Origin of the sequence: Flagellimonas baculiformis (assembly GCF_033441575.1) — a bacterium.
Classification (GTDB): Bacteria; Bacteroidota; Bacteroidia; order Flavobacteriales; family Flavobacteriaceae; genus Flagellimonas; species Flagellimonas baculiformis.
On sequence record NZ_JAUZVW010000016.1, the window covers coordinates 1 to 103,092 of the forward strand.

At 45.4% G+C, this 103,092-nt stretch carries 94 protein-coding genes; 32 read left to right on the forward strand and 62 right to left on the reverse strand.

The window, feature by feature from the left end:
* Nucleotides 1-781, forward strand: a 781-nt coding sequence (locus SD450_RS17630; protein WP_318345697.1) for a nucleotidyl transferase AbiEii/AbiGii toxin family protein, incomplete at its 5' end; no start/stop codon positions are given.
* Nucleotides 782-1,173: 392 nt separating this feature from the next.
* Here SD450_RS17630 and SD450_RS17635 read toward each other — a convergent pair.
* From SD450_RS17635 to SD450_RS17670, 8 genes are all read right to left on the reverse strand, one after another.
* Nucleotides 1,174-3,819, reverse strand: a complete 2,646-nt coding sequence (locus SD450_RS17635) for a SusC/RagA family TonB-linked outer membrane protein (RefSeq protein WP_318345698.1) — start codon at nt 3,817-3,819, stop codon at nt 1,174-1,176.
* Nucleotides 3,820-3,957: 138 nt separating this feature from the next.
* Nucleotides 3,958-4,902, reverse strand: coding sequence for a FecR family protein (locus SD450_RS17640; RefSeq protein ID WP_318345699.1), 945 nt, complete (start codon nt 4,900-4,902; stop codon nt 3,958-3,960).
* Nucleotides 4,903-4,972: 70 nt separating this feature from the next.
* Complete coding sequence (locus SD450_RS17645) at nt 4,973-5,524, reverse strand: RNA polymerase sigma-70 factor (RefSeq protein ID WP_318345700.1); 552 nt, start codon at nt 5,522-5,524, stop codon at nt 4,973-4,975.
* 434 nt (nt 5,525-5,958) lie between these two features.
* Nucleotides 5,959-7,155, reverse strand: a complete 1,197-nt coding sequence (locus SD450_RS17650) for a Gfo/Idh/MocA family protein (protein ID WP_318345701.1) — start codon at nt 7,153-7,155, stop codon at nt 5,959-5,961.
* Nucleotides 7,156-7,161: 6 nt separating this feature from the next.
* Nucleotides 7,162-8,490, reverse strand: coding sequence for a Gfo/Idh/MocA family oxidoreductase (locus tag SD450_RS17655; protein WP_318345702.1), 1,329 nt, complete (start codon nt 8,488-8,490; stop codon nt 7,162-7,164).
* A 1-nt stretch (nt 8,491) separates the two neighbouring features.
* Nucleotides 8,492-9,874 (reverse strand): 3-keto-disaccharide hydrolase, encoded by a 1,383-nt coding sequence (locus tag SD450_RS17660; RefSeq protein WP_318345703.1) that lies wholly within the window; start codon nt 9,872-9,874, stop codon nt 8,492-8,494.
* Nucleotides 9,875-9,891: 17 nt separating this feature from the next.
* Nucleotides 9,892-11,130: a mannonate dehydratase gene (gene uxuA / locus SD450_RS17665; RefSeq protein ID WP_318345790.1), complete on the reverse strand. Its 1,239-nt coding sequence runs from the start codon at nt 11,128-11,130 to the stop codon at nt 9,892-9,894.
* Nucleotides 11,131-11,146: 16 nt separating this feature from the next.
* On the reverse strand, nt 11,147-12,007 hold the full coding sequence (locus SD450_RS17670; protein ID WP_318345704.1) for an SDR family oxidoreductase: 861 nt from the start codon (nt 12,005-12,007) through the stop codon (nt 11,147-11,149).
* A 66-nt stretch (nt 12,008-12,073) separates the two neighbouring features.
* On the opposite strand from SD450_RS17670, the gene SD450_RS17675 reads away from it, so the two are divergent.
* Complete coding sequence (locus SD450_RS17675) at nt 12,074-12,757, forward strand: NUDIX hydrolase (protein WP_318345705.1); 684 nt, start codon at nt 12,074-12,076, stop codon at nt 12,755-12,757.
* A gap of 197 nt (nt 12,758-12,954) precedes the next feature.
* On the opposite strand, the gene SD450_RS17680 is transcribed toward SD450_RS17675, so the two are convergent.
* The gene (locus SD450_RS17680; RefSeq protein ID WP_318345706.1) at nt 12,955-14,019 is read right to left on the reverse strand and encodes a cellulase family glycosylhydrolase; all 1,065 of its coding nucleotides are present in this window, start codon (nt 14,017-14,019) and stop codon (nt 12,955-12,957) included.
* 273 nt (nt 14,020-14,292) lie between these two features.
* Nucleotides 14,293-14,484, reverse strand: a complete 192-nt coding sequence (locus SD450_RS17685) for a hypothetical protein (protein WP_318345707.1) — start codon at nt 14,482-14,484, stop codon at nt 14,293-14,295.
* Between the two features lie 16 nt (nt 14,485-14,500).
* Here SD450_RS17685 and SD450_RS17690 point away from each other — a divergent pair, with 16 nt between their 5' ends.
* From SD450_RS17690 to SD450_RS17710, 5 genes are all read left to right on the forward strand, one after another.
* Entirely contained in the window at nt 14,501-14,887 is a 387-nt protein-coding gene (locus tag SD450_RS17690) for a DoxX family protein (RefSeq protein ID WP_318345708.1), read from the forward strand.
* A 300-nt stretch (nt 14,888-15,187) separates the two neighbouring features.
* Nucleotides 15,188-15,436 (forward strand): hypothetical protein, encoded by a 249-nt coding sequence (locus SD450_RS17695; protein ID WP_318345709.1) that lies wholly within the window; start codon nt 15,188-15,190, stop codon nt 15,434-15,436.
* Between the two features lie 138 nt (nt 15,437-15,574).
* Nucleotides 15,575-15,844 (forward strand): ArsR/SmtB family transcription factor, encoded by a 270-nt coding sequence (locus tag SD450_RS17700; protein WP_318345710.1) that lies wholly within the window; start codon nt 15,575-15,577, stop codon nt 15,842-15,844.
* Between the two features lie 37 nt (nt 15,845-15,881).
* Nucleotides 15,882-16,898 carry an LLM class flavin-dependent oxidoreductase gene (locus SD450_RS17705; protein ID WP_318345711.1) on the forward strand — a complete coding sequence of 339 codons (1,017 nt, stop codon included), beginning with the start codon at nt 15,882-15,884 and terminating at the stop codon, nt 16,896-16,898.
* 332 nt (nt 16,899-17,230) lie between these two features.
* On the forward strand, nt 17,231-28,021 hold the full coding sequence (locus tag SD450_RS17710) for a T9SS type B sorting domain-containing protein (protein WP_318345712.1): 10,791 nt from the start codon (nt 17,231-17,233) through the stop codon (nt 28,019-28,021).
* Nucleotides 28,022-28,136: 115 nt separating this feature from the next.
* On the opposite strand, the gene SD450_RS17715 is transcribed toward SD450_RS17710, so the two are convergent.
* From SD450_RS17715 to SD450_RS17755, 9 genes are all read right to left on the reverse strand, one after another.
* Complete coding sequence (locus SD450_RS17715; RefSeq protein ID WP_318345713.1) at nt 28,137-29,438, reverse strand: PQQ-dependent sugar dehydrogenase; 1,302 nt, start codon at nt 29,436-29,438, stop codon at nt 28,137-28,139.
* A 148-nt stretch (nt 29,439-29,586) separates the two neighbouring features.
* Nucleotides 29,587-30,342, reverse strand: a complete 756-nt coding sequence (locus tag SD450_RS17720) for a sulfite exporter TauE/SafE family protein (protein ID WP_318345714.1) — start codon at nt 30,340-30,342, stop codon at nt 29,587-29,589.
* Nucleotides 30,343-30,438: 96 nt separating this feature from the next.
* Nucleotides 30,439-31,674: a YaiO family outer membrane beta-barrel protein gene (locus SD450_RS17725; protein WP_318345715.1), complete on the reverse strand. Its 1,236-nt coding sequence runs from the start codon at nt 31,672-31,674 to the stop codon at nt 30,439-30,441.
* A gap of 49 nt (nt 31,675-31,723) precedes the next feature.
* Nucleotides 31,724-33,160 carry a glycosyltransferase family 2 protein gene (locus tag SD450_RS17730; protein WP_404828261.1) on the reverse strand — a complete coding sequence of 479 codons (1,437 nt, stop codon included), beginning with the start codon at nt 33,158-33,160 and terminating at the stop codon, nt 31,724-31,726.
* 12 nt (nt 33,161-33,172) lie between these two features.
* Entirely contained in the window at nt 33,173-34,180 is a 1,008-nt protein-coding gene (locus SD450_RS17735; RefSeq protein ID WP_318345717.1) for a HEAT repeat domain-containing protein, read from the reverse strand.
* A 9-nt stretch (nt 34,181-34,189) separates the two neighbouring features.
* Complete coding sequence (locus SD450_RS17740; RefSeq protein ID WP_318345718.1) at nt 34,190-34,558, reverse strand: response regulator transcription factor; 369 nt, start codon at nt 34,556-34,558, stop codon at nt 34,190-34,192.
* Nucleotides 34,533-35,264, reverse strand: coding sequence for an Hpt domain-containing protein (locus SD450_RS17745; protein ID WP_318345719.1), 732 nt, complete (start codon nt 35,262-35,264; stop codon nt 34,533-34,535). The genes SD450_RS17740 and SD450_RS17745 overlap by 26 nt, the downstream gene beginning before the upstream one ends.
* Before the next feature lie 79 nt (nt 35,265-35,343).
* The gene (locus SD450_RS17750) at nt 35,344-39,309 is read right to left on the reverse strand and encodes a response regulator (protein ID WP_318345720.1); all 3,966 of its coding nucleotides are present in this window, start codon (nt 39,307-39,309) and stop codon (nt 35,344-35,346) included.
* 109 nt (nt 39,310-39,418) lie between these two features.
* Nucleotides 39,419-40,699 (reverse strand): NAD(P)/FAD-dependent oxidoreductase, encoded by a 1,281-nt coding sequence (locus tag SD450_RS17755; protein ID WP_318345721.1) that lies wholly within the window; start codon nt 40,697-40,699, stop codon nt 39,419-39,421.
* 517 nt (nt 40,700-41,216) lie between these two features.
* Between SD450_RS17755 and SD450_RS17760 the strand changes: the two genes are divergently transcribed.
* Nucleotides 41,217-41,417 (forward strand): hypothetical protein, encoded by a 201-nt coding sequence (locus SD450_RS17760; RefSeq protein ID WP_318345722.1) that lies wholly within the window; start codon nt 41,217-41,219, stop codon nt 41,415-41,417.
* Nucleotides 41,418-41,448: 31 nt separating this feature from the next.
* Here the strand turns inward: SD450_RS17760 and SD450_RS17765 are convergent, their stop codons facing one another.
* Both SD450_RS17765 and SD450_RS17770 read right to left on the reverse strand, forming a co-directional pair.
* Entirely contained in the window at nt 41,449-41,901 is a 453-nt protein-coding gene (locus SD450_RS17765) for an MgtC/SapB family protein (RefSeq protein ID WP_318345723.1), read from the reverse strand.
* Between the two features lie 74 nt (nt 41,902-41,975).
* Complete coding sequence (locus tag SD450_RS17770) at nt 41,976-42,161, reverse strand: CsbD family protein (protein ID WP_318345724.1); 186 nt, start codon at nt 42,159-42,161, stop codon at nt 41,976-41,978.
* Nucleotides 42,162-42,444: 283 nt separating this feature from the next.
* Between SD450_RS17770 and SD450_RS17775 the strand changes: the two genes are divergently transcribed.
* Both SD450_RS17775 and SD450_RS17780 read left to right on the forward strand, forming a co-directional pair.
* Nucleotides 42,445-43,455 carry an AI-2E family transporter gene (locus SD450_RS17775; RefSeq protein ID WP_318345725.1) on the forward strand — a complete coding sequence of 337 codons (1,011 nt, stop codon included), beginning with the start codon at nt 42,445-42,447 and terminating at the stop codon, nt 43,453-43,455.
* Nucleotides 43,456-43,551: 96 nt separating this feature from the next.
* Nucleotides 43,552-44,157, forward strand: coding sequence for a nitroreductase family protein (locus SD450_RS17780; RefSeq protein WP_318345726.1), 606 nt, complete (start codon nt 43,552-43,554; stop codon nt 44,155-44,157).
* Nucleotides 44,158-44,192: 35 nt separating this feature from the next.
* On the opposite strand, the gene SD450_RS17785 is transcribed toward SD450_RS17780, so the two are convergent.
* Complete coding sequence (locus SD450_RS17785; RefSeq protein ID WP_318345727.1) at nt 44,193-44,390, reverse strand: hypothetical protein; 198 nt, start codon at nt 44,388-44,390, stop codon at nt 44,193-44,195.
* A gap of 335 nt (nt 44,391-44,725) precedes the next feature.
* Here SD450_RS17785 and SD450_RS17790 point away from each other — a divergent pair, with 335 nt between their 5' ends.
* The gene (locus SD450_RS17790) at nt 44,726-45,172 is read left to right on the forward strand and encodes a ferritin-like domain-containing protein (RefSeq protein ID WP_318345728.1); all 447 of its coding nucleotides are present in this window, start codon (nt 44,726-44,728) and stop codon (nt 45,170-45,172) included.
* A gap of 53 nt (nt 45,173-45,225) precedes the next feature.
* Here SD450_RS17790 and SD450_RS17795 read toward each other — a convergent pair whose 3' ends face one another.
* Nucleotides 45,226-46,254, reverse strand: coding sequence for a helix-turn-helix transcriptional regulator (locus SD450_RS17795; RefSeq protein WP_318345729.1), 1,029 nt, complete (start codon nt 46,252-46,254; stop codon nt 45,226-45,228).
* A gap of 200 nt (nt 46,255-46,454) precedes the next feature.
* Here SD450_RS17795 and SD450_RS17800 point away from each other — a divergent pair, with 200 nt between their 5' ends.
* Nucleotides 46,455-46,796: a hypothetical protein gene (locus SD450_RS17800; RefSeq protein WP_318345730.1), complete on the forward strand. Its 342-nt coding sequence runs from the start codon at nt 46,455-46,457 to the stop codon at nt 46,794-46,796.
* A 33-nt stretch (nt 46,797-46,829) separates the two neighbouring features.
* Here SD450_RS17800 and SD450_RS17805 read toward each other — a convergent pair whose 3' ends face one another.
* Nucleotides 46,830-47,375 carry a hypothetical protein gene (locus SD450_RS17805; protein ID WP_318345731.1) on the reverse strand — a complete coding sequence of 182 codons (546 nt, stop codon included), beginning with the start codon at nt 47,373-47,375 and terminating at the stop codon, nt 46,830-46,832.
* A gap of 181 nt (nt 47,376-47,556) precedes the next feature.
* Between SD450_RS17805 and SD450_RS17810 the strand changes: the two genes are divergently transcribed.
* From SD450_RS17810 to SD450_RS17840, 7 genes are all read left to right on the forward strand, one after another.
* Nucleotides 47,557-48,114, forward strand: a complete 558-nt coding sequence (locus SD450_RS17810) for a helix-turn-helix domain-containing protein (RefSeq protein WP_318345732.1) — start codon at nt 47,557-47,559, stop codon at nt 48,112-48,114.
* Nucleotides 48,111-48,578, forward strand: coding sequence for a response regulator (locus SD450_RS17815; protein WP_318345733.1), 468 nt, complete (start codon nt 48,111-48,113; stop codon nt 48,576-48,578). The genes SD450_RS17810 and SD450_RS17815 overlap by 4 nt, the downstream gene beginning before the upstream one ends.
* 52 nt (nt 48,579-48,630) lie before the next feature.
* Nucleotides 48,631-50,802, forward strand: coding sequence for an ATP-binding protein (locus tag SD450_RS17820; RefSeq protein ID WP_318345734.1), 2,172 nt, complete (start codon nt 48,631-48,633; stop codon nt 50,800-50,802).
* Nucleotides 50,803-50,982: 180 nt separating this feature from the next.
* Entirely contained in the window at nt 50,983-52,005 is a 1,023-nt protein-coding gene (locus SD450_RS17825; RefSeq protein WP_318345735.1) for a helix-turn-helix domain-containing protein, read from the forward strand.
* A 32-nt stretch (nt 52,006-52,037) separates the two neighbouring features.
* A complete protein-coding gene (locus tag SD450_RS17830) occupies nt 52,038-52,856 on the forward strand; it encodes an SDR family oxidoreductase (RefSeq protein WP_318345736.1) in 819 nt (272 codons plus the stop codon).
* Between the two features lie 12 nt (nt 52,857-52,868).
* Nucleotides 52,869-53,684 carry an SDR family NAD(P)-dependent oxidoreductase gene (locus tag SD450_RS17835; RefSeq protein ID WP_318345737.1) on the forward strand — a complete coding sequence of 272 codons (816 nt, stop codon included), beginning with the start codon at nt 52,869-52,871 and terminating at the stop codon, nt 53,682-53,684.
* A gap of 29 nt (nt 53,685-53,713) precedes the next feature.
* Nucleotides 53,714-54,190: a hypothetical protein gene (locus tag SD450_RS17840; protein ID WP_318345738.1), complete on the forward strand. Its 477-nt coding sequence runs from the start codon at nt 53,714-53,716 to the stop codon at nt 54,188-54,190.
* 83 nt (nt 54,191-54,273) lie between these two features.
* Here the strand turns inward: SD450_RS17840 and SD450_RS17845 are convergent, their stop codons facing one another.
* Both SD450_RS17845 and SD450_RS17850 read right to left on the reverse strand, forming a co-directional pair.
* Nucleotides 54,274-54,411, reverse strand: a complete 138-nt coding sequence (locus SD450_RS17845; RefSeq protein ID WP_318345739.1) for a hypothetical protein — start codon at nt 54,409-54,411, stop codon at nt 54,274-54,276.
* A gap of 17 nt (nt 54,412-54,428) precedes the next feature.
* Nucleotides 54,429-54,572 (reverse strand): hypothetical protein, encoded by a 144-nt coding sequence (locus SD450_RS17850; RefSeq protein WP_318345740.1) that lies wholly within the window; start codon nt 54,570-54,572, stop codon nt 54,429-54,431.
* Between the two features lie 230 nt (nt 54,573-54,802).
* On the opposite strand from SD450_RS17850, the gene SD450_RS17855 reads away from it, so the two are divergent.
* Together SD450_RS17855 and SD450_RS17860 are read left to right on the forward strand one after the other, a co-directional pair.
* A complete protein-coding gene (locus SD450_RS17855; protein WP_318345741.1) occupies nt 54,803-55,135 on the forward strand; it encodes a four-helix bundle copper-binding protein in 333 nt (110 codons plus the stop codon).
* A gap of 135 nt (nt 55,136-55,270) precedes the next feature.
* Nucleotides 55,271-55,771: a pyridoxamine 5'-phosphate oxidase family protein gene (locus tag SD450_RS17860; protein WP_318345742.1), complete on the forward strand. Its 501-nt coding sequence runs from the start codon at nt 55,271-55,273 to the stop codon at nt 55,769-55,771.
* Between the two features lie 101 nt (nt 55,772-55,872).
* Here the strand turns inward: SD450_RS17860 and SD450_RS17865 are convergent, their stop codons facing one another.
* A complete protein-coding gene (locus SD450_RS17865; RefSeq protein WP_318345743.1) occupies nt 55,873-56,406 on the reverse strand; it encodes a lipid-binding SYLF domain-containing protein in 534 nt (177 codons plus the stop codon).
* A 364-nt stretch (nt 56,407-56,770) separates the two neighbouring features.
* Between SD450_RS17865 and SD450_RS17870 the strand changes: the two genes are divergently transcribed.
* A complete protein-coding gene (locus SD450_RS17870; protein WP_318345744.1) occupies nt 56,771-56,938 on the forward strand; it encodes a lmo0937 family membrane protein in 168 nt (55 codons plus the stop codon).
* Nucleotides 56,939-57,144: 206 nt separating this feature from the next.
* Nucleotides 57,145-57,816 (forward strand): ferredoxin reductase domain-containing protein, encoded by a 672-nt coding sequence (locus SD450_RS17875; protein WP_318345745.1) that lies wholly within the window; start codon nt 57,145-57,147, stop codon nt 57,814-57,816.
* Nucleotides 57,817-57,844: 28 nt separating this feature from the next.
* On the opposite strand, the gene SD450_RS17880 is transcribed toward SD450_RS17875, so the two are convergent.
* A complete protein-coding gene (locus tag SD450_RS17880; RefSeq protein ID WP_318345746.1) occupies nt 57,845-58,402 on the reverse strand; it encodes a type 1 glutamine amidotransferase domain-containing protein in 558 nt (185 codons plus the stop codon).
* A 126-nt stretch (nt 58,403-58,528) separates the two neighbouring features.
* Nucleotides 58,529-58,993, reverse strand: a complete 465-nt coding sequence (locus tag SD450_RS17885) for a DUF4199 domain-containing protein (protein ID WP_318345747.1) — start codon at nt 58,991-58,993, stop codon at nt 58,529-58,531.
* Nucleotides 58,994-59,256: 263 nt separating this feature from the next.
* Here SD450_RS17885 and tkt point away from each other — a divergent pair, with 263 nt between their 5' ends.
* From tkt to SD450_RS17905, 4 genes are all read left to right on the forward strand, one after another.
* On the forward strand, nt 59,257-61,263 hold the full coding sequence (gene tkt, locus SD450_RS17890) for a transketolase (protein ID WP_318345748.1): 2,007 nt from the start codon (nt 59,257-59,259) through the stop codon (nt 61,261-61,263).
* A gap of 55 nt (nt 61,264-61,318) precedes the next feature.
* Nucleotides 61,319-62,410, forward strand: a complete 1,092-nt coding sequence (gene tal / locus SD450_RS17895) for a transaldolase (RefSeq protein WP_318345749.1) — start codon at nt 61,319-61,321, stop codon at nt 62,408-62,410.
* A 234-nt stretch (nt 62,411-62,644) separates the two neighbouring features.
* Nucleotides 62,645-62,890 (forward strand): hypothetical protein, encoded by a 246-nt coding sequence (locus SD450_RS17900; protein ID WP_318345750.1) that lies wholly within the window; start codon nt 62,645-62,647, stop codon nt 62,888-62,890.
* Entirely contained in the window at nt 62,887-63,465 is a 579-nt protein-coding gene (locus SD450_RS17905; protein ID WP_318345751.1) for a hypothetical protein, read from the forward strand. Before SD450_RS17900 ends, SD450_RS17905 begins: the two co-directional genes overlap by 4 nt.
* A gap of 25 nt (nt 63,466-63,490) precedes the next feature.
* Here SD450_RS17905 and nhaA read toward each other — a convergent pair whose 3' ends face one another.
* From nhaA to SD450_RS17945, 8 genes are all read right to left on the reverse strand, one after another.
* Nucleotides 63,491-64,852 (reverse strand): Na+/H+ antiporter NhaA, encoded by a 1,362-nt coding sequence (nhaA, locus tag SD450_RS17910; RefSeq protein WP_318345752.1) that lies wholly within the window; start codon nt 64,850-64,852, stop codon nt 63,491-63,493.
* Between the two features lie 53 nt (nt 64,853-64,905).
* Complete coding sequence (locus tag SD450_RS17915) at nt 64,906-65,814, reverse strand: succinylglutamate desuccinylase/aspartoacylase domain-containing protein (RefSeq protein WP_318345753.1); 909 nt, start codon at nt 65,812-65,814, stop codon at nt 64,906-64,908.
* A gap of 9 nt (nt 65,815-65,823) precedes the next feature.
* Nucleotides 65,824-66,873: a glutathione synthetase gene (locus SD450_RS17920; protein WP_318345754.1), complete on the reverse strand. Its 1,050-nt coding sequence runs from the start codon at nt 66,871-66,873 to the stop codon at nt 65,824-65,826.
* Nucleotides 66,870-68,756, reverse strand: coding sequence for a flavohemoglobin expression-modulating QEGLA motif protein (locus tag SD450_RS17925; protein WP_318345755.1), 1,887 nt, complete (start codon nt 68,754-68,756; stop codon nt 66,870-66,872). The genes SD450_RS17920 and SD450_RS17925 overlap by 4 nt, the downstream gene beginning before the upstream one ends.
* Before the next feature lie 103 nt (nt 68,757-68,859).
* Nucleotides 68,860-69,264 carry an SPW repeat domain-containing protein gene (locus SD450_RS17930; RefSeq protein WP_318345756.1) on the reverse strand — a complete coding sequence of 135 codons (405 nt, stop codon included), beginning with the start codon at nt 69,262-69,264 and terminating at the stop codon, nt 68,860-68,862.
* A 27-nt stretch (nt 69,265-69,291) separates the two neighbouring features.
* Nucleotides 69,292-69,855 (reverse strand): vitamin K epoxide reductase family protein, encoded by a 564-nt coding sequence (locus tag SD450_RS17935; RefSeq protein WP_318345757.1) that lies wholly within the window; start codon nt 69,853-69,855, stop codon nt 69,292-69,294.
* A gap of 2 nt (nt 69,856-69,857) precedes the next feature.
* Nucleotides 69,858-70,931 carry an NAD-dependent epimerase/dehydratase family protein gene (locus SD450_RS17940; protein WP_318345758.1) on the reverse strand — a complete coding sequence of 358 codons (1,074 nt, stop codon included), beginning with the start codon at nt 70,929-70,931 and terminating at the stop codon, nt 69,858-69,860.
* A 121-nt stretch (nt 70,932-71,052) separates the two neighbouring features.
* On the reverse strand, nt 71,053-71,298 hold the full coding sequence (locus SD450_RS17945; RefSeq protein ID WP_318345759.1) for a hypothetical protein: 246 nt from the start codon (nt 71,296-71,298) through the stop codon (nt 71,053-71,055).
* 484 nt (nt 71,299-71,782) lie between these two features.
* Here SD450_RS17945 and SD450_RS17950 point away from each other — a divergent pair, with 484 nt between their 5' ends.
* Nucleotides 71,783-72,208, forward strand: coding sequence for a transporter substrate-binding domain-containing protein (locus SD450_RS17950; protein ID WP_318345760.1), 426 nt, complete (start codon nt 71,783-71,785; stop codon nt 72,206-72,208).
* Nucleotides 72,195-73,154, forward strand: coding sequence for a cation diffusion facilitator family transporter (locus SD450_RS17955; RefSeq protein WP_318345761.1), 960 nt, complete (start codon nt 72,195-72,197; stop codon nt 73,152-73,154). Before SD450_RS17950 ends, SD450_RS17955 begins: the two co-directional genes overlap by 14 nt.
* Here SD450_RS17955 and SD450_RS17960 read toward each other — a convergent pair.
* The 4 genes from SD450_RS17960 to SD450_RS17975 form a co-directional block, all read right to left on the reverse strand.
* Nucleotides 73,134-73,739, reverse strand: a complete 606-nt coding sequence (locus SD450_RS17960) for an urea carboxylase-associated family protein (RefSeq protein WP_318345762.1) — start codon at nt 73,737-73,739, stop codon at nt 73,134-73,136. The genes SD450_RS17955 and SD450_RS17960 overlap by 21 nt on opposite strands.
* A gap of 118 nt (nt 73,740-73,857) precedes the next feature.
* On the reverse strand, nt 73,858-74,529 hold the full coding sequence (gntA, locus tag SD450_RS17965) for a guanitoxin biosynthesis heme-dependent pre-guanitoxin N-hydroxylase GntA (RefSeq protein ID WP_318345763.1): 672 nt from the start codon (nt 74,527-74,529) through the stop codon (nt 73,858-73,860).
* A gap of 302 nt (nt 74,530-74,831) precedes the next feature.
* On the reverse strand, nt 74,832-75,095 hold the full coding sequence (locus SD450_RS17970; protein ID WP_318345764.1) for a SemiSWEET family sugar transporter: 264 nt from the start codon (nt 75,093-75,095) through the stop codon (nt 74,832-74,834).
* A gap of 3 nt (nt 75,096-75,098) precedes the next feature.
* Nucleotides 75,099-75,623 carry a DUF421 domain-containing protein gene (locus SD450_RS17975; RefSeq protein ID WP_318345765.1) on the reverse strand — a complete coding sequence of 175 codons (525 nt, stop codon included), beginning with the start codon at nt 75,621-75,623 and terminating at the stop codon, nt 75,099-75,101.
* A gap of 279 nt (nt 75,624-75,902) precedes the next feature.
* On the opposite strand from SD450_RS17975, the gene SD450_RS17980 reads away from it, so the two are divergent.
* On the forward strand, nt 75,903-76,142 hold the full coding sequence (locus tag SD450_RS17980; protein ID WP_318345766.1) for a DUF7218 family protein: 240 nt from the start codon (nt 75,903-75,905) through the stop codon (nt 76,140-76,142).
* Between the two features lie 63 nt (nt 76,143-76,205).
* Nucleotides 76,206-76,415 (forward strand): hypothetical protein, encoded by a 210-nt coding sequence (locus tag SD450_RS17985; RefSeq protein WP_318345767.1) that lies wholly within the window; start codon nt 76,206-76,208, stop codon nt 76,413-76,415.
* 90 nt (nt 76,416-76,505) lie between these two features.
* Here the strand turns inward: SD450_RS17985 and SD450_RS17990 are convergent, their stop codons facing one another.
* The 21 genes from SD450_RS17990 to SD450_RS18090 form a co-directional block, all read right to left on the reverse strand.
* Nucleotides 76,506-76,697, reverse strand: a complete 192-nt coding sequence (locus SD450_RS17990; RefSeq protein WP_318345768.1) for a hypothetical protein — start codon at nt 76,695-76,697, stop codon at nt 76,506-76,508.
* Nucleotides 76,698-77,575: 878 nt separating this feature from the next.
* Nucleotides 77,576-79,063, reverse strand: coding sequence for an ABC1 kinase family protein (locus tag SD450_RS17995; RefSeq protein WP_318345769.1), 1,488 nt, complete (start codon nt 79,061-79,063; stop codon nt 77,576-77,578).
* Between the two features lie 264 nt (nt 79,064-79,327).
* Nucleotides 79,328-79,537, reverse strand: a complete 210-nt coding sequence (locus SD450_RS18000; protein ID WP_318345770.1) for a dodecin family protein — start codon at nt 79,535-79,537, stop codon at nt 79,328-79,330.
* 204 nt (nt 79,538-79,741) lie between these two features.
* Nucleotides 79,742-80,734: a UDP-glucuronic acid decarboxylase family protein gene (locus SD450_RS18005; RefSeq protein WP_318345771.1), complete on the reverse strand. Its 993-nt coding sequence runs from the start codon at nt 80,732-80,734 to the stop codon at nt 79,742-79,744.
* Nucleotides 80,735-80,744: 10 nt separating this feature from the next.
* Nucleotides 80,745-81,038 carry a hypothetical protein gene (locus tag SD450_RS18010; RefSeq protein WP_318345772.1) on the reverse strand — a complete coding sequence of 98 codons (294 nt, stop codon included), beginning with the start codon at nt 81,036-81,038 and terminating at the stop codon, nt 80,745-80,747.
* Between the two features lie 18 nt (nt 81,039-81,056).
* Complete coding sequence (locus tag SD450_RS18015) at nt 81,057-81,854, reverse strand: TIGR04290 family methyltransferase (protein WP_318345773.1); 798 nt, start codon at nt 81,852-81,854, stop codon at nt 81,057-81,059.
* Nucleotides 81,855-81,857: 3 nt separating this feature from the next.
* The gene (locus SD450_RS18020; protein WP_318345774.1) at nt 81,858-82,934 is read right to left on the reverse strand and encodes a CgeB family protein; all 1,077 of its coding nucleotides are present in this window, start codon (nt 82,932-82,934) and stop codon (nt 81,858-81,860) included.
* A gap of 3 nt (nt 82,935-82,937) precedes the next feature.
* Nucleotides 82,938-84,065: a CgeB family protein gene (locus tag SD450_RS18025; protein ID WP_318345775.1), complete on the reverse strand. Its 1,128-nt coding sequence runs from the start codon at nt 84,063-84,065 to the stop codon at nt 82,938-82,940.
* Nucleotide 84,066: 1 nt separating this feature from the next.
* Nucleotides 84,067-85,155 carry a CgeB family protein gene (locus SD450_RS18030; protein WP_318345776.1) on the reverse strand — a complete coding sequence of 363 codons (1,089 nt, stop codon included), beginning with the start codon at nt 85,153-85,155 and terminating at the stop codon, nt 84,067-84,069.
* Nucleotides 85,156-85,165: 10 nt separating this feature from the next.
* Complete coding sequence (locus tag SD450_RS18035) at nt 85,166-86,245, reverse strand: glycosyltransferase (protein WP_318345777.1); 1,080 nt, start codon at nt 86,243-86,245, stop codon at nt 85,166-85,168.
* 16 nt (nt 86,246-86,261) lie between these two features.
* On the reverse strand, nt 86,262-87,287 hold the full coding sequence (locus SD450_RS18040; protein WP_318345778.1) for a Gfo/Idh/MocA family protein: 1,026 nt from the start codon (nt 87,285-87,287) through the stop codon (nt 86,262-86,264).
* An 8-nt stretch (nt 87,288-87,295) separates the two neighbouring features.
* Nucleotides 87,296-88,309, reverse strand: coding sequence for an MDR/zinc-dependent alcohol dehydrogenase-like family protein (locus SD450_RS18045; protein WP_318345779.1), 1,014 nt, complete (start codon nt 88,307-88,309; stop codon nt 87,296-87,298).
* Entirely contained in the window at nt 88,306-90,330 is a 2,025-nt protein-coding gene (locus SD450_RS18050; protein WP_318345780.1) for an NAD-dependent epimerase/dehydratase family protein, read from the reverse strand. Before SD450_RS18050 ends, SD450_RS18045 begins: the two co-directional genes overlap by 4 nt.
* A gap of 10 nt (nt 90,331-90,340) precedes the next feature.
* The gene (locus SD450_RS18055) at nt 90,341-90,523 is read right to left on the reverse strand and encodes a hypothetical protein (protein WP_318345781.1); all 183 of its coding nucleotides are present in this window, start codon (nt 90,521-90,523) and stop codon (nt 90,341-90,343) included.
* Between the two features lie 25 nt (nt 90,524-90,548).
* Nucleotides 90,549-91,454: an NAD-dependent epimerase/dehydratase family protein gene (locus SD450_RS18060; protein WP_318345782.1), complete on the reverse strand. Its 906-nt coding sequence runs from the start codon at nt 91,452-91,454 to the stop codon at nt 90,549-90,551.
* Nucleotides 91,455-91,478: 24 nt separating this feature from the next.
* A complete protein-coding gene (locus tag SD450_RS18065) occupies nt 91,479-92,180 on the reverse strand; it encodes an SDR family oxidoreductase (protein ID WP_318345783.1) in 702 nt (233 codons plus the stop codon).
* A 301-nt stretch (nt 92,181-92,481) separates the two neighbouring features.
* Complete coding sequence (locus SD450_RS18070; protein ID WP_318345784.1) at nt 92,482-92,937, reverse strand: response regulator; 456 nt, start codon at nt 92,935-92,937, stop codon at nt 92,482-92,484.
* A 644-nt stretch (nt 92,938-93,581) separates the two neighbouring features.
* Complete coding sequence (locus SD450_RS18075; RefSeq protein ID WP_318345785.1) at nt 93,582-94,787, reverse strand: GAF domain-containing sensor histidine kinase; 1,206 nt, start codon at nt 94,785-94,787, stop codon at nt 93,582-93,584.
* 88 nt (nt 94,788-94,875) lie between these two features.
* Nucleotides 94,876-95,256, reverse strand: coding sequence for a response regulator (locus SD450_RS18080; protein WP_318345786.1), 381 nt, complete (start codon nt 95,254-95,256; stop codon nt 94,876-94,878).
* Nucleotides 95,228-100,183, reverse strand: a complete 4,956-nt coding sequence (locus tag SD450_RS18085) for a PAS domain S-box protein (RefSeq protein ID WP_318345787.1) — start codon at nt 100,181-100,183, stop codon at nt 95,228-95,230. Before SD450_RS18085 ends, SD450_RS18080 begins: the two co-directional genes overlap by 29 nt.
* A gap of 723 nt (nt 100,184-100,906) precedes the next feature.
* On the reverse strand, nt 100,907-101,773 hold the full coding sequence (locus tag SD450_RS18090) for a diacylglycerol/lipid kinase family protein (RefSeq protein WP_318345788.1): 867 nt from the start codon (nt 101,771-101,773) through the stop codon (nt 100,907-100,909).
* Between the two features lie 43 nt (nt 101,774-101,816).
* Between SD450_RS18090 and SD450_RS18095 the strand changes: the two genes are divergently transcribed.
* Complete coding sequence (locus SD450_RS18095) at nt 101,817-102,794, forward strand: App1 family protein (RefSeq protein ID WP_318345789.1); 978 nt, start codon at nt 101,817-101,819, stop codon at nt 102,792-102,794.
* Nucleotides 102,795-103,092 lie beyond the last annotated feature (298 nt).

Sequence of the window (103,092 nt, forward strand, 5' to 3'; positions counted from 1 at the left end):
TATACTGGTTAATATTCTTATTGCCAATTACTTATGTAAACCCACTTTGGATAACGATTTACTTTGGATAACTAAACTTATCACGACTCATGATAAGTTTTCAGAGGATCTGGATTTCTCTTTACTTCAACCGGACCCCAATTTTTCCATCGAACCTTATTTTAAAGCAATTATGGATGAGTTCAAATCGTTGGGACTCAATGTAAGTATCAAGGAAAAGAAAAAGACAAAGGAATCAGCGATTGATTCTGCTTTTTTAAAAGCTGAAACCATATGGCAGGAAATCGTACTTGAAGATGTTATCAAGCAAACAGGGGTCCGTTCCAACAGAATCCTGAAAATAAAAATAGAGGTGGACAGACGACCCCCTCTGAATTTTAACACAGAAGAAAAGCTATTGCTTAGGCCTTTTTCCTTTTATGTAAAGTGTTTTTCAGGACCAAGCTTGTTTGCAGGAAAAGTACATGCATTGCTATTTAGAAAATGGAAAGATAGGGTAAAAGGACGGGACTGGTATGATTTGGAATGGTACATCAAGAAGGGGATTTCTTTGGACTTGAACCATTTTTTGGCAAGGGCAAAAGACACAAACGACTGGCAAGACAACGATATTTCTCCCGAACAGATAATTGAACTGCTCCACATGAAAATTGAAGAAGTATCTTTTAAAGGTATCAAAGAAGATGTTGTCAGGTTTATTAAAAACGATGATATTTTAAGTATTTGGAGCACTGAATATTTCAATGATCTTGTAAAGAAGATCAAATTCAAAAACGAATAATTTCACACAAGACAAGTCAAATACCCTGTACCCACTGGCAACCTTATTAATGTGGAAATTTGATATTGGAATTCAATAAGTCAAAATCTCCAATCACAATCAATTAAGCTCGATATATTATTGAATTTTAAATAATTAAAATATGGTGACCGATTAAAGTGAGCATGATATTTCGAAAGGCCAAAAACGCATTATTTATTGGAGTTACCCGAGGTAAGTCCTAGTTCCCACAGCTCTACTAAGAACACCATCAAGGGTAGCTAAAGAAAAATATATCGATGTCCAAGATTAAAATAACCCTCAGACTATTTTGCACTCAATGGAATTTAACTCAAAAAAAAATGAATGAATATTCACCAAAGCTTGAAATATTTATAACTTTAATGTGAAAGTCAAATGACGTCATTTTCCACTAAATAGACCGTCAACAAATCGGTCAACAGATTTTGGAAGGCTCCAAAACCCTTTAATAGCAAGGGGTTCTTTAAAAGGTTTGAATCCTGCCGATTATTGTCCCGAACGGAGGTGAATCCTGAAGTATAAGGCACTGGTCTGTCCAACAGAAGGTCTTTGGTCAACTTGTCATAATAGTCAAATTCCAGGCTCAACCTATAATCGAACAAAGCCAAATCGAGACCAATATCAAATTGACTCGTTTTTTCCCATTCCAAACCTGGGTTTGCCAAGCGGTTCACCGAACTGGAACTGACCCTGGTGCCGTTCAAAAGAACCGTTCCAGAGGAAACCGTTGCCAATGAGCTGTAGGGGGAAATTTCGGTATTACCCGTAATTCCGTAGCTACCACGCAGTTTGAGGCGGTTAACGGCCGTTACCCCTTCCATAAAACCTTCCTCACTAATATTCCAACCTGCTCCGATCGAAGGGAAAAATCCATATTTATTGTCCTTTCCAAAGCGTGAAGATCCATCCACCCTTCCTGTAAGGGTCAACAAGTATTTGTCCTTATAGGTATAACCAGCACGGACAAAGTAGGAGTTCAGTGCCCACTTTTCTGTTGCGGATTCCGGAGCGCTTGGGTTACTGGCGGAGCCTATGTTGTTGTAGCGGAAAAAATCGTCACTGAACCCTCTGGCAAAAATGTTGGAGGACTCGTAGTTGCGTTCCTGCCAGCTCAGGCCCAACATGGTATTGATCCTATGGTCGCCAAACTCCTTGTTATAGGTCAGATAATTTTCCTGCTGCCAGTAAGTACTCTTTTCATTGAATATTCTGGCATATCCGTCAGGTGCGGAAATGTTCACCAAATCCCTTGGGGAATATTCTTTCTTGTTCCTGATATTTTTGTCAAAACCAAACTGTGTCCTAAAATCCAGCCCTGGCATGATGTTGAAGCTCGCATAGACGTTTCCAAATATCTGGTTCCTTTCCCAAAACCGCTCCTGGGTTTCCAAAACATGGACTGGGTTGGACATGGACTCCAAATTATAGGCGTCATCGATCATCTGGCTGTTGCTCCATGTGCCATCGGGAAATTTCACAGGGAAGATGGGAGGCATTTCTATCATGGTCCTTCTAGGCGATTGACCTCCGCCACCTTCTTCAAATTCAGTATCCTTTACGTCGTTCACCAAAAGGTTTACACCCAATTTCAACCAATCTTTTGGAGTGACATCATAGGCAATCTTCCCACTGATCCTGTCCAGTTTATTGTTCAGCATGATTCCCTCGATGTGTGAATAGTTGAGGAACACGCCGACCGAAGAGTTTTCATTTCCTTGCTGAATGGACAATTGGTGGTTGTTGGAATATGCGGTACGTGTCGCCTCATCTTGCCAATCGGTATCGTAAAGTGGGTTTCCTTGGGCATCAAAAAGGTTGGGGTCGTTGGTCGTAAATACCGGTGCTGGGTCGTCAGGTCGGTATTTTGGCGTATTTTCCATACCTGTCCTTACCACTTCCAACCATTCCTCAGCATTGAGCAGGTCCATTTTCTTACGAATATGTCCTACGCTTAAAAAACCATCGTATCCTATGGTCACCTTACTTTCCTTGGTGCCTCGCTTGGTGGTTATCAACACTACCCCATTGGCTCCCCTTGCCCCATAGATTGCAGCGGAGGATGCATCTTTCAACACTTCCATTCGCTCTATATCGTTGGGGTTGATGAACTGGATCTCGTCCATGACCACTCCGTCCACCACATATAATGGGTCTGTGGAAGAATTGATGGTACCTACCCCACGAATCACGATCCTGGGCGACCCTGTTGGCGATCCCGAGTTCAGGAATACGTTCACCCCGGCAATTTTGCCCCTCATCCCCTGAAGTGCATTGCTCACAGGGGCTTTTAATAGGGTTTCGCTGTCCACGGCACCTACCGCCCCGGTCAGGTCCGATTTCCTTTGTGTACCATACCCTACGACAACCACTTCGTCCAATGCTGCAACATTTTCCTTAAGGACGATATCGATGTTCTCTTGGTCACCCACTTCGACTTCTTGGGTGGTAAAACCGATATAACTGAACAGCAGTACATCCCCTGAATCCGCCATGATGCTGTAATTGCCATCAAAATCGGTGGTGGTTCCCTTGGAAGTGCCCTTGACCAATATGGACACGCCGGGTATGGGAGTCCCTGCATTGTCAGTGACCTTTCCACTTACGGTAAACTGTATGGAGGTCCTGATGAGTTCGTTGATCTTGTCGGGGCTCAATGAGGTGGGCAACCTGTCCACATGTTTATTGAGCAGACTTTCTATTTTCCGTTTTATTTCCGGGTTGTTCTTGGGAAACAAGATGATCTGGTCCCTCACAAAGCTGAAATCGATGTCCGAACCAGAAAACAGTTCCTCCAATACTTCATCGACTGTTTTGTTTTCGACCTTGAGTGACTTCTTTGTATAGACATCCACAATACTATTATTGTAGAAAAAACTAAAATCGCTCTTGCGTTCAATTTCGTTCAATATCCTTTTTAACCTTACATTATTTACTTCCAACGAAATATTTTGGGCATTTGCCTTCGAAGCGAATAATTTAGCCAAAGTAAGCGCCACTAAGATTAAATAGATTTTCATTATCCTGAGAATTGGAATCTTTGAAAAAAAATGTTCCTTTTTTTCCATAATTTTGATGAGTTTACGTTGTTTAATTACTATGTGATTAGATAATTTGTTGAAAGGGGGGTGTTGCAGCACTTCCCTTTCTTTTTTTGCTTAGTTCTCCATATACAATGTTATTTGGTTGTCTTTCATTTTATATAGTATGGGCGAGGAAACCTCGAATAGGTCCATGATCTGCTCAATGCTCAGGTTGTCAAATTCCCCTGTGTATTTATAATCCATTATTTCGGGGGATTCAACGGATATGGCAATCCTGTACTTCCTTTTCAGGTCACCGATGACCTGGCGTATGGGTGTCTCATCATAGATGAGCTTGCCCCGTCGCCATGCGGTAAAATTTTCAGTTTGTACATTGTCCACAATAAGTTTGTCCTCATTTTTCACATAGGTAGCTCTTTGGGAAGGGTTCAACACCACTGTTTTCTTGTCCCTCTCCTCCACCACTTTGACCTTACCGGAGACCAATGTGGTTTCCACATTCAGGTCCTCGGGATAGGACCTTACGTTAAAAACTGTTCCCAGCACTTGGATCTTCATGCCATTGTCCGTTGACACGACAAAGGGTTTATCGGGATTGTGTGCCACATCAAAAAAGGCTTCTCCCTTTAGACTGACTTCCCTGGATTCCCCAGAGAAAGTTTTGGGATAAGAAAGTGTGGTATTGGCATTCAAAGTTATTTTGGTGCCATCGGAAAGTTCCACCGTTCTGTTTTCCCCAATCGATGTAATGGTTTCGGTGGTGGCCAATGTTGTTGTCTCCACATGGGCCGTTGGTGTCATCAGCACATATCCTAAGGAAAACAGAAGGGCAACGCCTGCTGCATACCCGACATATTTGTACCACTTCATTTGAAATTTTCCAGGCTTTTGCATTTTATCCTCCATACTGTGCCGCAACAACTTGGCTACGTGCTTGGCCTTCAGGATGTGGTAACGCTGTTGTTGCTTGGGGTTCTTGAGCAACCATTTGATCACTTCCCGCTTCCTTTCCGCAGGAAGGCGGTCTTCCACCAATGCAATGATATCCTTCTTGTTCATCTTAATTTAAGAACAGTGTTTATTAGCAGGACGTAAAAAAGGAAAGTACCCCCTAGTCGGGTGGGGAATTTTATAGGAAGATGGACGGCAAATAGTCCTTCAGGGCCACCCTGAACTGTGTTAATGCCCTGGTAATGTGGTTCTCCACTGTTTTAGGGGAAATCTGGAGTTCTTTGGAAATTTCTTGGTGACTGAGGCCATCCATACGGCTTTTCACAAACACCCTTTTGCATTTTTCGGGAAGCTGCCCTATCGCCATATCCACCAAGGTCTCCAATTCTTCTGCCAAAATGGATGAGGCTACATCATCGGCCAAGGCCCCATGGTTCAACCAAAATTCTTGCTGCTCCATGGTCATCTCCTTTGAAAGTCGGTTCTTTCGGGTACGAAGGTAATCGAGACAGGCATTTCGTGTCATGCTATAGACGTAGCCCGTAAAATTGGAGTGTATTTTTATGGTCCTTTTTTTCTCCCACAGCTTTACCAAAACATCGTGCACAATTTCCTCAGCATCTTCCCGCGAGGGGATATACCCGTTTACGATCACGAAGAGTTTGGGCCGATAAAATCCATACATCACATTGAAATCGTCCTCATCCCCATAGTCCGGTGTGGTCTTCATTTTGAGGTTATGTGAATAATCTGGGGTCATTTTTGAAAAATGCAAAGAATTGCTTCTTGCAATTTACAAATTTCGAACTAAGAACAAATTTTTTATCGACAATTCCCGTTTGGGGATCGCTAAACGCATGATCCTGTACATCCAATGAAATCTTTTAAGGTAAAATCTGTTTCAGGAGTATCGGATCGGATCAGTGGAAATCACTTTATTGGTCTTATTTTCGACCCATATAATCCTTGAAAATCAATTGTTTGCCAAGTATAAAAAGCCTTGATATTCTAAATTGAGATCATGTAATCTGTCCCCAATCGGAAAAATGAAATTTTGTTGTTTTTTTACGATAACATATCTATCCACTTTGCCCATGCGGCCAGTTCCGGTATAAAAAGCTTCATGTCCAAAAGTGAGCGACACGGAAAAACTGGTCCATGGAATCAACCCAAGATTTCTTTCATAAGCCTTTGGTCTGTCTCTACAATGGTATTGTTGTACATGGCATCGAGGCCCATCTGTACGCAGATAGCAGCCATGGCACCTGTCTTGGCATTGGGAATAGGCAAGGTATTGTCCACGATATTGTCCCTAAAATCGATCAATGCCTGTTTGCTTGGGTCCTCATGGTCCAACAGAACGGGAATGCCTTTTCCTTCGTCCCAGTTCAAGGTAGCGCCCGAAACACCGTCAACCTCCCCCATTTCTTTTTCGTAGCTACCTTCGGGATAGAACCAGGCCTTGACGTAGTCCAACACAAATGCACCCTTGTCGCCCATCACCTTTATTTTGTAATCGCCCATGGCATTGCTGGTCAGGCAGGTAAAGGTGGCCCTTACGCCCTGGGGATAGCTATAGATCAGGTGGATGTTGTCATAGGTCTCCCTGCCATCCTTCCAGTAGTCTATGCCGCCTATGCCCATCACCTTTTCGGGCATGGAACCCAACACCCAATTGGCAAAGTCCAATTGGTGCGAACAGAGTTCGGCCAGAAGGCCACCGGAAAACTCTTTGTACATACGCCAATTGATCATGCGCTCCCATTTGGGGTCTGGGACATGTCTCCGCCAGTTGCCATTTCGGTTCCATTGGCATTCAAAAGCGGTTATTTTGCCAATTTTTCCCTTTTTGATCTCATCCACAATATGGGTGTACAATCGGGAGCTATGGTATTGGTGACCGGCCTGAAATATCTTGTCCGAGGTATCAGCTGCATGGACCAAGTTCTCAATACCTTCATACCCCTTGGCCATGGTCTTTTCGCCATATACATGCTTGCCGGCCTTTAGCGCATCGACCCCAATTTGGGAATGTGTGCTGAAGGGAGTGGCCACCAAAACGGCATCCACGTCCTTGTCGTCCAACAATTTTCGATAATCCGAATAGCCCTTTGCCTTTCCATCCACTTTTGAAAGCCCGGAACTGAGCCTGAAAGGTATAATGTCACTACATGCCACTACCCGCATGTTCGGGATTTGGTTGATGAAAGGAATCATTCCTCCGCCACGGTCCCCTGTGCCGATCACCCCTACATTGATGGTCCCATTGGCACTGGTGTTTCCATATCCCAAAACAGTAGGTGCATAGAGGGCGGCCGAACCGGCCAAGCTTCCTTTTACAATAAAATCACGTCGCTTCATGCTTGTTTAGAGTGTGGGTTCCCATCCATTTTCATACGTTCTTTTCCAACCTTCCATGGCTTTTTCACTGTTCAAAACTTTTCCGGTCTGGGCATCGATTTTGAGGGTATGCCCGGCATCTTGTGCCATATTGCCCAAATGACAGAGCATGGTGGAAACACTGGCGTCATTGATGTCGGAATTTAGGGATATATCTTTTCGAATGGCGTTGAAGAAATTGGCCACATGGTCAATGTCCAATCCTCCAATGCCCTGGGTGTTCAACGTGGCACTGATGGATTCCTCTTCTTCATTTTTGATGAGATTTCCGGCCAGATCGTATAGTTTGTAAAAATTGCGGTCCAGTTCGATCACTCCCTTGCTACCATAAATGGTAGCACCCCTACCCGGTCTTTCGGGTTTCATGATGCCTCGGCTATGGGACGTCCATGTGATGAACTTATCACCAGGAAATGTATAGGTCACCTGCTGGTTGTCCACAAATTCCCAATCATCGTCGTAGGTATATTTCCCTCCGAACGAAGTGACCGTTTCGGGCAGGTTTACGCCCAATGCCCAGCGACAGATATCGATCTCGTGGGTGCCATTGTTGTGGATTTCCCCAGTGCCCCAATTTCTGAACCAATGCCAATTATAGGGATGGATGTTGTCCCTGTAACCTTCACGGGGTGCGGGACCCTGCCAAAGTTCCCAATCCAAGGTCTGCGGTACATCAATTGCTTTTCCAGTACCAATAGAACCCCTGTTGTTTGAATAATAAGCCTCTCCTTTGAACACCTCGCCGATCACTCCTTTGCGGATATCCTCGACAGCCATCTTGGACGTCTTGGCAGACCGTTGTTGGTTGCCCATCTGTACTTTTTTGCCGTATTTTTTCTGGGCAGCTACGAGAAGGTCATTTTCATAGGGGTTATGGCTACACGGTTTTTCCACATACACATGTTTTCCCGCCTGAAGGGCCATAATGGCCATGGGGGCATGCCAATGCTCCGGGGTGGCAATAAAAATGGCATCCACATCTTTGTCCTCCAATATTTTGCGAAAGTCCTTCTCCACTTTGGGCACATAGCCTATGTGTTCTTGGCACCAAGCATTGTGCTCTTCAATAATTTTGTCGTCCACATCGCAGTTGTACAAGATCTTTGCATTGGGATCTTGATGGATGGCCAATACATGGGCCTTGGCCCTGCTCCTTACACCGATAACGGCACAATTGATATGATCATTGGCTCCCAAAATTCGGGCATTGGCCCATGAAGGGAAAGCCAATCCGCCCAAGGTGACGGCGGCGGTTCCCGTTGTTGTCTTTTTGATGAAATCGCGTCTTGTTCCCATATTACTGCTCGTTGTTGATGGATTTTATTTTGATGTTCTTGAAACTTACCCTGTCCCCATGATCCTGCAATAAAATTGGACCCTCGGGGGCTTCGCCAAAATTGGGCCACACCACATACTTGCTTTCGGATACCAATTTCTTGAAATTATCGCTTCCCCGCTCGTATTCTAGAACTTTCATACCGTTGAGCCAATGCTCCACATGGTTGTCCTTGGAAATGATATGGGCCGTGTTCCATTCCCCAATGGGGTTGGCAGATTTGTCGGGGTCTGCTTTGATCAAATCGTACAAAGAGGCCAACGTACGGCTCCCTTCATGATTGCCGAGTTTGGCATCGGGATGTCTTTCGTCATCCAAAATCTGGTATTCCAGACCAATGGACGATCCCGGGCCTTTGTTGAGATCGGTGTTCACATAATATTTGATGCCGCTGTTGGCGCCTTCGGTCAGTTTGAAATCGACCATAAGTTCAAAATCGGCATACACATCGGTGGTGACAATATCCCCTCCGGCTGCCGATTCCTCTCCGCCCGAAGACAGAACGGTCAACACGCCATTCTCCATTTCCCAACCTTTATCTGGAAAACTGTCCAAACGGGCACCCCTCCAACCCTTAGAGGTCTTACCATCCCAAAGGAGTTTCCAACCATTCTTTACCTCATCAATGGTGAGCTGATTTTGGGTCACTACAGGATCCAAAGGCATTTCCTTGGTGTATTTGGAAAGACTATCGGTCAAAATCTTGATGTTTCGCCAAGCAATCTCGGTACCTTCTTTCTGGTCTTTACCAATGCTGTGCACTTGAAGGGCGATAAATCCACTCGACGTCTTATCGTCTATCAAGTGGGCAGCGGGCACCCCATTGATCCAAGTTTTCAGGGTATCCCCGATGGCTTCAATGCGGTAATGGTTCCAATCATTTTGTTTGAAAGCTTTCTGTGCCTCTGGATTGTTTTCCAGAGTGACCAGCCAACCTCTTCTTCCCTCATCGTAAATACCTGCGCTCCAAGCCCTGTCCGATGGATCTATCTCAATTTGATAGCCATGCACCCTACCATTTTGGTAATGGGGAAAACTGTTGCTCCTGATTTGGATTCCCGAGTTCATGGTGGAATCCACTTTATAGTCCAGCTCCAAAATGAAGTCATCGTACATCTTATCCGTGGTCAAAAAGGAATTGGGGGTATCATGGGCGGTTGATCCCACAATTGCATCCTCTTTTACCTCATAATGGGCGGTGCCGCCTTTTTGGGTCCAACCCTCCAGTGCTGCTCCATCGAAAAGGTCCACCCATGGGGTATCATCCTTTGGTGATTCTTCACAGGCCCACACCAAAAGGAGGGCCAGTGCCAGAGACATTACTTTGTTTTTTTTATGTGCCATTTTTAAAAAATTTAATTTCAAATTAGTTTGGTTTCATGATACAAAGACGCTGATTGCATGGACCGCTCCACACCCAGCATGAGCCCCCTCAGTTCGGCCAAACCCCTGAGCCGACCTATGGTCGAATATCCAGGGTTGGTGTGCTTTTTGAGGTCATCGAGCATTTGATGTCCATGATCGGGTCGCATCGGTATCCAATGGTCCTTGCGGCCCACTTCTCTTCGTCTGTGCTGTTCTTTCAGGGCCCTCTGTACAATATCGAACATATCCACATCTCCTTCCAAATGGTTGGCTTCGTGAAAATTGCCGTTACCGTCCCGCTGTGTGCTCCGCAAGTGTAGAAAATGTATCCTTTCCGCAAATTGATCGAACATTTGCCCCAAATCGTTATCGGCTCTGACCCCCAACGAACCTGTACAGAAAGTAAAGCCGTTGTGCAATGAGGGTACTTCCGAAAATAGGTGTTGGTAATCCGAAGCGGTACACATGATCCTGGGCAGACCCAAGATGGAGAAGGGCGGGTCATCGGGGTGGATGCACATCCGTACCCCATATTCTTCGGCCACAGGAATCACTTCCTTTAGAAAACAAACCAAATTGCTCCGCATCGCATCTGCATCAATATGGGCATAGGTGTCCAAAATGGATTGGAACTTTGCAAGCCCATCTCCCTGCTGTGGGTCCAAATAGCCTTCCGAAGACCCTGGCAATCCTGCTATGATGTTCTTGGTCAACTCTTGGATGGCCGCTTTGGACATTCCTTCAAAGTATCTTCTTGCCGCGGTCACCTGTTCCTGTGTATAGCTTTCCTCTGCACGAGGGCGCTTCAAAATTAACAGGTCAAACGCAGCCAAGGCATTGAACTCAAAGGCCAGCGCCTTGGAGCCATCTGCCACTTCATACGCCAAATCGGTCCGGGTCCAGTCCAAAACGGGCATGAAATTGTAACATACTACCTCTATTCCGCAATGGGCCAAATGAACCAGACTCTTTTTGTAATTTTCTATGTGGGCTTCACAATGGCCCGAACGGGTCTTGATATTTTCGTGTACGGGAAGGGATTCCACCACGGACCAACTTAACCCTTCGGCTTCAATAAGGGCCTTTCGCTGCGCAATCTTTTCCACGGGCCAGATCTCGCCATTGGGGATATCGTGCAGGGCCGTCACTATTCCCGTGGCCCCTGCCATTTTGATGTCTTTCAATGAAACAGGGTCTGACGGGCCATACCAACGCCACGTCTGTTCCAGCCCCATAGTATTTTTATATTCCTTATACACCGCTAAATGCATTAAATCCGCCATCAATAGGGATGATGGCTCCTGTTACAAAACTGGCCGCATCGCTGATGAGCCAATGGACCGCACCGTGCAATTCGTCCGCCTTTCCAAATCTTTTCATGGGCGTGTTCGCAATAATGGTCTTGCCCCTATCCGTATAGCTCCCATCCTCTTTTAGCAAAAGGTTACGGTTCTGGTTGCTGATAAAAAATCCCGGGGCAATGGCATTGACACGCAATCCCTCCCCAAATTTCAATGCCAGTTCGGTGGCCATCCATTTGGTAAAATTGTCGATGGCCGCTTTGGACACGGAATAGCCCACCACGCGGGTGAGTGCCCTAGTGGCCGCCATGGAAGATATGTTCAGGATGCATCCCCGGCCTTGGTCGGCCATTTGCTTTCCAAAAACAAGGGAAGGGACCACAGAACCGTCCAGGTTCAGTTCGGAGACCTTTCTAAAATCGTCCATCTCCAAATCGAATATGGTCTGCCCCTCGCCTATCACGGCACCGGGCATGTTACCGCCTGCCGCATTGATCAGCACATCCAACTTCCCCCAAGTCCCAACAATCGTATCCTTTGCCTTTTCCAAGAAATCCCTATCGAGGACATTTCCTGCAAAACCTATAACGTCCGGGTACTTCTTTTTGAGCTGCTCCACTTTGCTTTCCACCTTGGCCTCAGTTTGCCCCAAAAGAACGACTTTCGCACCTTCCCCAAGCAGGTATTCGGCCATGCTCCCACCAAGAATACCCGTTCCCCCCGTGATCAGGATCACTCTTCCTGAAATATTGAACAACTCATTTCCCATCTTGTCTAACCAATCAAAATCTTTGATACATTCTTTCGTCAAAAACTATTTCTGTGTACCTTTGACGCATTTGCTAAATTATATGTTTTGCTCCGTCAAAAAAAACAAATGGCCAATAAAAATAACCATACACCCAAAATTCCTCAAAATTATCAGGTAAACGCTGATTCATTCGCTTGTCCCATCACGACGGATATCGCTGTTTTTGGGTATGTTGACAATCGCTTGAAGCTGTTATTGACCAAAAGGACCGTCGGCGACTTTACAGACCATTGGTTGTTGCCCGGGGGAGTCATGGAGGCAGATGAAACGCTCCAAGATTGCGCCAATAAAATTTTGTTTGCCCTCACAGGGGTGAAGGACATCCATTTTGAGCAAGTGAAAGTATATTCGGCCTTGGACAGACACCCCATCAAACGAGTCATCACAGTCTCGTTCTACGCCATGGTGAAGCCAGCGGACCATCCCCTTTCCCTAAAGGGAAATGTGGAACAGATTGCTTGGTTCGATATTGACGACATCCCCAAAAACTTGGGGTTCGACCATGCCCAGATCATCCATGATGCCCATCTATTTTTAAAGAGCAACCTCAAGGATAGGCTCATCGTGGGCGAACTGCTGCCCAAGACCTTCACCCTGACCGAACTGCAAAAGCTCTATGAGGATATTTTGGGGCTTGAACTGGACAGGCGGAACTTTAGGAAGCGTATCTTCCAAATGGACATCCTTAAAAGTACCGGCAAAGTGAAGGCCGGAGTAAAGGGTGGGCCTATGCTCTACGAATTGGAATAGTACTTTACAACACGTTGTGCATTTTTAAAGATTTTTATAGCAAAGCCGTCAATTCGAGTGAAATTCCGAAGGAATTTTGTATCGAGAATAGGTTTTGGGCCTGAAATTCTGGTTCTCGATACAATTTTTCTTCCGAAAAATCACTCGAACTGACAGATTTCAGCAAAAAAATATGCAACGGGTTTTACAAACTCTCGTCATTCAATACCATTCAATTTCTTGATCAAGTCCACTTCATCCTGCCGATAAGGCGTTCCGTCCTTCCTGAAAATATCGTGGAACCATTCTACAGGCTCTTCCCCACTGTCTATGGGCGTGTCCCATTGGTAAATGGTATTGGTCTTTCCATTGACCAACCCCCAATTGATGGCCCCAATGTTCTCCTTTTTCAACATGGGCATGGTGTTGGAGAAACGGCTGTTTCGTGTACGGGCCATGTATTCGGTACAGATCATGGGTCTTCCATGGGTTCTTAGAAGCTCTATGATCAGTTTGTGGTCTTCAGGAGGACCGTAGTGGTGGTAGGTGATGATATCGGAGTTGAGGGCTTGGAAAGCGTTCAAATCCACCAATCCCCAAGACCATATCCCGGCCGAGAGGGGCTGTGAGGGGTTGACTTCCCTTGCCCATTTGAATATGGCCTGCAACAAAGGCATGGAATCGTTCCCTTTTCCCGAATTGCCGGGTTCGTTATAAAGATCCCAAAGCAAAATTCTATCGTCATCCTTGAAAGTCTCCAATATATCTTTCACATAGGTCTCCAAAAAAGGAAAATTGTCGGGTTCCTTGGAGGCGGGATCTCCCGGATCCTGCATCCACCCAGAATTGTGGGTACCGGTTTTGGGTTCTGGTTGTTTTCCCACCTTAGGTTCCTTGCCCCAAACATCATCAAAGAACACGAACATGGTCTTGATGCCCCGCTTTTCTGAAATATCGAGATAGGTGTCCATCCGTTCTTTGAAACCTTTGGGGTCTTGCTTGTAGGCTAGACTGTGGAGATACACCCGCATCACATTCATGCCAATGCCTTGGGCATAACCCAATTCCCTATCGATGGTGGTGGGATCAAAAGTGGCCGCTTGCCACATTTCCAACTGGTTGATGGCATTGCTGGGGATAAAATCGGCCCCATTGAGCCATTGGTATTGCGCATACCATTTTTCGGCCTTTTCAATGGGCCATTTTTCGTTTTGGGTGGATTGTGCCGATATAAGGGCGGATAGCATCAAAAAGACAATTGCAGTTGTTTTCTTTGTTCCCATTTTTTTGTTGTTGAGGTTTGTTGTTTACTCTTGATTGTTATAAAAGTGCTGAATATACAAAAATCCATGGCATGCTTGCTCATTGGCCCCATCCATTCACTTTTCCCTCCCTAGTTGGTGTTTTCCCGAGACAGAAAACTAAAGATATGTCCGATTTGTTCTATCAAACATGCTCAAAAAATAAGATTTTTGAGTTTTTCCCGCAATTCTGCTATGGAATGATCAAAGGAAAGCAACCACGGGAATAGATAGGAAACGAATCGGTCATAACCATTAAGGGAAAATGCTCATTTGAAGGGAAAAAGCAAGGAGGTTTCCATCCATTCCCTTACTCCCTCCTGACACAAAGTCCAAAAACAGGGAAATGGCGTATTCCACCATTGCAATGGCCGTTTTCACCCCTGTTTTCCAAAAAAATGTCCTATAGATTTGTATCAATACGTTCAAACCATATTCAACAACCATTTTAAAACAACCTATCATGAAAAAAAACAAGATCATCTTTTGGATTGCAACTATCATCATCGTCCTTTTTGAAGGGGTAATGCCATTGGGCACCCTATTGTTCGCCCCGGAATATGCGACCGCTGGGACAGAACCTTTGGGGTATCCCGATTACTTTGCCCATGCCCTGATCATTTGCAAGATACTGGGTGTAACGGCATTGATCATCCCCAAACTCCATCCAAAAATAAAAGAGTGGGCCTATGCGGGCCTCACGTTCAACCTGATATTTGCCTTTATCAGCCATGCCGTGGTGGACGGCAATATCGGGTTCATGTTGATGCCGATCGTGATCATGGCCATACTCGCCGTTTCGTACATCTACAATTCCAAAATCAACAGTCCTGTCCCAAATGGATTATAGATTGATGGACGAACAGCACACAGTTTTCCCGTAGGAAAGCAATTGATTCAGAAAATGGGCCACTATGTTAGAGGTAAGAAAGCCAAAAAATTGGCCCATTGACTGAATTGTAGAAGGAGAATGTGAAATTGCCCCAAAATGAAAACACCAAGGATGATAGACCTGTGGAAATGGAAAATCGATGCGGATGAAGGTTCCATCATTCGGGAAAACAGGTCTTTTGAAACTTAAAAATGAACCTCTTGGCCCTAGACCGTCATTTTAGACAAATTGTGGCCTAGCCACTTAAAAATCAAGACTATGGTAGAAGTATTCAGAACAAGTGTCCGTTCCGATTCAGAAGCGGCATTGGTCCTGGCACAGTTGGAAGCCACTTTTCCTGAGCATGACATCAATTTTGACCTTGAAGATTGTGACCATATCCTCCGTTTGGAAGCCGATGTTATGCATATGGACATCAAATCTGTCATGGAATTGGTAAAAAGCCAGGGATTTGAAATCGAATTACTTCCCGATGAAATCCCCAACAAGAGGCGATTGATTGCATAGAAGAAGTGAAAAGACCCTGCTTATCCCAAGTGACTGGTTTAACTCCACTTTAATCTTCAAAGCATATTTATTATCAAAGCGTATTGTAACGATCCGTTATTAATCGATATATTTACATACATCAATATATGTCCCGTTTTGAACCTTAAGAAAGTAGAAAAGATATCCAAGGCGCTGAGTGATGTCAACCGATTGAAAATCTTGAAGGCCATCCAATCCAATAAGGAAAAATTGGAATGCAGCTCGATTGTTTCTTTTTTAAACCTTTCACAACCTTCCATCAGCCACCACATCAAAAAATTGGTGGAAGCCGACTTGATAGAACCCCAAAAAGAGGGACGTTTCTATTACTATTCCCTGAACAAGGAGGTATGGGAAAGCTATTTGAAGGCACTGGAAAAACTATGATTATTTATTTGGACAACATATAGACACATATAAATATATGAATATAAAAAATACAGTCTTTTCCATTTTGGAACTGGCCACAGTGAGCAAAGGAAGTAGTATAGGTCAAGTGTTTACGAACACCGTGACTCTGGCAAAAGAAGCAGAGGCCGCTGGGTTCAAGCGCATGTGGTTTGCCGAACACCACAATATGCCTGCCATTGCCAGTAGTGTCCCACCTCTCCTGATGTCCCATGTGGCACAGGCCACCTCAGCTTTGCGGGTTGGATCGGGTGGGGTAATGCTGCCCAACCACTCGCCTTTTATAGTAGCGGAACAGTTTGGGACTTTAGCCCACTTGTTCCCCAATCGTATAGATCTGGGATTGGGAAGGGCTCCCGGTACCGATCCTGAAACAACACGTGCCATAAAACCTGGATTTATCGAGGCAACACACTCCTTTCCAGATGATGTGGATAAGATCCAGACCTACTTTTCCAAAGAAAACAGGACTGCCAAGGTAAGGGTCACACTTGCCGAAGGCATGGACGTGCCCATCTTCATTTTGGGTTCCAGTACCAGTAGTGCCCATTTGGCGGCAAGAAAAGGCCTGCCCTATGCCTTTGCGAGCCATTTTTCCACTATGCATTTTTACGATGCGATCCAGATTTACCGTAGCCAGTTTCAACCATCCGCTTCGTTGGAAAAACCCTATGTCATGGCTGGCATCAACGTGTTCGTGGCCGATACGGACCAAGAGGCCGAAAGATTGTACACTTCAAATTTAAGGTTGGTGATCAACATTCTGTCGGGCACCAGTACACCTTATATCGAGGAGCCTACGGAAATGACCTCCGACCTGAAAGAGATCATGCAGCACCCCAGAATCCATCAAATGGCAAGATATTCGTTCATCGGAAGCAAGGAGACCGTCAAAAAGCAAACTCAGGCCTTTTTGGAAGAGACCCAAGTGGACGAACTTATCACTGTAACGACCATGTATAATATTGCCGACCGGATCAAATCGGTCCAGTTGTTTGCAGAAATCATGGCAGAAATCAATACGGGTAGATAAATTTCTTTCCTGATGGCACCAAACCGGTTTGGTTTGGCACATTTCCAATAAACCAATTACCCTGATCCTGGATGAAAAAGTTATCGATTCTGAAAAAAACCATTGTCTTTTTTCAGGGCAAATCCCTTTCATCAAACCCCTGAAAATCATCCAAAAGTTGTGTTTTCTCCTACAAAACATCCCACAAAATCAAGGTTTTAAGATAGCGAACCCTTAAAAAATAAAGGGTTTACAACAACTTCTGCCACGTCCACAACATAACATTTCGAGGTCCAAACTCCTGAAATAGCTTTGGGAACGCATAATTGCACCACACCAAACCCTATTTAAGAATGTCTTGTAAACCTCAAACGAAGACCTCCCAAATTCTTTTTGCCTTTTTGTTGTTCACTGCTTTTGTGACCACAACCCATGCACAGCTTTCGGTGCCTTTTACGCCAAGGCTGCCCGAAGGGAATATCAAAGTAAAGGGAGATTTGGTCTATGTGGCCAACAACATTGTCAATACGGGCAGTGATCCCAATATTGCTTACAGTGGCAGTTCAAGCAACCAGAATGTCACCATGAACTACATCGATATTGATGGTGATCCCGGCACATTCAGTTCCAGTAGTGCGGAATTGAACGCACCTTCTTGTTCGGCGGTCGTATATGCAGGTCTGTATTGGGGTGGTATTTATAGGGACACGGATAGGGACGACCCCTACAAATCAGTAAAATTCAAGATTCCGGGAAGTTCCTCTTATATCGATATTGGACCAACCAGTGACCCTATGTTCGAATACGAACAGATCTATGACAAGGACGGTGACCGCGATGGGGATGGCTCAACCGATCCAGGTGTGGTGGATGTGGATTTCTTGAGCGGGGTGAACATGACATCCTACCTCAACTATGCCAACGTGACCCATTTGCTCTCCGGATTGGCCGACCCCAATGGGGAATACACCGTGGCAAACGTGGTGGCCTCCACCAACCAACAAAACGTGAGTGCAGGCTGGACCATGGTGGTCATCTATGAAAACCAGAACTCCACCAGTAAATATATCTCCACATTTGACGGCTATGCCGCCATGGGGAGTACATACACAAGTGTGAACTTTCCGTTCAGCGGATTTAGGACATTGCCAGCTCCCCTACCTGTAAATGCGGTGATAGGGGCAAGTACCATTGATGGGGATCGGGTAACAGGACCCAGTATGAGGTTTCGAGCTTCAAATACCGCCAGTTGGACCTATTTGAGCGATGCCATCAACCCGAGCAACAACGTTTTCAACAGTACGATCAGTAACCAAGGGAATTGGGTGGACACCCGAAACCCGGCAAGCCGCAATACCCTGGGATGGGATGCGGATATTTTAAAACTACCGAATCCCGGAAACGCCGTACTGCCCAACGATCATGACAGTGGGGAAATCTTGATCAGCACCTCCAGTGAAGGTGTTATCCTATTTTTGACCACCGTTGCCGTAGAGATCATCAACCCTGAGATCCTTGTGGAGAAAAAGGTAGAAGATTTGGCGGGCAATGATATTACGGGTGCAGGTGTGAACTTGGGACAATCTTTGGAGTATGTGCTGCGGTTCTGGAACCGGGGCAACGATGATGCCGAAAATTTTACGATCCAGGACATTCTCCCAGAAAATGTTTCCTTGGTAAATGTTGATCTGACCGGTGCTCCGGGCACCACCATGACCACCAATCCGTCCAATGCCAGGGAAGTGACTTTCCAAATACCGGATGCCTTGGTCACCCAAGGGGGCAATACCTATGAGATACGGATCAGGGTAGAGGTTTCCGATAATTGCCACGATTTTGTGGCCGCGTGCAGCGCAACCATACAAAATACGGCTTTTTCCTCCTATGATGGGGTGACAAGTGGACAAACCGGTTTAGGGGATGCCAGTGTTTCCAATGTGAACAACTGTGGTTTTGTGACCGTTGGGGCCACCAATTTCCTTCTGGACGACCTTACCAATTGTAGCTTTGAAAGCGAGGTCCAGATCTGTGGTGCCAACGCTGAGCTAACGGCTGGTGAAGGTTATGACACCTATACTTGGTACAGGGACCTCAACGAAAATGGTCAGTTGGATGCTTCCGATACCGTGTATAGCGATAGTGACCCTGACAACGACCCAACCACGGTGACAGTTCAAGAAGCAGGGTTCTATCTCGTCGTAAAAGAGTCCGCTTCCTGCGGAACCAATATTGAGATCACCGAAGTGACCCGCTTTGGAAACACACAGACCAACCCCATTATCAATTATTTCAATACGCTGAACGGTGATGCAGATCTCAGCAATGATATCCAAGGGGAAATTGTTACCTGTGCCAACGATGGATCGCCATTGCCCAAAATATTCCTTTGCGGTGCCAATGACACCCAAAACATCCTATTGAACATTACCGATGCCCAGAACATTTCCTGGGAAAGACTGAATGAAGGTAGTTGTGCCGCAACCGGACCGGACTGTCCCAACAACCAAATGGGTTGTACGTGGAGCCAAGTGGCCACTGGAAATGCCTTCACTGCAAACTCGGAAGGGCGCTACCGATTGGTTCTCTCCTACGCAGGCGGTTGTAACAGTATTTTCTATTTTGATGTGTTCCAGAACAATCTGGACTTTGATTATGACAGTCAGGATATTTTCTGTTCCACCGATGGTTTTATACGCATTCAAAACGTTGGTTCCGGATATGGTTTCCAGTTGGTGGACGCCAACTCTGGTTCCGTAGTGGTTCCTTATGCTGCAAACAACGGTCCCAACTTCACCGTTGGTGCTTCCGGGACCTACCGCGTGGACTTTACCCAACTAGATCCCGTGACCGGAGACCCCTTGGATGGAAGCTGTGTGTTCAGTACCGAAGATATTGGGATAAGGGAACGGAACCTGAACCTGAACCTTTCCACGGTCCCCGTGACCTGTAACGGTCAGGGAAGTGTGCGGATACAGGCCGGAGAGGCCCGAGCCAATTACCATTACCGACTCTATTTTGATAACGGTGCCGGAGCGCCGGGCAGTCCTGCCGGAGAGGCGTTGGCCCAAAGCAGTAGTGACCATACCTTCACTGGCCTCACCGAAGGGGACTACGTGGTTGTGGTCACCACCGATGACGGATGCCAAGTGACAGAGACTTTCTCGATCATCGACATTCCCGATCCAGTAGTAAGTGCAACGACCACCAAGCACATTACATGTACCGATGGTATCATTACATTGACCCCTTCACAAGGGTTGCCGAGCTATTCCTATGCCATTTGGAAAAAGGACGGAGTCGCACCATACAGCAATATCACGGATATTCCGATCAATGAGTTCCAACGGGACACCATTGCTCCCGGAGTGTTCAATTTCCCTTCAGGAGAAAATGGCACATATCAATTTGTGATTGTGGATAGTAACAACTGTTTTGCACTATCCAATGAAATCACGATAAACGATTTGGGAGGCCTTACCCTAGCGGCCCCGACCATAGATTCCGAAATTACCTGTGAAGGGTCCAATACGGGGCAGGTCACCATGAACGTATCGGGAGCCCAGACCCCCTATGCCTTCAGTATAGACAATTGGGCCACCCAACAGACGGACCCTACTTTTGTGAACCTGTCGCCCGGCACCTATACCATACAGGTCCGTAGTCAGGATGGCTGTGAGGACCAAAAGACCTTCACCTTGGATGACCCGGAGACCTTCAAGGCCAATGCGGGCATCTCAAGTACAGGGACCTGCGACGTGAATGGAAATTCCGAAGTCAGGTTTACCAACATGGAGGGCGGTACGGCTCCCTATGAGTTCAGTTTTGATGGCGGTAGTACTTTCATCGCGGACAATCCTATGGATCCATCGGTAAGAACAAGTCTATTGCCACCCGGCAACCATATCCTGATTGCCAGGGATGCCCGTGGATGCCAGATCACATTGCCGATCACGATAGATCCACCACTGCCCATCCCCAACTTTGATATGGACCTAGCATACGATTGTGATGGGAATGGAAATGTGGTCCTTTCCACCGATCAAACCATATACGATTACAACTACACCATCAATACGGCACCCAGTACCAGTTCCACGGACGGCACTTTTTCAGGTATTGCCCCGGGCACCTATACCATAACCGTGGAATATACGGAGAATGACCCACCTCTTCCAAGCGTGCTCCTGCACGAGGATTTTGGGAGCGGACCCACTGTGGACAGCCCTTATGTTTTTGGATATACCTATGAAGACCAAGTGGGCAGCAATACCCAGATCAATGATTTTGAATATTCCATTACCAATTATATTGTATCCCCATTTGGGCCATGGATCAGACCGACGGACCATACCAGCAATGGAGCAGATCCCAATGGACGCTATCTGGTCATCAACGTGGGAACGCCTACACCCACCCAGATCATTTATAGGAAGGCCATCAAGGACATCATTCCCAATCAGGATATGCGGATTTCCTTTGCGGCGATCAACTTGCTGGGAAGTGGAAGCCAACTTGATCCAGATATATATGTGCAAATGCGCGTTCCGGGTACCGGTACTGTGATCGGGGAGGTACAGACGCACGATATTCCCAAAGATAGGGCCTGGCATGACGAATTTGAATTTTTCATCAATCCGGGAATCCATGAAGAACTGGATTTCATACTCATCTCCAAAAAAAGTGGCAACAGTGGAAACGATGTTGCCATCGATGATATTCTGGTGGAACAAATTCCCCAAACGTGTCCACGGACCATGGACATCCCCGTGGTCATCGAATCTGGAAATGCCTTTGGCGCTAGTGTTCTTGGTCATACCGATATTAGCTGTAACGGAGCAAACGATGGTTCCATCACTTTTGAAGTGGAGAACTTTGATGCCACATCAGGATTCGAATATTCCATAGACGGGGGAAGTAACTGGACCACTTCCACAACCTCACCTGTGACCACGGCTACGGCCTTGTCTTCCGGCACACAAAGTGTGATTATACGCAAAGTGGATGATACTGCTTGTTCCATCACCCTGAATCAAGACATCGATGAGCCAGCAGTTCTTTCCATAAACACCAACATTCTACAAAACCCAAGCTGTAATGATCCCTTGGGCTCCATTCAAGCCACCGTAACCGGGGGAACACCCACTTACGAATATGCTTTAGAAGACGGTTCGGGCAACAATTTGATCCCCTTCCCCAATGCATCGGGCAACACCTTCAGTGGATTGGCTGCAGGAGATTACATTATTCTTGCGAGGGATATTAATGGATGTACCGTCAGCAGTTCAACAATCACTTTGGATGCTCCAACAGCATTGACGTATTCCATAAATTCAACCAGTTGTTATGATGGCGGCAATAACGCGACCATCGTACTTACTGCCAATACAGGTAACGGAGGCTATCTCTTCCAAATCGATGGAGGTCCTTGGCAAACGCCGACACCTTCCACGGCCAACACGTACACATTTTCGGGATTGGCCAATGGCACATATGATGTGAATGTAAAAGATGCCTTTGGCTGTGATGGTGGCGTAGTTAGTGTGACCATTGAACCACAAGTAGTGGTAAATGTTACGGCAACCGATGTGAGCAGTTGTGCCGATGGATCCATACAAGTGACCGCTTCTGGAGGGAACGGAACACTGGTCTATGCCCTTGTTCCCAATGGCGTAGTACCGGTTCTAACCGACTTTGGGGCGACAATCAATTTCCCTATTGATAATGCCACTGCCACTGCAAACCCAACCGGGTTTGACCTCTATGTCCGTGACAACAATGGCAGTCCTAACTTCTGTGAGGTCGTTGAAGAAGATATTATCATAAACCCTGCCGTGGAATGGGAAGTGAATGCTGTAGCGGAGGACCCTAATTGTAATGGTGGTAACGGCAGTATTGTGGCCAATGTGCAACTCGTAGGAGGAGGAAGCCTTTCTTCAGCCCAGATTGCCCAAGCAGGTCCTTTTACCTATTCGCTATATCAAGGCGCAACAGAATTGGCTTCCGTATCCAACTTGACCAACGTATCCTACACCTTCAACAATGTGGTGGCAGGTAGCTATGAGATCAGAATCACCGATGGCATGGGTTGTACCCTTTTCCAAACTCCTATTGACGTAGTGGACCCTCCTGCATTGACTGCTGATGTTACTACCGACTTTCCCCCTGGTATTTGTGCCCCAGCCATTGGATTTAAGTTTGAAAATTACCCACTTGATACTGAGTTGAATGGCACTTTGCAGTTCAGTGCAGATTATGGAAATACATGGCAGACAAGTGAAATTTTTGTAGGATTCACCTCAGGTGAAGAAGTGAAACCTTCTATCCGAACCGTGGATGGTAGCGGAAATACACTTTGTCGATACGATTTGCCTCAATATACATTGACTTATCCACTTGATGATTTGGATATTACAATTAATGCAACAGTAGATTTATGCAATGAATTACTTGTAAGTGTTCAAGGTTCGAAGGGAGACGCACCTTATGTGTATACTTATACTGAAGACCCTATCAATTTTGATCCTTATGATGCTTCCACGTTATGGACATCTCCTCCTAAAGGATTAAACGACCCCTATGAGTTTACAGGATTGACCCCGGGAAGGACATATGTTTTCTTCGTAAAGGATGATAGTGGGTGTATTCGACAGAGTACCGTAAATGTTAATGACTTGTCCACTGTAGATTTGCCTATAGAGATTACAGAGTCTGTGACACCTAGTTGTAATGGTGCTAACAGCGGAGGTATCACATTCACCTTGAATCCTGATTTTGCTGAACCAGAAATGAGATGGGAACTCTTTGAAGTGGGCAATGCCTCGCCAATACAGGTGAGTGGTGTCGGACCATCAGCCAGCAATGTGCCCTATTCACCTACCATTGATTTTATCAACCTTTCCCCAGGTGATTACTACATCGAAGTAACCCAAATAGATGGTAGTGGTGTGGATACTTGCCACGGAGGTAGTGAAAATGTGTTGATAGAGGAACAACTCCCTATCACGGCAACTGCAACAGCCACAAGGGAAATTGGCTGTACCCAACCTGGATTGATCTCAGTGACCAATATAAATGGAGGTACCGCGCCTTATACTTTTGATGTAACCGGGCCAGCAGGGTTTACCGCTATTACTGCCACATCCCAAAACCCCATAGAAATACCTGCTAATTCACCCGCTGGGGATTACGATGTCACCGTGACCGATGTGTATGGATGTACTACAAGTGCTCCATATACCGTAGCAATGACCTTGACCCCCAACCCTACTATTGATGACATCCAAGTGGCCAATTGCGATGGCAGTGCGGAAGTGACCGTTACAGCCTCTTCCCTTGCTGGAAGTATGCGCTACGCCATGGTGACAGCAGGGGCCAGCGCTCCGACGACCTTTTTAAACAATGGAGGTATATTTACCAATGTAGCTGCAGGGGATTATGACTTTTATGTGATGGATGCCAATGGCTGTTCAGTGGCCCAGACCACGTTCACCGTCCATCCTGCTTTGCAGGCCAGTGCCCAATTGACCAAATTAATCGATTGTTCGGCCACCCCAGAAGCAACCATAGAGATTGAAGCGCTACAAGGGTCAGGCAACTATGAATACTCAGTGGAAAACATGACCACATCATCCATGGAGGTTCCCCAAACTGCCATGGGAGGTAGCACTGTTTTATACCACCCATCCGCTGCTGGAACCTATGAAGTCAAAGTCTATGTGAATGCCACCGCAAACCATGAAGCCTGCGAACGTACATTTACCATTGTGGTCCCAGACCCGATTGACCCCAGCTTCACGGCTACCCCAACGGATTTAAGTTGTAATGGTGCCGCGGACGGAAGCATCTCCATGACACAGACCGACAATGGCATTACACCTTTGTCCTACGAACTCTTGGATGCTGCCTTGAACCCTATAAATCCTGCCGATTACACCTACAATCCTACTTTGCGTAGGTTTGAAGGATTGGCCCCAGGAGATTATATCGTTAGGGCAACAGGAACCAACAGTTGTACCGCAGACTCTGCCATAATCCCAATTGGGGAACCCACAGCCATTGCAGTGACCATTCCTGCTGCGGATGTGGTTCAGTTTGGCTGCGCCGCGGGCAACAATCCAGATAATGCCTCCATCACCGTAAACCTTTCGTCCATTGCAGGAGGAACAGGTTCTTACGTTCGATATGAGTTTATAGATCCTTCGAAGAATGTTGCGCAAGATGGGAATAATAACCGATTGATCGTGTCCAACCGTTCGGGAGGAACCTATATCATCAACGTTTATGATGATTCGGGATGTGTCGGCACCACCACGGTCATGATAAATCCTTTTGATGAATTGCAAGATGCCACTATACATGTTGATGACGATATCGATTGTTCCAATGGTGGTGAGACCATCACCATCACTGCTGATGGCTTGTTGAGCGATTCATTGGTCGGTCCACACGACTACAGTTTTGAGGAAGTGTCCACAGGAACCACCAATACCACGGGAACGTTCAGTGGATTACAAGTTGGCCTCCACTCGTTCAAAATTACCAATGTGGTGACGGGTTGTTCCATCGTCAGGACACATCTAGTGGAGGAAATTCCACAATTTGGCATAAATGTGATCGAAGATGCCCCAATAGTTTGTGCCGGAGACTCTGCCCAGAATCATTTTGAACTGACCGGCGGCTATTCCGGTGGGTTTACCTTCACAGTGTACGACACCAATGGAACCCTTTCCAATACCAGCGATGATGTAGTGTTCGGTCCTGGCGGAAGTGGTACGGGTACCACAAGCGGTAACATCGACCTACCAAAAGGCAGCTATCGCATCGTGGTGACCCAAACGGATTTTCCATTTTGTACCGACGAGACAATGGTCACCGTAGGGGGAGCAGAAGCCACTTTGGATGCCTATATCACTGAAATAGGGAATGCCTCCTGCTCCAATGACCAGGGAAGACTTTCCGTGGCCCCGACCGGTGGAGTGGCACCTTATACCATTTCCATCCCTTCGTTGGGATTGACCCAGACCGCAGTGTACAGCTATGTGTTCACCGGCCTAACGGATGGCACTTATGCCATTGAGGTGACCGATGCCGCTGGTTGTATGAACACTACATTGAGTGGAACCATTCAAACTGTAGATCCATTGATGGCGGATATAACTCCGACCACGCAGACCTTAGATTGTGTCGGAGATTTGGACGGCAGTATAAGCGCCACCTTGACAGCTGGAGGTCTCGGTAACATACTCTATAGCCTGAACCGTATTGAAAACGGAACCATCACCTCAACTTCGGCCACACAAACGTCGAATACCTTCAACAACTTGGGCGCAGGGACCTACTCCATCACTATTTTGGACGGGGCAGGCTGCACCTTCACTACTGCCGAAGTGGTGATAGAAGACCCTGAGCCAGTGAGGGGAACCTTGGTCATTTCCCGTGCACTGACCTGTGATACGGACGCCCAATTGACCCTTACCGTGACGGGAGGAACGCCATTACCTGGAAATATATACCAGTGGAGCACTTCCGAGGCAGGGCCCTATGCCAACTTGGATGGTGGTGACACCCATGTCTTCGACGTGTCGCCAAGCACCACAGGCTATCAGTATTATATTATGGATGCCAATGGATGTGAACCTGTCCTTTCCAATGCCATCACCGTCCACGAAGTTGCTCCTTTGAGTGTGGAAATAGACCAAAGTGGAAGGTTCATTAATTGCAACGGGGACAGTACGGCATACATTTCCGCCAGGGCCACAGGTGGCTTGGGCAGCTATGTGTATGGACTGTACTACGATGCGGCGCTAAGCTCTTCTGCAGCTCCAACAAATACCAATGGATTCTTCGGGGGATTGCCACAAGGCACCTACTATATTGGGGTGACCAGTGTGGATTGTGAATGGGGCTCCACGGCCATTGATGTCGTCGAACCAGACCCTCTTATCGTGACGGGAGATTCAACAAACGTAAGCTGTATGGGCGCTCATGACGGAACCATAACCCTTTCTGTGACTGGAGGAACCACGGACTACCAATACGCCATTTCACCCAATTTGAACCAGTTTGATGACAATGGAAGTTTCACGGACTTGGCCGCAGGGGATTACACGGTGATCGTACAGGATGCCAATGGTTGTTTTGAGGTGCTCGAATTTACCTTGACCGAACCACAGGCCTTGACAGCAACCGTGACCACCGAAGATGAAGTCTGTTTTGGCAGCGAGGATGGTGTAGTTTATCTGGATGTTCAGGGAGGTACCGCCCCCTATAGCACCAGCTTGAATTCCAATGCAGATGCAGATTTTGCCGAAGGTGTTATGAGCTATGGCAATTTGCCAAGCGGCACACACGTGGCCTTTATCAGGGATGCCAACGACTGTACCATCTACGAAGTGTTCACTATCGAATCGGGGGTCAACTTGGCAGGTACAGTGGATGTAGTTTACGAATGTGACGGTAATTTGCCCACCAACTATTTGGCTATCCAGATGGAAGATGCATCCGTAGTTCAGGAATTGATGTACGGCTTGGATTCCAATGACCCGAACGATTTGGTCTTGGACCCCGACTTCAGCAATTTGATTCCTGGTGACCATACCCTGACCATTGCACACTCCAATGGATGTATCCGTACTTTCGACTTTACCGTTGAAAATTATGAACCCCTTACCTTGGAATTAAGCAATGAAAACATCAATGAGATCACGGCCGTGGCTCTGGGAGGCAATCCGAACTATACCTTCCAAATCAATGCAAATGATGCCATTACGTCCAGTGACAATACATTCTTGATCACACGTACCGATACTTACAGCGTGACCGTGACCGATGAAAACGGATGTAGTGTCACCCAAGAGATCTACATGGAATTCATCGATATTGAAATCCCCAACTTCTTCACTCCGGATGGTGACGGACTCAATGATCGATGGATACCCAAGAACATTGAAATTTTCCCGAACATCACCATTTCCATTTTTGATAGATATGGTAGAAAACTCTACAGAATGGTCCAAGATAGCGAAGGCTGGGATGGCTTCTACAACGATGCCAATCTGCCTATGGGCGACTATTGGTACATCATCAAACTTAATGGGGATACAGACACGAGGGAATTCGTAGGGCATTTTACCCTTTACAGATAACCCACTGAATTATCCAACCCGAAAAGGGCCGCATCAAATTGATGCGGCCCTTTTATTTTTTCAATTAAATAGTATGGACAGAAAACTTCCTGTCGAATTCTTCGCTTTTCCGATCTTATAATCCAATGCGATAGATCATTCCATTGCTACCATCGGTCAGGGCATAAAGTGCACCATCGGCACCGTCCAATATATCCCGGAAACGATGGCCTTCACCTTCCATCAATCGTTCCTCTCCTACTACCCTATCATCCTCGATCACCAATCGCACGATGTGCTGACCACTCAAAGCGCCCAAAAACAAATTGTTGGTCCATTCCGGAATCAAGTTTCCCGAGTAAAAATCCATACCGCTTGGCGACACCACAGGATCCCAATAGTAAACGGGTTGTTCCATACCATTTTGTTGCGTGATGCCCGAACCGATCGCCGCTCCACTGTATTCCAACCCATAGGAAATGGTGGGCCAGCCGTAGTCCGCCCCTGCTTCAATGAGGTTGACCTCGTCCCCTCCCCTTGGACCGAGCTCGGATTCCCAAAGCTCCCCGGTGACAGGATGTACCGCCAATCCTTGGACATTTCGATGTCCGTAGGAGTATATTTCGGGCAGCACCCCATCTTCATCCATAAAGGGATTTCCATTTGCGGGCATACCCTCTGTGGTGATTCGGAGTACTTTTCCCAAAGCGGCATCCAGTTCCTGGGCTTCCCCTCGTGTGACCGTACTTGACCTATCGCCCGTGCTGACAAACAGGTTTCCTTCGCCATCCCAAGCCAATCGGGATCCATAGTGGGCCGTACTTTCAAACTCGGGAATGGCGGTATAGATCACTTCGGCATCCTCAATGGTAGTTTCGCTGTCCGACAACCTTCCTTTGGCAACCGCTGTGGCTGTGCCTCCTGCTCCATTTTGCGAAAAAGACCAATAGACCATTCTATTTTCCTGAAAATTTGGATCTATTGCAACATCCAAAAGCCCCCCTTGGCCCGAACTGTTGACCGCGGGAATACCCGTGATCGGAGAACCCACGGTTCCCGAAGTTGACACCAATCGCATGGTGCCCGCCTTTTCCGTTACCAGGATACGACCATCTGGCAAGTGGGCCATTCCCCAAGGATTGGAGAGCCCCGAAGCAAAAACGGTCACCGTATAAGCAGTTTCTGTGGTGACCCCATTGATTCTGGTCTGCCCTTCAAATGCAGGGGAGTAATCCGAGTTCGGGTCATTGGTTTCCACTGGATCCTGTGGTTCTTCCGGTTCTTCTGGGGTGTCATCGTCGGGATCTTCAGGTTCGTTGGGGTTGGGGTCCTCTGCTTCTGGAACCGGGGTCCCATTGTCCGAACCACATGAATGTATCATGGTCCCCAACAAGACCGTAAGGGCAATCAATATTATATATTTTGCTGAAAATTTCATGAAATGCTGTTTTCAGTAAGTTACCAAACACGCATCGACTTCAATACTTTTTTAACTTTTTTCACAAAAATCTTGCGGATTTTAGGTGGAAAACAGCTAAAAATGCGTAAAAAAGCTTGTGTTTTCCACTTTTCAGAGCGAAAGCAAATCAGATTTTGATGGCGAATCCGTGCAACAGAATCAACCTTGATCCTACATACAGCACCAAGATACTGGTAAGGATCCCCAAAAACTTCAGATTGAATTTTTTGGTGGACAAATATGATCCGATGGCCCCACCGACGACCACGGCAATGATGAGCTTGAGCATCAACTCTTGGTTCAGTTTGAAAGTCCCTGCCACATTCAATCCGATCAACCCAGAAACGGAGTTCACCAAAATAAAGACAGAGGCCAGGGAGGCCACCACCCTTGGGTTGGCCCACTTCAACAGGTTGAGCACAGGCGAGAGGAATATGCCCCCTCCTATTCCCGATATACCGGAAAGCAGACCAATGCCACCGCCCAAAAGAAACTTCTGGGGATTTGAAAACTCCCTTGACTCCATTTTTTTCTTCACGAAGCGAAGCAGCATGAAAATACCGGCCAGGATCAGCGCGCTTCCCAACACCAAAAAAAATGCCGTTTGGGATAGCCTCACCTGCGCTCCCAAATAGGCAAAAGGGATACTGACCACCATAAATGGCCAGAACATCTTTAGGCTGAAGACCCTGTTTTTGATAAAGACCAAGGTACCGATGGTGACCACACAGATGTTCAAGATCAAGGCTGTGGACCGTATTTCGTAAAAATCGGTCAAGAAAAGGCTCAAGATGGCCAAGTAACTGGACCCGCCCCCAAACCCAACAGAGCTATAAAAAAGGGCTATCAGAAAAAAAACAATGGGTAAATACTCTATGGTCATCCATCGCAATTTAAAAAAGAATGACGGTCCAATGCACGCCATAGGCAAATTTTTCAGGCAGATCATCGTTTTGCATGGCATACGCCTTTACGAATACTAGAACCGCTTGATATACCCTACTTTAACCGTGTATTGATCGTCAAAGGAATCTGTGGTAAATTCGATGCGACCATAGGTCAGTTCGGCATACACCACATGGGACTTTCCGAAAAGCTTCCGAAAGCCGGCGGTAATGTTGTTGGACCTGAGCCTCGAAACGCTCTCGTACAGTACATTGTTCGTTGAATTATCCGGTGAAAACCCAGTACCTGCCCTGATGAGCACATAGTCGTCGGTACCACCAAAATAGTAGCGTGCCTCCAAGGCATAGGAATCGGCAACCCCACTGTCTGATGGGGTGATATAGGCCCTGGCATTGAACCAATAATTTTTGTAGTATTTCCCCAAACCAAAGGTATAGATCCAGGTATCATCGGTGAATTGCAGGTACCTCAAGCCTGCATCCAACTCAAATGCGGCAGGAAGGTTGGCAAAAAGGGAAAGACCGCCCCTGTACTCTGGAAATACGCCCTTATCATTTGAGAGGCCTGCGTTTACGTAAGCATAAAAGGTACTGGACAATCGGGGATAGAAATCCAGTTCAAATTGGCTGCTTCCCATTCCAAAGCGATTGCCATAGCTGAACCGTCCGATCACGGGACCGATATTGGTCTGGCGTTGGTAGTGCAGACTGGCAATATGCCATGGTTCATTGAACTGTTCCTTGAAATGGACAAAACTGTAGTCCACGCCCATTTCATTGCGATAGACTCCCGTGCCCATGTTTTGGAGCAGGGACCGCACTGCCGTGGATGTAGGGTGGTGCTCCAGGGCATTGCTTAGCGTTTCACTGGCCTTTTGATATTCTTTCAACGCCATCAATATCTTGGCCTTCAGGACCCATAAATTCTCGGAATCCACATTGGTTTCCAGCCCCTTGTCCACTATTTCGAAGGCCTTCAAAGGCTTTTTGTCCCAAAATTCCAAACTCCCATAGGCCAAGGCGGCATCATCATAGGTCGGGTTTTTCTCAAAGGTGGCCTTTAGGATGTTTCTTGCCTTTTCGGTTTGCTTGTCCCAAGTGCACAATCTGCCCAAAAATATGTGGTAATCCACATTCTCAGGTGCTTTTTGGGTAGCCAACGTCATCAACTCAATGGCTTCTTTGTAGGCTTTGTGCTCAAATGCCTCGGTCCTCGCCCTTGCATACAGTTCTTCCGCAGGTTCATTTTCTTGGGACCATACGCACAAATTCATGAATAGCAACCCACATAACCATAGCTGTTTTTTCATAACATGAACCTTTTTTAAGAAAAATATACTTCTACCCTTCCCCATATTGCTATTGTTTTACCACAACTTTATCTTCGACCTTACCCAATCCTGTCCTGCTCATTGCCCCCCAATTGTTCTTTCCGCGTATCAAATCGATATTTCCCTTCAAAGCGGACCAAAGAATGAAAGGATGATAAAAGAAGGGTTCCAAGAAGGCGGTAAGGATAAGCTTGTAGGTGTATTTTGTCTTTTTATATTGCTGAAATGAATATTCCTCGAAGAAAAGAGCCGTGACCGAATAGAGCACGGAAAAAGCATAGGCCACCAAGGAAAAGCCCAGTACAAAAATCCAATTGACCTGCCCCAGAACCATCAAGAGTATAAAAAATAGTATGCCAAAGAACTCTATAATGGGGGCCAACCATTCAAAAAACAGCCAATAAGGCGTACTCAATAACCCAAGGACGCCATATCTTGGGTTGGCAATCATTCCCCTGTGCATCCAGAGGGTTTCGGCAGTACCGCGCGTCCATCTGTTCCGTTGCCTGTGCAAAATGGTCCAATTGGGGGGCACTTCTGTCCAACAAAGGGGGTCTGGAATAAAACCTACGGCGTAGTCCACTTTCTTTCTTCGCATGAGTCGCCTCATACGCACCAAGAGTTCCATGTCCTCCCCCACCGTTTTGGTATTGTATCCTCCCGCTTCTATAACGGTTTCCTTGTCGAACATTCCAAAGGCACCGGATATCAACAACAGGCCATCCACCCGGGACCAGGCCATTCTTCCCATCAAAAAAGCCCTGAAATATTCTATGATCTGGGCCCTGATGATAAACTTTTGGGGCAACTTGACCTCAATGATCTTTCCATCCTCTATGGTGCAGGAATTGGCGATCCTGATGATGCCGCCAGAGGCAATGACCTTTTTTTCATTGTTCAAAAAGGGCTTGATCAATTTGAGCAGGGCATCGCTTTCCAATACACAATCCACATCTATACAACATACGATGTCATGTCTGGAGACATTGATCCCAACATTGAGGGCGTCTGCCTTGCCACCATTCTCCTTGTCCACCACTCTCAGGTTCTTGAAAGACTTGTAGGTGGAACGGTATACCTTTTTGATGGGTTTGGAGGGCAAGATGTCCACATAAACAGAATCGTCCTCTACCAAGTGAAAACTCTCCACCAGTCGTGTGATGGTGCTGTCCTTGCTTCCGTCATTGATGACCACTATCTCACAAGAGGGGTAGTTCACGGTAAGCAACGACCTTACATTTTCAACAATATTGGCCTCTTCATTATAGGCAGGAGCCAATATGGAAATGGATGGCAAGCTGGTGGATTGCAACAGGGAGATTTCATCCCTTAAACTATTGCTCCGCTTGTATTCCCTTATCTCCAAAAAAGAGACCACCGCCGAAAAAATATATCCGGAGCACACAATGGCACCGTAGGCCAGAAAAAGCCAGCTAATGATCTCTGTGATATGGTTTAGCGACACCGCTGTCATGGATCAGGGTTCTAAATTGGGTTGCATCCGTTTTTCGGCCCTCAGGTACATGAGGTTCGTCTGCCATTCTTCCTTCATTGCCAAAGCTGGCCTCAATCCATGGAGCATTTGCAAATCCCCGTGGGACTCCACCGTTTTGATGATTTCCTTTTTCACCAATCTGCTTTCGGTTGAAAACCTCGGGACCACTATGTCCAACAATCCTTCAAAATGGAGTCTGCGCAGTGACTTGATGGCCTCGGCCCTGACCTGTTCGTCATGGTGTTCGAGAAAAGGGACCAAGGAGCCGATATGTTCATACTGGTCAAACTGTTGGATCATCCGAATGGAAAAGACCAATACGGTGTTCAACTTATGGTCCAACCATTTGGAAAAATCGGGAGTCGGTCCTTGGTACACATATTTCAAGCAATCTTCCAACTGGATCAATTCCCAAAGGGTGAGTTCTTTTTTCAGCTTGGCGAAAAAGGCCAATGGGTCTTTCTCCGCGATTTTAATGAAAAAATAAATGGCCTGGGCACGGACAGTTTCATGCCTATCATTCAAATGAAGGGCCACGGTCTTACCTTCTTTCACATGGAGTTCGGACAATACGTAAATGGCCTTTGCCTTGTCATACCACCTGCCCTCCTTGAGGGATTTGATGATAAATTCATCGAGCCCAAGGTCATGGAATATTTTTTTAAGGGCCTCGGAGGATTCTCCTTTGAGGTTTTCATTATAGACCAAAATTTGGCGAACGGCGATTCTCTTTTGCAACGGGAATACCAAATGTGTAGCCTTAAAACGTTCAGTTTCTGTGACCAGGTCATACGTATCATCAAATAGGGCATTGTTCAGGAATGCATCTATTTGGTCCCGGTACATTTTCTTGTTCCGTTCCCTCCTGTTCTTGTACATCCTAAGAATGATCAATGATGATACGGTGATGGCGACCAGAAAAAAAAACAGGGCAGCAAAGAAGGCATTTACCTTCATGGGCCAAGGCCAATCCTGCGCTATGTTATCCATAAAAGACAATCAATAACTTTCTATGGTCCGTTTTACGCGCAAAGACAACTCATTGGGACTGAATGGCTTGGTAATGAAGTCGTTGATACCCATGGTGAAGGCATCTGTAATGATTTCCTCTTGATTAGAGGTGGACAGCACGATTATGGGCATGGAGGGAATATGGCTCCGGATGTGTTCGATCAACTCGGTGCCTGTAATGAAGGGCAACATCAAATCCGTGATCACCAACCGGATGGACTTGTCCTCTTTTAGAATATCCAGGGCTTTCCGGCCATCTTCGGCCACTACCACATCATAGCCGTCCTTGGTCAACTTGAATTCCAGCGATTTTACTACCATTGGGTTGTCCTCAATGATCAAAATCTTCTTTTTCATAGCGTTTTAATTTGGGGAACTGTTTTTCTATTTCTCTAACAATCAACTCATATTCTTTTTTTAAAATCTGGGACAATCCCGGAATCTCGGCATCCTTGGCATCATAACAAATGGTTTGGCAAACGGACTTTCCCTTCTCATTGCCCAGCATGGCAAAAGAGGGTTTTACATTGTGTGCAATCTGCCGTACCTCTTCAAAATTGGCTTCCGAAACGGCTTTTTCCATTTCATCGAACTTGACCGCCAAGGTATCCCGAAACAATTGTATGGTCTCTTCCAAAAAATCTTGGTCGTTATTGGACAGTTCGTTCAAATAATCAAGGGAGAACAATTGCTCTTGCCTTGTTTCATCCAGTTGGCCCAAAGACAACGAAAGCTGGTCCAATTGTGCCTGTCCCACAGGATGGTTGAGCCAGATGTAGTTTTCATGGGTGCGCTCGGGGTTGTCCCCTTTGCCCACAATGACCATGGGATATTCCTTTCGCAGTTCATGAAACACATAGTCCATCAATTTATAGGGATCTAATGGGGCTATGTCCTCTTCCATGACCACCAACTCGTAGGGGGAAGCCTTTAATCGCTGGAGTGCCGAAAAACTGTCGGAACAGTAATCGATATCCCAATCGCGGCTGATTTCATGATCGGTGAATGTCTCTATTAGCTCCCTATTGGGGCCAACGAACAAAACCTTATTTAGAGTGTTCATCGTTAAAGTCGGTTTACCTACTTTAAACAAAAAATATGGAGATTAATTGTGTAAAAACCTCATAATTTGTAATATTTTTCTACCATAATATTTTCTCCAACACGCCTTTGAGCGTTTCATAGACTACAGGTTTGGTAACATACTCGTCCATTCCCTGTTCGAGACATTTTTCCTTTTCCCCTTTTATGCCTCTGGCCGTAAGCGCGACAATGGGGACATGTGAACTCCCTTTTTCGAGTTCCCTTATCTTACTTGTGGCATCAAAACCACTCATAATGGGCATTTGTATGTCCATGAAGATGACATCGAAGTTGTTCTGGTTGAAAAGCTCCACTGCCTCGGCGCCATCATGTGCTTCCACTATTTTGGATCTGGGAACAATTTTTTGCAATAATGTCCTGGCCAAAAAGCGGTTGACAGGGTTGTCCTCGGCAACCAGTATTGTAGGTTCGGCCTGTTCAAGTTTCCTGTCTTTCGGCTCATCCACCGTACTTTCCATTTTCCCACCATTTGACTTGCCGACCTTTGACAGGATAGACTGTAGATCTCTCAACATAATGGGTTTGGACAGGTTGAACCGCACTCCATATTCTTCACAAGCTTTTTTTATGGATTCGTCCTCTATGGAACTGTGCAGCAGCATTATAGGAAGGTCTTCCATGGTCAACCTAAACTTTTCACGGACATGTTGGATCACTTCCACCCCATTGAGGTAGGGCATATTGTAGTCAAGGATCATCAGGTCAAACTTTTTTCCCTTTTCCAAGATCTCCAATGCTTCAATACCATGGTCCGCCAATGTTGATTCTATCTGGGATAGTTTCAACATGTCCCGCAAAATGATCCTATTGTTCTCGTTATCATCGACCACCAAAACATTTTTCACGATGGATTGGGTCGGTTCGCCAGTAGCCGTGGAATCATCCCCGGTCTCAAATTCCACCACAAAGGAAAATGTGCTTCCCTGTTGGAGTTTGCTTTCCACTTTTAAACTGCTCCCCATAAAATTGAGCAAACGGTTGCTAATGGTAAGTCCCAATCCAGTACCTCCGAACTTTCGGGTGGTGGACGCATCTTCTTGGTCAAAGGCCCTGAATATTTTGTCCAGGTTATGCTCGGCAATGCCGATGCCCGTGTCCCTTATGGAGAAGACAAATGTTTTTTTCTTCCCGTCTTGGGGCATTTCTGGCATATGCCTGACCTTGAGTTCCACCTCTCCCTCTTTGGTGAACTTAACGGCATTTCCCAATAAATTGGTCAATATCTGTCTCAGTCGAACGGGGTCTGTATATACGTAGCGGTCTATTTCCAGTGATATGTCCAAAAGGATCTCAAGTCCCTTGGCATGGGCCTGGTGCTTCACAATATCCATGGTCTGCTCACAGATTTCCAGCAAATCCACTTTTTCAATGTTCAGCTCCAGTTTGCCAGCCTCGATCTTGGAGAAATCCAGGACATCGTTTATGATGTCCAAGAGATGATTGGCCGAATTATAGACGGTGTGCATGTATTCCCGCTGGCTTTCGGACAGTTCGGTCTTCATCAATAGATCTGTAAACCCGATCACTCCATTCAACGGCGTGCGTATTTCATGGCTCATGTTGGCCAAGAATTCTGATTTTGATCTACTTGCTGCCTCGGCCTTTTGCCTTTCCTGGATCAACGACGACTCGAATGTCTTCATTTTGGTAATGTCCTGGAATATCCCGTACATTTTGCCATCGGTTGAGGTGTCTTTGGTACGACCGATAATCCTTACCCATTTTTCATTGGATAATGTGGTGGTCAGCTTCAATTCCAAATCAAAGGGGCGTGACTTTTTCAAGGAATCGTTGATGGCCTGCGACAGTCTGTCCGAGTCTTCTTTTTGAAAAAGAGAGATGATCTCATCCATACTCGGTTCGTGGTCCTCCTGAATATCACAAATGGCCTTGGTAATTGCGCTACAGGCCAAGGTATTGCGATTGGCGTCCAATTCCCAACTTCCTATTTTCGCAATCTCATTGGAGCGATCTAACATGTCCTGCAACCGAAGGCGCTCCATAACGGTCTCTTTGAACTGGGTAATGTTGGCCGTGAACATCAGCAGTCCGCCCACTTCGTTTCCGTGTTTGTACCATGGTTTCACCTCCCAGGTTATCCATTGTCGGGACCCGTCCGCTCTTTCAAAAACGGCCTCATCACAGTTATTGACATTCCCGTTTAGACAGTCTTGGTGTATTTTTTTCCAATCTTCACCAATTTCCGGAAAAACCTCATAGTGCGATTTCCCCACTACACTCTCGGTGATATGGTAATCTTCCAGCCATTTTTTGGAAGCGGCCATATAGACCATGTTGGTATCGAACATGGCAATGGCAGTGGGCGCCTCTTCAATGAACAACTTGTTCTGTTCGGTGCTGGCCTCAAGGGCCAACTGGTAGTTTTTCTGCTCGGTGATGTCCCAGTTGGTGCCCAATATCCTGACCACTTCCCCCTTTTCGTCCAAATGTACCGAGCCTTTTCCCCTAATGTGGCGCACGGAGCCGTTTGGCCATACAATCCTGAAGTCCCCTTCAAAGGGAACTTTATTGGTCATGGATGCCTGTAACAACTCCAACATCCAGTTTATATCATCTGGGTGGACATAATTGATCCAAATGGAAAACTTGATACGTTCCTTTCTCTTGTCCAGGCCATAGATATGGTACATGGTATCGTCCCAAACGATGGAACCATCCGCGATATCATAGTCCCATATCCCGATGATGGAGGCATCCAAGGCCGCAAGCACCTTATCGTTCGCCTTTTTAAAATTCTTCTCCGCTTCCACCCGACGTGTTATGTCCCTAAAGGCCACAATGGTGTTATGTCCCTTTTGGGTCGCAATGGAATTCAAGGTCATTTCCACTGGCACTTTTTGGTCTTTGTCCTTAAAAAAATCCGTCTCTATGATGGAGGTGATGTTGGCATCCTCCCTATCCATGTTCCATTCGTCATAGGGCTGGGCGTTCTTGAAATCGGTGATATGCTTCTGATGGATTTGGACAAAGTCCCCAGAAATAAGGTCATTGATATTTTTGCCCTTCAGATATAGTGGTCTATACCCAAAAGCCTTGCCCATTAGAGTGTTGGACAACAATATCTCCCCAGATTCATCTATGATGACCATAGGGTCCGGGGTGGCGTTCAAATACGTATTGGTCGCAAGGAGTTCCCGTTCCACCACTCTTCTATCTTGTTCCAACTTGTTGATGGAAGGAACAACGATCGCCAAAATCAACAGGATGGCAGAAATGAGACCTACCGCTAGCAAGGCCATGGAAAAACCTGGGCTAAAATATCCTTCCTTCGAAATTTGGAAGACGGCATAAGCCATTACAAATGAGATGACCGACAACTGAAAAAACAGTTTCCTCATAAGGTGGTTGCCTATATTCCTACCAATAAAAAGCTGCATGATCCCATACCTTGGTATCATCAGGGATATTGCAGTACTGGCCAGAAGGAATCCAATTGCGGTATGCACGGCCATGGAAGAGATAAAGGCAAACTTTTCTTCTATGGGTATCTGGAAAAAAAAGGCGGTAATGGCCAAAAAGGCAAAAAAGGCGACCGATTGGGACAGGTATGCCGATAATTTCAACAATTTGGGCTTGCCCAACATGATCAAAAGCAGCGCTATCCCCAAGAGTGTAAACGAGAGGGAAGTGGCCAATGACATCCTGCCGGGATTCAAACTGCCGGAAAGTATGTCCAGATTATCCTTGACAAAAAATTGGTCGAGTCCAAAATCAGCCCCTAAAATATCCTGACCAAAGGTCACCAATCCAATCAACAACAAAATGCCATTGACCACATGGGCCACCACTAGGTTATAGTGCTTTACAATCAGTATTATGGTGATTCCCAAAAGGATGAAACAAAAAGCTGTATTGAACTCCACGATGGGGAGACCTGCAATCACCCTTGTCAATGATTCCATTTGCAGCAACCATCCCAATAGGGCCAAAATGGATACCACATTGATGATAGCAGCTAGGATAAGTATGGTTCTTTTGAGCATGTCGGGGGATTATAATATATGTAACGTTTTACTTACAAAATATTACTTTGAATCCCCAAAAACAAAAGAAATAGGGCATATTAACAATTTAGCTCCTTAATGCCAATGCTCAGGTGTTGATATTTTCCCGCTCCTTGGGTTTGATGATCATCCTAAAATATTGATCCCTGTAGATATAATAACCTATCCAGTTGAAAAAGGCCCGTATCCTGTTCTTGAAGTTGACCAATCCCATGATGTGCACAAAAATCCATATAAGCCACGCCAGAAAACCTTTGAGAAAATACTTCTGCCCGGGAAAATCGAGCACGGCCTTATTTCTTCCTATAATGGCCAAAGAGCCTTTGTCCTTGTAGGAAAAGGGTTGCCATTTTCCTTCTTCCCTCTCCAAATTCTTGGCCAAGTTATCTGCCTGTTGCAAGGCTGGTTGCGCCAATTGGGGGTGTCCATCGGGAAAGGCATCGTCCCCTGACATCAAAGCGCAATCTCCCAACGCATAAATGTTTTGGTAACCCTCTACCAAGTTATAAGCGTTTGTTTTCATACGGTTGCCCTTTCCCAGACTTTCCTTTTGGATTCCTTCGAAGGTTTTTGCGGAGACCCCTGCGGCCCATATCAGGTTTTTGGTCTGGATCTCGGAGCCATCGGACAAATACACCCTTTCATTGTCAAAGTCCTTGACTATGGTATCGAGTTTGATCTTTACCCCATATTGTCGTAGTTTTTTATAGGTATAGGCCTGTGACCTTGGCGACATGGCGGAAAGCACGGCATCCTGCCCATCGATCAAATAGATGCCTCCAAGGTCCTCTTGGCCCAGTTCGGGATAATCCTTCTTCAAAATGGAAGTGCTCATCTCGGCCAAAATGCCCGAAAGTTCCACACCCGTAGGGCCCGCACCGGCAATAACAAAGGTCAACAGTTTTCTGCGCTCCTCCACATTGTCCAATCGGGTAGCCCTATCCAACCGGGCAAGAATGGTGTTGCGAAGGGACAACGCATCACTGATGGTCTTCATGGGCAAGCTGTATTTTTCGATGTTATTGTTCCCAAAAAAATTGCTTTCCGCACCAGTGGCCATCACAAGGATGTCGTAGGGCAGTTCTCCATTGCTCAAAATTATTTTGTTCTCGGCAGGTATGACCCTTTTAAGGCTGCCAAGCCTAAACCGGACACTTTCCTTTCCCCTGAGTATCCTCCTAATGGGGTAGCTTATGGCAGAAGGTTCCATAAAGCCGGTGGACACCTGATAGATCAATGGTGGGAAAAAATTATAGTTGTTCACATCCACCAACGTGACCTCATATTTTTTGGAATTTCCCAGTCCCTTGATCAGTTCAAGGCCGGCGAACCCGCCTCCCACAACGATTACTTTCTTTCTTTTTTCCATGAACAATGAATTTGTTTCAAAATTAACCCAACCACAAACCATTTTTATTAAACCAGATGAATAAAACAGGGTCGGCAAGTCGGATTTGGGTCGGATACCGATTTACGGGAAATGCAAATGACCCGATTGATTGTGTCAATTTTAGATGCTATTGCGCACATATGCTCCTTTTTTTGAATTTAAATTCATGCAGCCATTTCCATAGGTCATGGTATCCTACCTACCAATAAGTGAAAAATTGACGTTCTGTCCAATTGAGTGGATAAAGATTTTTGATTGAGCAAGAATTCGCATGGAAAAAACATTCCCCGCTTTGCCCAAGGATTTATAAAAGGACGGACCCATAGGAAGAAGGGTTTTCAGATTCTTTTCCTTTCCATGTCCTTATCTTTTTGATGGCTTTTAAAAAACATCAGGGCAAAAATTTTATCCAAGGTCAGATTCCCGTTTCGGGCCATACAATGCATAAAAAACAAGCAATGGCCCATTTTTAAAAAGTCCCTCTAAACAATGAACCATGGAAAAGGAAGGAGATACAGAAGAATGGAGGAAAGCAACGAACAGCGGATCCAAAAAAACTGAACAAAGAGACGAAACCAAGGAACAAAACCTCCTGCCCAAGTCCAAAAAGAATCCGTTTCCTTGGACCACGCTCATCATTGTGACCGTATTGTGCCTGATGGTTGCCATTTTAATGTTGGTAGAGGCCAGCCAATAAAAATGCTTGTGCTTTTTGAATATGTCCTGCCTCATTTGTCTCCTACAATCCTGCTGTCTATGTAACCAAAAACAATATTGATGACTACCACCAAAGAAGTGAGGATTCCCAGTTCCACGAACATGGCTGTGGCCGCCAAGCAACCTGCCCCAGCACTGCACCATAAGGTCGCAGCCGTGGTGAGGCCCTTGATCCTGTCCTCTTTCTCTTTTTGAAGGATGACCCCTGCCCCCAAAAAACCGATCCCGGTGACCACTTGGCCCAAGACCCTTGTGATGTCGGCAAATTCCTCCCCATAAAATTGCAATGAAATCAAGACATAGACCGATGCGCCGATAGACACCAAGGTATTGGTCTTCAACCCTGCACTTTTTCCCTTATACTCGCGCTCCAGCCCGATCAATAACCCCGCCAATGTGGCCAAGCCGACCTTCAAGGCAAAATCCGCGACTTCTGCGGTGTCATAAGCGAACAGTTCTGTCATTGTGCATATCCTTTAATGAAAATAACCCTCCAGATATGCAGAGGGTTATTTTACGTGCGGACTGAAATGGTGGTCTACCAGTTTTCAATCTCTTTTTTCAATTCTGATTTGGCCTTTCCGGTCTTTTCCTGCAATCTTCCCAACATCTCATCGAATTTGCCTTCAGAATAGGTAAGGTCGTTATCGGTAAGATCCCCATATTTTTGCTTGAACTTCCCTTTGACCTGTTTCCATTTGCCTTCCAATTGATCGTTGTTCATCGTTTTAAAATTTTAAGGTTTGTAAAAATGTTTTGTCCAAACTACCCCTTTTGTGCGGGATGGATTGATCTAGAAAACCAAAATGTTAACGCTAAAGCCATTCAAGCAAGAAAGAGGTCCGGTGCCATCCATTAAGAGCAATAAAAAAGTCAAATGAGGTAAGCTTGTGCAGGGCATTTAACAAAATTTGAACGAAAACACGACAAACCTTTTACCGTTCCATTTTATATGGTTCCCGAACAAAAAATAAAAGCAGGAACGGCTTAAAGATCAAATTCGATATATGAAACCGATAAACCCGGAAGTCATTCGCCAAATTTTTGTGCTCCTGTTGATTCTTTTGATGGGAGGTCTTATCATGATGGAAATGGCGCCCTACTTTTCTGGAGTATTGGGAACGGTCACTCTCTACGTGCTGTTGAAGCGGCCCATGAAACGTCTGGTAAACAAGGGATGGAACGAAAACTTGGCGGCTGCGGTCTTGATGGTGATGTCCTTTCTCATCATATTGTTGCCGGTGGCCGGGGCCATATTTATGCTGGGGAACAAAATTGGCAGGGCCGTGGAAAATTCCGAAAAGGTGGCATCAGCGGTCAAATCCCAACTCCATACCTGGGAAGACCGTTTGGGTTTTAAGCTGACCTCCCAGATAGATGCCTCCGCGGTCTCAGAGTGGTTGTCCAAAAACCTTCAGGGGTTGGCCGGCGGCACATTCAATACCCTCATTGCAATTTCCATTATGTATTTTCTGTTGTACTATATGCTGACCAACCGTAGAAAACTCCATGAATCCCTTTTTGAATATATCCCCATCAGCAATGAGAACCTAACGATCATCGGGTGCGAGATCAGGGACATTGTCAAGGCCAACACACTGGGGATACCCTTGGTGGCCTTGGCGCAAGGCGCAGTTGCGTTCATCGGTTTTTTGATCTTCGGCATCAAAAGCCCACTTTTTTGGGCGGTCATCGTTACCATTGGATCCATGATCCCTTTTGTGGGCAATTTTTTGGGCACCATACCTGTATTCATACTTGCCCTTTCCAATGGCAATACCTTTCAGGCGTGGGGTGTTTTGTTGTACGGGATCGTGGTGGTCGGGGTAACGGACAATGTCATACGATTATATGTACTCAAAAAACTGGACAATGTGCACCCATTGATCACTTTGATAGGAGTGATCGTGGGAATTCCCTTGTTCGGGTTCATCGGGCTTATTTTTGGCCCGTTGCTCATCAACCTTTTCCTTGTCATTGTTCGCATTTATAAGAGGGAATATGGCAAAGGGGGATAAGCCCCAAATGAATGCATTGGTGATCAATAGCGTCAAAATATGGAGCGAAAGGGACATTAGCTTTCGAATTTGTTGATTAATCTAACGAAAAAAAACATGAACGAAGAAGACCAAATCCGCTTAGGCAACATAGCCGACACTGAACATGAAATATTTGCCCTGCTGAAGCAACGATACAGTCCACGGACTTTCAAGGACGAAAAAATAAAAGAAGGGCACTTGAAGCAACTTTTTGAAGCCGCACGTTGGGCGGCGAGTTCCAGCAACCTCCAGCCGTGGCGATTCATCTACACAGAAAAGGGCACCAAGGCTTTTGACCAGATAGTGGATTGCCTCAGCGACTTCAATAAGGAATGGGCGCCCATGGCCCCCATTTTGATGCTGGGTATTTATAAGGAAGATACTCCCAAAGGCCAAGAGAATTTCCATGCGCTCCACGATCTGGGGCTGAGCTTGGGGAACATGACCATGCAGGCCCAATATATGGGCATTGCCCTGCACCATATGGCAGGTGTGGACTGGAAGAAAGCGCAAAATATCTTCAATGTACCCAAAGGGTACCATGTGTCCTCTGCAATTGCACTTGGTTATTACGGTGGGGAATTGGACAAATTATCGCAGGAACTCCAAGATCAGGAGGTGGCGGACCGGGAGAGAATGCCCCAAGAGGAATTCGCGTTCCCGGGTAGTTGGGAAAATTGACCTTCCGGGGAAACTGCCCTGAACAATCTGCGGGGCTATGGGGTCATGGGCGTCTCAAAAAACAATCCTGAGAGCAGTACCCCAATGGCCACGAGTACAAGTATGGCCAAAATGATGAAAAAGCCCACTTTGGTCACCCCGTTCTTCTTGAAGATATAATTCCGTTTGGGATTCTCTTTTTCCTTGACTATTTCTGCATTCTCCCTCGGTTGTTTTTCGTCTTTCATTTTCATTCCCATATCATTGATTTTATTGGTGTGTGGTATGTCTTGAATGCCATTTTTTTGGCTTCGTCAGTTCCCCATCCAAAGGGGAACTGATGGGAAACTATCATTTTTTTGTGCCATCTTTTGACAGGTTCGAAGAAATTGTTGACGCAAAAAGGGAACACGGCTATGTCCTAGATGCACCAGAAGTTACACAAACCCTGTACATGGTTCAATCGGGGCAATAATCTATCCTTTTAGGATCAACCTCTACCCGCTCTTTCCCCTAATTTTAAATCCATGGATGTAAAGCGGTACACATCCCAAAACAAATTATCGCTAATCCTAAAATCTAATTAGTTATGAGTTATACTGAAACCGTGGGCAAAAAACTGAACAATCTGTTGGAAAAAACCTATGATGCGGAAAAAGGTTTTAAAAAAGCGGCCGAGCACGCCAAGAGTCCCGACCTAAAGAACTATTTTTTAAAAAAGTCCACCGAACGGACCAGTTTTGGGCATGACCTGAAAAATGAAATCATGAACTATGGACAAGCAGTGGAAAAAGGGGGCAGTACAGCAGGCACCATGCACAGAAGCTGGATGGATGTAAAGGCATTCTTCTCCGCGGACAATGACGAATCCATGTTGGAAGAGGCCATTACAGGGGAAAAAGCTGCCGTTAACGAATATAAGGACGTGCTGAAGGAGACCAACCTTCCGCCAAGCACAGAAGTCTTGCTCCAGCAACAATTGAACAAGATCTCTACCGGTCTGGGAACCATAAAAAGATTGGAAGATATCGCTTGATTGTTCTGAAAGGGGATGCTTGAAAAAGTATCCCCTTTATTTTTTCCGTCCTGTCACAGATTGGTCTTCCTGATCTGGTTATGGTACTCTTTTGGCGAGATTCCATATTTTTCCTTGAAAAGCTTGGAGAGATAGCTCCTGGAGTTGATCCCTATCTTATAACTTATCTCAGAAATGTTCATGTCGGTACTTTCCAATAGTTCCTTGGCCTTTTCTATCCTAAAATTGCGGATGTACTCATTTACCGATGTTTTATAAAGGCGTTTGAATCCCTGTTGCAAAGTGGTCTGGTTCAGGCCGACCCTTTTGGCAAGGCTCACGATGTTGTCCATCCGGCCCAATTCCTCCTCAATGATTTCCGCCGCCTTTTCAATCTTGGCCAATGTGGCCTGTCTCAAAATTTTGTGCTTTCCCGAACCGTTGAGATCATCCAGGTACTGTTGCAGTTGATGCGACAATATCTCATATGCCTTTCCTTCTTGGTAAACCGTCTTCATAAAATACGTAAGGTCACATTCTGCAAATTCTTCCAGAAATTGGGCGATCTCCAAGCTGTAGTGTTCTTTATGGTAAAAAATTTGGGTACCGTTCACGTCCCGAAAAAGTTCCATCAGGTCTTCGTTCATTTCGGAAAGGAACTCGCTGATCTTGTCCTCGAACAATTTTCTGTTGATCTCGAGACTGAAAACATGTATGGGACAGCCTTCGGGAAAGGTAAAAACATGGTTGTTCTGGGGAGTACTGGATAAAATGGCACTTTCCAATCGATGGATCTCATGGCTTCCTTCCACCTCGTCGAATTCGTGAAGGATGGTGGACTCCCGATTGAACAAGAGTTTTAAGGGATGTACCAGGCCCTTTTTATGTTCCAATACCAACTTTTTCTTCAATTGGCAATCAAATTCCAACACCCCTACCCCATGTTCAAAATGGGTGGCCTTGACATACCCGGCCCCCAACCTAGCGGGTATCCGCACACAAAACTCATTGTTCTCCTCCTCCATCTCTACCTTGAAATGTTCGGCAAGATCTTGGACGACTTGTTTGCTGTCGCTATCAGATATCTGTAATTTGATGCTCATTCTTTTGTTTGTTTACTGTAGGCTGTTGTTTTTGTTTCCTTGGATTTAAAATGTATATCGAATCTTACCCATTTAAATTTTCCCAATATTGGCCATTTCCTCAAAACCTACCAATCCAAAGTTGATTTGAGTTAAAATTGAAAGCAATAGTGGTAACGATACTGCCAAATTTAATCCACTTTTGGATTAAAAGCGGAATCATGGCAAATGAATATGCAAAACATGAAAAAGGTTACATCAAGGAATACCAGAAAAAAGGGTACATGGCCAATTTCAGGTTCGATGGGGACAAACTCGTCAATTCAGATTCCAAGAAAGAATATGCTCCGGAGGAAATCTACATTGTAGCGGAGCATCGCTACGAGGGAATGAGCGATCCCTCCGACATGTCCATCCTGTATGTACTGGAAACCGAGGCAGGCGAAAAGGGTACTTTTTTATTGGGATATGGGCCCAATACCAATCTGGAGGCCGCAGAATTCTTCAAGGATATTCCCGAAGAGAACTGCTCGGACAGGGCAAATATAGATTCAAAAAACTAAGGCGGGCCTTTTGCGTCTGATGGCTGAACACTCCTATTCATCCGCTTCATCCTCCTTATCCTTTTCACTGACCGCCAACGGATGATCCGTCATGCCAAGCCCTACTATTTTTACAATATTCACCACGGTATTGTACAGCATCAATACCACCACGATCAAGGAAGCACTCAAGATGCTTGACACCATCAACGACATATAATACAATGTACTGAACCAACTTGGAGGCACATTGTCCGATTCGGTTATGGGCAAGTTGAACAGTAAAAAAGCAATGACGGCCGCTATGAATACAATGGTGTCCAATTTGGCTATTTGCAATATATGGTGGTAATGGTCCTTCTTCAATTTGGATTTTGAAGTGGAACTCACGCCCAACAAGGTCAACAGGAGCGCCAAAATAGTGGCCGATGCCAAGGCAATGGTATTGCAGAGGGTGTTCATGCCACCCACGGAATTTTTTATGAGTTCTTTGGCCTCGTACCCGCTCAACCTTCCCAAGAGGATGGTACCCAATAGGATAACAAACATGGAGATGAGCCCACCTACAAATGCCCGCTTGGTATATTTACTCAGATTCATGAAACTTTGATTTTTTTTGGTAAATGGCTCAAAATAAAACCGATGGCCTTGATTCCATGAGTTCGATATTGGCCAAATTCACACTGATAGTGTTAAATAATTGCTTATTTTTAGTCTATACTTGCAAAGACACTTCTATTATCCCTCCAAACTTTGTCAAAAATGCCACAATGCAATGAAAATGAATGTAACATATGATCTTAATATTACCTGTAAAACTCTTTTACGGGAACAATTGGACAAGTTGGACATTCCACATTGTATCCACAGCACGGGCGAGGTAGAACTCAAGAGGACACCTTCCACCGAAAAAATGGAGCAATTGGCCCTGAATCTCGAAAAGTATGGCATCCAGATCCTGATGGACCAAAAAGTGGATTTGGTGCAACGTATCAAAAATACCATAGACGAGATGCTCCAAGACGATGTGGTAAGGCTCTACAAAGTATCGTCGTATTTGACCGATCAATTGAATTATTCCTACGCCTATCTGTCCAATCTTTTTTCGGAAACGACCTATACGTCCATCGAAAATTTCATCATCCTCAGAAAGGTGGACTATGCAAAGGAACTCATGGCCAATACCGATTTGACATTGACGGAAATAGCCTACCGCTTGAATTACAGCAGTGTAGCCCATTTATCCAACCAGTTCAAAAAAACAACAGGCCTGACCCCCACGAAATTCCAAACAATAGTAAGGAAACGAAAAGAGAATAGATTACAACAACCTATATGAGAATAAACCCACCCCAAGTCAACAGCAAAATCCTGAACATTGCTTTGGCCGATGACGATGAGGACGATCGTCTGTTCTTTCAAGAAGCTATTGAGGAAATATCAGTCCGTACAAAATTATCTTTGTTCCAAAATGGAAAGGAATTGATGGATTATCTGAATCTGCCAAATGTCATCCTGCCCAATCTGATTTTTTTGGACCTTAACATGCCCATCAAAAATGGGATGCAGTGTCTAAAGGAGATACGGCTCAACCCCATATTGAACCCTATTTCCATTGCCATTTATTCCACCTCTTCCTCGGAAAAGGACATTGAGGAGACTTTTGTGAACGGGGCGAACATTTACTTGAACAAACCCAATAACTTTAGTAAATTAAGGGAATCAATAGAAAAGGTATTGCAGATCAATTGGCAGTACCATACCTCCAACCTCAACAAGGACAACTTCCTGTTGCGGTTGTGAGCCATCGTAACCATAAAACTCCAACCACGAAATTTGGTTGTTTAGCAGATAGATGGACAACAATATTCTTCGTCGCATAGCCAACTCGTTCTGGGCGGACAAACTAGCCCTTACCTTGGTCATAGCCGTGCTGCTTTTGATCACCGCTTTACTGTTCAAACAGATCAAGGATTTGGAGACCTCTGCCGAATTGGTATCGCAATCCCTCACCGTGGACAAGGAAATCAACACCCTGTTCTCCCAATATGACCTGATGGAATCCGCAGAGTTCAGGTCGGTCATCTTGAAGGATTCGGTATTTGTAGATTCTTACCTGGACCATAAAGAGGATAGCGACAAGACCCTCGAACGACTTTGTGACTTGGTAAAGGATGTGCCCGGCCACCAGGCCCATCTTGCCTCCATCTCCCAATTGAAGGATAGCCTCCATACCACACTGACCGCCCTACATGGCAAAATACGGCCATTGGAGGCCGACTCTACGGTCATGGTCTATGTGCAAAGGGCAGCCTCCATTTCGAAAAACCTCCGAAATACGCGGATTGAAATGCTCCTACATAACCAGAAGCTACTAAAAAATCGCTTGGCAGCCTATAGAAAGCTTACGTTTCTCACTCCGCTCACCACCCTTTTATTGGCCCTGTTCTCCATCATCGTGTTTACCATTGCCTTTGTTCGGCTCCGCAGGCAAAAAGACCAGATCCAGTCCTCCGAGACTTTGTTGCAGAACATCATCCAAAGCACGGACAACATCATGAATTATTATGAACCGATCCGCGATCCGGATGGCACCGTGGTCGATTTCAGGATTTCGTTTGCCAATGCATGCAACAAGGATTACCTTGACCTGGAACCGGCAGAAATCATTGGAAAACCCATTACAGAAGCTTTCCCGTTCGTGCTGGAAAATGATGAGCTCCCCAAAATGATCAAGAGCTATCATGACAACGAAACCATCGACTTTGAACGCCAAGTGACCGTCAAGGGGGAAAGGCTCTGGTTCCATTCCTTCATAAAACCCATAGACAAGGGCATTCTGGAAGTGGTCCGGAACAATACCGAAGAGTACAATGCCAAAGAAGATCTATTGGCCCTGAACGATCAACTGGAGATACAGAATTTTATCATGTCAGAAGCCAAAAAAATGGCACAGATCGGCAGTTATATCTGGGACATGGAAACGGATACGGCCACAATCTCCGATAATTTTTACAGGATCCTGGACTGTGGCCCGACAGAATTCAAACCCTCCTTCGAAAAATTTAGGGACTTCGTGCACCCCGATGATGTGAAACAATATGACGAATTTGGGCAATGGCTCAAGGAAACCCATCAAACAAGGGAACATACCTACAGGATCATCACCAAAAAAGGGCTGCTGAAATATGTAAGGACCAAGGGGCAGTTCATAAAAAGGGAAGGCAAGCTCGTCATGATCGGGGTGGTCCAGGATGTGACCGAACAGGTAATGACCGAAAACGACCTCATCATCAAGAACCTGGAACTGAAAAGGAGCAATGTGGAACTGGAATCCTTTAACCAAGTGGCCAGTCATGACCTTCAGGAGCCGTTGCGCAAGATCCAAACCTTCATATCCCGAATCGATGAAACGGAAAAAAACAAGCTTTCAGAAAAAGGAAAGGACTATCTGGAAAAAATATACCAAGTGGCTGCCCGGATGCAATCGCTGATACAGAACCTGCTGGCCTATTCACGGATTGACAGCAAGCATGAGGATTTTGGGAGCATTGACCTGAACAGCATCCTGGAGAAAATACGGGAAGACTATGCAGAACGCCTCAACGAGGCTAAGGGTGAGATCCGTTGGGAAAGATTGCCCGTGGTGCAAGGGGTCGGGTTTCAGTTGGAACAACTTTTTGAAAACCTAATTTCCAATGCATTGAAATATCGCAGCCCCGAAGTGGCGCCAAAAATCAGGATAACCGCTGAAAAAGTGCAGAGCAAGGAGTTGCCCGACGACTTTTTGAAACATTCCAAAACGTACCACAAAATCTCGGTAATGGACAATGGTATCGGTTTCGGCAATGAGAATGCCCAGAAAATTTTTGCAGTCTTCCAACGGCTGCACCAAAAAACGGAATATACGGGAACCGGTATTGGGTTGGCCATCTGTAAAAAAATCGTGGAAAACCATCACGGTTATATCCATGCCAGCAGTGAGTTGGGAAAAGGGTCCACATTTACGGTTTTCCTCCCGCTCTAAAACTTCTCCAACACGCTTCCCTCCTACTCTTAAGAGCTTTTTAACACACTTTCCACCACATCAAAAAATTATGCAACGGAATCCAAAAGTTGTGTAAGATTTTGGTGACCCTCTATGACGATATTTACCTTATAGGTTGTCGAAGAGCAATCTACAACAACCCTAAAATCAATAAATATCATGAGAACACTATCTATTAAGACAACTAAAATCGAAACTATTTTTGAACAGTTCCAGCAAGAAATCGGTGGTGATCTGCAAATCGATACCAAAGAGCATATTCTGGAAATAGACACACCTTTGGGCCAAGGGCTCGTAAGGGGGATCTCCTTCAAGGGAGGAATATCCTATTTGGAGTTTGATGTGGTATTTAGGGAAGATTTGGTGCTGGTTACCAATTCCCCCAAACATGCTCCCGTTTGTTTTGCCTACTGCTCGCAGGGCCAAATGGCCCATAGTTTTGGGCTGGATGGGAAAAAACATCGATTGGAAAATTTTCAGACGGGCATATTGACCAGTAAAACACAACAGGACAACGTGTTGTACTTTGAAAAGGATGTCAGTTTGAAAATGATACTGATCATCGTCAACCCTATCCAAAAATTGGAGAGCGGAAAACACTTGAACCAAAGATTGCAAAACTTGTTCTTTGACGGGAACGCCGTCGATAATTTTGCTTATGTGGGTTCATACAATCTAAAAGTAGCTGACAAGATCCAGCAATTGAATGCCATTTCCGAAAAGGGAATTGCCAGAAGATTGATGATCGAAGGATTGGTACACATGGTCCTGGCCCTTGAGATACAGCAACATTCCGATGATCTTCAGAAAGCGGCCCTGGGAGAATCCTCGCTGACTTCAAGGGAGCGGGAAGTGATACAGGAACTTTCCTTGTTCATCAACAACTATCCTGAAAAACAATTATCCGTGTCTTATCTGTGCAAAAAGGGCGGCCTGTCCCCTTCCAAATTACAGGAAGGCTTCAAACTTATGCACGGCACCACGGTCACCGATTACATCCGTGATGTACGGATACGAAAAGCGGAAGACCTGATCAAGAACACTGACCTGAACGTCTCCGAAGTCGTTTATAGCATTGGCTTTATAAGCAGAAGCTACTTTTCAAAGATATTCAAGGCAAAATACAACTGCAGCCCCAAACAATATAAGGACAAGCAGAATTCCTTTGCCATCTCGGTATAATTGATCAAACCCCTTCAAACCCATCCCAGAAAATGCAGAAGCCCAATCAACGCCTAGTGGACCAGACTTGTATCGTGACCGGGGCAAGCTCGGGCATTGGAAGGGCCGTGGCCAAATCCATGGCACTGGAGGGGGCCAATGTGGTCATCAATTACCACAGTGGAAAAAAAGAGGCCGAAGAAGTCGCCGATTGGATCCAGAAGGACCCTATTTGCGGTGATGCCATTGTTTTTCAGTGCGATGTGAGCAAGGAAAAAGAAGTGGAGGCCCTGTTCAAAAAAACAATCTCCCATTTTGGCACCGTGGATGTTTGTGTGGCCAATGCGGGCATACAAGTTGACCATCCACTGCACGAAATGCCGCTTGAAGCCTGGCAAAAGGTAATCGATGTCAATCTTACCGGCCAGTTCTTGTGTGCACGCGAAGCCATCAAGGAATTTCTAAGAAGGGGAATGCGTAGGGAAATTTCAAAATCCTTGGGGAAAATTATCCACATGAGTTCGGTGCACGAGGAGATTCCCTGGGCCGGCCATGCCAACTATGCCGCGTCAAAAGGAGCCTTGCTCATGCTGATGGAAAGCATCTGCCAAGAATATGCCGCCAAAAAGATCAGGTGCAACAGCATTGCACCCGGGGCCATCAAAACGGACATTAACAAAAAAGTATGGGGGTCGGCTAAAGGAGAGGAAGAGCTGCTGAAACTCATTCCCTATAAAAGAATCGGGATTCCAGAAGATGTGGGGAGCGTGGCCAGTTGGCTGGCATCGGACGAATCGGAGTACATCAATGGGACCACCATCTTCGTGGATGGCGGTATGACCTGTTATCCCGGTTTTGCTACAAATGGATAAACAAGGACAATCATGGATTTGCACATACAGGGAAAAACGGCAGTGATCACAGGGGCCGATTCTGGAATTGGGTTGGAGACAGCCAAGGTTCTGGCCACTGAAGGAGTGAACATCGTGCTGAGCGACAAGACCGCCGAGGGACTTGAAAAAGCCCTATGTGAGCTAAACCCCTATTTGGGTGGAGACAACAAGATGGTGGGCATTCCCACGGATGTCACCAAGGAAAAAGATATGGTCCATCTGGCGGAAAAAGTAAAGAAGGATTTTGACGGAGCCCATATTCTGGTGCATTCCGCAGGAGCACGTGGGGCATCGGGAGATTTTTTGGAACTGACCGATGAAGACTGGATGGAAACCATACAGGTGGACCTTATGGGAGCCGTACGGGCCTGTAGGGCGTTCATTCCACAAATGCAGGAGTTGGATTGGGGCCGACTGATTTTGATATCTTCGGAAAATGCACTTCAACCCTATGCAAAAGAAAGTCCCTATAATGCCTGCAAAGCTGCAATCGTCAATCTTTCCAAACATCTTTCCAGGGCATACTCACGAGAAAACCTATTGATCAACTGTGTTTCCCCGGCCTTTATTGAAACCCCGATGACAGAGGCCATGCTGGAGGAACTTTCGAAAAAGAAAAACATGTCCGTGGAAGAGATGGAAGATTGGTTCGTCCAGAACAAACGCCCGCATATTGCCATGCAAAGGAGGGGAAACCCCAATGAGGTTGCGTCGGCAATTGCCTTTTTGTGCTCGGAGCGGGCAAGTTTTATCAATGGGAGCAATTATAGGATTGACGGCGGATCTATTGCATCTGCCTTTGGCTGATTGAAACGATAACGTATAAAAAAAGAGATATGGAATGGAATACTAACAATGAGGGCACCACAAGGCTGGAAAAAGTGTTGAGGGACATAAAGGCCGGAGAGAAAGCATATGGAACGCTTGTAACCGCAGATGTGTACCCCCACAAACGGCCCTACTTCAAAAAACGCCATTTTAAAATGGCAGATGATGCCAAGGTGTTGGAACGTGAATTGAATACGATCACCAATGGTCAATATACCAGACCCAGTTCAACAACAAAAGGGGGTATTTTCGAGCCTATGGAAACGATGGCCTTGGAGCGGTCCATGACCCGTAAGGAACTGGATGTACTTATTCTCCACAAAGAGCAGGAACTGGTGGAATCCTACCAACAGGTGCTGGACCATCCCAACCTGCCCAATGTAACGGTTGCCATCCTGCAAGCCCAGGCGGAGGACCTGAACAATCTTTTGTTGGGCCTCAAAATCGATACGGCGGTAGGGACCTATCCCCGCAATCCGTCCTAATCCAAGCACAAACGTTTTTACCAAAAGAAAAGCTCCCCAAAATGGGGAGCTTTGATTCTGAATCCCAGTAATTCCATGGGCATCTATTCCTTGTTTTGCTGTTTTTTGATGGTCTTTTCATCAATATCAAATTTATTGGTGTCGATATTGGTGTTCCCCGTTGGATTCGTAGGATTGCTCTGTTTCACTTTTCTTTTGAATTTCCTTTTATCTTCTGTCATGTTTTGGATTTTTTGGTTCACACTTCATTTTCCATCGCACTTCCGGTGCGTTCGGCATCCTGACTGGATATACTGTAATATACCGTTTCTTTTCCATGATCATTGACGTAAAAACAATATGGATTGACGCTATTGCCCAAATCAGGTCTGTCGGCAATCATTATCCATTTTGAAGATCAAAAATGGATATGATTCCGGAAACCGCCAATGACCCCTCGATACCGTCCACTATCTTTTTTTTTGAGCAAACCCAACCTACACATTACGGTTAACTTTACCATACTCTTCGTGTTCCATTTCCCAGAAAGAACATCAGAAAAGGGAACATCCACAATTCAATGGGCCTGTCAGGTCCTTTTCAATAGTATGGATAACAATTAAAACAAAAGATATGGTCTCCAATCATGAAAGCTGCATAAAAGCCTGCCAAGAATGTTTCATCAACTGTCAAATCTGCTTGGCGAACATGGTGGGGAAAGAAAGCGACAACGATTGCCCCAATTGCTGCATACAGTGCATCGATGCCTGCCTGATCTGCATCAAGTTTTTAGTGGGGGGCATCAAGTTCACCAAAGAATATTGTTTGTTGTGCGCCGAAGTCTGCGAGTGGTGTGCCGAGCAGTGCCAGCAGCACGAACATGACCATTGCAAGGTATGCGCCGCTTCTTGCCTGGCCTGTGCGCATGAATGCCGAAAATATGCAGCCATACAGCTAAATGGATAAAAATGGCCTTGGTCGGCCTCAGAAGCAAAGCTTTGCATGACCGTAAGCCCATCAAGAAAACACCCCTACCCTACACAAGAGTATCGCAGAACATATATACCATTAATTTAAAACAGAAATATAAAAACGAGTAAAATGAACGAGAGGAATTATAGAGAAAATGAAGAAGGTCTTCGGAAAATAAGGACCTTGATCGATGAACAAAAAACAGTGATGATAGCCAGTCAATTGGACAAAACGCCATTTTCGGTATGCCCCATGATCCTTCAGCAGATGGATGACAAGGGAGACCTTTGGTTCTTCACATCCAAGGACAGCGCACTTTACAAGGACATTGAGAAAGACAATCGGGTGCAGATCATCTATTCGGATGAGAGAAAACAGAAATATCTTTCCATGTTCGGCAATGCGACCCATATCATTGACAGGGAAAAAAGAGAGGAATTGTGGAACTGTACCATGTTGAAGTGGTTCACAGGGAAGGAAGATCCTGATCTGGCTCTCTTGAGCGTCAACCTGCAAAACTCCTATTTTTGGGACAGTGAGAACAACAAACCTGTACCCTTTTTCCCAATGGACCAGATTTCCAGGAAAAAAAGCTCCAAAGAGGACGAGAAAGGATATGTAAACTTATAACTGCATCCGAATCAATACGAAAGGTTTCTATAAGTTCCCGTTGGGGACAAAAAAAAGGTCGGTATTTCTACCGACCTTTTTTGTGATGCAAATGCAATGGATTATTTGAACGGCTTGTATTCAAATCGTTGGCCTCCTACCGAAGCGTCGGCCATCAAACCGGCCTTGGGCATGGCAAAAACGACCACACCATCATTGTAATTGATGTTTTCAGAAGCACCCGATTCCACTACGACTGCGGAAAGGTCTCCTGAAATGGTGTACTCCCCATCCTTGAATTCCGCCAGGGCTTCCTCGGTCTCAAAAAATATGACCTCGGTCAAGGCTTGTCCACCGGCCTGAAACCCAACATCGATTTTTTTAAGGTCGGCCATTCCAACCTTTCTTCCGTTTTCATAGACCACGCCATTACCCGAAGCGCCACCAAGGATGAAACCACCTTCTCCCACATTCGGGAAAATGACGTATCCGGATGAATTATTGAAGAAGTTTTCAAGTCCTTTGTCCTTCTTCATCAATTGTTTTTTGGCCCTTTGGGCATCATCAATGATTCTCTGGTCTTCTTTCGTTTGGGCAAACGTTCCAAAAGCCATAAAGAGCATTGTGAAAACTGTAACTGTTTTTAAAATTTTCATAGTGTTGTTATTTAATTATCATTAAGTTAAAAGGGAATCTTCCGTTCCCTATTCCATCACAATGTAGAGGATAACACTGTCCCTCCTTGTCTTTTTCCAGTAGATTATTGATTCATTTCCCAACCTGTTCCAAGACCCTGTGACTTGGCATGCCTAGAACGTTTTTTGAAGGGATGGCCGGACACATTTGCCCTAAGATGGAGTTTCTTTTTGCATCCAATCCATTTACAAAATGGAGAAAGGGAGGAGTAGTCCCCCGAACATCATTTTTTTTTGCCTTTCGGGTCAACAATTCACCCGAATAGATCAATATGCTCTTCCATTGGTGCCTAGATTTATGGCAGAACAATACAAAACTAAAATTATGAGAAGTTTACTTTGGTTGGTAGCAGTGATCTGTATAGTGATATGGGTTTTGGGCTTTTTTGGCATCGTTGCCGGCATCGGCACCAGTAGTCTCCTTCATATTTTGTTGGTGATTGCCATAATTGCCATTCTGTACAACATCATTTCAGGACGCAGACCGTTATAAACCACATTTCCATGTGCAATTGATGTAAAACCCTGTTTGCGCAGGGTTTTTTTATTTTATTGGAATTGCTGGATGAGAGAGGTCGATGCCCAAAACCATCAGTTGGAAACCGCGAAGGCGAATTGTAGCTGTCCAGAATTTTGCACTTGCGTTCCCAGAACCGTTTCGAGAAGAATCTTCTACTTACAAATCAAAAATGAAAGAAAATGGAAAAGCACATTGTCAAAATCAAATCGATAGAATTCATCAACCATAATGTTCTAGGCATCGTGGCCGAAAAACCCGATGGCTATGGTTTTGAGCCAGGCCAGGCCACGGAGGTATCCATCAACCAAGAGGAATGGAAGAATGAAAAAAGGCCCTTTACCTTCACCAATCTGCCCATGGAGGATCATCTGGAGTTTACGATAAAGACCTATCCCGCCCATAATGGCGTCACCGAGAAACTTTCCACGCTGAACAAAGGCGATGAGCTTATTTTGAGGGAGGTTTTCGGTGCCATTACGTATAAGGGAAAGGGAACCTTTTTGGCTGGTGGTGCCGGGGTTACCCCGTTTATTGCCATTCTGAAGTCATTGGAATATCATGATGAAATGAAGGACAATGCCTTGATATTTGCCAACAAGGAAGAAAAAGACATCTTCCTCCGGGACAAATTTGAGACCATGTTGGGAAGAAGGTTTCTCAACATCCTATCCGAGGAAGAAACAGAGGATTTTCCACAGGGACATATGGATAGGGCATTTTTAAAATCCACCCTTTCCGACTTTTCACAATACTTCTATGTTTGCGGCCCGCCGGAAATGGTGGATGATGTGGTGAAATCTTTAAAGGAACTGGGTGCAGAGGAGGACAAGATTGTCACAGAGACTTCTTGACCCTTTCTCCAACCGCAAGAAGGGTTTTTTAGGCGTGTTGCCCTTCATGCTTCCCTTCCAGCACCTCTTCGATGATCTTGCTGCAAAAGGCTGGCAGGTCCCCCGGGTTTCTGCTCGTGACCAGACCGTTATCGACCACTACTTCTTTGTCTTCCCAAAGTCCGCCCGCATTGATCACATCTTGTTTGATGCTCTTGTAGGAGGTGACCTTTCGTCCATCTATCACCTCAGCGTTGATCAAAAGCCATGGCGCATGGCAAATGGCCGCCACAGGTTTGCTCCTTTCAAAAAAAGCCTTTACAAAATTGACGGCAACGGTATGTGTCCTCAGCGTATCGGGGTTCATTACCCCTCCGGGCAGCACTAGGGTATCATAATCGAGGACATGGGACTCATCCACTTTCTTGTCCACCGCTATGCGCTTCCCCCAATCCGTCTTGTCCCAAGCCTTGATCTCGCCCTCCTTGTCCGAGACAATATGCACTGTGGCACCCTCTTTCTTTAGGGCTTCCAAGGGTTCAAAAAGCTCTGATTGTTCAAATCCGTCCGTGGCCAATATGGCTATCTTCTTTTCTTTCAATTTCATAGAAAAAGTTTTAAGTGAAAAAATACATTGTCCCTGAAATTAAAGGATTCCCGATGCCGCGATCGACTCAAAAGAAATTAACTTGGATGGTAAAGGAAAAAATCAGCCAAAAAGATCAGGCCACCGTTACAAGGTATGCTTTTTTCCCTCCTTGGTGTTCCACGACCTTTTGAAGAGCTGCATATGGATTAGGGAAAACACTAAACTGGTGGAAAACCCCATCAAAGTGAGCCCGAAAATGACGGTACCGGGCTTCAGATCATAATCTTCTTTCCACATGGTGAGCATTTCCTGCAAAAAATCGGGATTTAGTTCTGTAAGGTACACAAGAAAAAAAGCGGTGATGATAAAAGTGGCAATGATTCCGGCCTTGAACATGGCCCAGAATCCATCTTGATATTTAAACAAACCTTCGGTAACCTGCTTGAATTTTACGATCAACAAGAATTGACCTACTCCAAAAAAAGCGATGTTCGCCGAACTGTAGAAAGGATTCTCGTGCAGCCCGAACAGTGACAGCAATAGAAAATAAACAATTGCGGAAACACCGATAGAAATACCATACCATATGGGGAGATGAGATCTTTTCATTGCATTATACTTTCATCTGGGGATTGTAAAAATGATTTCTTATGGAGTTTGCCCCATTTACTATCCCAAACCTATTCATCTGTGGGGAATTTCTTTGTCGTTTTCAATTCAATTATTAGTTCAAACCATGTTTACATCAATGGCCAAGGTACAGCCCTGTTTTTGAACCAATTTTTATATCGATTCCATCCATCCAATCCTCACAAGATTTCTACTTTCTCGGAAGTCATATTTCCCTACAAGCGAACCTAAAATCTTTGAAAATGGACAAAACCATCGAAAGCATAGCACAAAAAGCAATTGACACTGTACGAATTTTATCAGCTGATGCCGTGCAAAAAGCCGAGTCCGGCCATCCGGGAACAGCCATGGCCCTTGCACCCACTGGACATGTACTTTGGACCGAGGCCATGAACTACAATCCTAAAAATCCCGATTGGGCCAACCGTGACCGATTCATCCTTTCGGCGGGCCATGCATGCATCCTGCAATACAATTTTCTGTATTTGACGGGATATGATCTGTCCATGGATGACCTCAAGGATTTTAGACAACTGCACAGCAAAACGGCGGGACACCCTGAAAAACACTTGGTAAAGGGCGTGGAAGTGACCACAGGCCCATTGGGCCAAGGTTTTGCCAACGGTGTGGGAATGGCGATTGCCCAAAAATTTATGGCGGCTCGTTTCAACAAGCCCGATTTTGACCTGTTCGATTATAAAATATATGCCATTTGCAGTGATGGCGACCTCATGGAAGGGGTCAGTGCCGAGGCGGCTTCCTTGGCCGGGCATCTGAAGTTGGGCAATATCATTTATGTGTATGACGACAACCATATCTCCATTGAAGGGGACACCGATATCACCTTTAGCGACAATACCGCGCAACGATTTGAATCCTACGGATGGCATGTGCAGGAGCTGGATGATGGCAACGATGTGGAGGCCCTTTCCGAAGCGATAAAACAAGCCAAAAAAGAAACCGAACGCCCTTCTTTGATCAAGGTGCGCACCCATATTGCCTATGGCAGTCCCAGCAAACAAGATACCGGTGAAGCCCATGGATCACCCTTGGGCGAAGATGAGGTGAAGTTGGTGAAGGAAAATTTTGGATTTGATCCAGAAGCCAAGTTCGTAGTGGACGATGAAGTGTTGGATGTTTATCGCAATGCCGGTAAAAAAGGTGAAAAAAAGGAAGAGAAGTGGAACGAACTCTACAAGAACTATAAAGAGAAATATCCAGAGCTGGCCGAAGAATATGAACAGTTGAGCAGTGGAAATCTACCGAAAGGGTGGGAAGAAAAGCTGCCCGTATTCAAGCCCGGGGACAAGATGGCGACGCGGAAAGCTTCGGGGAAAATATTGAACGCCATAGCGGGACATTTGCCTAATTTATTGGGAGGGTCCGCCGACCTTGCTCCCTCAACCACCACAGAATTGAACGATTTTGAGTCGTTCACCGCAACTGTTCGGGAAGGGCGCAATTTTCATTTTGGGGTACGCGAACATGCCATGGGCGCCATTTTAAATGGAATGGCCTTGAGTAACTACCTGATTCCTTACGGTGCCACGTTCCTCATATTTTCGGATTATATGCGACCACCTCTGCGGCTAGCAGCCATCATGAAGATACGGCCCATCATGGTCTATACCCACGACAGTATCGGTTTGGGGGAGGACGGCACCACCCACCAGCCTGTGGAACAGTTGTTGGGGCTTCGTGCCATGCCCAATATGACCGTCATCCGTCCCGCCGATGCCAATGAAACCGCACAAGCTTGGCGCGTGGCCATCCAGCATTCTGGTGGACCGGTTGCGATTGTATTGACGCGGCAAGGCCTGCCCATCATCGACCAAGAAAAATATACCAAGGCCAAGGCACTTGAAAAGGGAGCCTACATTATTTCCGAGGCTGAAGCTGAGCCCGACCTCATTCTTATTGGAACCGGTTCGGAGGTACAATTGGTCTTGGCGGCCCAAGAAAAATTGAAAGAAGAGAACATTCATGCCCAAGTGGTGAGTATGCCCTCCTGGGAACTGTTTGAAAAACAAAGTGCGGATTACAAAGAAAAAGTATTTCCCAAGAACCTGCGGAAGCGATTGGCCGTTGAGGCTGCTTCCCCCATGGGTTGGTGCAAGTATGTAACGGATGAAGGAGATGTTATCGGTGTTGACCAGTTTGGCGAATCGGCCCCAGGTGAAGAAGTCATGCAGGAATTTGGCTTTACCGTGGAACATGTGGTGGAAAGGGCCAAAGCATTGATTTCATAAAAAGAAAGTAGAACAACGATTCCTGCTTTTGCGGGAACAGTAAAATAGAGAAAAAATGAACAATTTAACCCAAATACATGAACACGGCCAAAGTATATGGCTGGATTTGTTGGACCGAAATCTCATGGATTCCGGTGAACTGAAAAAACTCATCGAGGAGAATGGCTTGCGGGGACTCACATCAAACCCTGCCATTTTTGAGAAAGCGATCAGTAATAGCTCCGATTATGATGGGGACATTGCCCTACATTCAAAAAAGGGGCTGCAGAACGAGGCTATTTTTTATGAGATTGCCATTGCTGATATCCGACGGGCTGCGGATATCTTTAAACCGGTCTATGACGAATCCAACGGAAATGATGGCTTTGTGAGTCTGGAAGTTTCCCCGCACTTGGCACGTGATACGGAAGGAACCGTTAATCAGGCCAGGGAGCTTTGGCAAAGAGTGGACCGCAAGAACGTGATGATCAAGATTCCGGGTACGTTGGAAGGTCTTTTGGCCATTCGCCAATGTATCTCGGTTGGAATCAACATCAACGTGACACTGCTTTTTGGCCTAAATCGATATAAAAAAGTAACAGAGGCCTATTTGGGAGGGTTGGAAGATAGGCTCAAGGCAGGACACTCCATTGCGGGGGTGCGCTCCGTGGCCAGTTTTTTCCTCAGCCGCATCGATGTGATGGTGGACCCCATGCTGGAAGAAAAAGGGCTGGACCACCTGAAGGGCGAAGTGGCCATTGCATCCGCCAAAAAAGCTTACACTATTTATGAAGACGTATTTTCCAGTGAACGCTTCCAGAAATTGGAGTGTGAAGGTGCAAAACCACAACGGGTGCTCTGGGCCAGTACCAGTACCAAAGACCCTTCGTACAGCGACGTGAAATATGTGGAGGCCCTGATTGGCGGGAACACTATCAACACGGTTCCCATGGAAACGCTCAACGCTTTTCGGGACCATGGAAAGGCCACAAAAAGTCTAAAAGAAGACATGGACAAAGCAACACGCACGTTGGAAAAGATTGAAGAATCGGGCATTCAGATGAGGCAAGTGGCCCATGATCTTGTTGAGGAAGGTATCGAAAAATTCAATACTCCCTTTACTAAGCTTATAAAAGGAATTGAAGAACAGAAACAGACATCAGTCTAAAAAGAGTTTGTTTTCAAAATCAAAAGAACCCAAGTCAAAAATGGTTTCCAGTAAAAAATCGATTCTATTCCTTGTCTTCGTCATTTTGATGGTATTTCCCATGTACTTTATTGTGCTTATAGGGGAAGACGTAAGAACGGGAAATTGGGAAATGCTGCAACCAAGACTGGTTTATTACCTGATGAGCATATGGGGCACTTGGATTTTTACCATTTCAATTGCGGTATATTATAAATGGACGGAGAAGAAGAACCTTTTCTTTTACCTGAACTATGCATTTATCCTATTCACCATGGTTTTTTTTATGATTTTCAATGCAAAACTGTTGGATCATATTCACAATTTATCACAAATACAGGACAAAGGAATGTTGAACCTTATAAGAACGGGACAACATTTGGTGCCGCTTGTGCTCGCAACAATTTATCTTCAGGCGAGCGTATGGTGGTTCCGAAAGAAATGGCATCGAAAATAATATGAGCACAAAAAAAAGTAAGGATAAAACCTATAGCAGCCATAACGATTTTGGCAACGGACAACGGGTTCATGAATTGTTTCAAAAATCCAAAGAGAAACTGTTCAATGTCAACCAATGGTCCAAACTGCCCGGTATCACGGCCAGTTTTCAATTATTTGGTCCAAAGGGCGAAAAAAGAATGACGGATCGGCCCCAAATCAATGACTACATAAAGATAGTGCTGCCTGGTCCGTTTCCCGAAAATTGGGTGATCGTGAATAACATCGTGGAAAATGAGCAGTTGGCAAATTTTACGGTAAGCCCAAGTGAGAGCCCCGCCGACAAGTGGTTACAGAGTGAGGAAATTGAACATTTTTTTATCAAGGAGGCAACGAGTACGTTTCAGGTACAGATCAAGGGCAACAAAATCTACGCCCATGAAATTGGAAAAAATGAAGCCATAAACAATGAGGGGTATGAAGCCGGAAAGCGTAAACTCATCAATACGTTGCTTGCTGAAGGGGCCTGGGCAGGTTTTCAAGCATACCAATGGGAAAAATTATTGGATTATCTGGTCCATAAGATCGAAGCGGATTAAATTTTTCCGTAGGATGATGTTCGATTCAATGAGATTCCTCCACGACCGTATGATTCCTCTTTTTTGCCTTCACAAAAAACCGAAAAATCCCCATGCCCAATAGAACAGCAAGCACGAAGGCCAAAAGAATGGACAGTTTGGCCTGATACACATACGCCTCGTTGTCAAAAGCCAAATCGCCAATAAAAATGGACATGGTAAAGCCTATTCCTGCAAAGGCAGCGGCTCCATACAGTTGGGGCCATTTCACTTTTTCAGGAAGTGTGGCAATTTTGGTGGCCACGGCCAAACGGGCAATGATCGATATCCCCAAAAATTTCCCCACTACCAAACCCAGAACAATTCCAAGCGACAATGGTTGTAACAATTGCCCCATGCTTTCGGCCCTAATGATAAGCCCTGTATTGGCAAAGGCAAACAAGGGAAGCACCACAAAATTCACAAAGGGTTGCAGCACTTTTTCTATGGTTTGCAGGGGAGGAACGGTTTTTCGGATGGCTTTTTGTATGACCTGCACCAACTCCAACTGCTCTTTTTGGATAAAAACGGAATCCAGGGAATGGGTGTCCTCAAAGGTGGTGATAAGATTCCTGATGTTGGTGGTGAACTGTTTCTCGTTCATCCCCACCTTTGCAGGGATGGCCGCTGCGGTAATGACCCCGGCAATGGTGGCATGCACACCCGAAAGAAAGAAGCCCGTCCAAATGCCCAATAAACCGACTGCTCCATAAAAAAAAGGGTTTCTTATCCCAATCTTATTCGCCAGTAGCAATACAAAAAAGGAAATGAAGGCCCAAGAGAGGCTTTCAAACACAATTTGATCGGTGTAAAAGAAAGCAATGATCAATACGGCACAAAGGTCATCAATAACGGCCAGTGCGGTCACAAACAGCTTTAGGCTCGCTGGAACTTTTTTATGGCCCACCAAGGTCAGCAAGACCAAAGCGAACACAATATCGGTGGCCATGGGAATTCCCCAACCTTGAATTGTGTCCTTTCCAAAATTTAGGGCGATATAGATCAGGGCGGGAAAGATAAGCCCTCCAAGGGCACAGAGTATGGGTAGCGCGGCCTGTCGGGGTTTTGAAAGTTCCCCGGCAATGAGTTCCCGTTTTATTTCCAGCCCGATCATAAAAAAGAAAATGGCCATAAGGCCATCGTTCACTAATTCATGCAAGGTGATGTCGAAGTTGACATCGTTGAGTTGGATATCCAAAGGATATTCCCAAAATGCATGGTATTCCGAAGCCCAACCCACATTGGCAAACACTAGGGCAGCGATCACGGCGACAATCATCAGCACACCGGATGATAGATTCCCAGAAAACAGGGACCTTACCTTGTCCTTGAATTTTTCCCAATGTGTTCTATGCTGTATTATGGTCATTCATAACGTCTTCAATGTTCCGACTATGATCATTGATTTTTGGGGCTCCATGTTCAAGGGGTTTCGACCTCTTCAATGATAAAGAAGCCATCGTCCCCTTCGACCTGGTAAAGGGGCATAAAAATATGGCCCTCTTGCTCACTCCGTATTTCTTTCCCATTGTGCAGGGCCAGTAATTGGTCTTTGCCAATTTTGCTGAAGTTTTTGAAACCGGCCTCCATTTTAAATTCATCCCCTCTTCCCAAACTGTGGCGATAAACGATGTCGAAAGTTTTTTTTGTCGATGCACTTTTTGCTGCCAAGTTTTCCACACATTTTGGGTAACAGGATAAGGTTTCCAAATCGAGCCCCAAAGCTCCCTCCAATGCCAACCAGATCATCGCCTCATGGTTTTCAACTGCGGTTTGGCTTTGGTGTTGACCTCCCTCAAAGACAAAACCTGTCATCCCCTGGCTGCTTAAATAATGATCGATATCGCCATCTATCAAATCGCTGAAACCCCGAACGATATGCACTGGGAAATGGTTTGCCCATTGCTCGTTGTTATTGACCACTTGTACGGATATGTAAGGGAGGCTCTCCGAAGAGGTGGTATGGCAATCCAAAAAGTAGCGTTTGCCATAGTTTTTTTGCGGATATCTGTTCAATGCCCCAATAATATGTCCCATCTCTATCTGCTCGGATGATTCGGGCATATCCCTTTTGAGGTTTTCCTCGGTCCATATCCTGTTCAGGTCTTCATCAATATAGCGGACATTTTTTTTGAGTGCCTTGCGGTTGCCCGAAATTCCCACCAAGGTGCCCTTGATTTTTGGTCTAGACTGATGCAGTTCCTTAAAAACTCTTTGCAAGGCTACCACCCCACTGGGTTCATTCCCATGAATGCCCGCAGTGACTAATAACAGGTGTCCGGACTTTCCCGAACTATACTCCCCAACTACCCTGGATATTTCCCCTTTCATCGATTCAATTTAGTGCAGGGTTGCCAAAGCTTTGTTAGAGATTCGGCCTCCGTACATTTTTTTATATTCCAATTTTCGTTCTATCGCCTTGATGACAGGCTCGGTGAAATCCGGCAGGTCAATATGGGCGAACCAGTTCAACCCTCCGGGGCTCAGCACGTTTATTTCTATGAGCTTGTCCTTTACAATATCCAGGCCCACAAAAAAAAGCCCATCTGCTATCAACCGTGGTGCGGTGACATCCACGATATGTTGCATAGCTGGTGTGAGTTGGCTGCTATCTGCTGTGGCCCCTAGGGAAAAATTGCTCCTGAACTCCCCTTCGCCACTTACCCGACGGATTATGGCCTGCTTCCCATCTTGTTCCAATATCCTTCCGTTCATGAGCAAGACACGGACATCGCCATGTTTTACTTCGGGAAGAAACTCCTGGGCTATGATGTAGCCTTCCAGGGTCAAAGTGGATAAAATCTGGTTGAGGTTTTTTTGGTTTTCATCGATCAGATATACATTTTGCCCTCCCGAACCTTCCAAAGGTTTCAGCACCATTTTTTTATTGTTCTCTTCCCAAAAGTTGAGGATATCCTCCTTTTTTCGGGTAATGATGGAGGCCGGCTTGATGGTTTTTGGCAACTCTTCAAAATAAAGTTTATCAATGAATGCGTTGGAGAGTGCGTATGCATCGTTGAGCACCAGTACACCTAACTGCTGTACCATACGCCCAAATGCAATCCCCGAGTGTTCCGCCCATTCCCGGCCCGCACGTTCCTCCGTGGGGTTGTTCCGTATGAACAAGACATCCAAGGAACCGGCCTCCAACCGTTCATGTTGGGCGGTCGGACCTTTTAAGGTTTCCAGATATTGGGCCGCTGTCTTCATTTTCTTCCCTTTCTTCACCGAAATGGTATCAAGGGTTATATGGCCCTCATGGTCAAGGTTGAATCCCCCTACCCCTACCGCACTGACTTCGTGTCCCATTTCGTGGGCTTTGGCCATCAATGCGATGGATGTGCCATTGGCTTCCGTGGCCACTTTATTCAAGACAAAGCATATTTTCATTTTCTTGCAATTAAGGTTTCTGTATGGGTATTGTCGCACACCATGGCGTGTAGTGGCAACCCTCGTCTGATCATGTCCAACTTGGTCTCAAAATGGGCATCGAAAAGGTATCTGGGCTTTAGGATGGGTGGTTTCAATATTTTTCTTTCCGTCAATTGTTGCACGGTATCAATGTGGTGAAATCCGAATTTTCCAGAGAGCAAAGGCTCAATTTGGCCTCCATTTTTTAAATAGTCCCTCAATTCCAAAAGTCCTTTTAGATAAATGATGTCCTTGAGAAACCCACCACCTTGCATGATTCGCGAGGTGATGTTAAAGGCCCTTGTCCTGCCGAAGCCAAACCTATCGACAAGCTGGTCAAATATGGTTTTGAAGCCATACCCCTTCACTCTGGCCCATCCCGCCACGACACGGCCGGCCAATGTCCGCAACCGATTCGTACTGAGTCCATTGGCCAGATATTCAAAGAGGACCGCCAATCCCTCCTGCAGCGGGTCGTAATCAGCCAGTCCAACACTCAATTGCTCAAGAGGTTGCTGCCTGCCGTTATAATAGGTCAGGGCATGGACACCTACCTCATGCTGTATCAAAGCTTCCGCCTCTTTCCGCTTTGCACTGAAATCTGCCGGAATGAAAAGATCGCCCAACGAAACCATCATGATGTTCAGGTCTTTCCGGATTTGGATCTTACAGTTGAAATCCTCGTCCTGTTCCTTTAGGTAATCAATTTCCTTTTGGGCCAGGGCAGCAAATTCCATCACATCCATGAGATTTTCGGAAGTGGCATCGCTACTGGTTTCTGGCAATTGTTCCAACAGGTTTTCAGCCTCATCTTTGAGAGATTTACCTATCCCCTGGTGCAACCGGATGCTGTTGTAGAAAAAATTGGGCGTGCCGCGCTCGTGCAGCATGGTGATCTGATGGTCCAGTTCTTCCCTTTTTTGACGGAATATATAGGACAGGGCCGGGTCTTCGATCTTCTCGATCTTGAGCGCATAGAGTTCCCTCTTTAGCAAGTCCGGATCTATGGGCAACAACCGATAGTGATAATCAAGTATGGTTTCAAAGCCGCTCTCAAAGAACGTCTTCTTGATGTCATGGATGTTGGAGGGCGATACCAACCAAAGAAACTGATAGGATTTTTCAATTTCCGTCAGTTTGCGGTCTATTTCAAAAACCTTTTCCTTTGGATATCGTTGTCCGAGTGCGTTATAGCTGTTCACTCCACAAACGGTCTGTATCCTGATGAATTCATAAATGGCACGCTGCATCGCCTTGGTCAATACATTATGGAATTCCCTGAAAAAAACGGGAAACAATTGACCCTGTGCAGTCCGATATACAGGAGGCACCTCAAGGCCCAACAAGAGGGCCCCGCATTGTTTGGTCTTTTCAATGGTAAGAAGGGGCCTGCGTCCCTTTGGGTGTCTGTTTGGCGTATCCACCGTTCTAATCTCTATGCGTGTGCCAGGAGCTATTTGATCGATTTGGCGTAGGCCATCTTCCAAGACCGTAAGGGTTTTAGGAAGTTTTGTCGCTGGACCTTTGATGGTGAAGGAACGACTGCTTTCTTCCGTGGAGAAAAGTTCAAACAACAAATAGGACTTGTAGAGGGTGGAAAAATGATCGGCCAGGGAAAAAATAAGTTCTTGGTATCCTTTAAAATCCTTTCGCCCGATGATAAGGTAACATGCTTCACTCATTACAAATTCCTTGGTCCCCGTGTCCTTGTTCTTTGTTCGGCAAATGATCAGATAAGGGAGACCGCTTTCTATATGCAACGATCCGCCGCCCGGAAGCCTGCAATCGAATTCGTCGTTGTTTTCCAGATGGGAAAGAATCAGTTCGATGGATGCTGTTGAAAGATCCTTTATTTTTTTCATAGTGCAGTATCAGTTCTGTATGCTCGGCAGCATTGTTTTTGTGAACCTACGAATTGCACTTCATCTTTATTGACCTGAACCGTCCAACTTTTTGCTTGAAACATCAAGGGCTTTCCCTGCGCTCCGCTTCGCTTTCATTGTTCCTTTGGTCTTTCATGTGCTCCGGATTTTTCTCCCATAAAGAGGACCATCCTCCTCCATAACGGTTCTTCATACCCGTTTTTTTGGAAGACAGGACCAATACCATGATCCCTACGGCCATATCGCTCATACTTGCGGTCGCCACTTCGTATCCCAAGACCCATGGTGACAGCAACAACCAAAGGGCGAACGGATAGTTCCATTTATGCACAATATGGGTGGCTTCCCAAAGGGAAATGGTGGAAAAGGTAACTATAATGGGACCTATGATATGCCCATTGTCCGATGCCGCTGGACCGTATTCCAGGACACTCGGTGCAGCCATCAGCCATATGCCCAATACGATGTTCATCAATTTTGCCCACATAAGTTCATTGTTTTAGTGTGATTCATATTATGCCACCTTCTCTGTTTCATCCCCAATGCCCCAAAATACTTTCCAAGTGGACGCGCCAGATTTTTTTGCCCTTTGTATGTATTGTAAACTGGCCAACATCTCATCCATGGCGGGACCGATCATGACAATTGAAATTATTGCAGAGGCCAAACAGAGGGAACACCATGCGGAAAAAAGGACAGGTTGGAACACGACCAGCATGACGCTGACAAACCCCAACGGGCCAACGGCAAGTCCGAACACGATGACGATCCAAGGCATTTTCCGCCAGCGGTGGGTGCCGCCGATGAGCCCTGCAACAGCATCCACCAAATAACCTATGGCACCCAGTGCTGCATCTGGAATGGGTAATATGTGGGAAATTTTTGAGTTCAAAATAGTGGTGCTACCATCCCCAAAGAAGGGCTCCCACACCGTATCCACATACTCCAGTTGATATAGGGAAAGGTATGCTGCTATGCCAAACCCCACTATGGCCAGGATGATGATGGGAATACGTTGGGCCCATGTGGCAGGATTGTAGTCCCAACCGGGGGGAATGTGTGCTCCTTTATCCCTCATGCCTACTCGAGATTGTTTTTTTGGTACCAAGCCTCGGGATCTGCCTTAAGGTTTTTGATCATGCTGGGCAAAACGTCCATTACCCTATGGTTGGGTTGCCAATCCAAATATTCCTTGGCCCTCGAAACATCGAGTTCGTAATGGGCTCCTGCCCTATCGATCATCCAAGGTTTGATGAACGGGTCGCTCACCAGGTCACGGGCCCAAGCCCCTGCCTTGGCCAAAGCCTTTGGCATTTCATAGGTTTCCCAGTCCTTTCCGTGCAATAGGTTGCCAATGGCATCCTGTAGTTCTTGATAGGTCGGGGATGTGGGTTCACCAATGTTCAGGGCAATTTCGTTGGGCAGGTCGTGCCGTTTCTCTATAGCTTTTTCCATGGCATCGACCACGTCTTCCAAATGGACAAAAACGTCGCCATGGTTGACATCCCCGGAGTAAAAATGACTGAGCAGTTCTTTTTCGTAAATCCGCTTGATCTGTTGGGTGATGGGGATGGAGTGGCCATAATCAGTATAGACCCCGGCTATTCTCAAAAAAACCGCAGGGATGTCATAGTTATTCTCCCTGATGAGGTCCTCTGTGAGCACTTTGGATTCCGGATAGCCCCAATTGGCCTCCACTGGGCAATCCTCATTGATCTTGATGCCCGGTTCCGTGGGTTTATAGATGAGGTTGGAGCTTGAAAAAAGGAATTGGCCCACTTCAAAATCTTGCAATTCCCGCAAGAAATTTTCCGTTCCCTTCACATTGATTTCATGGTATTTGGGGCTGTCCTTTTGACCAAAATCGTAATACGCGGCCAAATGGACCACCGAAACAATCTTGTCGCCATGGCCATATCGGATACGCTCCATGGCTGCCTTGATGGATTTTTCATCGGTGATGTCAAAACTCACGCACTCGGCCTCCACGGGTGGGTAGGGCGGCCCTACCCTGTCCAACCCAATGATCCTATACTTGTTGGCCAACCGTTTTATCAATGCGGACCCAATGAGTCCACTACTACCGGTTATCACTATAATTTCCTTACTTTCATTTCCTGCTCTTGGGGCTGAGCTGTGCATTCTCTCTTTCATGTTATCCAAATTCTTTGCTTTTATTGTCCATTTAAGGCCATGGAAAATCTGTCATGGTATTTCGGAAAATGCCATGACCCTATATCAAGTGCGGAGCTATCGACTACTATACCGCTAGGGGTTATCTGCGAAGTTGCGTGGAATCGCGATGTATGGTGTCTCCCTCAGCATAGGTAGTGTCCCTTTGCTTGTCTGCTTCGTCCCTTCCTGACCATTCGTCATATTTTTCACTACTTTCCTCTTGGCTTTCCTGGACTCCTTGCATATTGTCCTCGACCCTGGGGTCTTTGGGGTTTCTTTCCCTACAGGAATAGGTGGTCATGGCCATTAAAGCGACCGTCGTCAATATTAATCCTAGCTTTTTCATATCGTGTATTTTTAAGTTCATGTGAAAAGTAATCAAAGCCCGGGATGGTGACCGGTCGTATCCATTTAAAAATTGCCGTAATAAATAAGGGGCAAATCCGTCAAACAGAGTGTGTTGCAAAAGGGTTTTCAACTATCCGCATAACTTATGGATCAACAGCTGTTCCAAATGTATGCCCCGCCCCAAGAAAACTGCTCCAAAAGAATCCGCATATGGTTTCCAGTCAAAAAGTTTATCAAATTGGTCAATGGTAAGAAATCTTTGTAACTAGTTTTATTCCGAGGATCATCAGCTTCATCAGAAGGTCGCTGGTAGATCCAAGTCCTGGCCTGCCGTAAAAGGCCCCAGTACTTCCATAAAGAAAATTTTTATCGTGCATGTATTCAGGAATCTGTAATAAAGGATTTGAGGGATATGGCAGCGGTAAGAGCCTGAACGACAAAGAAAATTTAGATAGAGTACAACGATGAAAGCTATAGGTAAGATGGCGACATGCACAATCCTGTTTTTAATGGCCTGTACCTTCCCAAAAGATCCACAGCATACTTTCTCAAATGCCAAGGTAGAAGGTCTTGCTATCGGGGTGGTCCAAAACCCTCCTTTCACCCTTATCCGGGACAGCTCATTTTCGGGAACGGAGATAACGCTGTTGGAACAATTCTGTAAAAAAGAAAACCTCGACCATCATTTTGAAACTGGTAATGAAACAGACCTCATCAAAAAACTCAGCAAGTATGAGTTGGACATTGTTGTGGGCGGGTTCAAGAAAAAAACCGTTTGGAAAAAGGAAGTGGGAATGACACAACCCTATGACAGTGCCCATGTGTTTTTTGTGCCGAAAGGCGAAAACCGACTGGTCTATACCCTTGAGAGATTCTTTATCCAAAACAAACAACATGGAGCAAAATAAAGAGGAATACGAATTGCCCGATCATTTGGTGCCCATCTTGAAAAAAGCCAGAAAACTGGAATGGATCACCTTGGCCTATCTCTCCACAGTGGTCGCTCTTATGTATGTGACGATGGGATCTTCCCAGGCCATGAAGACCGCTTGGCTGGAGGATGCATTGAGTTTGCTGCCCGCCACTGCCTTTTTGATTGCTTCGGGCATTTATGACAAACCCCGCAACAAGACGTTCCAGTATGGCTACCACCGGGTCTTCAGCATTGCTTTTTTGACAGGGTCGGTCGCTTTGTTCGGAATGGGCGCCTATCTATGCATTGATTCCTCCATATCTTTGATACATGGTGAACGGCCCACAATCGGTACCATGGTGTTCTTTGGAGAACAGCTTTGGATGGGATGGGTGATGATCTTGGTACTCATTTACAGTTCGTTACCGGCCATGCTTCTAGGGTTGCGAAAAATGCCCTTGGCAAAAAAACTCCACAATAAGATACTTTTTGCGGACGCAAAGGCCCAAAAGGCCGATTATATGACCGCTTTTGCTGCCATTATCGGTATCCTGGGGGTGGGCGCTGGGCTTTGGTGGGCCGATGCCACTACTGCCCTGATCATATCCATTTCAGTGATTAAGGACGGGTTCCAACACCTCTCCAGTGCCATTGAGGACCTTATGGACCGACAACCTGTACGTGTTTCTGATCGAAAAAAGGACCAACTTGTTGATGAAATAGCGCATGAAGTGGCAAGTTGGGATTGGGTAAGGGATTCGGAAGTGCGCTTTCGGGAAAACGGGCAGGTATATTTTGGGGAGGTGTATATCATTCCCATGCAGGACACTGTTTTTGGTTCCCAATTTGAGGAGGGGGTGTCCCATATCAAGGCGCTCCATTGGAAAATACACGATGTCACCATCATGCCGGTCTCTTCCCTAAAATCCCTCCGTTTTTAAGGTCTTCGGAATCATCTCATAATGAATGGGCTTGAACGTTCCATTATTGCTGTCTTCTGCAGCACATGCGGTAAGCCCGACTATCAAATCCATTTGTGCTTCCAGTACTACATAATCACCTGCCTTGCTCAATGGTTTCTCCACGCTAAGTTTGCCGTTTTCTGAAAATTGAACGTTCATAAAAATATTGAAGGCCGTAGGTATATCGTCAGGTTGGATGTTGAAGGAGCTTAAGCTTGTGCTTAGATTTTCGAAGCAACTGGGGTGATAGTTAGGATCTTTGTACATGATCTGGAAGGTTTCGGGGCTGCAGGGTGCCAGCAAAAAATCGTTCCTACCATTCGTGTCCTCGATTATCTTCATCATTTTTTGGCTTCGATTGCTCCACAAGAAATTTCCTTTGGTGATCAATATCGACTCTTCAAAATCCATTGTCTTGCCCGATGAGAGCTTTTCCCGGATATCCTTTGCATTGAACAGTACCATATCGCTCACTTGTTGCCCCTCTGGGTCGATCACTTTTAGTTTATCACCCTTGTATAGTTGGAAAGCTGTTCCCGATTGTTTTTGAATTTTTCCGATCATAAGCCTTGATTTCGATTGCTCTTTGCACTCCCATTCCCAATGTTCGCTTCAAGAAGGTGTCTGTCCATCCATAACCGACTGGTTTTTCCATAGCTATTAAAAGGAACTGGCGTCCTCTTTATGGGTTATGGTGAAAGGGACATTTCCAGTTTTTTTCAATCTTTCTCCCGCTGTACTGCCTTGCTTCAGTGTCATTTCCAAAATCTTGGAGCATGGGATTGATACAACCCTGACGTTTTTTATCACGCTTGCGTATGGTGTTCCGCACACGTCGATATGTTCCCATTTCACGCAATTTTTCAAACTGCCAATGTAGGTTGAACACCAAGGTGGGAAAGGGTGCCTGGCGCGCCAGCCGTGAACTCTTGGGATGCATTCCCACGATATAAAATGCCTTTCCGGCCACACTAAAACTGAACTTGCTGCTCGTGGGATCACTGCTCACCGAGGGATCCCAGGGTTGACTGTCCACCTTATGGAGCCATTGGAGTTGCTTCCACAACAATTCCTCAAACTCCTTCTCCGAAAATACCTCGGTAGTGGGGAAGGTAGCAATAAATGTCTGGAAGTTGTTCCCTTCAAAATCATATCCTTCAAGATACTGTTTTAGATCTTCCCAAATTTTTTTTGCCGTTGCTTCGGTGCCCAATCCAGTGTAGCAGTTAAGGGACACCTCATCCATTGTAAATACCGTCTGCGCCATAATACAGGGATGGTCCTTCTCCAAGATGAACTCTTTGAACTGCTGTGTCACTGCCTGTATGTGGGTATCTTTTTCTTCAATTTCCATAGCGTTGATTCATATATTGATTATGGCATGTTCCACCTTGTTTTTAGGTGCCACCACTTGTGGTCATAGAAAAAGATGCCTTTGGGGTTCGGTCCCATGCTTGCTTTTTTCTATGCATGCCAGTCTGTTCAACAATGATTTTAATTTACGGCAGTGCCTTGCGTGAAATTGACACGATTACGACAAAAATTAGCCCAGACTTCCCCATCCCCCCACAGTCAATTTGCGGCATCTATATGGGCAATGGGACATTTGAACTCTAATTCCCTGTTTTGACAGCTCTTACCAAAAATGATGTTTTTTCAATCTTGGTCTCTATAGCGTACCATGAGGTACAACATGATGATATTGAGCCCGAGGGAAAGTCCATTGGTGGCAATGATGGGAAGGTCATTTTTAATGATTCCGTACAACACCCACATTCCCACTCCCAGGATAAGGATCCCGAACATGAAGGGGGAAACATCTTCCACTTTTTTGGTACGCCAAGCTTTCTGTATTTGGGGGATCACTGCCGAGGTGGTACAGATACCGGCGGCAAGCCCCAATATTTCGGTCCATCCCATAGCCTATTTCACTTTTATATCCTTTAAGAGCCACACATCCAATTTCTTGCTGCCATCATTGGAATGGAGCACGGATATATTTCCAGTGGTTTCAAAGACAACGGCCCGAATATCCCCCAATTCAATCACATTGGCCTCCCGCAGCTTGGACCTTAGGTCCGATTCGGTGAGCCGTGCCTTTTTCAAATTATCGTACAGGATTTTCTGGCCGTCCATGAGCAACAAGGGCGTATTGTCAATGGCATCCTGAAAATGCTTGTTATGCCGTAACATGGCCGCTGTCCATTGAAGTACATACACGACAAGAAGCCCAACCGCCCCTTGAAGAAGGTCCACCGACGGGCTGAGTACCGTTGTGCCGATGATGGAGCCTACGGCCACTGTCATTGCAAAGTCGAAACTGGACATCTTGGAGAAACTGCGCTTCCCAAAGATGCGTGTATATATGATGACCGCCACATAGATCCCCAAGGCAGAAAGTGCAATGGGTAATAGGGAGGTCAACGAGGAATCAAACCATTTTTCCATGATTGAGTGTTTAATGAGATTCGGAATGTCTTTCTCCATCAAGTTCCGATTCTAAAACCTTTTTTGCCATGCCAACATGGGATTGAGGCAATTTTTGTTCGGTTCAAGTCAGTCCTTCCCCCACCCCATCGCTAACTTTCACTAAAGTGAACACATGGAACGAAGACCGCCCATTGTCGGAAAAGCGAACATTTGGGATTATAATGTCGCCAAGTATTCCAATTCATTCGTTGACACGTAAGGTATCGGTGGTCAATTCAAACTTAAAAAATCAAGGTTATGCCAAATCCAAGAATAAAAGACGAGGACAAGTATGAAGCACTACGAGACAAAGGGTACAGCAAACAGAAAGCTGCCCGTATCGCCAACACTCCAGATTCTGGGAAGAAAGGTGGAAAGTCTCCCAAATATGAAGAATGGACCAAAGAAGACCTTTATGGACAAGCCAAAAAGGTAGGTATCGAGGGCCGTTCAAAAATGAGCAAGAAGGAACTGATCCATGCCCTTCGCAATAATTGATGGATTCCTTTAGGAACAGTCAAAAAAGGTATGCCCCCGAACCAATGCATTAAAAAAATAGAAATGGAGAAAAAAGGAAAAAAAACAAACTGGAAAGCAGAAGATAGTGCGCCCATGCCCACCAAGGGGCGAAAAGGAGCCCACTTTAGAAACCAGACGACCAACAGCGATAAGAACAGGTTTCCCTTGACAACCATTATTATGGCGATCATTTTGTTGGGTGTGATTGTTTTTTTCCTCCTGTTCGTGGAAGGATTGGTCTCCAATGGATAGCATCCCATTTGGGATAATGCAGTTTTTTAATGAAAAAGGAGGGGCAAGCCCCTCCTTTTCTCTCAATGCCAATCAAACTACTAAACTGAATCAATCCCAACCAAAAACTTGTTCCAAATTGGAGTTCAATGCTTTTTCTGCCGCAGGGATGGGCCTATAATAATGCTTGGGTTCCTGAAAAGTTCCCCTTTCCACGGTTCCTACCACATATTCACTTCTGCCATTGGTACAACATAGCCGGAAGCATCCTCTTTGTCGCAAATGGTGCCTTCTATTCGGCATGGGCCGAGCTTTTCATCAACTTGGCATGGGGAATTATTGCCGTTATGGGTTATATCATGACTCTTACAAGAGATAGGACTGACATTCCATCCTTTAAAACTTATATAGTCGATTTTCATTATCCCAACCTTTAACCAGAACCAGATATTGCCCCTTACTTATTCCAATCGGCACATCCAACGGCAAAACTTATGGAAGTTATATTTTTTTTGATTTTCAGCGCCTTAAGATTAGTGGTATTCATGGGAGATTGTTTTGTTGAGAAGCTGGACACAAAACTAGGTCAAAGTTCATATAAACGATTTCCAATATATGATGAAGAGTCCAACCATTGAAATTGAGATTATGCATTGTACCTGCGCCCCAAGGAGAATAACGAAAAAGTACTTGAACAATTAATTTCACACCATCAAAAACTACTGGTTTCTGAGGGGTTAGGGTAAGGTGCGACTCCTGAATCCCTGCACGAGACATTCAAAAAAACGACCATTGGAAAACTGATTGAATTACCCTGAAGGCCCTTAGTTCCCGATGGAGACAAATAAGTGGACCTAATAAATCGGAATTAAATAAAAGCCTGAACCAGATTCTTGATAAAAGTGATAATTATGAGTCTAACACATTCATGGACTTTTCAAGAGTATTGTGGACGATATTGTGTAATGGAAATGGTTTAGAAAAGGGTGGACAAAACATAGATATTGAACATAACCACCATACTTTTTATTGTTTTGATCTCTTGTTCTTTTCGCATTCTTCAACTTGTTTGAGATTAGAAGAACTTGGCTTATGGCCTACCAAAGGCAAGTACATTTTTCATTGTTTTCATTTTTAGGTTCCATTGTACAAACTGGTAGATGGTTGCAAGAACATCGGCATCAGTCCTCGTCTTTAAAGATTATGATCAGCGAAAGTATGATCCCCCCAAGGGCAGCCAGCAAAAAAAATATCATAGCAAGCCCTGGGTACCCGAAAACAACAAAGTCCGAAGGCACCCTCATGAGCATGGATGCCCCCATGATCATGGCAGCTATGATCAGACCCAGGGCTATTCTATTGGCCACTTTCTGAAAACCATCTGTAACACGTTTTTCATTGATGGCCTCTATTTTTATCTTAAAATCATTGTTCGCAAAATTTTTGGATATATCGTTCATCCGCTTGGGAAGATGATGTGCCAATCTTTTGGCCTCTACCAACAACGGCACCCATTTTTTGAGCTCCAATTCATCCTTCAAACTGTCCTTAAGGATTTTCACTAGATTTTTTTCAATTGCTTTTTTGATATCAAAAGTCGGATGCAGGGTGATGATAATCTGTTCAAGGTTCAGCATTACTTTTCCCAGAATATTGATGTCCATGGGCAATTTCACATAATGTTCGCCCGCTATATGGTTCAATTGGACCAGTAGCTTCCCTACTTCCATCTCTCCATGGGCCCCCAATGGATGGTTCACCACAAGGGAAATGATCCTTTTCTTAAAGGCGTGTATATTGATGTCACTGTGCAGTTCACTCATCTCAACCAAGAGGTCGGCTGTCTCCTGGGCATTGTTATTGGTAATGGCAAGTAACAATTGCATCAGATATTCTTGCATCTCTGCGGAAAACCTTGCCGTCATCCCCAAATCAATCAAAGCTATTCGATGGTCGGAGGTATAGAGAACATTCCCTGGATGGGGGTCAACGTGTACAAAACCGTCCCTGAGTATTTGCTGAAGATAGGCACTTACGAGTTGGTGGGCCAACGCTACGGGATCACATTTCATGGTGGTTATGGGAACCGTGGTAATTTTTGCCCCTTCCACAAACTGCATGGTAAGGACACGAAGGGAAGAAAATTCCGTAAAGGGCATGGGAACGGTCAATTCCTTATATCCCATTAAGTTATGGTGAAGGGTAATAAGGTTTCTTCGCTCCAGTTCATAATCCAATTCTTGCAGCAGTACTTTCCGTAGCTCATCGAGTATATCATCAAAAGCATATTTCCTTGCCACTTTGGTATGTTTTATGGCCAGACCGATTATGTTCTCAAGGATTCGAATGTCTTCCATGAACTGCTCCCTTATACCAGGTCGTTGGACTTTCACGGCGACTTTTTCCCCTGAAAATAGAACTGCTTTGTGGACCTGTCCGATGGATGCACAGGCTAGGGGCTCTTCTTGGAACTCCCTGAACACCTTATCAATGTCGGTTTTCAGTTCGTTTTCAATCGTTTTCTTCACATCGTCATAACTTACTTTGGAGACATTGTCCTGTAGATCGGACAGCGCGGTCAGGTAAGCTTCAGGAAGTAGATCCGGTCTGGTGGACAATAATTGGCCGAGCTTTATATAGGTAGGTCCCATTTTTTTGAGATCGTTCACCAGTTATTTTGGAGACCGGCCGAACTTCCACGGTGTACCTTCATTTCCACTAGGGTCAAAGGGTTTGGTGGCGGTCTGTCCAAACAGGCCCCTATTCCTATATTTAAGCATGAAGCTATGAATTTCTGGCATGTTGTATGTCATTGGGCTGTAGGGCCATTTAAAAGAAACGTGGTCGACAGGCACGATGGCCATTGCTACAAAAGCGAAGAAAGAATATTTTCCAATCCTTTTTTCGCTTATTGGTCTGTGCAATGGATGAGATTATTTCTCATTTTCCACAGCAAATGAAATTTTCGCGATCACCCCATAGGAGGTAATCCGATTATTCTCCACTTTGGCCTTCATCTCCTTGATGTAAATGGACTGGATGTTTTGGATGCTTTTGGATGCTTCCTTTACTGCATTCTCGGCCGCATCGTCAAAACCTGTCTCTGAATTGGCAATTACTTCGATAACTTTGATAATCTTCATACTATTGGATTTTAAAGGGTTATATAATTAGTGTACTCAACCAAATGAGATTTTGTTTCGCTACTGCTCCGGGCTGTCTCGGGGTCTGACCTGGGAACGAATGATGCCGTTCTTTCCATATGGCACCGGAAGCTGTCCGGAATCTATCCCACCAAGTACTTTATGTAGTTTATTGATATGTTTTATCTGTTTCACCATCTTACCTTATTTCTTGTTGTACAATGAAAAATCCCTAGGGGTTGTGGCGACCAATTCCATTTCAAGTTGTCTTTTAAAGTAATGGAATGTCTTTTTCAGGCCTACTTCCCGAGTAGTGGAAGGAAGCCAATCCAGTATGTTGACAGCCTTTGATATATCTGGTTTTCTTCTGACAGGATCGCCCTTCGACATGGGCTTTTTAATCACTTCGCACTTGAGGTTCGCAATGGCCGCTATTTCATGGGCCAATTGGGTTATGGTGATCTCTTCAGGATTCCCAATGTTCACCGGATAATTGTAATCACTCATCAATAACCTGTATATCCCCTCGACCAGATCATCTATGTAGCAGAATGATCGGGTCTGCTGACCATCCCCGAAAATGGTGAACCGTTCGTTCTTTAAGGCTTGCGCAATAAAAGTCGGGATCACCCTCCCATCATTGAGGCGCATTCGGGGGCCATAGGTGTTGAAAATGCGGACAATCCTCGTATCGACTCCATGGAACCTATTGTAAGCCATGGTTATGGATTCCAGAAAACGCTTTGCTTCGTCATAGACACCGCGCGGTCCCAATGTGTCCACATTGCCATGATATTCTTCGGTCTGGGGATGTACCAATGGGTCCCCATAGATTTCGGAAGTGGAGGCCACTAGGATCCTTGCATTTTTTTCCTTGGCCAAACCCAATAGGTTGTAAGTTCCAATGGAGCCCACTTTAAGTGTCTGTATCGGGATTTTGAGGTAATCTATGGGACTTGCGGGTGAAGCAAAATGTAAAATGTAATCCAGAGGTCCCTTTACATGGATAAATGTGGTGATGTCGTGGTTATAAAACTTGAAGCTGGGGAGTGGGAAGAGATGTTCAATATTCTTCAGACTACCGGTTATTAGATTATCCACCCCGATTACCTCATAATCCTTTCCAATGAGGTGGTCACATAAATGTGACCCTATGAAGCCTGCCGCTCCTGTGATCAATACGCGTTTCTTTTTCATGCTTTTTCATTTAGGTGTTCGGACCCTTTTCCAAGAACTTAAAAAAACGGCTCACACCGCCTGAAGATGTTTCCTCTTGGTATAGAAACTCAAGCTGGTTTTTATCAAATATTTCAAAGAAGTCGTTCCAGGAAATCTGTTCCAGGGCATCATCCTTTTTCTCCGAAAACTTGATTCTTAACAGCCCATCTTCCCCTTTCCGATTTTCCGTGTCTTTCACCACGGCGGGTACGCCATTCCTTTTTTCAGTCCATTTTTTGATGGTATTGTGGTTGGTGGTGGTATGTCCTTGCGATTTTTCCATTTTCTTAGATTTTAGGGATTAATGTTTCTCTGTTTTTTTCTTTACTTCCTTTTGCCATTTTTTCCCAATGGCAGATAGGTATTCCGAATGGTTCCACTCCGTCATGGCTACCGATGCCTTCCCGTTCTTTACCGCGATATAGGTTTCCTCTTCAGGCATTGCGGTTGTGGTAAACCCACAGCTTCGGAGCATGGCCCGGACCGCGGAATGGTTGGGTGCCCACCAATTGGTGGGATCTCCTGCCATGCTATGCTCAATGAACGATAGGGAGGGCCAATGGGGATGTTCCAGTATCTCCCGTTCATCAAGGCCAATGTCTTTTGGTGCATGGAACTTTTCACCCCCAGGGGCCATTAGGGTTTGTACCACCATCATTTTTCGTGTTTTCTGGGACAATATATCGAGAGCGAAGAGAGGATACCTTAAGTGATATAGTACCCCCATGAACCATATGAGGTCATACTGATCGTCGGTATGGGCCATATCATAAACCTGCATTTGTTTGAACTCAATCCTATCACTGACCTTGCACTGCTCGGCCACCCATTTGGCCTGCTTCAAATAATGGTCGTCCAAATCGATACCGACCACATGGGCCCCTCGTTTTGCCAACTCAACAGCATAATATCCAGCATTGCAGCCTACGTCCAACACTTTCCAACCCGTGAGATCTTCAGGGATGGAACCTTTTATCCTTTCCCATTTAAAAGAGGGAAAATCCCCAAGGAAATGGTTGGGTGCCGTTTGGTGTCCATCCGGTAAATGGATATTGTGGAACCAAGGCTTTAGTTGCTGTATCTGCTGTTCTGTAGTCATGGCTTATTGCATTTTGGAAGGTTGAAGTAGTTCGTCAAAATAGCTTTCCAGTTCTTTGGCCCTGGATCTGGCCGTATGATATTTTAGCACCTTGCGCCGGGCATTCATCCCGATTTTTTTTCGTTCTTCTTCACCAATGGTCTTAAAATGGTCCAAAACCTCCGAAGCTTTTTTTGCAATGAGGATTTCCTTGTCGATCTCGAACAATTCATCCAAACCTGACCAATAGTCCGAAATAATGGGTACGCCGCAGGCAGCCGCCTCGAACAAACGAACACTTGGTGAATGGCCCACTTTTTTCATGCTCTCCCTTGTCACATTGAGGGTGAATTTTTGGGCATTGTAAAACTCCCTGTGCTGGGTAGGGGGCAAATGCTCCATCCGTTCCACATTGGATGACCATTTGAAATCTTGCGGATACTGGGGTCCCACAACGGCAAATTTTCCTTCGGGATAATATGCGGCCGGTTTGTTCAACAGGGTATGGACCCACGGTTGCCTGTCTTGGCTGTATGTGCCCAAGTATCCCATTTGCCATTTGATCTCGTTGGGCTGGGGAAAGTATTTTTCCGGGTCAACGGAACAGAACAAGGCCCTGGCGCGGGGTGAATTGTAGCGCTTTTCAAGATAATCCAATACCCTTCCTCCCGAAAACGAGAGGTAGAGGTCATATCTTTCCACCAAATAAGGGTCGATGTACTCATAATCCCTTTTGGCCAATTTGGCCAGAGTCACTGGCGTGTCTATATCATAAAAGGCTTTTATCCCTTTGGCTTTTTCTATGACCCATCTTCCCACTTCATCTCCCTTGGACACATAGGATCCCACCATCACTACATCCGCATTGACCACTTCGGATTCATATTTTTCCATCAGATCCCAATAATCTTTATAGAGCCCCAGTTGACAGAAACTCGGTTGCGGCATGTCCCGGTTATTTGCATAGTAGGGAACATCCTTTTCGAGAAATAGAATGTCATGGCCCTGCGCATAAAGTTCGCCCAGCAGTGCCCGATAAGTGGTTGCATGTCCATTTCCCCAAGATGAAGTAATGGATAATCCTATGATGACAATGTCCATAACTTATTCGTTTACGGTTTGTTTTCTGTTCGCTGCCCAGTTTTCCGATATCACCGATTCCAATAACAGGGCCCTATGTTCGTACGTATGTTCCGCCATGACCTTCCTGTGGGCGGCCTCTCCAATCTCTCTTGCCCTTTCGGGGGTAAGCTCAGTAAGTATCCTCTCAACTGCCTCGCCATCCTCGGCCACTAGGATTTCTTTTTCTGGCTCGAAGAACGATTCTATGCCTTCCCAATGATCCGTGATAATGCAGGCGGCGGCTCCAGCAGCCTCAAAAACACGCGTGGCGGGAGAGAACCCATACTTTGCCATGCTTGCGCGGGCAATGTTCAACACTGCTGAGGGCGTGGAATTGAAAGCATTGTGGTCTTTTGTATAAATATGCCCGAGGTAGCTGATGTTTTTGGGCAAGGGTTTGCTTTCCCAACCACTTCCCCCCAGTAAAAATCTGAAACGTGGCAAATTGTGTGCGGGTTTTATAAAAAACTCCTCTACCCTTTCTTCCCGGTCGGGCAACCTGTTTCCCAAAAAGGCCAGGGTGCTTTCGAACAAGGGTTCGGATTTTACCCTATAATGGGTGCTGGTGTCCAGGGCATTGTATATGGGAACACATTGCCGGGCCCCCTTGTTCAGATAAGCGTCCACGACCGGTTGTCCACCTCCATAGGTGAGCACCAGATCATATTTTGGGATCAATTCCCTAAAGGGATCGCTCTTGTCCTTTTCTATATGGTCCAATGTGGCGGGCGCATCCACGTCCCAGAAAATGATGAGGTTATTGTTCTCCTTCATCAAGCTGATTTCCTTTTCGAGGAAATCATCAAAGATGCCAACACCACTGGTCTTGATGATAACATTCGCCCAACGGTGTACATTGGCGAGCAAGGTTCTTAAGTTCACTTTATCCGCGGGATACACTACCACCTTGCACCAGTCGGGTTCCTCTATGTCCCTATGCTCCTGGCGGTCCAGGATATCGGGTTCATAGAACGTAACATTATGGCCCATTTTGTGCAGGGCCTTGACTATTCCCCGATAGTAGGTTGCAGCACCATTCCAATAGGCGGAGAGGATGCTGGACCCAAAAATGGCAATGTTCAATTTGTTGTGATCACTGTGTTTGTTCATCTCAGTTGATTTTATTTATTATTTCTTCCAACTCATCCACTCTATGGGCACAGGTATGCTTTGCCAAGATGGTTTTTCTTCCGTTTTGTGAAAGACTTTGGGAAAGCTGGGGACTTTTCAGAACTTCGGCTATCATATACCCCATGGAATTGCCATCTTTCGCCATGAGATAATCCTTTCCTTGAGTGAACAAGTGTTCTGCATCGTTCCATGGGGAGCAAATCAATGGGATGCCACAAGAAAGGGCCTCAAAAGGTCGGATAGTTGGGATTCCTGGCAGCTTTTCCACATAAGGTCGACGCGGTACGTGCACGGTCACCTTATACTTTGCAAAAACTTCGGGAACCCTGTAATTGGGGAGCCACCCCCCATACTCAATATTTGCTTCACGGAGTATTTTTTGGGCTTCTTCGGGATAACGTACACCATAGACCTTGGCTTTGATCCCCAAATCTTTTATAGGCTGCACCAAGAATTCCATCAGCTCCAGGGTACGCTCACCATCACCCCAATTTCCTATCCAGACCAGATCACCTTCTTTTGTTTCATCCCTGTTGGGTTTGAACAATTCCGCATCGGCCGCTTCATGCCAGGTCCAAACGTTCTTCACCCATTGTCTGTCCTCGTAGATCTTTTTGATGGCCTCCCCAAAGACCAAGGCTCCGTCATAGTTGTCCAAATTGTACCGCTGCATGGCTTCCTCATCCGTTACCGAACGATGGTGTGTATCATGGAACAAGAGCTTAAACCCATACTTTTCCTTTTCCTGACCTATTTTGGCAACCAGTTCAGGTGGGTTCCATTCATGGACGATGACCAAATCGGCATCACGTAGAATGGCGTCTTTTATGAAATTTCTGCCGGAGGGATAAAACTGGGGATCCAATGAGCGGTAGTACCACTTGAATTCCTCCATTTTCCCCCTGCCATGGTCCTTGACCATATTGGTAAGGCTCCAGTTATCTTCCGCTTCATAGGTCTCTACCTCATGCCCCCTTTTGGCCAGCTCCTTTACAATACCTCTTATGAAATGGGCATTACCATGGTTCCAGTCAGAATAAAATGAATGATAGAACATAACTATTTTCATAATGTAGGGTTTAACAGGTTAGCTGGTATTCTTTGGTTGACAAGAGGTGTTGGTACATCTCCATGTACTGCTTCCCCATTTTTTGGGCATTGTATGTTTTTGCCCTCATTTTGGAAGCTTCGGAGAGTCGCTTTCTATAATTTGGATTCTGGATCAGCATATGGAGCGCCCTTTTTATTTGGGTCGCATCGGTAGGGTCAAAGTACATCGCACTCTCTCCCCAAAGTTCACGTAAGGTGCCAATATTGCTCAAGGCCAAGGCACAACCCGCATTTGCCGCTTCGAGTACGGCCAATCCGAACGGTTCATATTTGGCAGGGCTGAGATAGATGCTTGCCCGTTGCATCCACTCGGAGAGTTCATTGGAGGGGAGTTTTCCCAAAAGGAATACATTTTCCAAATGTGTCTTTCTGCCTTTGACGGGATCTATATGATCCCCTGCCACATAGATTGGCCAAGGTATCTCTTGGGAGAGATTGGACAGAATTTGCAGGTTTTTGGCCTCGTCCCAAATTCTTCCTGTGCAAAGGATGAAGGGTTCTTTTTCTTTCTTTCCCGTAAAAGCTATGTTCCGGGCATTGTTGATCACAGTTGTTTTCGGGGCAAGGTGGTGTACCTGCCTGATTTGCTCCAAGAAACTTCCAGTGGGACTGATGATCATGTTCGAGTTATTCAAGGCAGTTTTGACCAATTGCTTGTATGTGTTCCAGGAAGAAGGCGCCGTTTTTCCCTTGACGGCCTGCCACCAGGTATGCACACAAGAATGATACGTGGTCACCACAGGGCAATTTTGGGGGTTCTCGATTTTCATGAAGTTGTTCAAATGGACAATGTCCGGTTGTACAGTGTGGTATATGGTCATGATCCATTTTTGGGCATTTTTGACATCTTCCCAAGAGTTTTCCATCCATTCCAGTTTATAGGCACTTTTATATAAGGTCACCGTTTCAATATTGGAAACTTCATTTTCCATGGTTTCTGAGGGCCAGCCTCCCATGGATACCAGATGGACTTGCACCCCATACTGTCCCAATTCCCGGCACAGTTCCAAGGAATAGTTCCATACACCGCCCACGGTATCGGTTGTCATTACTATTTTTAGACTTTTATCTTCCATAGATCATGTCAATTATTTGGGCCACCTTCACATATTCTTCAGCAGATTTGTGATCATAACCGTTTCCTGATTGTACCGATTCCGCCCATGCGGTTGCGGCACGACCGCCCCATTCATCAGGAGGGGTTACCAGTACTTCCGCTTGCGTACCGGTATATTTTTCTGCTATGAAATCATAGAATGATCCTTGGATATTCTTGAAGGAGGCACTGGCTTGTGTGCCATAAAACGTTGCTTCGATAACGGCATCTTTTCCAGCGGAAACATTCCAGGAACACTGTAGGTTGATAAGGGTGCCGTGTTCCGAAGTCATGGATACATGGGCAAAATCCTCTACTTGATTTTCTCCGGACGGGAATTTTTCCCCTTGGTAAAAAAGATGGCTTTGTAGGTTTTCAATTTTGGGGAAACCAAGAACCCACATTGCAAGGTCGATCAAATGGATGCCCAAATCCATGACACAGCCGCCGCCCGACTTATTGCGATCATAGAACCAGGTTTTGTCCGGCCCATATGCATTATGAAATACCAGGTTCACGTTGTAAATATTCCCAAGCTCCTTGTTTTGGATCAAGCGGTGTATGGTTTGAAGCGCTTCTGTATAGCGATAGGAAAAATCCACGGTCAATAGTTTATTTGCCTCCAAAGAGGCGGCAATTATTTTTTTCACTTCCGAGGCTGTTCTTCCCAAGGGTTTTTGACAGAACACGGCCTTGCCCGACTGGAGTGCCTCTATACTTTGCTGGGCATGCATGGCACTCGGTGTGGCGATGACTATTCCATCCAGTTCTTTATTCTGGAACATTTCGGCGGAAGAGGTCGATATCGTGGCATCTTTACAGTGTACCAGGGCCTGCTCCACATTTTCTGGTATGGGCTCCCGGATCATGGTAGCCTCTGAAGCGGTGTTGTTCAACAATGCTTTCATCCGGTTCCTACCGATCCATCCCAGTCCGAGAAAACCTAGGGAAAGTGGTTTTTGTTCCGATTTTATTTGCGTAGGTGGCATCATCATTGAAAAAATTAGCTGTTCATTATCAAAGCCTTGACAAAACCCTTCGGTCTTTGTACAAGATATTCGTACGCCTTTTCCGTTTCTTCCAGTGAAAAGGTGTGGGTAATGAGCGGGAAAGGGTCCAAAGCCCCTGTTTGGATGGCACCAATGGCCTTTTTGATCCCCTGGATATATCGTTCGGGATTGCGCTCATGGGCATTAATCATATCGATTCCGCGCCAGTTCAGTGTTTGCAGGTCTATGTTCCGCATCCCATCTTGATGGAATCCCGCCACCACCAATTTTCCGTTGTAACCGGTGAGTTGTATGGCCAGGTTGAGGGGCCATTCCTTGCCAGTGCATTCGATGACCCGCTGGCAAAGCTCCCCATCCGTCAGCTCCTTTATCTTTTCTATGACCTGATAATGGTCGTCCATCTTCACAAGATGGTCAGCTTCGCATGAGCGTGCCATCTGTAATGAAAATTCCCTTTGGGAAACGGCGACCACTGTGGCTCCCGAGGATTTTGCCAGTTGTATGAGCATCAACCCCAAAAACCCGCAACCGACAATGGCCACCGTATCTCCTTTCCGAATATCGCTCCGCTCAAAAATGTTCATGGCGCAACCGAGGGGCTCTCCTGGAAAGGGTTTGTCATCCAAAAAGTCAGGAAGGGTCACCAACATGTTCTGATGGGCAATATCGTGTGTTGCATGGGCATTGTACATGAGGCCTGTAACCCTTTGCCTTAGATATAGCCCATCTACATTTCTGCCCACAGCATCAATGATTCCCCAACCCTCATGGCCAGGCTCACCAGCGGCCCGTGGATAGTTGAACCAATCCCTACCTTCCCAAAGGGGCACATTGGAGGCACATACGCCTGAACCCTCCAATTTCACCCTTACTTCTTCATCCCCAGGTTCGGGCAGGTCGGAAACATGCAGCGCCATTTTTCCAGGGGCTTCCATGGTAGTTGCTTTATAAACATTGGTTTCGGAAGGCAGTGGGGGCATGGTTTGAGGGGTATTGCTGATTCTCATAGGGCGACGGCTTTAGGGGATTTTGCTGTTTTGACTTCACTGTTCCTGTATTGATGCAGCCATAACAATAGGGCCTGCAATCCCTGCTCTACAGAAAATCGGGGGGACCAACCTGTGGCCTTTTGGAATTTTGTAGTATCGGACACATAATAGTATTGATCTCCAGTTCTCCAATCCAAAAAGGAGAATTCAGCTTTTTTAGCGGTCATTTCCTGTGCAAGGGACAGAATTTCCCGTAAGCTCACGCTGTTCCCAGGTCCCCCTCCAATATTATAGACCTCGCCCTGTAATGCTTCCACATTTTTGAGGGCAAGCAGGAATGCATCGGTAAGGTCATCTACAAAAAGAATGTCCCGCACCTGTTTCCCGTCACCATATATGGAAATGGGCTTCCCTTCCAGGATACTCTTGAAAAAATGGGCCACCCACCCCTGATCTTCCGTTCCGAACTGATGTGGACCATATATACAGCTCATCCTAAAGACAATTGTTTTCAACCCATAGGTCCGTGCATAGTCCAGGATGTATTGGTCGGCCGCTCCTTTGGAACAACCGTAGGGGCTATGGAAGTCCAGAGGCATGTTCTCATGTATTCCGTATCTTGATATGTCCTCGTCAACGGGGGTATATCGCATGGATGTGGGGGCCATTTCCAGATTTTCCAGATTTCCATAGACTTTATTGGTGGAGGTGAACAGTAAAGGGGGCTTGTGGGAAGAATTTCGTATCGCCTCCAGCAGATGGAAGGTCCCTGTCAAATTTATATGGAAGTCCTCTCGTGGATTTTCAGTTGATTGTGTAACGGCTACTTGGGCAGATAAATGGATTATTGCACTTGCGTTTTCCACACATTTTTGTAGGAGCCTTTTTTCCCGGATATCCGCTATTTGTACAATAAGGGAATCCCCGAACCGGTTCTTCAACCATTTTAGGTTTCGTTCCACTCCCGGCCGAAAGAGGTTATCGTACACCATCACCCTTTCTCCTTCTTCCAGCAATCTTGCCGTAAGGTTGGTACCCACGAATCCTGCACCACCGGTTACCAAAATATAGGGTTCGAGTGTTTGTGGTTCGTATTCTTTGGTGATGTAAGAGTGGGTGTCTATATTTTCCACTCCTTCTTGTTCCAGCAAACGGTACAATAGCTTTTTGGAACCGTCCACTTTTTTCAACCCAAAATAATATTCCCTTTCGTCCAGGTGAAAGCCCCCTACAGTAGGATGTTGGTTCGCCAAGTCATAGAGGCTGTACCAATAGACCCTATCCACCTTTGTCCGAAGAACCTTTTTGAATTCCTCATATTGCTTTACCTCGTCGTGTTGCCATGTGGAAAAGCCGACTTCCGAAATCCAGAGTTCCTTTTTCAGCTTAAAACGTCGCAATACTTCGCGTACCTGTTTTATGTTGATTTCCCAACCATCCCATTGCTGGTCGAACACATAAGGGAACCCATGTATCCCAATGGCATCTATATTGCCCAGGGTCCCCTGCTCGGCCATCATGTGCAACCAATTCGGGTCGATGGGGCTCATCCCTCCAAGCAGTGTCTTTTTCCCCTTTTTCTTGGCCCAAAAGGCGGCCATGTCTATCATCTTGGAAAATTTGTTCCATGAGTAGTCAAGGGTAAAATCATATTCTATTTTATTGTTCGGTTCATTCCATAGTTCCACCCATTCAAAATGGTCACCATATTCTGAGATCATGATGTCTATGAAATCGGCATACCCCTTCAAATATTTGGGAGGGGATGAGGTTTTTGGAAGTTCCCCCAAGGAGGGTGGGGTATAGAGAAAACAGGGAAGGATTTCAAGTTCCTTGCCCAATTCCGAAAACAACCAATCAAACCACTCCTTGGCCCCCTGGGTGTGCCAGTCTGCCCAGGAAATTCCCGTCCTGATGTGAGAGATACCCAATGTTTTTAAATCTTCAACAGTACTTTTCACCTCCTTGTACTCTCCTGGCCTGAACCATTCCAAAATTCCTACGATGGGTGTATGGTTTTTGTTGTCTTTTGTTCTCATGGTATTCATATTATAGGGTTAATCCTCGGGCGGCGAGTTCTCCACTGGCCTTTTGGACATTGTCAATAGCAATTTGGGTTTTGAGCCATTCAGCCAACTCGACCAAACCGTCCTCCAAAGCTATTTGGGGCTCATATCCCAATATTTTTTGGGCCTTGGAAATATCTGCAAAACAATTTCTGATGTCTCCCACCCGATATTTTCCAGTGATAGTTGGTTCAATGTCCTTTTTTTAGGACTTGGGCAAGTTTTTGGGCGATAAGGGAAATGGTGTATTGTTTTCCACTCCCAATATTGAAAACTTCACCATTGGCCCCAGGGGTTTCCATTGCCAAACGGCACGCACGGACAACATCCTTGACATGGACGAAGTCTCTTTGTTGTCCACCATCCTCAAAGATCAACGGAGGGTTGTTGTTGAGCAGCCGTGAAGCAAAAATGGCCAACACCCCCGTATATGGGTTGGATAGAGCCTGGCGGGTACCATAGACATTAAAAAATCGTAGAGCGGTCGTGGGAATGCCATATGCCTCCCCTGTGATCAGGCACAATCGCTCCTGGTCATATTTGGAGAGGGCATAGATGGATGAAAGATTGGGCCTTTTTTCTTCTGGGGTGGGCACAGCTTCCAACAATTCTCCATTTGCAAACATTTCCCATTCCTGTTCTTTGAGGGAGCCGAATTTTCGGCGGCTATCCATTTTGTATGAACCTTCGGCATTTTTGTAGAGACCTTCTCCATAGATGCTCATACTGGATGCCACGATCAATTTTTCCACGGGATGGGCTATCAGGGCCTCCAGTAATGTCGCAGTGCCCATATTGTTCACTTCGGTATAGTCCCGGATCTTATACATGCTTTGTCCCACACCCACCATTGCCGCGAGGTGAAAGACCACATCAATGCCCTCCAATGCTCGTGGAAGGATCTCTTTGTCCCTGACATCACCTATGAGGAATTCCGCTTCTGGATTGAGGTAGGTCGGTTTCGTTGTTTCGGTCCCATGGACTTGTTCCGACAAATTATCGAGGATTCTCACCCGATAGCCCTGATTGATGAGTTCATCTGCCAGATGTGACCCTATAAAACCGGCCCCTCCCGTAATAAGTATTTTTTTTCCCATAATCTTATTCTTGTTTTGTGTGTGTTAAAATGATTGTCCCATGGGACGCGTTACTATTTTGTTGATACAGGTCCCGTCTCTTTTATGGATACAGTAAAAAACATCTTCTGCTATTTCTTCAGCGGAGATGGCACCCATTGCCATTTCCTGGACGGAAGCATGGCCCCCTATACAATTGGAGAAAAAGTTGGTGTTGGTAATTCCCGGGCTTATGGTCGTCACCTTGATCAGCGGTAGGCTCTCCAAGCGTAAAGTTTCGGCGATCACCTCCAGGGCTGTCTTGGTCGCCGCATAGATTCCTCCGTAGGCAAAGGGCTGACCGGCGGATACAGATGACAGGAAAACGACATTGCCTGATTTTCTCTCTATCATATCAGGGACAAATGTTCTTGCAAAATGCAAGGGCCCCATGAGATTGGTGTCGATGACCTCCCGCCAAGCAATGGGGTCACCTTCCGTGAGCTTTCCTTTGATTCCCTGGCCAGCAGCGATTACCATGGTATCGGGAGGCCCAAAATTTTCTTTTATCCACCTGTGCAATTCCCTAACCTCTTCCAACTTACCCACATCGGCCTTTCTGAAGTGAACATTGGGGGCCTTTTCCTTTACTTCTTGCTTATCGGTTATGATCACGGTATAATGTGCTTCTGCACATTTTTTTGCAATCGCCTTTCCAATGCCACTGGCTCCTCCAACTATCAGTATAATGTTGTCATACTTTTCCATAATTTCGAAATGGGTGTTCAGCAAGTATGGGATGATTTCTTGCCGATTGTGATTAACTGAGCCACTAAGCTATTGGAAGTACCTGATGCAGACGGTTGCTTTCACACAAAAAATTGTCTCTAACACAAAATGGCCCAGGCTCTACCCCTTCCCCCAATCCGCACTTATGTGCTCATTTTGGAAAGACCTTTATATTGAACCATTCACTATGCGAATTGGGCAATGGCAGTTTTAGCAGAACAACAAAGCAGAGGGTTGCACTGAAGAAGGTTTGGCTATCATTACATTTAGGGTTGAACTTTTAGATTTCAATATTGATGACCGCATAACCGCCAAGGGGATTGCGGCTCAATGACTCCATAGTTGCATCGAGAGACGCCACCAATGAATCGAAGCAGCCAGGTTTGCGCAGATATCTATTGGCGCCAATGCCAAACAACCGTTCCACTCTGTCCATATCGAACTCTGTGGAATAAATGACGATGGGGACAAATCTGAAGGTCTGATTTTTCCGAAGTTCCGAAAGGCACTCTTCCCCATTCATGATGGGCATGTATAGATCCAGAAAAATGGCATCCGGTCGCTTACCTTCAATTTTCAGCGCATTGAAGAGCTTTTCACCACTGTCAAAAATTGAAAGATCAATCGGTCTATTGATTTCTGAGAGCGCATCAGCGAAAATCTCTTGGTCTTCTTTGTCATCATCCACCAAAAATATGGTAAAGGTATTTCTATCAACATCATTCTTTTTTTCCATTTCATGAGTAGTTATTTGTTCTAAGGGACACTTCCCTTGTTTGGATTGTGTCCATGGGGTATTGCCAATCACCAAGGTTTCCCCAAAAAATTGCCATCACTTTTATTGGTACCTAGTAGTTGCCATCTGAAATCGTTAGCTGATTTTAAACCGGCAATGGTTTTTGAAAATGTATCGTGATTGATTGTTGTCATACCTCAATATCAATCTTAGCCAAACAATAATTTGACCTGATTGGGTATAATCGTAACTCGAAACATCCCTTGACCAAAAATCAGATGGGACGGGATGGCAGAAAAGGAAGTGCAACCATTGGGAAGGATGTCCAAACAAAATAGATGAATAGTTGGGAAAAGCATTATGGTCGAAAAGAAGCCAATCGGTGAAAAACATATGTCAATAGGGATGACCACGGCCAAAAAGTTCGAAAAAATGGAAAGTCATGCGAACCAACATGAGCTACCAACGGAAACCTTGAACGATTTCACATCGTCCAATTTTAACAAAGATGGTTCAAGTTCTACTTACATTTGGCCTCAGGGAATCCATACGGACCTGATCAAGTTGGTCATCGCACATTTACAGTTTCCTTCGGATATTGAACATCTCTTAATAATATCATTGAACTGCCGTTGCCATCTTCCCTACAGCAGTTTTATTTTGAAACTCCCCTGTATCGGTATTGCTATTCTGACAGTTGTTCCCTTGTTCTCTTCCGATTGGATGTTCAGCGTTCCCTTGATGCTGTCCACCATTTCACTGACAAGTTGAAGCCCCAGACCATATCCTTTCTCATTGTTGGTTCCGAGTTCACTAACCAAACTTGCCTTCCTCAAATTTTGAAGCTTTTCTTTGGGAATCCCCAAACCGTTGTCCTTCACTTCGATCAGTAGGAATAGGTTATTTTCAGTGTCAATGATATCAAGGTTGACGGCTATTGTCCCTTTTGGGGCCGTAAACTTGATGGCATTGGCGATAATGTTGCCCGAAATGGGAAGAAGTTTTCTTCTGGGGAACCTGTGATGGTTTTGTGCTGGGTTGAAAACCACTCCAAGATCAATCTGTTTGTTCAGGGCGGGTAAGGCATATAGATCTTCCAGATGTTCTTTGAGCTCCGAGAGGGTAAGATTATTTTCTTCAGCCTGTTCTTTACGTTTTTCCAAGATATCATCGGTCAAATCCAATAACTTGGATGCTGCGTTTTTTATCATTTCCAAGTACATACCAAACTCACCCTGTTCGAGCGTTTCATTTTCGGCACTTAATGCCAGGGACAGGATACCTCCAACGGGACCCCTGACGTCATGGGCCATTTGATTGCGTTGGATGATCGCCTTGTTCAATCCCTCTTGCAGTGAATCCAAATTTCTTTTATTTTCCAGCTTCTTTACGATTTCGTCCGCAACAAGCCGCAACAATTTTTTCTTTTCCTCTGATATGTTCTTTTCTTCATGGTCGATGACACAAAGTGCTCCAATACGCTCCCCCGTCTCCACCTCCAGCGGAATTCCCAAATAATATTTGAATCCATCATCCCTCACATAGGGTTTGTCCTTGAATCGAACATCTTTGTCAAGGTGTTGGATTTCCATTGGACTTTCGGATTGTATGGTATATTGGCAAATGGAATCTTCCCGGTCCATTTCATACAATTTGTAACAATACGACGATACCGTCCATTGCGAATGGTTATCGATCAAATTGATAAGGGATATGTTGGTGCCTGCAATATGAGCCGCCAATTCGACCAAACCTTGGAACTCCTTTTGAATATTTTTATAATCAAGATCAAACTCGTTCAATTTTTTGATCCGAACATATTCGGCATTGTTTCGTTCCTCTTCTTCCATTGTATTGATATTTGGATTAACCTAAAAAGATGAAAAAAATTGACTGTTTTTTATAACACGCCATGTGGCAAACGTTTACCTATATCAGCTATCCAAACAAGGATTTGATGTCTTCGATTGACAAGGGTTTTTTATGATACCCTTTAACCTCTGTAAGGCCCTTGGCCCTTTGGATATCACTTTCATCCGTGGAAGAAGAAACAATGTAAATGGATATGTTTTCCATCTTGATGGTTTCTATTCGTGTAAGGGCTTCTATAAACTCCCACCCGTTCAGTCTGGGCATGTTGATGTCAAGCAAAATTTGGTAATGGGTGTCCTCCATATAGTGTGCACAGAGAAAGTCCAATGCTTCCTTCCCATCAACAAATGATTGAATGGCCAGATTTGCATTCACTTTTTCTATCAATTTTGTGGAGACCCAGTTAAAAATTGGGTCGTCATCCACCAGCAATCCCATTTTTTTCATGTTTTATTGTTTTTATTTCCATCGAACGTGTCTCGGCTACAATCTTTTGAACAATTTTGTCCAGTTCTTCCCCCGATAGTTTGATCTGTTCCAGCAAAAAGGGCATATCCTTGGAATCATCGGGTTCTACATCCAAAAGGTTGATGATTCCCATAAGGCGCGACAATGGGGCCCGCACCACGTGTGATTGTGTCCACGCAATGTCCCGTAGTTTTTTGTTCTGGGCCTCTATGGTGGATATGTACTCCTGCTTTTCGGTAATATCGCTTGCCAGTACCAACCGTACCGTTCTGCCCTCATATTCAATATCGTTGCTATAAATCTCCACACAAATGGTCTCACCCGATTTTAACGCATGGAAAAATACACCGGCATAACTGTCCCGATTTTTTCTTTGGCGTTCTTTTATACTTTTCTCAAGAAACTCCATATGGGCTTTTGGCCTGATGTCCTTTATGGTCATCGCCTTGAACTCATCCAAAGTGTAGTCATATTTGGTGATGGCCGCATTGTTGACATTCAAAAAACGTAATGTTTGCGGGTCATAGATCCACATCGGTTGCGGGCTGAAATCGAAAAGATCCTGATAGATCCTTTTACTTTTGTTCAGTTCTCCGTAGGAGTGTTCCAGTTCCTTGTTGGTCATGGAAGTTTCTATTGCAGTGGAAAGGTTGTTCGTTATGGTCTTCAAGAAGGAAATATCCTCATGGCTCCAATCCCGTTCATTCTGGCAGTCGCCAAAACCGATGAAACCCCAGAATGATTTGTTCACAAAAATGGGAAGCACTACAATGGATTGGATGCCTTGCTCAAGAAAGAGCCTTTTGGTCTCAGAATCCTCCATCTCACTGACGATGGCCACAAATTGCTTTTTATTGGCCAAAGGCCCTAAAAAATCCTGGATGTCCGAAAAAGGGATACCTTGGAGTTTTGGATTATTGATCTGCGGAGGCACTTTCCCACTGCTCCACTCCAACCGTTGGTTGGTTTCCCAATCTCCCGTTTTTTCATTGAGTATATTTTCGAAACAGTAAACGCGGTCCACTTGTATGCACTCCCCTACTTTTGCAAACACCTTTTCGATTACTTTGGACCAGTCGCCATAATTGAGCAGTTCCGTGTTCATTTCGGCAATGATGTCCAACTGTTCTGTCTTGCGTTGGATTTTTTCATCGGCTTTTTTTCTTTGGGAAATGTCCCTAAAAAACACACTGATGCCTTCTTCGGATGGATAGGCGTTTACTTCCAACCAAAGTCCATAGTAATCCTCAAAAGAGATGGGCTTCTTCGTCTCCAACACCTTGCTATAGTTGGTATATGAAGGTAAATCCATTGCATCTGGAAATACCTCCCAAAGGTTTTTGCCAATCAGGTCTTCCCTTTTCACCCCGATCAAGCGCTCGGCGGTCTTGTTCCAATAGGTCACGGTGAAGTCCTCTCTCATGGCAAAAAAAGCATCCCCTATGCTCTCCAAAATCATATTTTTTTCCTGATAGGCAGATTCCAGTGCCACCACCGCCTTCTTTCTTTCGTCTATATTTTTGAAATAGACCGAAATGCCGCCGTTGGAAGGATAGGTATTGATCTCGTACCAAGATCCATTTCCTGGGTAGAGGTATTCAAATGACTCTGCCCTGCCCTTGTTGGCCACTCTTTTGAATACGGTTTCCAGCTTGCTTCCCACGGCTGGGGGAAACAGTTCCCAAAGATTTTTCCCCAGTACTTCCTCACTTCTCTTACGAAGTAAATTTTCAGCTTCCTTATTGAAGAAGGTGAGGTTCCAATGTTTGTCAACAGCATAGAACGCATCCGAAATACTGCCGAGAATTTCCTGTAGCAGTAAGTGGGTTGTCTTCATCGAATGGATGTCTTGGATGCTTCCATATATTTTGGTACACACGCCATCGGCACGTTCACTTTTTCCGATGATACGTACCCACTTTTCTTTTCCCGAACCGGTCTCTAGCAATACCTCCTTATCGTACTCCGTGCCTTTTTCAATGAGCTCTTCGACCCCTTTTTCCACTATGGGCCTGCTTGCAGGGGTATAAAATTCAAGACCACCGCTCAAAGAAGCATCATAGTCTTCGTCCACTTCTATTATTTTTCGGACCATGGGTGACCAGTACATGGCATCGCTACCCGGTTCTGAAAGCATATCCATTTCCCAACTGCCAATTTTGGAGAGTTCCGAAGTCTCTTCCAACAGGTTCATTAATTTGACCTCATCCGTGATGTCAAACACCATCGAATTGAAGAGAATGGTGCCGTCGGACAATTTATAGGGTGTTCCATAGCCTTCGTGCCAACGGACCAAACCATTGGGAAGGACATACCGCCAACGACTATGCCATTGTGTGAGTGTTTCAAGGGATTTTTGGATGTCCTTCATCAAGGCTTCATAATCCCCTCCCTTTTTGACTTGGTCCCAGATCAGATGTGAGTTTTCTTCACACTGTTCAGGAGTGAGGTTATATATTTCAACGGCTTTTTGGCTAACGGAACTCATTTTGTCGGTCCCATCCGGATAAAGGTAATATTGGAAGGTAACCCCAGGAAGGTCGTTTGAAATGGCCAAGAGCCTGTGTTCGGCTTCTTTCACTTGGGTTATGTCCTGGAAGCTTCCATACAGCCGGGTACATTTCCCGTTGACCGTTTCTGCCTGACCCACGGCCCTGACCCATTTTTCGTTGCCCTTGGCGGAGATAAAAGCGGCTTCGTACGCAAAAGCATCTCCTTTCTCCATGGCCAAACTTATGATGTTTTTAACTCTTTCCCTGTGGTCTTCCCTGTAGAAATCAATGGCATGTTCCAACTCGGGCACATAGTTTTCGGGGTCCATCTCATAGATTTGGTGCACCCCTTCGGACCATGTCAATTTTCCATTGATCATATCAATCTCCCAACCCCCAATTTTGGCCAACCGCGAAGCATCGGAAACCACTTCCTGCAATTTTTTGGCCTTGGTGATATCCTTGGCAGTGGCATAGACCATACCTTCATCCATGACAATCTTACAGTGCCAACTGAGCCATACAAGATTGCCCGTTTTGGCTATGTAGCGGTTTTCAATTTCGAAGGTATCCTGACCATCCCTTATTTTTTGGATGAGTTTGGTCGAAACCTCCTTGTCCTCATCGAGAATGAACTCGTAGAATGAATGGCCCACGATCTCAGCTTCGTCGTATCCCAATAGTTCACACCCGGCCCTATTGATTTTGAGGAAATTTCCCTTGAAATCCAACAAGCATATAAGGTCGGGCAGAGTCTCGAACAAATAGGCCAAGTCTTCCTCCAGACGTTTACGGTTGATTTCCGATCCCAAATAATCTTCCAATTTGGAAAGAACGGGATAATGGACCTTGAACTGCTTCTCTGTTTCTGGGGTGCCAACCGCCAATACCCCGACTATCTTACCTTGATGCTTTAAAGGAATGCCCAACACGGATTTTATACCCGATCGTTGCGCAGCTTTTTTTCTGAGAAAGAGGTTGTTTTCGTCGATGTTGCCCCATAGCACAGACTGCTCCGTTTTCCACACCGTACCTGGAAGACCTTCGCCCAGGTTCACTTGCCGAAAATCCTTGGAGTGTTCGTAGAACTTCTCACCCGCTTCATCTTTCCCGAACATCGCCGCAAAACGAAGACAATCTTTGTGGGTACTGGGCAGCCAAACCTCACAAAAAGGGAAGTCCCCGTAAGCGGTGACCAATTTGCATACCTGCTCCAGGGAACTGACAAGGCTTATCTTTTCCTTAAAAGAGGTGCTGATCTTTGCCAGAAAATCCTTTTCCAATTGGGCATTGATTTTGGCTGAAACATCCCGTTGAATAGCGATATAATGTGAAACTTCACCGTTGATATCCTTTACAGGTGAAGCAGCGATATTGATCCAGTAGGGCGTTCCATTTTTGCGGTAATTGGTAATGATCACCTCACTGGGTTCCCCTTTGGTCAAGGTCATGTAAAAGCGTTCCAATTCATCTTTGTCGGTCTTTGGGCCTCTTAGGATATCTGGTGTTTGGCCTATGATCTCTTCAGGTCTATATCCCGTCATTTGGGTAAAGGAACGGTTCACATACACTATTTTTGGACCATCTCCTTCCAAAGGACCTGCATCGGTGATCATGACCGCGTCATTGGCATGGGTCACCACGCTTTCCAGCAATTTCAACTGTTGTTCTTCCTCCCTTTGTTCGGAAATGTCCTGAACGGTGCCCTCAACTGAGATGGGTTCCCCTTCGGCATTCCTGTTCAATCTTCCCTGCTCCCGAACCCATCGGATGCCGCCATCGGGAAGGAGAATGCGATGCATAAAATCCATTTCTGCCTGCCCTGACAGTGCCGATTCCTGTTCCAGCACAAAAAGTTCCCTATCCTCTGGGTGTATGCTATGGTAAAAGGCTTCAAAGGTTACTTTAAATTCGTTTTTGTCCCTTCCCCAAATTTCATAGACCTTGTCCGTCCAACTCAATGAACCTGAATGGATGTCAAACTTCCAATACCCCAGTTTGGCAATTTCCGAAGCAGTTTCCAATCTTTTTTCGGACTGCTGCAAGGCCATGTATTGTTTTTCCTTCTGGGTAACATCCAGACCTGCGGCCACAATACATTTTCTGTTCTGAAAATCCACCTTACGCCCTACAATTTCCACCCGAATATGTTCTCCATTTTTTTTCTTGTGGGTAAATGTGCCAAAAGTGATGTTTTCCGTTTCCGAGTTGGGATTTTCCAAGCAGCACCCCATTACCGGAACCTCACTTTGGGCGACAAGGTCATTCAAAGAAAGGGAAAGAAACTCCTTCCTACTGTATCCATATAGACTTATCGCTGCATCGTTTGCATCCAGAATTTCCAAAGTCGAAATGTCATGGATCCAGTTGGGTACGGGATTGTGGTAAAAGAGGTTGTCGTAGTCGTTCATCATTGGGGCGATTGGACGTAGTAACAAGAATTGAAAAAAATGAATGGACAAAAAACCGATCGTTTGATAAACCACTCATTGATCCAATTTAGTTTTGTAGGTTTTTTCTACTAAATGTATGGTGAATAACCATCACATACTAACGTAACGCTAAATTTCGCGATTTATGTCCTTTTTATTTATAAAAGCCCCAATTCCTTATTTTTATGATGTGAGCGTTCCCCATTGCCCTTGTTCCTCTTGGATTTTAAACTCTTTTTTCCCTTCCCTGGAGTACCATACTCCCATGTTGAACCTCAGAAGATGGATAAAAGGAAAAGTCTTTGTTTCACCAAAAATCAATGCTGTAGTTCTGGTTTTACCATACTTACTTTTTGCGCTTCTTGAACTTTACGTTTTGCTTTTCCCTACTTGGGAGGAATGATGGTTCATGAGGAACAAGTATAAAGCTTCGCAAAAAAATCAACAGGTATATTCAAAAAATGGTTCACGTAACTGCACATTTTTCAACCCATACAAATTGGTCAAGAACCTATTGAAACCAAACCTTCATTAATGATGGCACTTCCACCCTTTTTACATGTAAAAGGATGAAGGTAGTCCTGGACAGTGGGATTAAGCTACTTTCAAGATTCACGCCATTTCAGGGCATCCCTCCTCAATCTATATCCTCATGACCCACACTATCTTCATCATTTCTTTTGGCTTAATGGATAACCAGTAGTTCTAGGCTCCAACGGCCACATGTATCCCTTTGGGTATAATGGTCACTTCGAGGTCTTGAAGCGAACTATGGTACTCGCCATCTATCTGAAAACTGACGGGCGTCTCACTTTGCACCTGTGCATGTTCGGTCTGTATGATTTCCACAAAGTCGGTCGTCATTTCCGCCTTGCCCCGCAATGCATTGATAATTTGAACTACATCAAACTTTTTAAAAATGAGGATCTCGAACTTACCGTCATCTATTTTCCCCTGCGGATTCACCAAGGCCCCCGTTCCGTACTTTCTACTATTGGCAAAGGCCACCATGATGGCTCTTCTACGATATTCCCCACCATTGCATTTAATAAGGAAGTTATAGGGCAAGTCCGTCTCCAAAAGGGTAGGAATGCTTTTGAGGACATAGCCAAAATAGCCCCGAACGGCACCATTGGAATACTTCTGGATCAGTTCCGCGTTGATGCCCACATCGCTTATATGCAACCCAAGGATGTTGTTTAAGCTTAGTACGTCAATGGCCTTACAGTTTGCGCCCATGGCCACGCTAAGTGCCTCATCCGGAGTCGCCGGAAGACCAAGGTCTGTGGCAAACCCGTTGGCCGAACCTGCTGGAATGATCCCAATGGTAATGGATGTATGCTGAACTGCCTTGATGATGGTTTTAATGGTACCGTCGCCCCCTATGGCCAAAATCCTGTCAATTTTGTTGTTCTCCACTTCTTCGTTGATGCGTATATCATCACCCTCGCCTTTGGTCTCCAATTCATAAATTTGATGGTCCCCTTTTAGGGTGTTCCGTACCATTTGAAGAATGTCGGTTTTATCCACTCCTCCCGAAACCGGATTCACCACAATCAAAACTTTTTCCATTTCAGTTACATATAAATTGAGAATTACCTACTTTACTTGGCCTATGTCAACAAAAGAGTACATCAAGATCAAGTCCTACCGCGGATATGCCAACGAACAGGAAATAATCATTGAGGGACATGTTTTTAGGAAAAAATCCCCAGATGATTTCCTGTTGAACAATAGGACCATTCGCCATGCCATTAACGTGATCCGATTGTTCACCATCAAAACTATTGAAAATGCTTCGGTCAGATTGCATGTATCAGGAAAGGAATTTAGCACAAAAACACTCAAAGATGGTTACTTCAGGTTCTCCATTCCCTTTTTGGAAACTCTAAGCCCAGGTTGGCATCCTTTTACCTTGATCGCGGACCATGACAACCGCCACGCCCAAACAGAGGGTGAATTTGTAAAGCCGCACCCTGGCGAATATGGTTTGATCTCTGATATTGACGATACTTTTTTGGTCTCCTATTCCGGAAATCCATTTAAAAAAATCTATGTGATCCTTACCCGGAACATCAGTAAAAGAACTGTTTTTGATGATGTTGTGGAACATTATCGGCTATTGAGCCGTGCGGGAAGAACAACAAAAGATGGACAGAATACCTTTTTTTATGTTTCGAGCAGTGAATGGAACCTGTTCAACCTGATCCATGAGTTTACCACGCTGCATAAATTTCCGAAGGCTGTCATCAAATTGAAAAAAATAAAACAAGGGTTAGGGGATTTTCTCTTTACGGGAGCAGGCAGCCATGACCATAAATTTCAAAAAATCAAGCATCTTTTGGAATTCTACCCCGAGCTAAAGTTCATCCTATTGGGCGATGACAGCCAAAGGGACCCATTTATCTATAGGGACATCGTGAAAACCTTTCCTGAAAACGTTGTGGCGATATATATTCGGCAGACCACTCTGGGTAAGAAACCTGAGGTGGAAGTATGCCTACAGGATGTCGAATCCATGAATACAGAATATTGTTATTTTGATTCCAGTTCCAAGGCAATTGCCCACTCAAGGGAAATAGGTCTGATTTAAAGGTAACATAAAATAGTATCGCCAAGCATTATCATTGAGAAATAATGTATATCGCTTTTGATGTTCACATCTCCATGGTTATTCCATCAATTACAATCTCAATTCCCTTTACCTTTAAAATTGATATAAACTTTAACACGCCGTTCACATGGTGTGTGGCATATTCCTATTTGCTTTACGGGCCACTACCTGTCAAAAGGCCGGCAGATAGTTCTCCTTGGAACGGCTTTATGTATCCTATGATAGGAGCAACTTTTTTAGGATAATTTTTTTCTATTGGATTCGATTTTTAGAATAC

Bases quoted from the DNA above. Each gene is read 5' to 3' on its own strand.
- SD450_RS17635 (WP_318345698.1), bottom strand. From the start codon at position 3,819: ATGAAAATCTATTTAATCTTAGTGGCGCTTACTTTGGCTAAATTATTC.
- SD450_RS17640 (WP_318345699.1), bottom strand. From the start codon at position 4,902: ATGAACAAGAAGGATATCATTGCATTGGTGGAAGACCGCCTTCCTGCG.
- SD450_RS17645 (WP_318345700.1), bottom strand. From the start codon at position 5,524: ATGAAGACCACACCGGACTATGGGGATGAGGACGATTTCAATGTGATG.
- SD450_RS17650 (WP_318345701.1), bottom strand. From the start codon at position 7,155: ATGAAGCGACGTGATTTTATTGTAAAAGGAAGCTTGGCCGGTTCGGCC.
- SD450_RS17655 (WP_318345702.1), bottom strand. From the start codon at position 8,490: ATGGGAACAAGACGCGATTTCATCAAAAAGACAACAACGGGAACCGCC.
- SD450_RS17660 (WP_318345703.1), bottom strand. From the start codon at position 9,874: ATGGCACATAAAAAAAACAAAGTAATGTCTCTGGCACTGGCCCTCCTT.
- uxuA (WP_318345790.1), bottom strand. From the start codon at position 11,130: ATGGGGCTGGAACAGACGTGGCGTTGGTATGGCCCGTCAGACCCTGTT.
- SD450_RS17675 (WP_318345705.1), top strand. From the start codon at position 12,074: ATGGCCAATAAAAATAACCATACACCCAAAATTCCTCAAAATTATCAG.
- SD450_RS17680 (WP_318345706.1), bottom strand. From the start codon at position 14,019: ATGGGAACAAAGAAAACAACTGCAATTGTCTTTTTGATGCTATCCGCC.
- SD450_RS17685 (WP_318345707.1), bottom strand. From the start codon at position 14,484: ATGGTTGTTGAATATGGTTTGAACGTATTGATACAAATCTATAGGACA.
- SD450_RS17690 (WP_318345708.1), top strand. From the start codon at position 14,501: ATGAAAAAAAACAAGATCATCTTTTGGATTGCAACTATCATCATCGTC.
- SD450_RS17695 (WP_318345709.1), top strand. From the start codon at position 15,188: ATGGTAGAAGTATTCAGAACAAGTGTCCGTTCCGATTCAGAAGCGGCA.
- SD450_RS17705 (WP_318345711.1), top strand. From the start codon at position 15,882: ATGAATATAAAAAATACAGTCTTTTCCATTTTGGAACTGGCCACAGTG.
- SD450_RS17710 (WP_318345712.1), top strand. From the start codon at position 17,231: ATGTCTTGTAAACCTCAAACGAAGACCTCCCAAATTCTTTTTGCCTTT.
- SD450_RS17715 (WP_318345713.1), bottom strand. From the start codon at position 29,438: ATGAAATTTTCAGCAAAATATATAATATTGATTGCCCTTACGGTCTTG.
- SD450_RS17720 (WP_318345714.1), bottom strand. From the start codon at position 30,342: ATGACCATAGAGTATTTACCCATTGTTTTTTTTCTGATAGCCCTTTTT.
- SD450_RS17725 (WP_318345715.1), bottom strand. From the start codon at position 31,674: ATGAAAAAACAGCTATGGTTATGTGGGTTGCTATTCATGAATTTGTGC.
- SD450_RS17735 (WP_318345717.1), bottom strand. From the start codon at position 34,180: ATGGATAACATAGCGCAGGATTGGCCTTGGCCCATGAAGGTAAATGCC.
- SD450_RS17740 (WP_318345718.1), bottom strand. From the start codon at position 34,558: ATGAAAAAGAAGATTTTGATCATTGAGGACAACCCAATGGTAGTAAAA.
- SD450_RS17745 (WP_318345719.1), bottom strand. From the start codon at position 35,264: ATGAACACTCTAAATAAGGTTTTGTTCGTTGGCCCCAATAGGGAGCTA.
- SD450_RS17750 (WP_318345720.1), bottom strand. From the start codon at position 39,309: ATGCTCAAAAGAACCATACTTATCCTAGCTGCTATCATCAATGTGGTA.
- SD450_RS17755 (WP_318345721.1), bottom strand. From the start codon at position 40,699: ATGGAAAAAAGAAAGAAAGTAATCGTTGTGGGAGGCGGGTTCGCCGGC.
- SD450_RS17760 (WP_318345722.1), top strand. From the start codon at position 41,217: ATGGAAAAGGAAGGAGATACAGAAGAATGGAGGAAAGCAACGAACAGC.
- SD450_RS17765 (WP_318345723.1), bottom strand. From the start codon at position 41,901: ATGACAGAACTGTTCGCTTATGACACCGCAGAAGTCGCGGATTTTGCC.
- SD450_RS17770 (WP_318345724.1), bottom strand. From the start codon at position 42,161: ATGAACAACGATCAATTGGAAGGCAAATGGAAACAGGTCAAAGGGAAG.
- SD450_RS17775 (WP_318345725.1), top strand. From the start codon at position 42,445: ATGAAACCGATAAACCCGGAAGTCATTCGCCAAATTTTTGTGCTCCTG.
- SD450_RS17780 (WP_318345726.1), top strand. From the start codon at position 43,552: ATGAACGAAGAAGACCAAATCCGCTTAGGCAACATAGCCGACACTGAA.
- SD450_RS17785 (WP_318345727.1), bottom strand. From the start codon at position 44,390: ATGAAAATGAAAGACGAAAAACAACCGAGGGAGAATGCAGAAATAGTC.
- SD450_RS17790 (WP_318345728.1), top strand. From the start codon at position 44,726: ATGAGTTATACTGAAACCGTGGGCAAAAAACTGAACAATCTGTTGGAA.
- SD450_RS17795 (WP_318345729.1), bottom strand. From the start codon at position 46,254: ATGAGCATCAAATTACAGATATCTGATAGCGACAGCAAACAAGTCGTC.
- SD450_RS17800 (WP_318345730.1), top strand. From the start codon at position 46,455: ATGGCAAATGAATATGCAAAACATGAAAAAGGTTACATCAAGGAATAC.
- SD450_RS17805 (WP_318345731.1), bottom strand. From the start codon at position 47,375: ATGAATCTGAGTAAATATACCAAGCGGGCATTTGTAGGTGGGCTCATC.
- SD450_RS17810 (WP_318345732.1), top strand. From the start codon at position 47,557: ATGAATGTAACATATGATCTTAATATTACCTGTAAAACTCTTTTACGG.
- SD450_RS17815 (WP_318345733.1), top strand. From the start codon at position 48,111: ATGAGAATAAACCCACCCCAAGTCAACAGCAAAATCCTGAACATTGCT.
- SD450_RS17820 (WP_318345734.1), top strand. From the start codon at position 48,631: ATGGACAACAATATTCTTCGTCGCATAGCCAACTCGTTCTGGGCGGAC.
- SD450_RS17825 (WP_318345735.1), top strand. From the start codon at position 50,983: ATGAGAACACTATCTATTAAGACAACTAAAATCGAAACTATTTTTGAA.
- SD450_RS17830 (WP_318345736.1), top strand. From the start codon at position 52,038: ATGCAGAAGCCCAATCAACGCCTAGTGGACCAGACTTGTATCGTGACC.
- SD450_RS17835 (WP_318345737.1), top strand. From the start codon at position 52,869: ATGGATTTGCACATACAGGGAAAAACGGCAGTGATCACAGGGGCCGAT.
- SD450_RS17840 (WP_318345738.1), top strand. From the start codon at position 53,714: ATGGAATGGAATACTAACAATGAGGGCACCACAAGGCTGGAAAAAGTG.
- SD450_RS17845 (WP_318345739.1), bottom strand. From the start codon at position 54,411: ATGACAGAAGATAAAAGGAAATTCAAAAGAAAAGTGAAACAGAGCAAT.
- SD450_RS17850 (WP_318345740.1), bottom strand. From the start codon at position 54,572: ATGATTGCCGACAGACCTGATTTGGGCAATAGCGTCAATCCATATTGT.
- SD450_RS17855 (WP_318345741.1), top strand. From the start codon at position 54,803: ATGGTCTCCAATCATGAAAGCTGCATAAAAGCCTGCCAAGAATGTTTC.
- SD450_RS17860 (WP_318345742.1), top strand. From the start codon at position 55,271: ATGAACGAGAGGAATTATAGAGAAAATGAAGAAGGTCTTCGGAAAATA.
- SD450_RS17865 (WP_318345743.1), bottom strand. From the start codon at position 56,406: ATGAAAATTTTAAAAACAGTTACAGTTTTCACAATGCTCTTTATGGCT.
- SD450_RS17870 (WP_318345744.1), top strand. From the start codon at position 56,771: ATGAGAAGTTTACTTTGGTTGGTAGCAGTGATCTGTATAGTGATATGG.
- SD450_RS17875 (WP_318345745.1), top strand. From the start codon at position 57,145: ATGGAAAAGCACATTGTCAAAATCAAATCGATAGAATTCATCAACCAT.
- SD450_RS17880 (WP_318345746.1), bottom strand. From the start codon at position 58,402: ATGAAATTGAAAGAAAAGAAGATAGCCATATTGGCCACGGACGGATTT.
- SD450_RS17885 (WP_318345747.1), bottom strand. From the start codon at position 58,993: ATGAAAAGATCTCATCTCCCCATATGGTATGGTATTTCTATCGGTGTT.
- tkt (WP_318345748.1), top strand. From the start codon at position 59,257: ATGGACAAAACCATCGAAAGCATAGCACAAAAAGCAATTGACACTGTA.
- tal (WP_318345749.1), top strand. From the start codon at position 61,319: ATGAACAATTTAACCCAAATACATGAACACGGCCAAAGTATATGGCTG.
- SD450_RS17900 (WP_318345750.1), top strand. From the start codon at position 62,645: ATGGACGGAGAAGAAGAACCTTTTCTTTTACCTGAACTATGCATTTAT.
- SD450_RS17905 (WP_318345751.1), top strand. From the start codon at position 62,887: ATGAGCACAAAAAAAAGTAAGGATAAAACCTATAGCAGCCATAACGAT.
- nhaA (WP_318345752.1), bottom strand. From the start codon at position 64,852: ATGACCATAATACAGCATAGAACACATTGGGAAAAATTCAAGGACAAG.
- SD450_RS17915 (WP_318345753.1), bottom strand. From the start codon at position 65,814: ATGAAAGGGGAAATATCCAGGGTAGTTGGGGAGTATAGTTCGGGAAAG.
- SD450_RS17920 (WP_318345754.1), bottom strand. From the start codon at position 66,873: ATGAAAATATGCTTTGTCTTGAATAAAGTGGCCACGGAAGCCAATGGC.
- SD450_RS17925 (WP_318345755.1), bottom strand. From the start codon at position 68,756: ATGAAAAAAATAAAGGATCTTTCAACAGCATCCATCGAACTGATTCTT.
- SD450_RS17930 (WP_318345756.1), bottom strand. From the start codon at position 69,264: ATGTGGGCAAAATTGATGAACATCGTATTGGGCATATGGCTGATGGCT.
- SD450_RS17935 (WP_318345757.1), bottom strand. From the start codon at position 69,855: ATGAGGGATAAAGGAGCACACATTCCCCCCGGTTGGGACTACAATCCT.
- SD450_RS17940 (WP_318345758.1), bottom strand. From the start codon at position 70,931: ATGAAAGAGAGAATGCACAGCTCAGCCCCAAGAGCAGGAAATGAAAGT.
- SD450_RS17945 (WP_318345759.1), bottom strand. From the start codon at position 71,298: ATGAAAAAGCTAGGATTAATATTGACGACGGTCGCTTTAATGGCCATG.
- SD450_RS17950 (WP_318345760.1), top strand. From the start codon at position 71,783: ATGGCGACATGCACAATCCTGTTTTTAATGGCCTGTACCTTCCCAAAA.
- SD450_RS17955 (WP_318345761.1), top strand. From the start codon at position 72,195: ATGGAGCAAAATAAAGAGGAATACGAATTGCCCGATCATTTGGTGCCC.
- SD450_RS17960 (WP_318345762.1), bottom strand. From the start codon at position 73,739: ATGATCGGAAAAATTCAAAAACAATCGGGAACAGCTTTCCAACTATAC.
- gntA (WP_318345763.1), bottom strand. From the start codon at position 74,529: ATGGAAATTGAAGAAAAAGATACCCACATACAGGCAGTGACACAGCAG.
- SD450_RS17970 (WP_318345764.1), bottom strand. From the start codon at position 75,095: ATGGGATGGACCGAAATATTGGGGCTTGCCGCCGGTATCTGTACCACC.
- SD450_RS17975 (WP_318345765.1), bottom strand. From the start codon at position 75,623: ATGGAAAAATGGTTTGATTCCTCGTTGACCTCCCTATTACCCATTGCA.
- SD450_RS17980 (WP_318345766.1), top strand. From the start codon at position 75,903: ATGCCAAATCCAAGAATAAAAGACGAGGACAAGTATGAAGCACTACGA.
- SD450_RS17985 (WP_318345767.1), top strand. From the start codon at position 76,206: ATGGAGAAAAAAGGAAAAAAAACAAACTGGAAAGCAGAAGATAGTGCG.
- SD450_RS17990 (WP_318345768.1), bottom strand. From the start codon at position 76,697: ATGCCGAATAGAAGGCACCATTTGCGACAAAGAGGATGCTTCCGGCTA.
- SD450_RS18000 (WP_318345770.1), bottom strand. From the start codon at position 79,537: ATGAAGATTATCAAAGTTATCGAAGTAATTGCCAATTCAGAGACAGGT.
- SD450_RS18005 (WP_318345771.1), bottom strand. From the start codon at position 80,734: ATGAAAAAGAAACGCGTATTGATCACAGGAGCGGCAGGCTTCATAGGG.
- SD450_RS18010 (WP_318345772.1), bottom strand. From the start codon at position 81,038: ATGGAAAAATCGCAAGGACATACCACCACCAACCACAATACCATCAAA.
- SD450_RS18015 (WP_318345773.1), bottom strand. From the start codon at position 81,854: ATGACTACAGAACAGCAGATACAGCAACTAAAGCCTTGGTTCCACAAT.
- SD450_RS18020 (WP_318345774.1), bottom strand. From the start codon at position 82,934: ATGGACATTGTCATCATAGGATTATCCATTACTTCATCTTGGGGAAAT.
- SD450_RS18025 (WP_318345775.1), bottom strand. From the start codon at position 84,065: ATGAACAAACACAGTGATCACAACAAATTGAACATTGCCATTTTTGGG.
- SD450_RS18030 (WP_318345776.1), bottom strand. From the start codon at position 85,155: ATGAAAATAGTTATGTTCTATCATTCATTTTATTCTGACTGGAACCAT.
- SD450_RS18035 (WP_318345777.1), bottom strand. From the start codon at position 86,245: ATGACAACCGATACCGTGGGCGGTGTATGGAACTATTCCTTGGAACTG.
- SD450_RS18040 (WP_318345778.1), bottom strand. From the start codon at position 87,287: ATGATGATGCCACCTACGCAAATAAAATCGGAACAAAAACCACTTTCC.
- SD450_RS18045 (WP_318345779.1), bottom strand. From the start codon at position 88,309: ATGAGAATCAGCAATACCCCTCAAACCATGCCCCCACTGCCTTCCGAA.
- SD450_RS18050 (WP_318345780.1), bottom strand. From the start codon at position 90,330: ATGAGAACAAAAGACAACAAAAACCATACACCCATCGTAGGAATTTTG.
- SD450_RS18060 (WP_318345782.1), bottom strand. From the start codon at position 91,454: ATGGGAAAAAAAATACTTATTACGGGAGGGGCCGGTTTTATAGGGTCA.
- SD450_RS18065 (WP_318345783.1), bottom strand. From the start codon at position 92,180: ATGGAAAAGTATGACAACATTATACTGATAGTTGGAGGAGCCAGTGGC.
- SD450_RS18070 (WP_318345784.1), bottom strand. From the start codon at position 92,937: ATGGAAAAAAAGAATGATGTTGATAGAAATACCTTTACCATATTTTTG.
- SD450_RS18075 (WP_318345785.1), bottom strand. From the start codon at position 94,787: ATGGAAGAAGAGGAACGAAACAATGCCGAATATGTTCGGATCAAAAAA.
- SD450_RS18080 (WP_318345786.1), bottom strand. From the start codon at position 95,256: ATGAAAAAAATGGGATTGCTGGTGGATGACGACCCAATTTTTAACTGG.
- SD450_RS18085 (WP_318345787.1), bottom strand. From the start codon at position 100,183: ATGATGAACGACTACGACAACCTCTTTTACCACAATCCCGTACCCAAC.
- SD450_RS18090 (WP_318345788.1), bottom strand. From the start codon at position 101,773: ATGGAAAAAGTTTTGATTGTGGTGAATCCGGTTTCGGGAGGAGTGGAT.
- SD450_RS18095 (WP_318345789.1), top strand. From the start codon at position 101,817: ATGTCAACAAAAGAGTACATCAAGATCAAGTCCTACCGCGGATATGCC.